Source organism: Bacillus sp. FSL K6-2861 (genome assembly GCF_038630725.1).
Taxonomy (GTDB): Bacteria; Bacillota; Bacilli; order Bacillales; family Bacillaceae; genus Bacillus; species Bacillus velezensis.
In genome coordinates, this window is sequence record NZ_CP152037.1 from 4,060,341 (window position 1) to 4,175,683 (window position 115,343).

General features: G+C 45.3%; 114 protein-coding genes, 4 tRNA genes, 1 pseudogene and 1 riboswitch (2 of these 120 cut by a window edge). Of the genes and pseudogenes, 31 read left to right on the forward strand and 88 right to left on the reverse strand.

What is annotated here, in order from left to right; translation table 11 throughout:
* The 3 genes from iolC to iolA form a co-directional block, all read right to left on the reverse strand.
* Nucleotides 1–878: the 5' portion of a 5-dehydro-2-deoxygluconokinase gene (iolC, locus tag NYE62_RS20145; RefSeq protein WP_033574309.1), read on the reverse strand. Its footprint begins 115 nt before the window's first position; the window shows 878 of its 993 coding nt (coding positions 1–878); the start codon lies at nucleotides 876–878; its stop codon lies off the left edge, out of view.
* Nucleotides 879–901: 23 nt separating this feature from the next.
* Entirely contained in the window at nucleotides 902–1,717 is an 816-nt protein-coding gene (iolB, locus tag NYE62_RS20150; RefSeq protein ID WP_033574308.1) for a 5-deoxy-glucuronate isomerase, read from the reverse strand.
* 73 nt (nucleotides 1,718–1,790) lie between these two features.
* Nucleotides 1,791–3,254 (reverse strand): methylmalonate-semialdehyde dehydrogenase, encoded by a 1,464-nt coding sequence (gene iolA, locus NYE62_RS20155; RefSeq protein WP_032869303.1) that lies wholly within the window; start codon nucleotides 3,252–3,254, stop codon nucleotides 1,791–1,793.
* Nucleotides 3,255–3,698: 444 nt separating this feature from the next.
* Between iolA and NYE62_RS20160 the strand changes: the two genes are divergently transcribed.
* The 3 genes from NYE62_RS20160 to NYE62_RS20170 all read left to right on the forward strand — a co-directional run bounded on the left by NYE62_RS20160 (nucleotide 3,699) and on the right by NYE62_RS20170 (nucleotide 6,971).
* Nucleotides 3,699–4,454 carry a DeoR/GlpR family DNA-binding transcription regulator gene (locus NYE62_RS20160; protein WP_007614879.1) on the forward strand — a complete coding sequence of 252 codons (756 nt, stop codon included), beginning with the start codon at nucleotides 3,699–3,701 and terminating at the stop codon, nucleotides 4,452–4,454.
* Between the two features lie 77 nt (nucleotides 4,455–4,531).
* Nucleotides 4,532–5,464, forward strand: coding sequence for an aldo/keto reductase (locus NYE62_RS20165; protein WP_342497154.1), 933 nt, complete (start codon nucleotides 4,532–4,534; stop codon nucleotides 5,462–5,464).
* A 118-nt stretch (nucleotides 5,465–5,582) separates the two neighbouring features.
* Nucleotides 5,583–6,971: a sugar porter family MFS transporter gene (locus tag NYE62_RS20170; RefSeq protein WP_007407844.1), complete on the forward strand. Its 1,389-nt coding sequence runs from the start codon at nucleotides 5,583–5,585 to the stop codon at nucleotides 6,969–6,971.
* 42 nt (nucleotides 6,972–7,013) lie between these two features.
* On the opposite strand, the gene htpG is transcribed toward NYE62_RS20170, so the two are convergent.
* Nucleotides 7,014–8,894, reverse strand: a complete 1,881-nt coding sequence (gene htpG, locus NYE62_RS20175; protein ID WP_335389812.1) for a molecular chaperone HtpG — start codon at nucleotides 8,892–8,894, stop codon at nucleotides 7,014–7,016.
* Nucleotides 8,895–9,065: 171 nt separating this feature from the next.
* Complete coding sequence (locus tag NYE62_RS20180) at nucleotides 9,066–9,314, reverse strand: hypothetical protein (protein ID WP_007614882.1); 249 nt, start codon at nucleotides 9,312–9,314, stop codon at nucleotides 9,066–9,068.
* Between the two features lie 128 nt (nucleotides 9,315–9,442).
* Between NYE62_RS20180 and NYE62_RS20185 the strand changes: the two genes are divergently transcribed.
* Nucleotides 9,443–10,264, forward strand: coding sequence for an SDR family oxidoreductase (locus NYE62_RS20185; RefSeq protein ID WP_047936332.1), 822 nt, complete (start codon nucleotides 9,443–9,445; stop codon nucleotides 10,262–10,264).
* A gap of 56 nt (nucleotides 10,265–10,320) precedes the next feature.
* Here the strand turns inward: NYE62_RS20185 and NYE62_RS20190 are convergent, their stop codons facing one another.
* The 4 genes from NYE62_RS20190 to NYE62_RS20205 all read right to left on the reverse strand — a co-directional run bounded on the left by NYE62_RS20190 (nucleotide 10,321) and on the right by NYE62_RS20205 (nucleotide 14,626).
* A complete protein-coding gene (locus tag NYE62_RS20190) occupies nucleotides 10,321–10,920 on the reverse strand; it encodes a response regulator transcription factor (protein ID WP_158185968.1) in 600 nt (199 codons plus the stop codon).
* Nucleotides 10,917–12,053, reverse strand: a complete 1,137-nt coding sequence (locus tag NYE62_RS20195) for a sensor histidine kinase (RefSeq protein WP_158185969.1) — start codon at nucleotides 12,051–12,053, stop codon at nucleotides 10,917–10,919. The genes NYE62_RS20190 and NYE62_RS20195 overlap by 4 nt, the downstream gene beginning before the upstream one ends.
* Before the next feature lie 118 nt (nucleotides 12,054–12,171).
* Complete coding sequence (locus NYE62_RS20200; protein WP_077392054.1) at nucleotides 12,172–13,221, reverse strand: fatty acid desaturase; 1,050 nt, start codon at nucleotides 13,219–13,221, stop codon at nucleotides 12,172–12,174.
* 247 nt (nucleotides 13,222–13,468) lie between these two features.
* On the reverse strand, nucleotides 13,469–14,626 hold the full coding sequence (locus tag NYE62_RS20205) for a TetR family transcriptional regulator (protein WP_342497155.1): 1,158 nt from the start codon (nucleotides 14,624–14,626) through the stop codon (nucleotides 13,469–13,471).
* Nucleotides 14,627–14,767: 141 nt separating this feature from the next.
* On the opposite strand from NYE62_RS20205, the gene NYE62_RS20210 reads away from it, so the two are divergent.
* Nucleotides 14,768–16,105 (forward strand): aldehyde dehydrogenase family protein, encoded by a 1,338-nt coding sequence (locus NYE62_RS20210; RefSeq protein WP_253620478.1) that lies wholly within the window; start codon nucleotides 14,768–14,770, stop codon nucleotides 16,103–16,105.
* A gap of 35 nt (nucleotides 16,106–16,140) precedes the next feature.
* Here the strand turns inward: NYE62_RS20210 and NYE62_RS20215 are convergent, their stop codons facing one another.
* Both NYE62_RS20215 and NYE62_RS20220 read right to left on the reverse strand, forming a co-directional pair.
* Nucleotides 16,141–17,364, reverse strand: a complete 1,224-nt coding sequence (locus NYE62_RS20215; protein ID WP_227051225.1) for a PQQ-binding-like beta-propeller repeat protein — start codon at nucleotides 17,362–17,364, stop codon at nucleotides 16,141–16,143.
* 130 nt (nucleotides 17,365–17,494) lie between these two features.
* Nucleotides 17,495–17,914, reverse strand: coding sequence for a DUF5391 family protein (locus NYE62_RS20220; protein ID WP_017418531.1), 420 nt, complete (start codon nucleotides 17,912–17,914; stop codon nucleotides 17,495–17,497).
* Nucleotides 17,915–18,056: 142 nt separating this feature from the next.
* Here NYE62_RS20220 and NYE62_RS20225 point away from each other — a divergent pair, with 142 nt between their 5' ends.
* The 3 genes from NYE62_RS20225 to NYE62_RS20235 all read left to right on the forward strand — a co-directional run bounded on the left by NYE62_RS20225 (nucleotide 18,057) and on the right by NYE62_RS20235 (nucleotide 20,138).
* On the forward strand, nucleotides 18,057–18,368 hold the full coding sequence (locus tag NYE62_RS20225; RefSeq protein WP_014471266.1) for a helix-turn-helix transcriptional regulator: 312 nt from the start codon (nucleotides 18,057–18,059) through the stop codon (nucleotides 18,366–18,368).
* A gap of 78 nt (nucleotides 18,369–18,446) precedes the next feature.
* Nucleotides 18,447–19,613, forward strand: a complete 1,167-nt coding sequence (locus tag NYE62_RS20230) for an MFS transporter (RefSeq protein ID WP_335389803.1) — start codon at nucleotides 18,447–18,449, stop codon at nucleotides 19,611–19,613.
* Nucleotides 19,614–19,682: 69 nt separating this feature from the next.
* Nucleotides 19,683–20,138: an RDD family protein gene (locus NYE62_RS20235; protein ID WP_224462915.1), complete on the forward strand. Its 456-nt coding sequence runs from the start codon at nucleotides 19,683–19,685 to the stop codon at nucleotides 20,136–20,138.
* Between the two features lie 36 nt (nucleotides 20,139–20,174).
* On the opposite strand, the gene NYE62_RS20240 is transcribed toward NYE62_RS20235, so the two are convergent.
* The gene (locus NYE62_RS20240) at nucleotides 20,175–20,861 is read right to left on the reverse strand and encodes a VOC family protein (RefSeq protein ID WP_032868067.1); all 687 of its coding nucleotides are present in this window, start codon (nucleotides 20,859–20,861) and stop codon (nucleotides 20,175–20,177) included.
* Between the two features lie 298 nt (nucleotides 20,862–21,159).
* On the opposite strand from NYE62_RS20240, the gene ahpC reads away from it, so the two are divergent.
* Both ahpC and ahpF read left to right on the forward strand, forming a co-directional pair.
* A complete protein-coding gene (gene ahpC, locus NYE62_RS20245) occupies nucleotides 21,160–21,723 on the forward strand; it encodes an alkyl hydroperoxide reductase subunit C (RefSeq protein ID WP_004393188.1) in 564 nt (187 codons plus the stop codon).
* A gap of 13 nt (nucleotides 21,724–21,736) precedes the next feature.
* Complete coding sequence (gene ahpF, locus NYE62_RS20250; RefSeq protein WP_025650071.1) at nucleotides 21,737–23,266, forward strand: alkyl hydroperoxide reductase subunit F; 1,530 nt, start codon at nucleotides 21,737–21,739, stop codon at nucleotides 23,264–23,266.
* A gap of 44 nt (nucleotides 23,267–23,310) precedes the next feature.
* On the opposite strand, the gene NYE62_RS20255 is transcribed toward ahpF, so the two are convergent.
* Together NYE62_RS20255 and NYE62_RS20260 are read right to left on the reverse strand one after the other, a co-directional pair.
* Nucleotides 23,311–24,543: a Fic family protein gene (locus NYE62_RS20255; RefSeq protein ID WP_156240528.1), complete on the reverse strand. Its 1,233-nt coding sequence runs from the start codon at nucleotides 24,541–24,543 to the stop codon at nucleotides 23,311–23,313.
* 139 nt (nucleotides 24,544–24,682) lie between these two features.
* Nucleotides 24,683–26,029: an amino acid permease gene (locus NYE62_RS20260; RefSeq protein ID WP_007614904.1), complete on the reverse strand. Its 1,347-nt coding sequence runs from the start codon at nucleotides 26,027–26,029 to the stop codon at nucleotides 24,683–24,685.
* A 145-nt stretch (nucleotides 26,030–26,174) separates the two neighbouring features.
* Nucleotides 26,175–26,255, reverse strand: a riboswitch (glycine riboswitch).
* Between the two features lie 298 nt (nucleotides 26,256–26,553).
* Between NYE62_RS20260 and fbp the strand changes: the two genes are divergently transcribed.
* Nucleotides 26,554–28,479 carry a fructose-1,6-bisphosphatase gene (gene fbp / locus NYE62_RS20265; protein WP_014419314.1) on the forward strand — a complete coding sequence of 642 codons (1,926 nt, stop codon included), beginning with the start codon at nucleotides 26,554–26,556 and terminating at the stop codon, nucleotides 28,477–28,479.
* A gap of 39 nt (nucleotides 28,480–28,518) precedes the next feature.
* On the opposite strand, the gene NYE62_RS20270 is transcribed toward fbp, so the two are convergent.
* The 6 genes from NYE62_RS20270 to NYE62_RS20295 form a co-directional block, all read right to left on the reverse strand.
* A complete protein-coding gene (locus NYE62_RS20270; protein ID WP_015418586.1) occupies nucleotides 28,519–28,977 on the reverse strand; it encodes a (2Fe-2S)-binding protein in 459 nt (152 codons plus the stop codon).
* Nucleotides 28,970–29,812, reverse strand: a complete 843-nt coding sequence (locus tag NYE62_RS20275; protein ID WP_342497156.1) for an FAD binding domain-containing protein — start codon at nucleotides 29,810–29,812, stop codon at nucleotides 28,970–28,972. Before NYE62_RS20275 ends, NYE62_RS20270 begins: the two co-directional genes overlap by 8 nt.
* Nucleotides 29,799–32,129, reverse strand: a complete 2,331-nt coding sequence (locus NYE62_RS20280; RefSeq protein ID WP_342497157.1) for a xanthine dehydrogenase family protein molybdopterin-binding subunit — start codon at nucleotides 32,127–32,129, stop codon at nucleotides 29,799–29,801. The genes NYE62_RS20275 and NYE62_RS20280 overlap by 14 nt, the downstream gene beginning before the upstream one ends.
* Nucleotides 32,130–32,134: 5 nt before the next feature.
* Nucleotides 32,135–32,755: an NTP transferase domain-containing protein gene (locus NYE62_RS20285; RefSeq protein WP_342497158.1), complete on the reverse strand. Its 621-nt coding sequence runs from the start codon at nucleotides 32,753–32,755 to the stop codon at nucleotides 32,135–32,137.
* A complete protein-coding gene (locus NYE62_RS20290; protein WP_342497159.1) occupies nucleotides 32,752–33,768 on the reverse strand; it encodes an XdhC/CoxI family protein in 1,017 nt (338 codons plus the stop codon). The genes NYE62_RS20285 and NYE62_RS20290 overlap by 4 nt, the downstream gene beginning before the upstream one ends.
* 68 nt (nucleotides 33,769–33,836) lie before the next feature.
* Nucleotides 33,837–34,853 (reverse strand): FUSC family protein, encoded by a 1,017-nt coding sequence (locus tag NYE62_RS20295; protein WP_342497160.1) that lies wholly within the window; start codon nucleotides 34,851–34,853, stop codon nucleotides 33,837–33,839.
* A gap of 100 nt (nucleotides 34,854–34,953) precedes the next feature.
* On the opposite strand from NYE62_RS20295, the pseudogene NYE62_RS20300 reads away from it, so the two are divergent.
* Together NYE62_RS20300 and NYE62_RS20305 are read left to right on the forward strand one after the other, a co-directional pair.
* Nucleotides 34,954–35,117, forward strand: a pseudogene (locus NYE62_RS20300) (fructose-bisphosphatase class III); the annotation flags it as partial.
* 766 nt (nucleotides 35,118–35,883) lie between these two features.
* On the forward strand, nucleotides 35,884–37,662 hold the full coding sequence (locus tag NYE62_RS20305; RefSeq protein ID WP_064115212.1) for a hypothetical protein: 1,779 nt from the start codon (nucleotides 35,884–35,886) through the stop codon (nucleotides 37,660–37,662).
* Nucleotides 37,663–37,827: 165 nt separating this feature from the next.
* On the opposite strand, the gene rlmH is transcribed toward NYE62_RS20305, so the two are convergent.
* From rlmH to NYE62_RS20335, 6 genes are all read right to left on the reverse strand, one after another.
* Nucleotides 37,828–38,307 carry a 23S rRNA (pseudouridine(1915)-N(3))-methyltransferase RlmH gene (rlmH, locus tag NYE62_RS20310; protein WP_013354196.1) on the reverse strand — a complete coding sequence of 160 codons (480 nt, stop codon included), beginning with the start codon at nucleotides 38,305–38,307 and terminating at the stop codon, nucleotides 37,828–37,830.
* 80 nt (nucleotides 38,308–38,387) lie between these two features.
* Nucleotides 38,388–38,558 carry a CxxH/CxxC protein gene (locus NYE62_RS20315; protein ID WP_004393147.1) on the reverse strand — a complete coding sequence of 57 codons (171 nt, stop codon included), beginning with the start codon at nucleotides 38,556–38,558 and terminating at the stop codon, nucleotides 38,388–38,390.
* A 153-nt stretch (nucleotides 38,559–38,711) separates the two neighbouring features.
* The gene (locus tag NYE62_RS20320) at nucleotides 38,712–38,882 is read right to left on the reverse strand and encodes a hypothetical protein (RefSeq protein WP_007407875.1); all 171 of its coding nucleotides are present in this window, start codon (nucleotides 38,880–38,882) and stop codon (nucleotides 38,712–38,714) included.
* A 287-nt stretch (nucleotides 38,883–39,169) separates the two neighbouring features.
* The gene (locus tag NYE62_RS20325) at nucleotides 39,170–39,865 is read right to left on the reverse strand and encodes an ABC transporter substrate-binding protein (protein WP_342497161.1); all 696 of its coding nucleotides are present in this window, start codon (nucleotides 39,863–39,865) and stop codon (nucleotides 39,170–39,172) included.
* Between the two features lie 105 nt (nucleotides 39,866–39,970).
* Nucleotides 39,971–41,155, reverse strand: a complete 1,185-nt coding sequence (locus NYE62_RS20330; RefSeq protein ID WP_342497162.1) for a hypothetical protein — start codon at nucleotides 41,153–41,155, stop codon at nucleotides 39,971–39,973.
* Nucleotides 41,156–41,165: 10 nt separating this feature from the next.
* On the reverse strand, nucleotides 41,166–41,915 hold the full coding sequence (locus tag NYE62_RS20335) for a YiiX/YebB-like N1pC/P60 family cysteine hydrolase (protein WP_015418599.1): 750 nt from the start codon (nucleotides 41,913–41,915) through the stop codon (nucleotides 41,166–41,168).
* A gap of 182 nt (nucleotides 41,916–42,097) precedes the next feature.
* Here NYE62_RS20335 and NYE62_RS20340 point away from each other — a divergent pair, with 182 nt between their 5' ends.
* Nucleotides 42,098–43,078, forward strand: coding sequence for an aldo/keto reductase (locus NYE62_RS20340; RefSeq protein ID WP_326244016.1), 981 nt, complete (start codon nucleotides 42,098–42,100; stop codon nucleotides 43,076–43,078).
* A 30-nt stretch (nucleotides 43,079–43,108) separates the two neighbouring features.
* Here the strand turns inward: NYE62_RS20340 and NYE62_RS20345 are convergent, their stop codons facing one another.
* The 8 genes from NYE62_RS20345 to NYE62_RS20380 form a co-directional block, all read right to left on the reverse strand.
* Nucleotides 43,109–43,582 carry a GNAT family N-acetyltransferase gene (locus NYE62_RS20345; RefSeq protein WP_064108023.1) on the reverse strand — a complete coding sequence of 158 codons (474 nt, stop codon included), beginning with the start codon at nucleotides 43,580–43,582 and terminating at the stop codon, nucleotides 43,109–43,111.
* A 47-nt stretch (nucleotides 43,583–43,629) separates the two neighbouring features.
* Nucleotides 43,630–43,764 carry a hypothetical protein gene (locus tag NYE62_RS20350; RefSeq protein ID WP_007407881.1) on the reverse strand — a complete coding sequence of 45 codons (135 nt, stop codon included), beginning with the start codon at nucleotides 43,762–43,764 and terminating at the stop codon, nucleotides 43,630–43,632.
* Entirely contained in the window at nucleotides 43,751–44,866 is a 1,116-nt protein-coding gene (locus NYE62_RS20355) for an aspartate phosphatase (RefSeq protein WP_342497163.1), read from the reverse strand. The genes NYE62_RS20350 and NYE62_RS20355 overlap by 14 nt, the downstream gene beginning before the upstream one ends.
* 130 nt (nucleotides 44,867–44,996) lie before the next feature.
* On the reverse strand, nucleotides 44,997–45,887 hold the full coding sequence (gene rocF, locus NYE62_RS20360) for an arginase (RefSeq protein ID WP_007407883.1): 891 nt from the start codon (nucleotides 45,885–45,887) through the stop codon (nucleotides 44,997–44,999).
* Nucleotides 45,888–45,960: 73 nt separating this feature from the next.
* On the reverse strand, nucleotides 45,961–47,361 hold the full coding sequence (locus NYE62_RS20365; RefSeq protein ID WP_020958097.1) for an amino acid permease: 1,401 nt from the start codon (nucleotides 47,359–47,361) through the stop codon (nucleotides 45,961–45,963).
* Between the two features lie 223 nt (nucleotides 47,362–47,584).
* Nucleotides 47,585–48,790, reverse strand: a complete 1,206-nt coding sequence (locus NYE62_RS20370; RefSeq protein ID WP_025650081.1) for an ornithine--oxo-acid transaminase — start codon at nucleotides 48,788–48,790, stop codon at nucleotides 47,585–47,587.
* Nucleotides 48,791–49,019: 229 nt separating this feature from the next.
* On the reverse strand, nucleotides 49,020–49,655 hold the full coding sequence (locus NYE62_RS20375) for an SdpI family protein (protein ID WP_015418604.1): 636 nt from the start codon (nucleotides 49,653–49,655) through the stop codon (nucleotides 49,020–49,022).
* Nucleotides 49,652–49,939, reverse strand: coding sequence for an autorepressor SdpR family transcription factor (locus NYE62_RS20380; RefSeq protein ID WP_015240946.1), 288 nt, complete (start codon nucleotides 49,937–49,939; stop codon nucleotides 49,652–49,654). Before NYE62_RS20380 ends, NYE62_RS20375 begins: the two co-directional genes overlap by 4 nt.
* Nucleotides 49,940–50,143: 204 nt before the next feature.
* Between NYE62_RS20380 and NYE62_RS20385 the strand changes: the two genes are divergently transcribed.
* Nucleotides 50,144–51,529 (forward strand): sigma-54-dependent Fis family transcriptional regulator, encoded by a 1,386-nt coding sequence (locus NYE62_RS20385; RefSeq protein ID WP_342497487.1) that lies wholly within the window; start codon nucleotides 50,144–50,146, stop codon nucleotides 51,527–51,529.
* Nucleotides 51,530–51,570: 41 nt separating this feature from the next.
* Here NYE62_RS20385 and NYE62_RS20390 read toward each other — a convergent pair whose 3' ends face one another.
* The 20 genes from NYE62_RS20390 to dnaB form a co-directional block, all read right to left on the reverse strand.
* On the reverse strand, nucleotides 51,571–52,290 hold the full coding sequence (locus tag NYE62_RS20390; protein ID WP_007407887.1) for a cupin-like domain-containing protein: 720 nt from the start codon (nucleotides 52,288–52,290) through the stop codon (nucleotides 51,571–51,573).
* A gap of 13 nt (nucleotides 52,291–52,303) precedes the next feature.
* Complete coding sequence (locus tag NYE62_RS20395) at nucleotides 52,304–53,929, reverse strand: ATP-binding cassette domain-containing protein (RefSeq protein WP_020954386.1); 1,626 nt, start codon at nucleotides 53,927–53,929, stop codon at nucleotides 52,304–52,306.
* Nucleotides 53,930–53,956: 27 nt separating this feature from the next.
* Nucleotides 53,957–55,147: an MFS transporter gene (locus NYE62_RS20400; protein WP_014306161.1), complete on the reverse strand. Its 1,191-nt coding sequence runs from the start codon at nucleotides 55,145–55,147 to the stop codon at nucleotides 53,957–53,959.
* Between the two features lie 18 nt (nucleotides 55,148–55,165).
* Nucleotides 55,166–56,488, reverse strand: a complete 1,323-nt coding sequence (locus NYE62_RS20405; RefSeq protein WP_108725210.1) for an ABC transporter substrate-binding protein — start codon at nucleotides 56,486–56,488, stop codon at nucleotides 55,166–55,168.
* A complete protein-coding gene (locus tag NYE62_RS20410; RefSeq protein ID WP_342497164.1) occupies nucleotides 56,485–57,492 on the reverse strand; it encodes a ThiF family adenylyltransferase in 1,008 nt (335 codons plus the stop codon). The genes NYE62_RS20405 and NYE62_RS20410 overlap by 4 nt, the downstream gene beginning before the upstream one ends.
* Before the next feature lie 231 nt (nucleotides 57,493–57,723).
* Nucleotides 57,724–59,142 carry an ATP-binding protein gene (locus tag NYE62_RS20415; RefSeq protein WP_342497165.1) on the reverse strand — a complete coding sequence of 473 codons (1,419 nt, stop codon included), beginning with the start codon at nucleotides 59,140–59,142 and terminating at the stop codon, nucleotides 57,724–57,726.
* Complete coding sequence (locus NYE62_RS20420) at nucleotides 59,139–59,348, reverse strand: winged helix-turn-helix domain-containing protein (protein ID WP_342497166.1); 210 nt, start codon at nucleotides 59,346–59,348, stop codon at nucleotides 59,139–59,141. Before NYE62_RS20420 ends, NYE62_RS20415 begins: the two co-directional genes overlap by 4 nt.
* A 503-nt stretch (nucleotides 59,349–59,851) precedes the next feature.
* Nucleotides 59,852–61,048 carry a S1C family serine protease gene (locus tag NYE62_RS20425; protein ID WP_007614967.1) on the reverse strand — a complete coding sequence of 399 codons (1,197 nt, stop codon included), beginning with the start codon at nucleotides 61,046–61,048 and terminating at the stop codon, nucleotides 59,852–59,854.
* 86 nt (nucleotides 61,049–61,134) lie between these two features.
* Nucleotides 61,135–61,929 (reverse strand): MBL fold metallo-hydrolase, encoded by a 795-nt coding sequence (locus NYE62_RS20430; RefSeq protein WP_007407895.1) that lies wholly within the window; start codon nucleotides 61,927–61,929, stop codon nucleotides 61,135–61,137.
* Nucleotides 61,930–61,943: 14 nt separating this feature from the next.
* Nucleotides 61,944–62,783, reverse strand: coding sequence for a two-component system regulatory protein YycI (yycI, locus tag NYE62_RS20435; protein ID WP_080130850.1), 840 nt, complete (start codon nucleotides 62,781–62,783; stop codon nucleotides 61,944–61,946).
* Entirely contained in the window at nucleotides 62,770–64,128 is a 1,359-nt protein-coding gene (yycH, locus tag NYE62_RS20440; protein ID WP_342497167.1) for a two-component system activity regulator YycH, read from the reverse strand. Before yycH ends, yycI begins: the two co-directional genes overlap by 14 nt.
* The gene (gene walK / locus NYE62_RS20445; protein ID WP_004393106.1) at nucleotides 64,118–65,953 is read right to left on the reverse strand and encodes a cell wall metabolism sensor histidine kinase WalK; all 1,836 of its coding nucleotides are present in this window, start codon (nucleotides 65,951–65,953) and stop codon (nucleotides 64,118–64,120) included. The genes yycH and walK overlap by 11 nt, the downstream gene beginning before the upstream one ends.
* A 6-nt stretch (nucleotides 65,954–65,959) precedes the next feature.
* Nucleotides 65,960–66,667 (reverse strand): cell wall metabolism DNA-binding response regulator WalR, encoded by a 708-nt coding sequence (gene walR, locus NYE62_RS20450; protein WP_004393104.1) that lies wholly within the window; start codon nucleotides 66,665–66,667, stop codon nucleotides 65,960–65,962.
* A 337-nt stretch (nucleotides 66,668–67,004) separates the two neighbouring features.
* Nucleotides 67,005–67,077 (reverse strand) — tRNA-Phe (locus tag NYE62_RS20455).
* Nucleotides 67,078–67,113: 36 nt separating this feature from the next.
* Nucleotides 67,114–67,190, reverse strand: a tRNA-Asp gene (locus NYE62_RS20460).
* 84 nt (nucleotides 67,191–67,274) lie between these two features.
* Nucleotides 67,275–67,346: transfer RNA gene (locus NYE62_RS20465), tRNA-Glu, on the reverse strand.
* A gap of 8 nt (nucleotides 67,347–67,354) precedes the next feature.
* Nucleotides 67,355–67,430, reverse strand: a tRNA-Lys gene (locus NYE62_RS20470).
* A gap of 202 nt (nucleotides 67,431–67,632) precedes the next feature.
* A complete protein-coding gene (gene purA, locus NYE62_RS20475) occupies nucleotides 67,633–68,925 on the reverse strand; it encodes an adenylosuccinate synthase (protein ID WP_012118894.1) in 1,293 nt (430 codons plus the stop codon).
* A gap of 238 nt (nucleotides 68,926–69,163) precedes the next feature.
* Complete coding sequence (locus NYE62_RS20480) at nucleotides 69,164–69,577, reverse strand: VOC family protein (RefSeq protein WP_342497168.1); 414 nt, start codon at nucleotides 69,575–69,577, stop codon at nucleotides 69,164–69,166.
* A 117-nt stretch (nucleotides 69,578–69,694) separates the two neighbouring features.
* Nucleotides 69,695–71,059 carry a replicative DNA helicase gene (gene dnaB, locus NYE62_RS20485; protein WP_004393100.1) on the reverse strand — a complete coding sequence of 455 codons (1,365 nt, stop codon included), beginning with the start codon at nucleotides 71,057–71,059 and terminating at the stop codon, nucleotides 69,695–69,697.
* A gap of 170 nt (nucleotides 71,060–71,229) precedes the next feature.
* Here dnaB and NYE62_RS20490 point away from each other — a divergent pair, with 170 nt between their 5' ends.
* Nucleotides 71,230–71,427, forward strand: a complete 198-nt coding sequence (locus NYE62_RS20490) for a DUF2188 domain-containing protein (RefSeq protein WP_015418616.1) — start codon at nucleotides 71,230–71,232, stop codon at nucleotides 71,425–71,427.
* Between the two features lie 30 nt (nucleotides 71,428–71,457).
* Here the strand turns inward: NYE62_RS20490 and NYE62_RS20495 are convergent, their stop codons facing one another.
* The gene (locus NYE62_RS20495) at nucleotides 71,458–71,667 is read right to left on the reverse strand and encodes a hypothetical protein (RefSeq protein WP_015418617.1); all 210 of its coding nucleotides are present in this window, start codon (nucleotides 71,665–71,667) and stop codon (nucleotides 71,458–71,460) included.
* A 118-nt stretch (nucleotides 71,668–71,785) separates the two neighbouring features.
* Here NYE62_RS20495 and NYE62_RS20500 point away from each other — a divergent pair, with 118 nt between their 5' ends.
* A complete protein-coding gene (locus tag NYE62_RS20500; protein WP_253620464.1) occupies nucleotides 71,786–71,929 on the forward strand; it encodes a YycC family protein in 144 nt (47 codons plus the stop codon).
* Nucleotides 71,930–72,002: 73 nt separating this feature from the next.
* Complete coding sequence (locus NYE62_RS20505; RefSeq protein WP_032866862.1) at nucleotides 72,003–72,266, forward strand: hypothetical protein; 264 nt, start codon at nucleotides 72,003–72,005, stop codon at nucleotides 72,264–72,266.
* A 79-nt stretch (nucleotides 72,267–72,345) separates the two neighbouring features.
* Here NYE62_RS20505 and NYE62_RS20510 read toward each other — a convergent pair whose 3' ends face one another.
* The 10 genes from NYE62_RS20510 to NYE62_RS20555 form a co-directional block, all read right to left on the reverse strand.
* Entirely contained in the window at nucleotides 72,346–73,638 is a 1,293-nt protein-coding gene (locus NYE62_RS20510; RefSeq protein ID WP_342497169.1) for a glycosyltransferase family 4 protein, read from the reverse strand.
* A 22-nt stretch (nucleotides 73,639–73,660) separates the two neighbouring features.
* On the reverse strand, nucleotides 73,661–74,716 hold the full coding sequence (locus tag NYE62_RS20515) for a phosphotransferase (protein ID WP_007407905.1): 1,056 nt from the start codon (nucleotides 74,714–74,716) through the stop codon (nucleotides 73,661–73,663).
* The gene (locus tag NYE62_RS20520) at nucleotides 74,709–75,896 is read right to left on the reverse strand and encodes an ATP-grasp protein (RefSeq protein WP_015418621.1); all 1,188 of its coding nucleotides are present in this window, start codon (nucleotides 75,894–75,896) and stop codon (nucleotides 74,709–74,711) included. Before NYE62_RS20520 ends, NYE62_RS20515 begins: the two co-directional genes overlap by 8 nt.
* Nucleotides 75,886–77,220, reverse strand: a complete 1,335-nt coding sequence (locus NYE62_RS20525; protein ID WP_095352482.1) for a glycosyltransferase family 4 protein — start codon at nucleotides 77,218–77,220, stop codon at nucleotides 75,886–75,888. The genes NYE62_RS20520 and NYE62_RS20525 overlap by 11 nt, the downstream gene beginning before the upstream one ends.
* Nucleotides 77,217–77,873, reverse strand: coding sequence for a PIG-L deacetylase family protein (locus tag NYE62_RS20530; protein ID WP_032866867.1), 657 nt, complete (start codon nucleotides 77,871–77,873; stop codon nucleotides 77,217–77,219). Before NYE62_RS20530 ends, NYE62_RS20525 begins: the two co-directional genes overlap by 4 nt.
* Before the next feature lie 87 nt (nucleotides 77,874–77,960).
* Complete coding sequence (locus tag NYE62_RS20535; protein ID WP_079891422.1) at nucleotides 77,961–78,659, reverse strand: kinase; 699 nt, start codon at nucleotides 78,657–78,659, stop codon at nucleotides 77,961–77,963.
* Nucleotides 78,660–78,665: 6 nt separating this feature from the next.
* Complete coding sequence (rplI, locus tag NYE62_RS20540) at nucleotides 78,666–79,115, reverse strand: 50S ribosomal protein L9 (RefSeq protein ID WP_007407910.1); 450 nt, start codon at nucleotides 79,113–79,115, stop codon at nucleotides 78,666–78,668.
* On the reverse strand, nucleotides 79,112–81,091 hold the full coding sequence (locus tag NYE62_RS20545) for a DHH family phosphoesterase (RefSeq protein ID WP_007407911.1): 1,980 nt from the start codon (nucleotides 81,089–81,091) through the stop codon (nucleotides 79,112–79,114). Before NYE62_RS20545 ends, rplI begins: the two co-directional genes overlap by 4 nt.
* Nucleotides 81,092–81,121: 30 nt before the next feature.
* On the reverse strand, nucleotides 81,122–82,057 hold the full coding sequence (locus NYE62_RS20550) for a DUF2232 domain-containing protein (protein WP_007615002.1): 936 nt from the start codon (nucleotides 82,055–82,057) through the stop codon (nucleotides 81,122–81,124).
* Between the two features lie 243 nt (nucleotides 82,058–82,300).
* The gene (locus NYE62_RS20555; protein WP_004393059.1) at nucleotides 82,301–82,453 is read right to left on the reverse strand and encodes a hypothetical protein; all 153 of its coding nucleotides are present in this window, start codon (nucleotides 82,451–82,453) and stop codon (nucleotides 82,301–82,303) included.
* Between the two features lie 133 nt (nucleotides 82,454–82,586).
* Between NYE62_RS20555 and NYE62_RS20560 the strand changes: the two genes are divergently transcribed.
* Nucleotides 82,587–83,072, forward strand: a complete 486-nt coding sequence (locus NYE62_RS20560; RefSeq protein ID WP_007407913.1) for a spore coat protein — start codon at nucleotides 82,587–82,589, stop codon at nucleotides 83,070–83,072.
* Between the two features lie 36 nt (nucleotides 83,073–83,108).
* Here NYE62_RS20560 and NYE62_RS20565 read toward each other — a convergent pair whose 3' ends face one another.
* Nucleotides 83,109–83,480 (reverse strand): winged helix-turn-helix transcriptional regulator, encoded by a 372-nt coding sequence (locus tag NYE62_RS20565; protein WP_007615010.1) that lies wholly within the window; start codon nucleotides 83,478–83,480, stop codon nucleotides 83,109–83,111.
* Between the two features lie 206 nt (nucleotides 83,481–83,686).
* Here NYE62_RS20565 and NYE62_RS20570 point away from each other — a divergent pair, with 206 nt between their 5' ends.
* The 5 genes from NYE62_RS20570 (at nucleotide 83,687) to NYE62_RS20590 (ending at nucleotide 89,848) form a co-directional block, all read left to right on the forward strand.
* Nucleotides 83,687–84,616, forward strand: coding sequence for a manganese-dependent inorganic pyrophosphatase (locus tag NYE62_RS20570; protein ID WP_004393053.1), 930 nt, complete (start codon nucleotides 83,687–83,689; stop codon nucleotides 84,614–84,616).
* Nucleotides 84,617–84,801: 185 nt separating this feature from the next.
* Nucleotides 84,802–85,719: an EamA family transporter gene (locus tag NYE62_RS20575; RefSeq protein ID WP_282996349.1), complete on the forward strand. Its 918-nt coding sequence runs from the start codon at nucleotides 84,802–84,804 to the stop codon at nucleotides 85,717–85,719.
* Between the two features lie 347 nt (nucleotides 85,720–86,066).
* On the forward strand, nucleotides 86,067–87,488 hold the full coding sequence (locus NYE62_RS20580; RefSeq protein WP_015240964.1) for a glycoside hydrolase family 68 protein: 1,422 nt from the start codon (nucleotides 86,067–86,069) through the stop codon (nucleotides 87,486–87,488).
* A 61-nt stretch (nucleotides 87,489–87,549) separates the two neighbouring features.
* A complete protein-coding gene (locus NYE62_RS20585) occupies nucleotides 87,550–89,106 on the forward strand; it encodes a glycoside hydrolase family 32 protein (RefSeq protein WP_105322169.1) in 1,557 nt (518 codons plus the stop codon).
* Nucleotides 89,107–89,185: 79 nt separating this feature from the next.
* Nucleotides 89,186–89,848 (forward strand): GntR family transcriptional regulator, encoded by a 663-nt coding sequence (locus NYE62_RS20590; RefSeq protein ID WP_033574275.1) that lies wholly within the window; start codon nucleotides 89,186–89,188, stop codon nucleotides 89,846–89,848.
* A 77-nt stretch (nucleotides 89,849–89,925) separates the two neighbouring features.
* Here the strand turns inward: NYE62_RS20590 and NYE62_RS20595 are convergent, their stop codons facing one another.
* From NYE62_RS20595 to NYE62_RS20605, 3 genes are all read right to left on the reverse strand, one after another.
* On the reverse strand, nucleotides 89,926–90,435 hold the full coding sequence (locus NYE62_RS20595) for a DinB family protein (RefSeq protein WP_007409866.1): 510 nt from the start codon (nucleotides 90,433–90,435) through the stop codon (nucleotides 89,926–89,928).
* Between the two features lie 50 nt (nucleotides 90,436–90,485).
* Nucleotides 90,486–91,703, reverse strand: coding sequence for an MFS transporter (locus tag NYE62_RS20600; RefSeq protein WP_033574274.1), 1,218 nt, complete (start codon nucleotides 91,701–91,703; stop codon nucleotides 90,486–90,488).
* Nucleotides 91,704–91,867: 164 nt separating this feature from the next.
* Complete coding sequence (locus NYE62_RS20605) at nucleotides 91,868–92,740, reverse strand: LysR family transcriptional regulator (RefSeq protein ID WP_342497170.1); 873 nt, start codon at nucleotides 92,738–92,740, stop codon at nucleotides 91,868–91,870.
* 126 nt (nucleotides 92,741–92,866) lie between these two features.
* Here NYE62_RS20605 and NYE62_RS20610 point away from each other — a divergent pair, with 126 nt between their 5' ends.
* The gene (locus NYE62_RS20610) at nucleotides 92,867–93,445 is read left to right on the forward strand and encodes a LysE family transporter (protein ID WP_012118916.1); all 579 of its coding nucleotides are present in this window, start codon (nucleotides 92,867–92,869) and stop codon (nucleotides 93,443–93,445) included.
* A gap of 84 nt (nucleotides 93,446–93,529) precedes the next feature.
* Here the strand turns inward: NYE62_RS20610 and NYE62_RS20615 are convergent, their stop codons facing one another.
* The 5 genes from NYE62_RS20615 to NYE62_RS20635 form a co-directional block, all read right to left on the reverse strand.
* The gene (locus NYE62_RS20615; RefSeq protein ID WP_033574272.1) at nucleotides 93,530–93,898 is read right to left on the reverse strand and encodes a DUF1304 domain-containing protein; all 369 of its coding nucleotides are present in this window, start codon (nucleotides 93,896–93,898) and stop codon (nucleotides 93,530–93,532) included.
* A 30-nt stretch (nucleotides 93,899–93,928) separates the two neighbouring features.
* Entirely contained in the window at nucleotides 93,929–94,567 is a 639-nt protein-coding gene (locus NYE62_RS20620) for a nitroreductase family protein (RefSeq protein WP_004393039.1), read from the reverse strand.
* A gap of 13 nt (nucleotides 94,568–94,580) precedes the next feature.
* Nucleotides 94,581–95,042, reverse strand: a complete 462-nt coding sequence (locus tag NYE62_RS20625) for a MarR family transcriptional regulator (protein ID WP_172437936.1) — start codon at nucleotides 95,040–95,042, stop codon at nucleotides 94,581–94,583.
* Nucleotides 95,043–95,153: 111 nt separating this feature from the next.
* Nucleotides 95,154–96,032, reverse strand: coding sequence for a YitT family protein (locus tag NYE62_RS20630; protein ID WP_040238671.1), 879 nt, complete (start codon nucleotides 96,030–96,032; stop codon nucleotides 95,154–95,156).
* A gap of 183 nt (nucleotides 96,033–96,215) precedes the next feature.
* Nucleotides 96,216–96,668, reverse strand: coding sequence for a MarR family transcriptional regulator (locus NYE62_RS20635; protein ID WP_007409879.1), 453 nt, complete (start codon nucleotides 96,666–96,668; stop codon nucleotides 96,216–96,218).
* A gap of 119 nt (nucleotides 96,669–96,787) precedes the next feature.
* On the opposite strand from NYE62_RS20635, the gene NYE62_RS20640 reads away from it, so the two are divergent.
* Both NYE62_RS20640 and NYE62_RS20645 read left to right on the forward strand, forming a co-directional pair.
* Nucleotides 96,788–97,219 carry a GNAT family N-acetyltransferase gene (locus NYE62_RS20640; protein ID WP_342497171.1) on the forward strand — a complete coding sequence of 144 codons (432 nt, stop codon included), beginning with the start codon at nucleotides 96,788–96,790 and terminating at the stop codon, nucleotides 97,217–97,219.
* 351 nt (nucleotides 97,220–97,570) lie between these two features.
* On the forward strand, nucleotides 97,571–98,437 hold the full coding sequence (locus NYE62_RS20645; RefSeq protein ID WP_064115184.1) for a DUF1259 domain-containing protein: 867 nt from the start codon (nucleotides 97,571–97,573) through the stop codon (nucleotides 98,435–98,437).
* A gap of 210 nt (nucleotides 98,438–98,647) precedes the next feature.
* On the opposite strand, the gene NYE62_RS20650 is transcribed toward NYE62_RS20645, so the two are convergent.
* On the reverse strand, nucleotides 98,648–99,049 hold the full coding sequence (locus tag NYE62_RS20650) for a carboxymuconolactone decarboxylase family protein (protein ID WP_007409882.1): 402 nt from the start codon (nucleotides 99,047–99,049) through the stop codon (nucleotides 98,648–98,650).
* A gap of 104 nt (nucleotides 99,050–99,153) precedes the next feature.
* The gene (locus NYE62_RS20655) at nucleotides 99,154–100,062 is read right to left on the reverse strand and encodes a LysR family transcriptional regulator (protein ID WP_015418635.1); all 909 of its coding nucleotides are present in this window, start codon (nucleotides 100,060–100,062) and stop codon (nucleotides 99,154–99,156) included.
* Nucleotides 100,063–100,180: 118 nt separating this feature from the next.
* On the opposite strand from NYE62_RS20655, the gene NYE62_RS20660 reads away from it, so the two are divergent.
* Nucleotides 100,181–100,966 (forward strand): 3-hydroxybutyrate dehydrogenase, encoded by a 786-nt coding sequence (locus NYE62_RS20660; protein WP_144665036.1) that lies wholly within the window; start codon nucleotides 100,181–100,183, stop codon nucleotides 100,964–100,966.
* A gap of 286 nt (nucleotides 100,967–101,252) precedes the next feature.
* On the opposite strand, the gene NYE62_RS20665 is transcribed toward NYE62_RS20660, so the two are convergent.
* Nucleotides 101,253–102,701, reverse strand: coding sequence for a PLP-dependent aminotransferase family protein (locus NYE62_RS20665; protein WP_039253133.1), 1,449 nt, complete (start codon nucleotides 102,699–102,701; stop codon nucleotides 101,253–101,255).
* A 128-nt stretch (nucleotides 102,702–102,829) separates the two neighbouring features.
* Between NYE62_RS20665 and NYE62_RS20670 the strand changes: the two genes are divergently transcribed.
* Entirely contained in the window at nucleotides 102,830–103,741 is a 912-nt protein-coding gene (locus NYE62_RS20670; RefSeq protein ID WP_342497172.1) for an EamA family transporter, read from the forward strand.
* Between the two features lie 149 nt (nucleotides 103,742–103,890).
* Nucleotides 103,891–105,960 carry a thioredoxin domain-containing protein gene (locus NYE62_RS20675; RefSeq protein ID WP_342497173.1) on the forward strand — a complete coding sequence of 690 codons (2,070 nt, stop codon included), beginning with the start codon at nucleotides 103,891–103,893 and terminating at the stop codon, nucleotides 105,958–105,960.
* Here NYE62_RS20675 and NYE62_RS20680 read toward each other — a convergent pair.
* On the reverse strand, nucleotides 105,957–106,853 hold the full coding sequence (locus NYE62_RS20680; protein ID WP_342497174.1) for a lysostaphin resistance A-like protein: 897 nt from the start codon (nucleotides 106,851–106,853) through the stop codon (nucleotides 105,957–105,959). The genes NYE62_RS20675 and NYE62_RS20680 overlap by 4 nt on opposite strands.
* A 214-nt stretch (nucleotides 106,854–107,067) precedes the next feature.
* On the opposite strand from NYE62_RS20680, the gene NYE62_RS20685 reads away from it, so the two are divergent.
* The gene (locus NYE62_RS20685; protein ID WP_007615061.1) at nucleotides 107,068–108,399 is read left to right on the forward strand and encodes an MFS transporter; all 1,332 of its coding nucleotides are present in this window, start codon (nucleotides 107,068–107,070) and stop codon (nucleotides 108,397–108,399) included.
* 32 nt (nucleotides 108,400–108,431) lie between these two features.
* Here NYE62_RS20685 and NYE62_RS20690 read toward each other — a convergent pair whose 3' ends face one another.
* The 10 genes from NYE62_RS20690 to NYE62_RS20735 all read right to left on the reverse strand — a co-directional run.
* Nucleotides 108,432–108,812: a VOC family protein gene (locus NYE62_RS20690; RefSeq protein WP_039253120.1), complete on the reverse strand. Its 381-nt coding sequence runs from the start codon at nucleotides 108,810–108,812 to the stop codon at nucleotides 108,432–108,434.
* Nucleotides 108,813–108,868: 56 nt separating this feature from the next.
* On the reverse strand, nucleotides 108,869–109,807 hold the full coding sequence (locus NYE62_RS20695) for a LacI family DNA-binding transcriptional regulator (protein WP_012118935.1): 939 nt from the start codon (nucleotides 109,805–109,807) through the stop codon (nucleotides 108,869–108,871).
* Between the two features lie 62 nt (nucleotides 109,808–109,869).
* The gene (gene xth / locus NYE62_RS20700; RefSeq protein ID WP_039253116.1) at nucleotides 109,870–110,628 is read right to left on the reverse strand and encodes an exodeoxyribonuclease III; all 759 of its coding nucleotides are present in this window, start codon (nucleotides 110,626–110,628) and stop codon (nucleotides 109,870–109,872) included.
* On the reverse strand, nucleotides 110,625–111,182 hold the full coding sequence (locus NYE62_RS20705; RefSeq protein ID WP_342497175.1) for a methylated-DNA--[protein]-cysteine S-methyltransferase: 558 nt from the start codon (nucleotides 111,180–111,182) through the stop codon (nucleotides 110,625–110,627). The genes xth and NYE62_RS20705 overlap by 4 nt, the downstream gene beginning before the upstream one ends.
* Before the next feature lie 11 nt (nucleotides 111,183–111,193).
* Nucleotides 111,194–111,760 carry a bifunctional transcriptional activator/DNA repair enzyme AdaA gene (locus NYE62_RS20710; protein ID WP_342497176.1) on the reverse strand — a complete coding sequence of 189 codons (567 nt, stop codon included), beginning with the start codon at nucleotides 111,758–111,760 and terminating at the stop codon, nucleotides 111,194–111,196.
* Between the two features lie 192 nt (nucleotides 111,761–111,952).
* On the reverse strand, nucleotides 111,953–112,192 hold the full coding sequence (gene rpsR / locus NYE62_RS20715) for a 30S ribosomal protein S18 (RefSeq protein WP_004392983.1): 240 nt from the start codon (nucleotides 112,190–112,192) through the stop codon (nucleotides 111,953–111,955).
* A gap of 43 nt (nucleotides 112,193–112,235) precedes the next feature.
* Nucleotides 112,236–112,754 carry a single-stranded DNA-binding protein SsbA gene (gene ssbA, locus NYE62_RS20720; protein WP_004392979.1) on the reverse strand — a complete coding sequence of 173 codons (519 nt, stop codon included), beginning with the start codon at nucleotides 112,752–112,754 and terminating at the stop codon, nucleotides 112,236–112,238.
* Nucleotides 112,755–112,793: 39 nt separating this feature from the next.
* A complete protein-coding gene (gene rpsF / locus NYE62_RS20725) occupies nucleotides 112,794–113,081 on the reverse strand; it encodes a 30S ribosomal protein S6 (RefSeq protein ID WP_004392977.1) in 288 nt (95 codons plus the stop codon).
* 111 nt (nucleotides 113,082–113,192) lie between these two features.
* A complete protein-coding gene (gene ychF / locus NYE62_RS20730; RefSeq protein ID WP_004392975.1) occupies nucleotides 113,193–114,293 on the reverse strand; it encodes a redox-regulated ATPase YchF in 1,101 nt (366 codons plus the stop codon).
* A 126-nt stretch (nucleotides 114,294–114,419) separates the two neighbouring features.
* Nucleotides 114,420–115,343: the final stretch of a molybdopterin-dependent oxidoreductase gene (locus tag NYE62_RS20735; protein ID WP_039253106.1), read on the reverse strand. The gene runs 1,080 nt beyond the window's last position; the window shows 924 of its 2,004 coding nt (coding positions 1,081–2,004); its start codon lies beyond the right edge, outside the window — the gene reads right to left on this strand; it ends in the stop codon at nucleotides 114,420–114,422.

Consider the following 115,343-nt stretch of genomic DNA (forward strand, 5'->3'; position numbering starts at 1 on the left):
TATTTTAAAGCCGTTTCAATATCCCGGCCGCTGACAAGTCCGTAGATGAAGGCTGACGCATAGGAATCACCCGCTCCGAAGGTCTTCAGCACCTTTGTTTTATAGGCATGCGCCCGGAAAACTTCTCCCGATCTGCTGTATGCGTATGATCCGTCAACGCCGTGCTTAATGACGACAAGATCGGCGGAGTGCGCAAACAAATGGCGGACGGTTTCATCGTTATCTCCGCCGCTGCGGTTTTCCATTACGTCAAATTCGTCACGCGTACCGATGACGATATCGGATTGTTCCGCCACCAGCGTGTAGTACACGGCTGTTTCTTCTGCCGATTGCCATGTATACGGACGGTAGTCGAGCTCAAACACGACTTTTACGTCATGTTTTTTTGCGATATGCACCGCTTTTAAGACGGCTTCGCGCGACGGGCTTTTCGCAAGCGCCGTACCTGATACGAGCAGCATTTTCGCGTTTGCGATGTAGCCTTCACTGACTTCGGACGGCTCAAGATACAAATCCGCCACGTCATCCCGGTACATCAGAATGCTGCACTCTTCGGGACTGAGAATTTCCGTAAAAGCGAGCCCGGCTTTGCGCCCTTCTCTGTCAATGGTCATTTGTGACGTATCAACGCCCTTTTCCTGCATATAGGAAACGATGAATCTGCCGTGCTGATCGTCCGGGATTTTGCCGATAAAACCGGCTTTTAATCCGAGCTTGGCGCTGCCGATCGCAATATTTGCCGGGGAGCCGCCGACATATTTAGAAAACGTCATCGTTTCTTCCATCGGCCGGTTGTATTCCGCCGCGTTCAAATCAATACACGCGCGCCCGATCGCGACAATATCAAACTCTTTTTCTTCATTAAACGTATATTTCATCGTTATCTGCCACTCCTCACTTGTTAGCGTTCCAGGATCCATTCATGGGCCGGATCATTATGAAACTTCCATTTTCGTGTCGGTCCCGCCATTACATTCAGGTAGTAAGAGGTATACCCGTCCGGAACACCAACCGGGTGATAGCCCGCCGGCACGATGACAACGTTTTCATTTTCTGCGGTCATCGTCTCGTCAATCGAGCGGTCGTCCGTGTACACACGCTGGAAGACAAACCCCTGCGGCGGGTCCGTTTCATGGTAATAGGTTTCTTCTAAAAAGGATTCATCTGGCAGATTGTCTTGGTCATGTTTATGCGGCGGGTAGCTCGACCAGTTGCCGCTGTCCGTGTAAACTTCAACAACGAGAAGGCTGTTTGCCGATGGATCTGAATCGGGGAGAATATTATGAACGGTTCGTTTGTTTGCCAGCTTGCCGCGATGTTCCACACCGTTTTCTTCCGCTTTAATCAGCTTTGTCGGAAGCTGGTGTTCGGACGGAGAATAGCACAGCGCGACCCTCGCCCCGCTGACCGCTGTGATCTCAAAAGAGCGGTCATTGGACACATAAACGCTGTCCGTCGGTTTTCTTTCAAATACACTTTCACGGGTGCCGATGCTTTCAAATGTCTGATCATAATCAGTGACGGTGATTTTTCCCGTTACCGCAACGATGCAGCACTCCGTCTTTTTCAAATCCTCTGTATATGCGGAACCGGGAGTGAGGTCAACGACTTTAAATCCGACGTATTTGAGGTCTGAATTGGCTGAAGTGACGTCATGTATGATGTTCACGCCTTGAGAAATCTCATCGGCCTGCGGTTTGCGCAGCAAATGACTCATGTTTATTCCTCCTTAATGGATGGTAAAAGAAAACCCGGACGGAATCACAAAGCCGTCCGGGCCGGCTGTCAGATCAATTGAAGTCAGGAGACGGGTATCGTGCCGTCACGACTTTTTTACGTGTATAGAAGTCGACGCTGTCTTTTCCGTTTGCGTGCAATGTGCCGAAGAAAGAAGACTTCCAGCCAGAGAACGGGAAGAATGCCATCGGCGCCGGGACGCCAAGGTTGATGCCGAGCATTCCCGCGTCAATATTCTCACGGAAGTAGCGGATCGCGTTCGCATTTGAAGTGAACAGACACGCGCCGTTCGCAAATTCAGACTGGTTGGCGATGTCCACCGCTTCTTTTAAGTTTTTCACGCGGATGACCGACAGAACGGGCGCAAAGATTTCATCTTTCCAGATCGTCATATCCGTCGTCACGTTGTCAAAAATCGTCGGTCCGACGAAATAGCCGTCTTCCGTTGCGTTTTCACGCCCGTCACAAAGAAGTCTCGCTCCTTCTTCGATGCCTTTTTCAATATAGCTGTGCGTGCGTTTTTTGTTGTCCTCGCGGATGACCGGGCCTAAGAACACGCCGTCATCCAGTCCGTTTCCGATCTTGATGTCCGCTGCTTTTTCCTGTAATTTCGAAATAAACTCATCGGCGATTCCTTCTTCAACCGTCACAACCGCGCATGCCATGCAGCGCTCTCCTGCCGAACCGAATGCCGCGCCGATAATGTTTGCGACCGTATCTTCAAGGTGGGCGTCATTCAGCACGATCGTATGGTTTTTCGCGCCCGTTAACGCCTGCACGCGTTTCAAATGTTCGCTGCCTTTTTTGAAAACATACTCGCCGACAGGTTTTGAACCGACGAATGAGATGGCTTTAATATCCGGATGTTCAAGAACGCCGTTTACGACGTCATGCGCGCCGTGCACGACATTGAAGACGCCCTTCGGCAGACCGGCCTGTTCAAACAGCTCTGCCAGTTTTTCCGTTAACAGCGGCGTGCGCTCAGATGGCTTCAGAATGAACGTATTTCCTAACGAAATTGCCATCGGGAACATCCAGCACGGGACCATCATCGGGAAGTTGAACGGTGCGATACCGCCGACCACCCCGATCGGATAGCGGTAGTTCGCCGCCTCTACATCCGTCGCGATGGAGGCGAGTGAATCGCCCATCATGAGTGACGGCGCGCCCGCTGCGAATTCGACGTTTTCAATTCCGCGTCCCACTTCACCGAGTGCCTCCGTCGTGTTTTTACCGTTTTCCAAAGTAATCAGACGGGCAAGCTCTTCTTTGTTCTGCTGGAGAAGCTGCTGATAGTTAAATAGAATTCTCGCACGGCGCGGCACTGCCGTCTTTGACCATGTTTGAAACGCCTCTGACGCTGAGCGGACGGCGTATTCCACATCCTCCCGCGTAGAAATCGGAACCTGGCACATCACTTCTTTTGTAGCCGGATTGACAACGTCTTCATATTGATCTGTCTTACTTTCAACCCATTCACCATTGATGTAGTTTTTCAGTTTTCTGATCTCTGCCATTCTCATTGCCTCCTTAAATAGTAAACATCCTGTTCAGCTGGATAATAACGGATGAATATATTCATCTTTTACATATAAAAGACATGAATTAAACGCTTACAAATGCTAAAATGATGGTGACTCCCAATCTTTCCATGTAAAAGTTGGTCATGTGCCGGAAAAAGCAAACGGTTACATCTTTCACTTTTGATTTTACAGGTTATGTTTTGGTCATTTCTTGGTTACATTGTAAGCCCAACACATCTTCAAGTCAATCTAAAAAATCAAAATTTTTTCATTATTTTTATCATACTTTTTTTGATCGGGAAAACAGGAACTTGGAGAACCGTGTCGAATCGGAGGGGATGATCCCTCTTTTTTATCATTTGTTAAGTAACTATTGATTAACTTCTGGTGTTTATTATATATTTTAATTACTTTAAGAATTCTAGAAGGAGTTTTTTTATGAAACTGATGCGGATTCAGGAGATGGAAGAATACATTCTCAAACACGGAGCCACTTCGCTGGATGAGCTGTGCGAGGTATTCAATGTCTCTAAAAACACGGTCAGACGCGATATTAATAAGCTTGCGGAAAAAGGGGTTATCAAAAAGGTGTACGGCGGCGTGACGTCAGCCGAAAAATCTGTGCTCGTCCCTTTTGAAAACCGCACCATTCAACATCAGGATGAAAAAATCAAAATCGCCCGCTATGCGTCACGGTTTATCGAGGATCACGATCTTGTATTTATTGATTCCGGCACGACGACCAAATCGATGCTGGAGACGCTTGATCCCGATAAGAATGTGACGGTTTTGACGAACAGCCTTGATATTATTAACGCGGCTTCATCCATGAAAAATATCGACCTGATCATCATCGGCAATAACTACAAACGGAAGACAAGGTCGTTTGTCGGCATTGATGATCCGAGCACACTCAATAAATACAACATTAACAAGGCGTTCATGTCCGCTACCGGGACAACGATCACCCACGGCCTGACGAATTCCGACTTACTGGAATACGAGGTGAAAAAGAGAATTTCCGAAAAGGCGAACGAAGTGTATCTGCTCGCGGATCATTCCAAATTCGGCAAATCCACGCTTTTGACATACGCGCCTTTCGACCGGCTTCACAGCATTGTCACTTCTCAGCAGCTCGATGAGGAATATACGAAGTATTGCCAAGAGCATCAAATCGACATTCACTTGGCATAGCGTTATAGTTAATAGAGAACGCTGCCGTATTTTTCCGGCAGCCGCTATGATATCCAATTTTTTCAGGGGGCGAAAACATGAGCAAAGTAACAATCGGCAAAACTGACCTAAAGGTATTTCCGATCGGTTTGGGAACAAATGCGGTCGGCGGACACAATCTCTATCCGAATCTGAATGAAGAAACGGGAAAAGAATTGGTTCGGGAAGCGATTAAAAGCGGCGTTACCATGTTAGATACCGCCTATATTTACGGTGTGGGCCGTTCTGAAGAATTAATCGGCGAGGTGCTGAAAGAATGTAACCGCGAGGATGTCTTCATCGCCACAAAAGCCGCTCACAGAAAAGAAGGCGATGACTTTGTTTTCGACAATTCACCGGCCTTTTTGAAACAATCGGTCGAAGACAGCCTGAAACGCCTGCAGACTGATTACATCGATTTATTCTACATCCATTTCCCGGATGAGCACACGCCGAAGGACGAAGCCGTTCAAGCGTTGAATGAGCTGAAAAAAGAAGGAAAAATCCGTTCCATCGGCGTATCCAATTTCTCTTTGGAGCAGCTGAAAGAAGCCAATAAAGACGGCTTAGTCGATGTGATTCAAGGAGAATACAACCTGCTGAACCGTGAGGCGGAAAAGACTTTCTTCCCTTATACGACAGAACACGGCATCTCATTCATTCCGTACTTCCCGCTCGTATCCGGACTGCTGGCCGGCAAATACGACGAGAACACCACCTTCCCTGAAGGCGACCTGCGCAATGATCAGGCGCATTTCCAAAGGGAGCAGTTTAAAGAAAACATCAAAAAAGTCAACCAGCTCAAACCGATTGCCGAAAAGCACAATGCCGATACGGCGCATATCGTGCTTGCCTGGTACTTGGCGAGACCTGAAATCGATATCCTGATTCCGGGCGCCAAACGCGCGGATCAATTAAAAGACAACATGAAAGCAGCCTCCATTACGCTATCTGCTGAAGAAATCGCGTTTATCGACAAGCTGTTTTCCTAAGAAAAAAACACGCCTCTTAAAGGGGCGTGTTTTTTTATGTTTATATTTTTCTCTTCGGGGAATGAAATAGTTATCTAAATAAACTATTATGCGTTCCAAAAGATGAGGAGGATCATCTGTGAAGAAAAACACCAAAAAATACCTGATTTACTTTTTCGGAGCATTAGGCGGGCTGCTTTACGGCTATGACACCGGTGTGATTTCAGGGGCTTTGTTATTTATTAACAATGATATTCCTTTAAACACGCTGACCGAGGGATTGGTCGTAAGCATGCTGCTGCTCGGTGCAATTTTCGGGTCCGCCTTAAGCGGGACATGCTCTGACCGATGGGGCCGGAGAAAAGTGGTTTTCGTCCTTTCACTCATTTTTATTATCGGCGCGCTTGCCTGTGCGGCTTCGCAAACCGTCACTATGCTGATTATCTCCCGTGTCATACTCGGGTTAGCCGTCGGGGGCTCAACGGCGCTGGTTCCCGTTTATCTATCTGAGATGGCGCCGACGAAAATACGCGGAACGCTCGGCACATTGAATAACTTAATGATTGTAACCGGAATTTTACTCGCATATATCGTGAATTACATATTCACCCCGTTTGAAGCTTGGCGCTGGATGGTCGGTCTCGCCGCAGTACCGGCGGCGCTTTTATTAATCGGAATCGCGTTTATGCCGGAATCTCCGAGATGGCTCGTCAAACGCGGCCGTGAGCAGGAAGCCAGACAAGTCATGGAAATGACCCACGACAAAGAGGATATCGCCGTTGAATTAGCGGAAATGAAACAAGGTGAAGCTGAGAAAAAAGAATCTACGCTCGGCTTGCTGAAAGCCAAATGGATCCGTCCTATGCTGCTGATCGGGATCGGCCTTGCCATCTTCCAGCAGGCGGTCGGTATCAACACGGTGATTTACTATGCGCCGACCATCTTTACAAAGGCCGGACTCGGCACTTCGGCGTCCGTTCTCGGCACGATGGGCATCGGTGTCTTAAACGTCATCATGTGTATCACCGCCATGATCTTAATTGACCGGATCGGCCGGAAAAAACTGCTGATGTGGGGAAGCGTCGGCATTACCTTGAGCCTGGCGTCACTATCAGCCATTCTCCTTCTGGCCGGCCTGTCAGCTTCAACGGCATGGCTGACCGTGCTGTTTCTCGGCATCTATATCGTTTTCTACCAGGCGACATGGGGTCCCGTCGTATGGGTTCTGATGCCGGAGCTGTTCCCGTCAAACGCACGCGGTGCCGCAACCGGATTTACGACATTGATTCTGTCGGCAACCAACCTGATCGTTTCACTGGTATTCCCGCTTATGCTGAGTGCCATGGGCATCGGCTGGGTATTCGGAATATTCTCAGTCATTTGCCTCTCATCCTTCTTCTTCGCCGCTTACATCGTTCCTGAAACGAAGGGCAGAAGTTTAGAAGAAATCGAAACGCACTTGAAAAAACGGTTCTCCTTAAAGAAGCGCAGCAAACAAAATCAAATTCTTAAACAGCGCACACTGTAATAAAAAAAGGAATCGCCCCCGCTGGGCGATTCCTTTTTGGCGTCATACCATAACTTTGCAGATGTCATTCGTAAATTCGACCGGATCATGGATCGGCAGCCCTTCAATCAGAAGCGCCTGATTGTAGAGAAGATTTGTGTATAATGCAAGCTTTTCCCGATCTTGTCCGTGCGCGTTTTTTAGCGTCTCAAACACTTCGTGATTCGGGTTGATTTCCAGCACTTTTTCCGCTTTGACCTGCTGGCTGTCAGGCATAGCATTCAACACTTTTTCCATTTCGATCGTCACTTCGCCGTCTGTCGCAAAACAGACCGGATGAGATTTTAAACGTTTCGACGCTCTGACGTTCTTTACTTTATCCGCAAGAATCTCTTTCATGCTCTCGAACAGGTCTTTATATTCGTTTTCTTCGGCTTCAGTCTGCTTTTCATCCTCATCACTGTCGATGCCTAAGTCAGCGCTGGATACGGATTTGAACTCTTTTTCCTCATAGCTTGTCAGCATTTTGATCGCGAATTCATCAATATCTTCCGTGAAATATAAAATTTCGTAGCCTTTGTCCGCCACCATTTCAGTTTGCGGCAGCTTTTCAATCCGCTCATATGAATCGCCGGACGCGTAATAGATATATTTTTGATCCTCAGGCATTCTGGACACATATTCGTCCAGAGTGACGAGCTTTTTCTCCTTAGATGAATAGAAGAGAAGCAGATCTTTTAATACGTCTTTACTCGCGCCGAAATCATTATAGACGCCGAATTTCAGCTGTCTGCCGAAAGATTCATAGAAAGATTCGTATTTTTCCCTTTTGTTCTTCAGCAGGCTCTTCAGTTCGGCTTTGATTTTTTTATTGATGTTTTTCGCAATCAGCTTCAGCTGTCGGTCGTGCTGCAGCATCTCTCTGGAAATGTTCAGCGACAGATCCTCAGAATCCACCATGCCTTTTACAAAGCTGAAATGGTCCGGAAGCAGGTCGGCGCATTTGTTCATGATCAGCACGCCGTTGGAATACAGCTCCAATCCTTTTTCGAATTCCTTCGTATAATAGTCAAACGGCATGTTTTCCGGAATAAACAAAATCGAATTGTAGCGCACCGCTCCATCGACGCTGATATGCACATGGGTCAGCGGTTTATCAAAACCGTAATGCTTCTCGGCGTAAAAAGCCTCGTAATCCTCATCCGTCAGCTCGCTTTTGTTTTTTCTCCAGATCGGCACCATGCTGTTGACCGTCTGTTCTTCCTGAACTTCTTCAAATTCGTTCTCGCTGCCCTCTTTCGGCTTGTTGACCGTCTCTTCCATTTTGATCGGGTAGCGGATAAAATCAGAGTACTTTTTCACGATCGCTTTGATGCGGTAGTTTTCTAAAAACTCATCATAGCTTTCATCTTCCGTGTTTTCTTTTATTTGCAAAGTGATTTCCGTACCGACGGTTTCCTTGTCACACGGCGCGATCGTGTAGCCGGCAGCCCCTTCCGACTCCCATACATACGCCTCGTCACTGCCGAGCGCCTTACTTTTCACCGTGACTTTATCAGCCACCATAAATGCCGCATAAAACCCGACGCCGAACTGGCCGATAATGTCATGGCCGTCTTTCGAGTCATTTTCTTGCTTGAAAGCGAGTGAACCGCTTTTCGCAATTGTGCCGAGATGCTGTTCAAGCTCGTCTTTTGTCATCCCGATACCGGTGTCTGTGACGGTGAGCGTTCTCGCTTCTTTGTCCGCCGTCACTTTTATGTAGTAATTGTCTTGATCAAACGTTAATGAATCATCGGTTAACGCCTTGTAATAGATTTTGTCAATCGCATCGCTCGCGTTGGAAATTAACTCGCGGAGAAAAATTTCCTTCTGCGTGTAAATGGAGTTAATCATCATGTCCAGCAATCGCTTGGATTCTGCTTTAAACTTTTTTTTCCGCACTTCAGATCTCTCCTTTAATTATGCTTTGATGTTATGTAAAATCTTTTCAGCATCTATTTATCATATACAGTGACAATTGTCAACTAGGATTAGCAGATGCATATATTGTAAATTTAACATGTTAATGGATTCATTTCACCCATTTTATCAATAAAAAAGAGAGAATGTTGATCATCCTCTCCTCTCTGCTTCTTTCCGGCGGCCGAATTCCTTCTTCATCCATATGTATGACGGGTAGAAAAACAAACTAAATAAGATAAGAGATCCCAAGTTTCGCAAAGACTCATGAAGAACATTTCTTACAGTGAGAGGAAATATGATGTCCTGAAATAGAATAGAGATAACGGTGTAAATCACAAATCCCATAGGAACAATGGCATAACAATAAAACGCTATCTCCTTCTTATGCTGTATCTTCAAAATATGTAAACCTCCCAATGATGTATATACATAATATTAACATATTTAATAGGTATTTAGAAACAGACCTCCGTATGTTTATCCCCCTATTCAGCGGGAACAGATATAAAAAAAGGAGGAATCGCAATATGGGAAGATTAACAGACAAAACCGCAATCATCACAGGGGCCGCGACAGGCATCGGACAAGCGACGGCACGGGTTTTCGCCGATGAAGGCGCCCGCGTGATCTGCGGTGACATCAATGAAAGCGAACTGAATGAAACCGTCAGCGCCATCAGAAAAAACGGCGGAGAAGCAGAAGCCTTTCACCTTGATGTATCAGACGAAGAAAACGTAAAGTCTTTTGCGGACAGCATTCAGCGAAAGTACGGAACAATTGATATTCTGTTTAACAATGCCGGTGTTGACCAAGAGGGCGGAAAAGTCCATGAATACCCGGTCGACCTGTTTGACCGGATCATCGCCGTCGATCTGCGCGGCACATTTCTGTGCAGCAAATACCTGATTCCGCTCATGCTCGAAAAAGGAGGCTCCATCATCAACACCTCCTCCATGTCCGGCCGGGCCGCAGACCTTGACCGCTCCGGCTATAACGCCGCAAAAGGCGGAATCACGAACCTGACGAGAGCGATGGCCATTGATTACGCCAGAAGCGGAATCCGCGTCAATTCCTTATCGCCGGGGACGATTGAAACGCCGCTCATTGATAAATTGGCAGGCACGACAGAAGACGAAATGGGCGAAGCGTTCCGTGAAGCCAACAAATGGATCACGCCGCTCGGCCGGCTTGGAAAACCGGAAGAAATGGCAGCCGTCGCGCTCTTCCTCGCTTCAGACGACAGTTCTTACGTCACGGGAGAAGACATCACCGCAGACGGCGGCATCATGGCATACACTTGGCCGGGGAAAATGCTGATTGATAAGAAGTGGAAGGAAGAGACGGAGTGACGGTGAAAAAGAAACAAGCCAGTGCAAAAACACTGGCTGAACAAGCTGAGGGCGGGTTACTTAAACCAGCCCTTTTCTTTTGATCGGGTAATGGCTTCAATTCGATTTTTCACTTCTAATTTATCCAGGATCATCGAAACGTAATTGCGGACTGTGCCGCTTTTGATGCTGAGGGCGTTTGCGATTTCTTTTGTGTTTTTTCCGTCTGCGACAAGCTCGAGCACCTCTTTTTCCCGTTCGGTCAGCGGGTTTTCCTCACTATAGATGTCCTCCATTAATTCAGGTGCGTAGACGCGTCTTCCTTTCATGACGCTGCGGATGGCGCTGACGAGCTCATCGCTCGGGCTGTCCTTGAGCATGTACCCGCTGACGCCTGCTTTTAGCGCCCGCTGAAAATAGCCGGAGCGGGCAAAGGTCGTCAAAATGATGATCTTCACACCGCTGTCCTTGAGCTCTTCTGCCGCTTCAAGACCTGTTTTCCCGGGCATTTCGATATCCATCAGACAGATGTCGGGCGCATGTTTTACCACGAAATCGATGGCATCCTGGCCGCTTGTGCCTTTGCCGACAACCGTCATATCCTCTTCTAAATTCAACAGCGAACCGAGTGCGCCGAGCAGCATTTGCTGATCCTCGGCAATGAAGATGTTGATCATCTGCTACCATCCTTTTCTTTTGATTTTGAATCATTCGGGATTCTCATGGTCAGCTTTGTTCCGGCGGCTGTATCGATGGCTAAACTGCCGTTTGCGAATTCAAGACGTTCCCTCATTCCAAGCAGGCCGTGCCCCTTTGAAAAAAAGCGGTCTTCTTTGCATTGAAAGCTGCCGTCATCTTCCACCGTAATGACAACCTCTTTCCAAAGCTGCTGAATGGTGATGCGGCATACTTTGGCGCCGCTGTGTTTCACGACATTGGTGACGGCTTCTTTTATGCACATGCTGACGATGTTTTCGTTCAGCAGAGAGATATGTTTTGGCGCTTCTTTTTCTTCATACACAAATTCAATTCCTGCCGCTTCAAGAATTTGCCGAACATTGCCGAGCTCATCCTTCAATCGGATGCCTTTCATCGATGAGACGATTTGTCTGACCTCATTTAAGGAGGTGCGGGCCGTCTGCTGCACGCTTTTCAGCTCAGTGCGGGCCTGTTCAGGGTCCTTGTAAATCAGCTTTCGGGCAAGGTCGCTTTTCAGTCCGATTAAGGAGAGCTTTTGTCCAAGTGTATCGTGAAGGTCCCGGGCGATGCGCTGCCTTTCTTCCAGCTTCACAAGATCGGCGATTCGCTCATTTGCATATTCTAATTTCTCCTCAAGGCGCTCCCGTGCCTTTCTGCTTCGAATGCTGAGCGGGAGCAGGATGGCACTGATCAGTGTAATGACGATAAACGGAATTTGTGTCAAAAACCACTCTTTTTTCAGAACAAGGCTGAAGTTGACGGCAACCGCCGCACTGATGATATGAATGTAATATAAGATGTAAAAAGGAACTTTGTCTCGGATATGGCCGATGAAGTAGGCGATAAAAAAGGCGAAATAAATATAGCTGAACAGCATGACAGAGCCGGTCGAAATGCCGATCAGAAGAAGCGCCCATAAGTAAAGCGGCCAGCCTTTTGCAACAAATGCGAAGCGGTATGCGCCAAAGAAAACAAGTGTGAAAATGATGCCGGCCACGATGACAAAGGTAGAAGAGCTTTTAAAAATAAAATAAAAAGGCAAGATGAAAAAAATCATCCATATATAAGGAGAAATCCCATTCAGTTTTTGAAATTTAAAATACTTCTTCATCTTCGTTCCACCTTCTGCTGCTTGTGTCTACCATCACTTTATCAAAACACCGCCTTCATTGCATCCTCACGCATGAAGAGAAGGCTCTTTCTGATAAGAGAAAGAGCCGCGCGTCATATCAGGCATTTTTCTTTAAAGGTTCTTTCGGCACCGGATGGGGCGCCGGTTTTTTCCGAGCCTCCCGAAAGGTGACAAATTGCTTTTCGTCCTCATCCCACAGACGGAATTTCATGGATTCAAGACTTGTTTTAAGCGTAATGGTCGGTACGTTTTTTAAAGGCTCGTGCCCCTCATGAGCGGCTTCCAGCTTGTAGTTCGGCACTTTCGGGCTTAAGTGGTGGACATGATGGTAGCCGATATTGCCTGTCAGCCATTGCAAAAGCTTCGGAAGCTTGTAAAAGGAGCTTCCTTCTACCGCGGCCTGCACATAGTCCCAATGCTCATCGGCTTCAAAATAAGAATCCTCAAACGTGTGCTGAACATAAAAGAGCCAGACGCCGATTGACCCCGAAATAAGGAAAATCGGACCCTGAACAAGCAAAAAGTTTTCCCAGCCGAAAAGCAGGCACGTCGCAGCAGCCAATAAGACAATCGCCGCGTTCGTGAAATAGGTGTTCCAGCGCTCCTTGCGGCGGGCGCCTTTTACATTGAAACGGTTTTTAATCAGAAATACGTAAATCGGGCCGAGAATAAACATAATAAACGGATTGCGATAAAGTCTGTAGCGTACTTTTGTCCAGGCTGAGGCTTCGTTGTATTCCTTGACGGTCATCATCCAAATATCGCCGGTGCCCCGTTTATCTAAGTTGCTGCTCGTCGCATGATGGATGGAGTGGCTGCGTTGCCATTGAAGGAACGGAAACAGTGTCAGCACACCTGAAATAAACCCGAACAGCCGGTTCAGCTTCTTTTGTTTGAAAAAGGATTGATGGCAGCAGTCGTGGAAAATAATAAAGATTCTTGTCAAAAATCCCGCTGCTATAACAGTAAAGGCGAGGGTCAGAAGATAGGAGACATTGAGGCTGAAGTAAGCAAGAAACCAAAGGGCAAAAAACGGCACAAATGTGTTGAAAAGCTGATTGACACTATGCTTTGTATCGGCACCGGAAAATGCAGCAACCTGCTTTTTTAAAGATGCTTGTTTTTGAGTTGCGGCGTGATTGGTCATGAATGTCATATCCCCTTTTTTTTATTATGATTCCAAGTATACCGAGGCGCTCGCGGCGGTTGTAGTAGCAGCCATCATGCCCCGAATATGACATTTGTCATGTTTGGCGGCAGAATGCTGATCAGGCGTCATATGGAAGGTATCTTTTTTATAAGGGATAAAGCCGGACACTTCATATCGGCGCTTCTCAAAGAAAACAGCAAAAAAGAACCCGGCCTGTTTTCGGCTGAGTTCTTTTTCATCATCCTCACAGCAAAATCACCCGATACTTCTTTACATCCAAAAACTGCAGAAACTCCCGGGCCAACATGTCCGGCGCGTGGTCTTTTCCTTCATGAAGACGATATTGAATCAGACCGACGAGCATGGACGCGACATAATATGCATAGAGTTTTTTGCCCGCCTGAATGTGCAGGGGCTGATGAAGATAAAACGATTGCAGCGCTCTGAACATTTCCGGGATGACGTCAGGCACTCCCGAACCCTCTCTCAGAAAATGAACGAGCGGCAGGCCGTCCGACAGCGCCGAAAAGAGACCGACGAGCGCGGCTTCCGCTTCTTCCATGGAACAGTCGGCAGGCTCTCCTTTTACCGTCAATAATCCGATCAGATCCCGGCATGATTGATGGATGATCGTTTTCAGCAATGCTTCTTTGTTGGCGTAATGGTCATAAAAAGTGGCACGGCGGAGGTTGCTTTGACGGGCAATATCGGAAATCGTAATCGCCGCGTATTCTTTTTTTTCCGCCATTAAGCCGATCATGGCTTCTTGCAAGGCCTGCCTCGTCCTTGTCACCCGGCGGTCGGCGGGCTTTTTTTCTTCTTGTTCCGGCACCCGGCGGCCGAACAGCCAGTAAAACCGTTTTTGAGAAATCAAATCCCACACCTGCCCGCTGATCGCTTCCGGTGATGCCCCGGGCTCCTCATTCAGCCAGTACAACACAATGGCATACGTGTATAAAGCGCGGTAATGAATGTACATATCCTGTTCAGTCGGTGAGAAATCCGCATTGACCGGTGACAGCAGCACATCATGCCGGAACACATCTTTTAAAAAAGCATGAAAGTGAAAATACGGCATTTTATGACGGTCCATCATCGTTTGAAAAAACTCCCGATGCCGGTCAACAAAAGACAGGGTCGGATGCACTTTTTGCCATCCGCCATGTAAATGAAGCACATCTTTATTCTTCAGTGAATCATACAGCGCTTCGCTCAGCCCGTCTTTCATTTCTTCCTCTATATCCTCTAAAATCGCATATTTATCTTCGTAATAAAGGTACAGTGTCCCCCGGCTCACACGCGCCCGTTCGGCGATGTCCTTCATGGTCACACGGCGGATATCCCGCTCTCCAAGCATGGCCAAAAGCGCTTGTTTGATGTCAGTTGTCACAGAATCCGGCATAAGAGACACTCCTTTCATTAGACAGATCACCGCAATTTGTACGGTAACGTATAGATGTGTTTACGCTGTCTTTGCCGCAAAAACACACCACATTATAATAGGCCCTGAAGAAACAAAAAAGCAACCAGAGGAGGAAGACCGATGGATCAGCATATAAAAGCAGACATCAAACGCGTCTTTGAGCTTCAGAAAAAAAATCAAAAAACGCTGCGTGCTTCAACAGCCGGGCAGCGCAGAGAAAAGCTTCAGCGCTTTTTAGATGCCGTCACCGCACATGAAGAAGAAATCATCGAGGCGATCAGACGGGACGTCCGCAAGCCTTATCATGAGGTAAAAAGAGCGGAAACGCAGGGAACAATTAAGGCGATTAAAGATAATATGAACAATCTCGACACCTGGATGGCGCCGAAACGCGTCGGCTCATCCGTCAGTCCCGACGCTGACGGCGTATTAATGTACGAGCCAAAAGGCCTTACCTTAATTCTCGGCCCGTGGAATTATCCGTTTATGCTGACGATGGCTCCGCTTGCAGCTGCCATTGCGGCCGGCAACAGCGCGATTGTGAAGCTGTCCGATTTTACAATGGAGACGAGCCATATCGCCGCGACAGTTATTCGCGAGGCATTTCACGAAGAAGAAGTCGCCATTTTTGAAGGTGAGGTCGATGTCGCCACAGAACTGCTCGACCAGCCGTTTGACCACATTTTCTTCACCGGAAGCACGAATGTCGGTAAAATCGTCATGACGGCAGCAGCGAAGCACTTGTCGTCCGTCACGCTTGAGCTTGGCGGAAAAAGCCCGACGATCATCGACAGCGACTATGATTTGATGGACGCGGCGAAAAAAATCGCCGTCGGCAAATTTGTCAATGCGGGGCAAACATGTATCGCACCTGACTATCTCCTTATGAAGAAAGAAGTGCAGAGCACCTTTACAGATCTCCTGCAAACCATTGTCAATGCAGGTTTTATGGAGGATGATCATACGGTTGACCGCAACAAATTCACGCAGATTGTCAACGACCGCAACTTTAACCGTGTCAAAGCCCTGTATGATGACGCCATTGAAAAAGGGGCGAAAACGACGTTCGGCGGCGTATTCGATGCGCATGACCGCACGATTTCTCCGACCGTGCTGACAAACGTCACGCCTGATATGAAGATCATGCAGGAAGAAATCTTCGCACCGATTCTGCCGATTATGAATTACGAAGATATCAGTGAAGCCGTTGATTACATCACTGAACGGGACAAGCCGCTTGCCTTGTATGTATTCAGCCATAATCAGGAGCTGATCGATTATGTGCTGCAGCATACGACATCCGGCAATGCTTCTGTCAATGATGTCGTCGTTCATTTCACTGACGTCAACCTTCCGTTCGGCGGTGTCAATACGAGCGGGATCGGTTCATATCACGGTGTGTACGGCTTTAAAGAATTTTCTCATGAAAAAGGCGTATTTATTCAAGCCTCTAAATAAAAAAAGAATCCGCGCAGATGACGCGGATTCTTTTTTTATGATTTTTTTGCCCCGAATGCGAGCAGTTTCGTATAAGTGCCGACGTAAAGCGTGCCGTCTTCAGCCAGAACCGGGGAGGAAATGACATTGCTGTCTGTTTGATAGCGCCATTTTTCATTACCGTCAGCGTCAACCGCATAGACATTTTTATCGTCAGAACCGAAGTACACATTGCCGTCCGCATCAATCAGCGGCGCCGTTCTCACAGGCCCGTCCGTATAGAAAGACCAGTTCATATTGCCGGTTTTGCTGATGGAAAACAGCTCGCCGCTTCCGGAACCGATATACACATTGCCGTTATGGTCGATCGCTAATGAAGAGCTGGAGAAACCGTTTAACGGGAACGTCCACTTTACAGCACCCGTTGATGTATAGGCGTATAAGTTGCCGTCCTGGTTTCCGGCGTAAACGGTGCCGTCTCTATCAATAACCGGATAGCCTTTAAACCCGTTGGACGTCGTTTTTGACCATTTCACTTGGCCCGTTCCGGAATTGATCGCGTAAAAGATATTATTGTACGTTGCCGTATACAGAGTGCCGTTTGATGCTAACACGGGAGCGGAGCCGACCACGCCGTTTGTTTTAAACTTCCACTTTTGCGTCCATGTCGAAGGCGACGTCGGTTTAATCGCATAGATATAGTTATCCAGCGTCGACACATACAGCGTGCCGTCAGATCCGATAGCCGCATCGGAACTAGGCGCTCCGCTCAGCGGAACTGAAGTTAAAATGGTTCCGGTTTCTTTGTCGATGAAATACAGTTTTTTATCGTGAGATGGAAGATAAATGACACCGTTTGTTCCGAGCACCGGAGTCAGCGTATAGGTCGTCCCGAGGTTTTCCGTCACCCATTTCACAGTACCGTCCGGATGATACGCCGTCAGCTTCCCGTCTTTTGATTGAATAAATACGGTGCCGTCCCCGTCAACCGCGGCTCCCGCACCGTTTTGAGGATTGGCCGGAACATTCTTTTCCCATTTTAACGCGCCATCGGCAGTGCTTGTAAACCGGCTTTCTCTTGACCAGTTGAACATCGTCGGAGACATCGCCTGCGCGTCATACCGTCCCGCCAAGAAACCGGATGCCGCATGATTTTGTTTAAATACCGTTTCCGCAGCTTGAGCAGCCGCCGGATGCAGCCATTTTGCCCCCGGCAGATCAGAAACCGCTCCCACAGATAAAGCCGCAGCAACCGCAGCGCCGGCCGCCAATGTTTTCATTCGCAATGAAGCTGTCTTTTTTTTCAATGTCAGTTCCTCCCGTTTCTATTAAAAGCTGCTATATCACTTCGATCATACCATAATTAACCTATGAAATATTTGTATTTTCGGTAGATTTATAGAACAAATGTCACATAGCCTGCTGATGCTTCGGGGATGATCGAAACGCGGCAATATACCACACCACATTGACGATAAAAGCCGCGCCTGACCAAACGAAAAGGCCGTAATAAAGAGACAGCTCCTGCCCTAAGGAAATTGCGGTCAATAACGTCACCAACAAGACAGCCGCGCAAATGATAAGCCCGATTCCGCAAAAAACGGCCATGATGATTTTCATGACACGAATACCGAGAATATACATAATGAGCGGAACCGCATATATAACAAGGATCTGGCCGACGGCGGCCCACATGCCCGCGGAATTAAAACGATTTGCGTTCGGCCCCGTTTCTGCAAGCGGAGAAAGCGAGACGAGGACCGGCAATAAACAAAACAGCAGAGCGGAAAGCAAGGTCACCGCAACCGTACCTTTTTTCTTTTGATTCATGTGAATATCCTCCTGACAATAACCCGGCTTTTTTACCGGTAATCTGATAATATGTTATATTTTAGCACGATATTTAGTTATTTTGAGAATGTTTTGTTAAAAACGAATTTACAAATCCAGAAAAATAGATATAATAAACGTTATGGAACCGATATTGATTCATAAAGCGTTATCTAACAAAACACGAAGTGATATTATGACGTGGCTTAAACACCCGGAGGACCATTTTGATGAAAAACCTTACCTTGAGCAGGGACTCAGTTTCCGCACCGGAATTTGCGTCGGTGATATTCAGGCAAAGTCGGGGCTTGCGCAGTCCGTCATCTCCAGCTACCTGCTGACCATGCAAAAAGCCGGCCTGCTGGAATCCGAACGAATCGGAAAGTGGACCTATTACAGAAGGAATGAAAAACAAATTAAAGCCTTTGCTGACTATGTTCAGCACCAGCTATAACCATGAAAGGAGGGCTTTTTTTGTTCTAACATATCTATTTTTCTGTATATGTAGTTATAAAAGGAGGCATACATAACAATGAAAAAAAGCAGCTCCATCTTCATTCTGTTTTTGGCATTAGGGGTTTTCGGAATTATCACGACCGAAATGGGCATTATCGGCGTTCTTCCGCAAGTGGCGGACAGATTTCATATTTCTGCTTCAAAAGCGGGGTGGCTTGTCAGTATTTTCGCGTTCATCGTCGCTGTGTCGGGACCGTTTTTGACCTTGCTTGCTTCAGGCATAAACCGGAAAGTCATTCTGCTTTTGGCGGTGCTGATGTTCGCCGTTTCAAATGCGGTCTACGCGTATACGGCGCATTTCAGTGTCATGCTGGTGTTTCGGATCATTCCGGCTTTATGCCACCCGGTGTTCTTTTCTGTAGGGCTTGCGGCCGCGGCCCGGCTTGTCCCCGCCGGCCAATCCGGAAAAGCCGTAACGAAAGTCTTTTCAGGCATCACCGCCGGCTTTGCGTTCGGCGTGCCTTTCACGTCTTATCTGGCGGAGCGTCTCTCCCTTGAAGCCGCCTTCTTATTCGGCGCTATCATCAGTCTCATCGCATTCACGGGCATTCTTCTCTTTTTGCCATCCATGCCGGTCACAGAAAAAATGTCTTTCAGAAGTCAGCTCGGCATCCTTCGCAAACCGGCTTTGTGGCTCAATATCGCTGCCGTCACCTGTCTCTTTGCGGCCATGTTTTCTGTCTACAGTTATTTTGCGGAGTATCTCGGACGGGTGTCCCATATGAACGGCACATGGGTCAGCTTCATGCTGATGAGCTTCGGAGTGATTATGATAGCCGGGAATTTCGTCTTCGGCGCTTTGTTATATAAAAATATGAAAAAGACCGTCATTCTGTTTCCGCTTCTTTATACAGCCGCCTACTTGCTCATATACGGGTTTGGAACGTCTTTCGCGCCGATGGCCGTCCTCGTCTTCGTATGGGGCGCCGTTCATTCCGGCGGTCTCATTGTCAGCCAGACATGGCTTACTGCGGAAGCAAAGGAGGCGCCCGAATTCGGCAACAGCCTGTTTGTCTCTTTTTCCAACCTCGGCATCACCATCGGAACGGCGGCGGGCGGCTGGTTTATTTCACATTTGGGAATCCATCAGCTGATGTGGTGCGGCATCATGTTTGCCCTTCTGGCTTTCGGGCTGATCATGGGACGCTTGGCATGGGGAAAGAGGCTGCTCGCAAAAGCTTAAGCTCCGTTGCAAAATCCGGAATGATTACGTATAATATTCCAGATTAAAGCAAGGGAGAGAAAAAGATACATGGAAAGACCGGCAGGATTTTGGATTCGGTTTCTGGCTTACGTCATTGATCAAATCATCATAGGAATTCCGATTTTTATCATTCAATTTATGGTCTCTTTTTTATTTGCGGCAGGCGTTGCGGCGGCTGACCCCTTCATGACCGAAAATCAGTTTAACATCTCTTTTCTGGTGTTCGGCGTCATCCCGATTCTTGCGAGCTCTTTTGTGATCAGTATCTTATATTTCAGCCTGCTCACGGCCTCAAAGATGCAGGGGACACTGGGAAAAGCATTGCTCGGCCTTAAGGTCGTCAATGAGGATGGCGGACGGATATCCATCGGCCAGGCCTTCGGACGCGCTTTCGCATATGTCATATCTAAGCTCATTCTTTATATCGGATTCATCATGGGCGCCTTCGGAGAGAAAAAAACGCTGCACGACATCATGTGCAGCACCCGTGTTGTCTATAAATAATGGCCTCAAGTCCGGGCCTTTTGAGCCCGGGCTTTTTTATGACGGCTGTGCCCGCCTGATGTCAATGCCGCCCTTTCCGTCAGCCTCAATGCGGATCGTCCCGTTCACAATGACAGACAGCGGATGGAACTCCGCATGCTGATCAGAAAAAATCCAGCGGCGGCCGCTCGGCCCTAAAAGCAAAAACGCCCCATCATTGTAATCACCCATAAAATGAAACCCGTTTTCCCTAAGAGGCGCATGCTTTCTCACCGGAATGCCGAAACGCTGCAGCTCCCTCCCGGTTGATACGACTTCGGCAGCCGTCAGGTTCACCTCGCCGATATTCAGAACGGACTCAATCGAAAAATGTTCCGCGCTTGGCGGCGATGTTTCTCTCGCGATGAATTCCGCCAGATTGTTGGACGGATCTTTGAAATAAAAGGAACGCGCCTGAATATGAGAGAAATACACCTCATCCTCCCCATCTTCCGTTTGAAAAACGACTTTATCCTTCATCCACGCCTTCGCCTCATCAAAACGATTATTTGGAATGTTAAACGCGAAATGATACGTCGGATGAGAGTGAGAATCTGCGCGCCTGAATTCCAACTCACTTTCTCCCGCCTTGATGGTAAACGAATCACCGGACTCATCAATTAAAGGAAAACCTAACACCCGTTCATAGAAATGTTTCGTCTCCTCCAACGCACAACTGTACAAAGTAATGTTATTTATTTGCATGATCATACCCCCTTTGGTTTATACTGCCATATAGAAGGGTTGATTCCTACTGTTTCGATTCACCAATTGAGAATCCCCCTTTCGCCCGGCGTTAAACATGACAAACAGCGCCAAACCGCTTATACCAGGCGTTTTTAAACATCTAAAGCAAAAAAAGCAGAAAATAATACCCCATATAGCTTGACAAAAAATAAATGTTATTTAATAATCTATATATAATTAGAATTATTATTGAAAGATAAAGTGAATGCTTTGTCTTTTTAATATATTTCAAATCACATTTCAGGAGGAAGATATTATGTCTTTAATCGGAAAAGAAGTACTGCCATTCGAAGCAAAAGCTTTCAAAAACGGTGAATTCATCGATGTAACAAACGAAGATTTGAAAGGTCAATGGAGCGTTTTCTGCTTCTATCCAGCGGATTTCTCTTTCGTTTGCCCGACTGAACTTGAAGATCTTCAAGGACAATACGCTGCACTGAAAGAATTAGGTGTTGAAGTATACTCTGTTTCTACAGATACTCACTTCGTACACAAAGGCTGGCATGACAGCTCTGAAAAAATCGGCAAAATCACTTACGCAATGATCGGTGACCCATCTCAAACGATCTCCCGCAACTTCGACGTTCTTGACGAAGAAACTGGTCTTGCTGACCGCGGAACATTCATCATCGATCCTGATGGCGTTATCCAAACAGTTGAAATCAATGCAGGCGGTATCGGCCGTGACGCAAGCAACCTTGTAAACAAAGTAAAAGCAGCTCAATACGTTCGTCAAAACCCAGGTGAAGTCTGCCCGGCTAAATGGGAAGAAGGCGGCGAAACACTTACACCTAGCCTTGATTTGGTAGGTAAAATCTAAGGAGTGCATTCCATTGGTACTTGATGCAAATATCAAAGCACAATTAAATCAATACATGCAGCTAATTGAGAACGACATTGTTCTCAAAGTAAGCGCCGGTGACGATGACACTTCTAAGGACATGCTGGCTCTCGTTAATGAGCTGGCTTCCATGTCATCTAAAATTTCAGTTGAAAAAACTGAATTAAACAGAACACCGAGCTTCAGCGTTAATCGTACCGGAGAAGACACAGGCGTTACATTCGCCGGTGTTCCTCTCGGCCACGAATTTACATCATTAGTGCTGGCATTGCTTCAAGTCAGCGGCAGAGCGCCTAAGGCTGATCAAAAGGTCATTGACCAGATTAAGAACATCAGCGGAGAATACCGCTTCGAGTCTTATATCAGCCTGACGTGCCACAACTGCCCTGATGTCGTCCAAGCATTAAACATGATGAGCGTGCTCAACCCGAATATCACTCATACAATGATTGACGGCGCGGCATTCAAAGAAGAAGTGGAAAGCAAAAACATCATGGCTGTTCCGACTGTATTCTTAAACGGTGAATCTTTCGGAAGCGGCCGTATGACCATCGAAGAGATTCTCGCAAAAATGGGCAGCGGCGCAGATGCGTCTGAGTTTGCCGACAAAGAGCCGTTTGACGTTCTTGTTGTCGGCGGCGGACCTGCCGGCGCAAGCGCGGCGATCTACACGGCTCGTAAAGGCATCCGCACCGGTGTCGTCGCTGAACGCTTCGGCGGCCAGGTACTCGACACCATGAGCATCGAAAACTTCATCAGCGTCAAAGCGACTGAAGGACCGAAGCTCGCTGCAAGCCTTGAAGAGCACGTGAAAGATTATGATATTGACGTCATGAACCTTCAGCGCGCGAAACGCCTTGAGAAAAAAGACCTCTTCGAACTTGAACTCGAAAACGGCGCTGTACTGAAAAGTAAAACAGTGATCCTTTCAACAGGTGCCCGCTGGCGCAATGTCAACGTACCTGGTGAGCAAGAGTTCAAAAACAAAGGTGTTGCATACTGCCCGCACTGTGACGGACCATTGTTTGAAGGCAAAGACGTAGCCGTTATCGGCGGCGGAAACTCCGGAATCGAAGCGGCGATTGACCTTGCAGGTATCGTCAATCACGTGACTGTGCTGGAATTCGCGCCTGAACTGAAAGCAGACGAAGTCCTGCAAAAACGTCTTTACAGCCTGCCAAACGTCACTGTGCACAAAAATGCACAAACGAAAGAAATCACAGGCGACCAAAACGTAAACGGCATTACGTTCGTTGACCGTGAAACAGGCGAAGAAAAACACGTTGAACTCCAAGGTGTATTCGTCCAAATCGGCCTCGTGCCTAATACAGAATGGTTAGACGAAACGGTCGAACGCAACCGCATCGGCGAAATCATCGTCGATAAGAGCGGCGCGACAAGCGTTCCCGGCCTATTTGCCGCAGGGGACTGCACAGACGGCCCGTACAACCAAATCATTATCTCCATGGGATCAGGTGCAACTGCCGCTTTAGGCGCATTTGATTATTTGATCCGGAATTAATGTGAAAGCCGCCATATGAATGGCGGCTTTTTTAAATATACTAATTAAGAAGGCAGTATTTCCTCTAAACAATCCTCGCTGATTTTATAAGATTTTGGCCTTCTGCTTACCAGCTCAACAAATCCTTGCTGTTCTAAATAATCCATTACTCTGTTAATTTTATGTCTCGATTTATTTGAGAGCTCCATTAAATCTTGCACCGACAGCGTAACCTGATCATTTACAAATACATTAATCGTGATAATGATATTAAAAATATCACGTTCATCTTTATAATCAGCCCATTGATCGCTATCAATATAGTTCCTAATTCGTTTCAGTTTCATTAAATTAAATTCAAGATCCTCAATAATTCCTTTTTGTCCTGACAGAAGCAATTCCAGCATATCCATTAAATAAAAAGTCAGCTCTCCCCGGTTTAAAGGTGCGGGAATTTCCTCTAATGCCTTATAATACTTATCTTTGTTCTTATTAACTGCGTAAGAAAAAGTGATGGCTGAATATTTTTCTAAGTATCGGGACAAATAACTCCCAACGATAAGGCGTCCTGTTCTTCCATTGCCGTCATAAAAAGGATGAATGTATTCATAGTAGTAATGAGCTGTCATGTAACGATACAGCTGGGGATGTGTTTCATCATGAAGATAAGCAATTAAAGCCTCAAGCGCTTCTGTTATCTTTTGTTCAGAATTAACGCCGATATGGGTGGTCATGTTCCCATCGTTCACTTCAACATAGCCTTTTCTGAATAGCTCACCATCCGGCGCATCTTCTGTTCCGATTTCATCTGCGACCAGCTCGTCATATAATTCCCTAAAGTCATGAATGCTTGTAAACGACGGAATTCGGTCTATAAATTGATATGTTTTCATCAATCCGACAAACCGCTTATGTGAGGGCTCGGATTGTTCTAACGCTTTAAGAGCCTCTTTCAATTCTTTTTTTGTACTGCGGATTCCTTCAATTTCATTATTACTCTGTGCTTCATTAATAATTAATTTATCAAAATAAGGTTTGACGGCAAATTCAGGGAGCTGACTGATAAGGGATGAAATTTTGGAACTGTTTAACAACACTTCATTATTCAGCTTCATGAGTTTATGTGTATTCACATAAAATAGCTCAAATGAATCGTCCGTGGGTCGGCCTTTTCGGAACCCCCGTATGTTTAATGATGTTGAATAACTGCCATAGCTGCTTGTTCTCTTTTTAAATTCTTTCTCATATGAATCAGCATCCGTTTTATAAAAAAGCTTAGATAACTTCTCATACTTCATATTATCACCTCGCTTAATTTAAAATTATACACTTTTTTGAATTATACAATCATTATAGCCTGATTCCTAACAAATATTCTCGCTTTCCAATCAAAACAAAAAACGGCATACTGCATGGCAGTACACCGTCTGAAGCAATTCAATCTGTCTTTCTCCCTCTCGCCCGATAGATAAGAAATAATCCAATAAACCACAGCGGCGTCAGCAGCAAAGCCGGGCGCGTTGCATCCGCAAACAGCATAATCACCAGAATGACGGCAAACAGCGCCAGCACGGCGTAATTGATAAACGGCGCAAACGGCGCCTTGAAAGACGAGCTTGCATGTAAGTCCGGACGGGTTTTCCTGTATCTGATATGACAGACCAGAATCACGCCCCACACCCAAATGAAACAAATCGCGCTGATGGTGGTCACGATGCCAAAAGCCGCTTCCGGTATCAATTTGCTTAAAAGAGCGCCAGCTGACAGCACAATAACCGATATCCATAATGCGCGGCTCGGCACATGATTTTTATTCAGCTTCGCAAAACTTGCAGGCGCTTGTTTCGTTTTGCTTAAGTTATACAAAATCCGGCTTGTTGAAAACATCCCGCTGTTACAAGCAGAAGCGGCAGACGTTAATACGACAAAATTAATGATTCCCGCGGCTAACGGGATGCCGACCAGGCTGAAGGTCTTTACAAAAGGACTTTCCGCCGCATTCAGCTGCATCCACGGATTAATACATAAAAGAATGAGCAATGCCCCGACGTAGAAAAATAAAATCCGCAATGGAATTTTATTGATAGCGGACGGAATATTTTTTTTCGGATTTGACGTTTCCGCCGCCGACACACCCACTAATTCCACACCGACATAGGCGAAGATCACCATCTGGAACGAAAGCAAAAAGCCTGAAAATCCGTTCGGAAACAAGCCGCCGTGCTCCCACAGATTCGCCGCTGAAACCGTTCCGGTATGCGTTTTGAACCCAATCACCAGCAGAACGACACCGATGACAATTAACGCGAGAATCGTGACTACCTTAATTAAGGCGAACCAAAACTCCAATTCTCCAAAAATCTTAACCGTTAACAGATTAAGCCCTAATAAAATGAGCAAACAGATAAGTGCCGGAATCCACTGCGGAATATCAAACCAATATTTCACATACACACCGACGGCGATCACATCCGCCATAGCCGTCATAATCCAGCAAAACCAGTAGGTCCAGCCGGTGACAAACGCTGCACGCGGCCCTAAATACGCCTCGGCAATATCCGTTAATGATTGGTAGCCCGCTTTAGATAACAGCAGTTCTCCCAGCGCCCGCATGACGAAAAAAAGCGCAATACCTACAATAAAATACGCAAAGATGATAGAAGGACCCGCCAGCTGAATCGCCTTACCGGACCCTAAAAACAATCCGGTGCCGATCGTGCCGCCAATGGCGATCAGCTGCACGTGCCGATTCGATAAGTCCCTCTTTAGCTCTCGCTGCTCCACATCTGACTCCTCCTTACCTCTCTAGTGAACGACGAGCAAAAAAAGCCAATAAAAAAAGAGATTGGATGCCCTCCAATCTCATGGTCATAAGAATATCAAATTATATCTGCGCCGCTGACAATCAACAGCATGACAAATACATATTCGGTACTCTTCTGTCCTTTTGCCTGAGATTGTGAACCCTTCGGCGCCGCGGAAAACCCGCGGTCTCTCCAGAAGCCGCTCCTGCTGTAGTTCGACCCACAGCAATCATAGCCTGCTACGTATTGAGTTTCTAATAGAAATACCTATCAGCTAACTTTTTATTTTAATGGAAGTTGAATGCATTGTCAATAGAGGGATGAGCTGCACGGCGTTATCCCGGTCCAATTTTTGATGCCTGAAGCGCGTATTTTCCGTTTTCATTGTCTCAAAAAGGCGTTATGCGGTACTATCATATAAGGTCTAATGAAATAAACATTATGTCATACTTTAAATTCACCTTACCATACAATTGCTCGTAAATAAAAAGGGGATGGACGAGATTGGAAACGAAATATTTAGATCTGCTCGCACAAAAATACGATTGTGAAGAAAAAGTGGTCACGGAAATCATTAATCTGAAAGCGATACTGAACCTGCCGAAAGGAACCGAGCATTTCGTCAGTGATCTGCACGGGGAGTATCAGGCATTCCAGCACGTGCTGCGGAACGGTTCAGGAAGGGTAAAAGAGAAGATTCGCGATATTTTCAGCGGCGTCATTTACGATAGAGAAATTGATGAACTGGCGGCTTTGGTCTATTATCCGGAAGACAAACTGAAGCTGATCAAACATGACTTTGATACGAAGGAAGCATTAAACGAGTGGTATAAAGAAACGATTCACCGGATGATTAAGCTCGTTTCTTATTGTTCTTCCAAGTACACCCGCTCCAAATTGCGCAAAGCACTGCCCGCCCAATTTGCTTATATTTCTGAAGAGCTGCTGTACAAAACAGAACAAGCCGCCAACAAAGAACAATACTACTCCGAAATCATAGAACAGATCATTGCGCTCGGCCAGGCCGATAAGCTGATCACCGGCCTTGCCTACAGCACGCAGCGATTGGTGGTCGACCATCTGCATGTTGTCGGCGATATTTATGACCGCGGACCGCAGCCGGATAAGATCATGGAAGAACTGATCAACTATCATTCAGTGGATATTCAATGGGGGAATCATGATGTTCTCTGGATAGGCGCTTATTCCGGCTCAAAAGTATGCCTGGCAAACATTATCCGCATCTGTGCCCGCTATGACAATCTGGATATTATTGAAGACGTTTACGGCATCAATTTGAGACCGCTATTGAACCTTGCCGAAAAATATTACGATGATAACCCGTCTTTCCGCCCGAAAGCGGACGAAAACAGACCGGAAGATGAGATTAAACAAATCACAAAAATTCATCAGGCGATCGCGATGATCCAATTCAAGCTTGAGAGCCCGATTATAAAGAGACGGCCGAACTTTAATATGGAGGAACGGCTGTTACTGGAAAAGATCGATTATGACCGCAATGAAATCACGCTGAACGGAAAAACATATCAACTGGAAAACACCTGCTTTGCGACGGTGAATCCTAAACAGCCTGATGAGCTGTTAGAAGAAGAAGCAGAAGTCATGGACAAGCTGCTGTTCTCTGTTCAGAACTCCGAAAAGCTGGGCCGCCATATGAATTTTATGATGAAAAAAGGCAGCCTTTATTTAAAATATAACGGCAACCTGCTGATTCACGGCTGTATTCCCGTCGATGAAAACGGCAGCATGGAAACGATGATGATAGAGGATAAAGCTTATGCGGGCCGTGAGCTGCTCGATGTATTTGAACGGTTCTTACGTGAAGCGTTTGCCCATCCGGAAGAAACCGATGATCTGGCGACAGATATGACTTGGTACTTATGGACAGGCGAATACTCTTCCCTCTTCGGAAAACGCGCCATGACAACCTTTGAGCGATACTTCATTAAAGAGAAGGAAACGCATAAAGAAAAGAAAAACCCGTATTACTATTTGCGCGAAGACGAAGCAGCCTGCCGAAACATCCTGAAGGAATTCGGCCTCAACCCGGATCACGGCCATATCATCAACGGCCATACACCGGTAAAAGAAATCGAAGGCGAAGATCCGATCAAGGCAAACGGAAAAATGATCGTCATCGACGGCGGCTTCTCCAAAGCCTACCAATCCACAACAGGCATCGCCGGCTACACGCTCTTATACAACTCCTACGGCATGCAGCTCGTCGCCCATAAACACTTTAACTCCAAGGCCGAAGTGCTGAGCACCGGAACCGACGTCTTAACAGTGAAACGATTAGTCGACAAAGAGCTGGAGCGGAAGAAAGTGAAAGAAACAAACGTCGGTGAAGAACTGATGAAAGAAGTGGCGATTTTGGAGAAGCTGCGGGAGTATCGGTATATGAAGTGAAGAATATGGAGTTCAGGGATGATTCTCTGGGCTCTTTTTTTACGGTTTCCCTGTATGTAAAACGGATTTAACCGCTTCTTCAATCTCCCTATAACCCGTACATCTGCAAATATTGGACTCCAGCCAATTTTTTATCGTGTCATCACTTGCATTCGGCTCAGTATTCACTAAAGCATGACAATTCATGAGAAAACCCGGTGTGCAATAACCGCATTGAAACGCGAATTTTTCAATAAAAGCCTTTTGAATCGGCGTATTGATCAGTCCTTCAATTGTCGTAATGTCCTTTCCTTCCCCTTCTGCCGCAAGCATTAAGCAAGATTTCATCGGCACCCCGTCCGTTAATACCGTACAGGCGCCGCAATCCCCATTTAAGCAGCCCGGTTTTGCACCAGTTAATCCGAGACGAAGACGAAGAGCAAATAACAAAGTATCAGCCGGCCTGACCGTAATCTGTCTTTCCTCGCCATTTACTTTCAACGTAATAGGATCAGACATTTGGACCTCCTTCTAATTCCCGTAGGGCATCTAAAATTGTATTTTGCAAGACAAACATTCGGTATTCACTTGAGCCTTCTGCGTCATCAAGAACGGGTTTGGGTACATACTGTAAAGACCTGCTTACTCTTTCTTCTGCTGATCGGCTTTTATCGTTAAGCACAGCCTCCATTTCAGCAGAACGAAACGGAAATGGACATACGCCGCTGAAGGCCATTCTGATCTCATCATCTTTTTTCAGCGCACAGACCGTCACCAATGGATACCCGACATTCCACTGCTGTCTTCTTTTGATACTGACAAATGGCAGGTCAACGTACGCTCGATCGACAACGGCATGAAATAAAAAATCACCTTTTTGCAACTGTATTTCCTTGTTAAATACTTTATTTATGGGACGGTAATGAATCCCCGCTCTCCCTGCAATCCCTATCAAACTATCGGAAATTAACAACGGCAGCACGGCCTCACGGTAATAGATGCCCCCGCAAATGTTTCCGCCCAGGCTGATCTTATTTCGAGTCGTCCGATCGGCTATTTCACTGACTGTTTTACTTAATAGCGGAAATGGATTTTCTTCCTCCAGTTTCGTTAATGACACGCCCGCTCCGATCACCAGATCATTTTCATAAAAGCGGATGGTTTGAAATTCCGGAAGCGCGTTCATATCTATCACCGCATCCGTATAGATGATATTCAGCCTTCCTAACGTGATAATTTCCGTGCCGCCGGAATAATACATTGGTGTTTTCTTTTCGGCCGCAAGCAAGTGAAATAGATTGATTGTTTCTTGAATGGTCTTCGGTTTAAAATAGTCGAAATCAAACGGTATCATCTTTCCACCCCTCTTGCGTCCTCCATAATCGTTCGGGAATGAGAGGAAGTTGATTCAATTGGACACCTAAAGCGGCGGAAAGGCAATTTCCCAATGCTGCCGGCATCCCCAACAGTCCGTGTTCCCCGCCGCCGCGCGCTCCATAAGGGGCAATCACATGCGGGGTTTCAACAAATTCAATGATATATTCAGGCTGCTCTCCATAGTGAAGGGGGCGGTATGTTCTAAGCTGAGGATTTAATACTCTGCCATATGAATCAAATACAAAGGTTTCTCTTCCTCCAAATGCGATTCCCATACTCATCCCCCCCATTACTTGACCCCTAGCAGCTTTTTCATTCAGTACAGTTCCTATATCCACAACAGAATAGGCTTTTGTAATTCGGTACGTATAATCCCGTTTATCCAACTCAACTTCAATTCCCTGAGCACCTACAGCCCACTCGGGTCCCGGCTTTCCTCTTCCCGTTTCCCGGTCTAAATTCGTCATCCGGGTTAATGTGTAATTGCCGCTCGCAATGATTTGGCCGCCAATGGTATTTCCATGCGGAAACGTATATCCGTAAGCAATGTCTTTTATTTCAACATGTACAGAAGGATGATCTATAAAATAAACCTTTCCGTCGGCCACTTCCAATTCCTCGACAGGAACCCGCAACACACATGATGCCACGTCTTTCAGCTTTCGAATGGCTTCCTCCGCCGCATTCAGTACGGCTCTTCCGGCCATTAACGTCCCTCTGCTCCCCACGGTTTTCCAATGCTCGGGTGTTGTTTGTGTATCTATAAGCATTTTTACGTGAATTTTGCTTATATCCATTTTCATTCGTTCCGCTAAGATTTGGGCTAGCACTGTTTTTGTCCCTGTTCCAATTTCCACTACCCCTGACATCAAATTAATGCTTCCATCGGGATTAAAGGTTAGAATCACCCCGGATGTTGCATTTGTATCAAATGTTGAGGTTTTCCAAATGCAGCTGATTCCCTTCGCCCGTATCTTCCGGCCGTCGATTTCAATTCGCTGTCCCTCGGACCAATTCATTAATTCCTTCAATCTCTCAATGCATTTCGGCACATTTCCGACCGTGCTTGAATTGAGAAGAACTTGAGTCGGTGTGGTGTCACCGGGGCGAATGGCATTTTTATAGCGGAGTTCTAACGGGTCCATGTTCAGCTTTTCCGCCAATACATCCATCGTCCGCTCAAAGGCAAATAACACTTCAGCATGGCTGTAGCCCCTGAATGCACTTGGATATGGATGATTCGTATACATACAATATGAATCACACCGTATATGATCGATAGCGTACGGACCCGTACAATCAACCACCGCAGCCCGGCTGATGTCCACTCCTTTATCAGAATACGCTCCGCCATCAAATAAAAGCTGAATATCCGCCGCCTTTAAGATTCCATCCTTTGCAGCCCCTAATTTGACAATGGCATCCAACCCGATATGAACGGGAGATGTGATCAGATCCTCTTCTCTCGTATTAAACAATTTGACGGGCCGGCCTCCGACTGCTTTTGATGCCAAATAGGCAATCACCTCTAACTGAACGGCTGCTTTTCCCCCGTACGCTCCTCCTACTAAAGGCGTTTTGACGATCACCTTTCCGGGTTCGATTCCAAAATACCACTGCATTAATTTTTTCATGGCAAAAGGAGCTTGAGAGGATGTGGTAATGATAATCTCCTCATTCGCCCGAATTTCAACAATCGAGCATCTTGTTTCCATCGCAGCGTGATCAGAAGGGTTAAAGGAAATCTGGAATTCTGCTGTCACATCACTTTCCCTAAACCCGTCTTCAATATTTCCTTTTCTAACCTTATCCACGTTTGCGATATTTGTCTTCGGAACCGGGAATACACCTTTTGTCTTCTCATAGCGGTCCGCATTTTCATGGACGAGCGGCGCATCCTTTTGAAAGGCCTCACGGGGGGAATTGACGACGGGAAGAGGTTTATAGGATACTTTGATGGCATCCGCTGCCTTTTTAGCTGTAATCGGATTTTCCGCTACAACAACAGCAACCGGCTCACCATGGTATCTGACCCTTTTATAAGCAATCGGCGACCTGTCTTTAATTTCTTCACCTGCAAGCGGAAAAGGTTCATCACCCAATATCGCTCTCACGCCGGGAATCTTCCAAGCCTCTGAAAAGTCCATAGACACAATATCGGCATGAGCATATGGACTGACCAGCATTTTTGCGTGTAATGTGCCTGTTTCTTGAAAATCATCCGTATATTTCGCTTTACCCGTCACTTTTTCAAGGGCCTCTTTTCGAATGACACTCTTCCCGATATACTCCAACTCATTCACTCCCCGAATTTATTCAGCAGCAGCGTATAATCTTCAACTGTATCGACGTCATAAAAAAGCAAAGGGTCTTGAAAGCTGATCATTTTTCCCATATTGATCATACTTTCACGGATGACATGCCGGGCGCCCTGATCTCCCTTTAACTGAAGCAATACCGGAAAACATTGATTTGAGAATAAAATGGGGGGCATAGGAAGATGTTGATTTTCAGCGGAGATAAATGAATAACAGGGCTCCTTTTGATAGGAATCAATTAACGTATTGATGATATCTGCGGTGACAAACGGCTGATCTGCAAGGAGAATGATAACGGCGTCAGCCTCGTACTCTGCCGCTTTTTTCACACCGCATTGTATAGAATGGCCTTGGCCTTTACCCGCTTGCTCACATTCTGCCTGGCTCCACTTGCTTGATATGGGGTCTAAAAAGAAAAAATCCGAAAGCCAATGCAGTGGATCTCCCTTTCCCGTAATAACGAAAATATGATCTAATTCAGATAACAAGGCATTTTTAAGAGCTATACTTCCAAGGGAAACTCCATTGAGAACTAAACTTCGCTTATCCGTCCCCATGCGTCTGCTTGTACCGGCTGCCAGGTAAATGGCTGCTGTTTTCATAAGAGAGACCTTTGCTTTCGCATTTCTTTAATCATCTCGCCGACAATGCTTACAGCAATCTCCTGAGGGCCCTGTGCTCCGATGGAAAGCCCAATAGGGGAATGAATATCCTCGGGAATCTCAGCTCCGCCTAATAGCCGCTCGGTGCGCCTTCTGGGGCCTAATACACCTTTATAAAACACATTCTCGTTTTTTAATGTATGTAAAATGATCTGATCTTTTTGAAAGCTGTGCGTCATAATGACAACAAAATCCCTTTTTGTCATGCTCAGACCTTCCATGACTTCTTCCGGTGCTCCTGTAATCAAATGGCCGGCTTCAGGAAAATGGCCGTGATGACATAAAGCGGGACGCCAGTCAATCACCGTCACATGAAAGCCAGTGCCAGCTGCCAAAGAAACTAACGGCTTCGCATCTTCCCCTGCTCCGAATACATATAAACAAGGTTTTGGCACCATCTGATGGATAAAAAATAAATCAGAGGTATGTTCATCCCTCTTGATTCCCTTTTCCGTCTGTCTCAGTTTTTGAATACGGCCTTGTTCCATAACATCCCCGGTTCCAAACACTTCGCCATCTTCCACTATGTACAGCTCTTCCTTCGGCTCTAACGTTTCCGTGAATCGTTTCATTCGGGTCACAGACTTTTTTTCATCTAAGCATGCCTTGACTGTCATCAGATTTCGTTCCAATTCCCCTTTTACAGGCTCAAGTAAAACCGTCAAAACACCATTACAGCCAATGCCCTGTCCCCAGGATAAATCGTCTTCCGAGCTCATATCAAAGCGGACAATCAACGGCTCTCCTGCAGCCCAGACCTGTTCTGACCGTTCAACGAGATCTTCTTCCAGACAACCGGCGGATAACATTCCGACTCTTGTTTTATCCCCTAAAATCAGCATCGAAGCCCCTTCTTTCTTATAAGCGGACCCCTCTGTTTTAATAATGGTAGCCAGTACCTTAGCTTTTTTAGAAGTGGCGATGACATCCAAAATCCGGTGTATATCATCCATTTCATGTCCCCCGTTTTACCTGATCATATCTGCATCTGTAAATCCATATTCTTTTTTTCCAGAAAACATTACAAACGCTTCAGCAATTTTTTCGTTTCTAAAAAAAAAGAGTCTTTATAGACCTTATGACCGGGCGGCGGGTGCGACAGCATGTCGGAGCGGAGAGATTCCAATAACATGTCCTGTTCCTTCTGTTTCCAATTGTCTGTTTCACCCTGCTGTATTCCTATAAAACCCGCAAAGTATTCACTTAACACTTGTAAATCATTCCCCAGCTCCCTTTTGTCACTTGAAGATAAAGCTCCTTCTTTTTCCCAATCTTTTAACGTTTTCACTATATTTGACAGATACTCAAATCCGGCGTTCAACTTTTGCATCTCTATTTGATAGCTTGAAATGATGATTTTATGTTTTTTTCTGACGGGGTTGAATTTTAAGCTGTCAGAGGCTGTTTGCAGCATCTCTTTTGCCGTATGCAGCTCCTGCAGAAGATGGTTCATTCTATACGCCATGAGGTTTCCTTTTCCTTGTCCCCACTCTGATTGCACCCATTTGGAAAGGTCTGAAAGTGTGCCGGAAAGCTGACGAGCCAATGTTTGAAAAGAGTCCGCTGCCTTTTTTGTGTAGTCCGGCGGAAAAAGGAACATGTGAACCAGAATGGCGATAATGACGCCGATCACCGTATCGATGATTCGGTCGAATGCATAATCTTTAGCGTTTCGTTCAAACGTAAAGACCAACAAAATGGTGAGCGCTACCTGATGTAGAACCGTTACATCTATTCGTAACCACTTCGCAATGTAAGTACCGCCTAATAGGAACAGCCCCAGCATCCAGCCATTCATTGGCAAGTGACTGACAAGATAGGACGTTAGCATGATCCCAATCGCAGTTCCCGCAATACGATGAAAAGAAAAGCGAATCGACTGATCTATCGTTGGCTGCAAACATAAAATAACAGAAAGAGGCGCTAAATAGGGATGATCAGAACCCGCTAATTTTGCCGCTTCCCACGAAACAGCAGATGCAATCGCCATCTTCCAAACCAAAGATGTTTTGTTTTGAATTTTTTCACTTTTCATCATACGCCCCCTCCTTTCAGAAACCTTTTCCACTAGGTTTCCGTGACGGAAAGGGATTTATACTGACAACGGAAAAATGATTGTCATGGTCAGCGGCGGCTTCTCCAAGGCCAAAGTGTTAAGCACCGGAATTGATGTATTAACAGTGAAACGGTTAGTCGACAAAGAGCTGAAACGGAAGATAGTAAAAGAAACGAATGTCGGTGCAGAATTGCATAGGAAGTGGCTATTCGGGAGAGATTGCGGGAGGATCGTTATATGCAGTGAGGTAAATATGGGGTTCAGGAATTGTGCATTTTCTCAGGCTTTTTTTACAGTTTTTCAGTATACGCAAGTAATACTAGTGCATATAAGAAGACGCTATTATGCACGAACGCAAACTTCAAATAGAAATATCCGAGTATAATTAGGATCTGGTGCAAACAATGCGTTTTGAATGGCAGAGCACATTTTATTTAACTCAATTTCTCTTAATAGATAATGATAATTCAATAAATATCAAATAATAGTGTTTTATCTCTAGTGATAAATTTCGATTAACTAAGCAAAAGGAGTTCAAGAGTAGCTAATAAAGGAAAGTCACCTTTACATCTACAGAATTTGACTTTTTAAATTTTTGAATTATTTATTTTCAAGCTATGTAGTGAAACGGGATAAAGCTAGGTCTAAACTACAAAAGAGATTTATAGCTCAAAAAGATTGGTTGAGGAGTGTTAATACTTCAAGTATATATGTAACATTGATTATAAAACACAATCTAAATATAGCATTTGCAAGTATAGTTAATAACTAGCGATATAATGCTCCAACTTAAATTAGATAACATAAATAAACTTAAAAACCTTTTTATTTTATGAGAAACTCGACACCCTACTATAGATAATTGTTTTCATCAACACTCAATAACTATGTGGTTATTTGTGATACGGGAAACCGTGATGTACTGGTATCGGATTTGAGAACTACTTTTATTCTTTAAAATATATACTTCGCGAATAATATACCTTATAATGTAAACTAAGGAGATGAAGACATGGCCCAGTTAGCGGATTTTATTAATGACTCGACATTTATATCATCAATCAAAACTGCTTTCACTAACCTAAAAGATGATATTAATTTTGAGGATCATAATAGTAAAAAAATAATATCAGATTTACAAGATCTACATGTAGACAATAATCAATTCTTGAATACCTTAATAGAGAAATCGAAAAATTCCAGTGGTATTATTAATGGAGAAAGAGGCACGGGTAAGACTCACCTTTTATTATTATCCAATGACAAACTAAATAGTAGTATAAACAATCATAAAACTCTATCGATATATATAAATCTTAAAAATATTTCTTTTCCTCAGAGTGTTAATTCAGAAATTTTCAATCGTATTTTTAGTATTCACTTATATGAACAAATACAATTTCAGATAATCCGTTTACTAAAAAATTTAGAAGCCGATAATTTATTTGAAACTTTAAAGCTGCTCTTTAATAAAGATGAACGTGAAACTATTAAATCTTTTACAGAAGCTTTGACTATGTTAATTAATTTTAAAAATATTAGTCGGCTTGGTAACGTAAAAGTTTCTGAAGTAAGTACCGGTAGTTTAACACTTGAAAGTTTTCAAAAAGAAATTGATGAAATTTGTTGTAAAGTTAATGCTGGTATTACAGAAAAAAGTTTTTCTTTATCGAGTGAGCTAATGAATAAACAAATAGAAGAGTCCTCTGAAAAATTACTGAAGAATAATGACTACTTATCTTACTTAAATCTACATAGTGTAAAAGAAAATTTAGTTGCACTAGTAAACAAATTATCTTTAAATTCAATAGTCTTTTATATAGATGAGTGGGAAAAAATATACAAAAATGACAATATCCAAGAATATACAGCCGACTTTATAGATAAAATAAATGGCTCTCCTATCTATTTTTGGATTGCATTTGTACCGGGCAGAGGAAATTTACATCAACTTGTTCAAGGAGCTGACCTACAACATCCATTAAATTTGGATACATCTTTAATATATGAAGACTCTAATCATGAAAGAAGTAGATGTATCAATTATTTTAAAGAACTAGTAAATAAGCGTTTACATAAATATTTAGATTCCTACCAAGTTGATTACGGTACTTTATTTCGCAGCGAAGAGATTTTTAGAGAGTTGGTTATTGCTTCCATGGGTAATAGTAGAGACTTTGGATTGATGCTTAGCGAGTGTATTGACCAGTACCTAGCATACCGAACAGATGCCTTAACCCCTGGAAGACCTTTTCAATATATAAGTAAAGACATGATTGACTCTGCAATAAGGTCTCATGGTCAAACTAAACGGCGTAATATTATGTCTACAAACAATGAAAATATTATCTTAAAAGACATTGAGGACTTCTGTAGACAAAAAAAATCTAGTCATTTTGCAATAGAGATTACCAAGGAGAATATCGAACTCTTAAATAAACCTCAGTTTTCTGAACTCTTTTATCAAAGATTAATTCATTTGAGAAAAAGAGACGTTTCTAAAAAAGTAGGAGACGATGAAATACGCCTAGATATTTTTGCAATAGATTACTCTAGCACTTATTCCCTCCATAATAATGAAAAGCAATTTAATTTTTGGCTTGAATATTCACCAATCCATGATAAAGTTCGCCGTTATATATATTCTCCCAAAAAAATTTATGAACAGATCAGCATTTCCGAGGGTGAAAGTATGAATTGTAAAAATTGTAGACGAGTTGTTAATATTAATACTTACCAAAAACTTTGGGAAAAAAATATATGTCCTCATTGCGCTGAAAATCTTTACTGATCTTAGATGTTTAACTGAAAAAATAAGGAGTAGTTTCACTCTTTAAAGATAATGTCCTATTCACAATGCATAGGGCATTTTTCATTTTCCTTATAACAAAGAAAATATAAAAATAATGAAAATCTAAAGCATAACAGCATCCCACTTCGAGATGCTGTGAACCACTCACTTATGATAAGGCTCCCCACGATTAATCCGAAAAGCCCGGTAAATCTGCTCCACTAAAATCAGACGCATGAGCTGATGAGGAAATGTCATTTTTGAGAATGACAGTTTGTCGTCTGCGCGCTTCATGACGGCGTCGCTTAGGCCGAGTGAGCCGCCGATGACGAAGGTGATTTTGCTTTTTCCATAAGTCGCCAGCTTATCTATTGTATCGGCCAGTTCTTCGGATGTTTTCATTTTTCCTTCGATGGCGAGGGCGATGACGTGGGTGTCCGGGCTGATTTTGGCCAGGATGCGTTCGCCTTCTTTGTCTTTGACGATTTTCATGTCTTGGTCGCTCAGGTTTTCCGGAGCTTTTTCGTCCGGGAGTTCGATGATGTCGATTTTTGCGTAGGCTGAGAGTCGTTTTTTGTATTCTTCAATGCCTTGCTTGAGGTATTTTTCTTTTAGTTTTCCGATGGTCACAATATTGATATTCACAGGTCATCCCCACTTTAGAAACAAGTTATTCATATATATTGTCCACAATTGTGGATATCTTTTCTGTATTTTGTGTAGGATCATTCGTTCCCTACTAGATATGTTGCAGTGTCCCCACATAATTCACAGGCTGTGGATAAACTGTTAGTATGTTCGATTTTTCTGATTTCGGGCGGAAGCTCATGATCATCTATGTACATGTCCAGCACGGTTTCGATATGTTCTTCACAAGAATAATAAGCGGTTTTCATCGTTACGTCCTCCGGTTTTCTTTTGCACGCGGCAATTGTTCTCTTTTCAATATAACCTATTTATACACATGTTAGTAGTGCTTCGGGCTGAGTTTTATCCACAATTCGGCAAATCACGCGCAAAAAGAGCCGGTGTTTCCAGCATCCGGCTCTTTACGTGTTTTCTCTTTTTTCTAAGCGAAGGACGAACAGAATTCCTAATAGACACGCCAGCAGTGTAGAGCAAACATCAATCCAGTCCGGCTTTCCGCCGTTTAAAAAAGAGTTGGTTATTACGGAAACCAGGAGAATGGTTACGGTCACCGCGGCAAGCTTTTTCTTCATCGGCTCCCTCCTAAATTCCTCTATCTCTATGTTCGGTCGGCTTTTCTCTTGTTATATAGCCTTATCATAAGGGTCACAACGATATATACAATCATAATCAATGCCCCGTTGCTCATATCAGGGTATCCAATCAACATATTCATTATGACAAAAACAATGGTTATACAAATGACGGACAACAATAAGAAGATACTGAATGATTTCAAATGAACACCTTCTTTCTTGCAGTAACATTTCATTATAAAAAGCTTACCAAAAGCGGCAAGCTCTTTTCAAATCTGCATATTTCAACCAAAGAATTGTTCACAAATTTCTTTAGCACCTGCTTCGCCAACTCCATTTTCAATTGCTAAACATAAAGGCGAGCACACTACTGCGCCGACAGCACCTCCGACAGCCATACAAGCACCTGCGCAAGCAATACTGGATCCCAGCCCCAGCATTTTTGTGACTAAATCGTTACAGGACTCCAATTTTGATTTTGCCGGAGATGCTTTTTTGACAGAGTTCAATAAAGCATTATTCCCCTTGCCTTTTAATCCATCTTGATTAAAATCTTCATTAATAATTTCTTTATCGCCAACTCTTAATTTGAAGTTTCCTTCTTTTTTTTCTTTGTCCCATTTTCCTATACCCTCTACGGATAAAACGATTTGCTCAGTGTTTAAATTAATATACCTCTGCGCAAATGAATGATTTTGCTGATCTTCATAATGAACCAATGCAATCTTATGATCTTTATTATTTAAAACAGTCACAAAGACTTCTGTTTTATCTATATCCAAATCATCTCTGTCTTTGACGATATTCAAAGCTTTTTGTCTGTCTTTTTTACTTCCTTCAGACTTAATCGTTTTATCACAGACAGGGCATGTGATTTCATCTTTTATTGTCTTTGTACTAATAGCTTCTGTCACACCTGAAAAACTGAACATGAAAACAAAAATAACTACTCCCACTAACCATTTGAAACGTTTTTTCACTATATATCCTCCTTTTATTCAGTCTACTACTCTATATCCTGAAACGAGTACAAGTAAACCAATAAAAGGTTTTTTTGTTTATATAATCCAAAGTTTGTGTTTTCATTATGATGACTGCTTTTCCTTCTCAAACCCATCCATCACCTGCACATCATACAGCTTGAGATGGCTTTTCGGCGTCACGATATCTTTCAGACCCGGGATGGTCAGGCCGTTCAGTTTTTTGCCCGTTTTCAGGTCGAAGGATTCGATTTTGGCGGGCTTTTTGTAGCTGTACGTAAACAGATACAGCTTTCCGTTTTGATGGGTCAGCTCCTTGAAGTCGGCTTTCATTCGTGATGCGGGGAGCTTGAAGGCTTTTTTGCTTTTTCCGGTCTCAGAGTTGATACGGTACACGTTTCCGAAGCCGTCAACGAAATAGAAGCTGCGCCGCTCCATGAAAAAGCTTTTTTTGAAGCTGAACGGCATGGAGTCATAGATCGTCTGTTCGTCATTATTATAAGCGGCGATGTCATACGTTTTGATGGCGCCGCTGTTTTTCATGACTTTCACCATTTGATAGATGTGATCTGCTTTTTCCCCTCTGGTGACAAAGCAGACGGCGCTGTCGTCCGCGGCGAGCTGGGATTCGACAGACGTGCCTTCTTTATACGTCCACGTCGCGATTGATGTTGTATGGAGCTTTTCTTTATCAGCCTGAATGTCTTGGATGTGATAGCCTTTTTCGTCATCTGTCGGCGTGAGTGCGAAAAGATGATCTTTAAAAAAGCCTGAAGCGCGGATATAGTGCGGGATGACGTCTTGCTTCCACTTGCCGTCAATCTGGCGGTACAGCTCTGAGCGATAGCTGCCGCCGCTCTTGTCGTAGCCCGAATTATACAGCGTGTAAAAGCCTTTCGCCCGTTCGATATATCCCGCGCTGTCTCCCGTATGCTGGTACGCTCTTTTATATGTGTGAAGGCCGTCCTGAACGGTATAGATTCCTTTTTTGTCCTCCAGCAGCACGCTGCCGTCATGCACTTTGGCCGATCCGAGCTCAAGCCCCTTCATGTGATAAGAAGAGAGCCGTCCTTTGTCATCGGCGAAGAGGGCGTAGCTTTTTCCGCCGCCGAACGTGTCTTGGTCAGCCGCCGTGGAGAAATACAGCAGCGCCTCTTTATCTTTCAGAAAATCAGGGTCATTTAATGTGTCTCTCGCAACCTCCGCAGGATCTTCCGTGCGGAAATAGAAGAAGCATAAGACCGCTGCGGCGGCGATGATCACTAAGGGTATCCAAATGATTTTTTTCACGTTGTTCTCCTTAGTGAATGGTCAGAATCGTGGTTGTGTAGGACGAGCTTGTGATGTCGCGCGGGTATACGCCTAAGCCGCCATTAGAGTCGATATCAATCCCGGCTTTTAAGAGGAATGCCGACCACAGCAGTTTTGAGCAGTTTTTGGCGCCTTCATGGCCCGTATTTCTGTTATTGACGAAGTTGAAGGAGTACTCATCACCGACTCTTGATACAGCCCAGTCAGCGGCGGCTTGTTTTTGGGCATCGGTAACTTTCACGGTCTGAACGATTGAATTGTCTTCGACTTCTCTGCCGTTATAAGCAATCTGGCGGACGCCGTCTCCCGGCACGGATTCAACAATTTTATCAGCGGATGAATACATGCCGACATGCCCGTGGTTGTAATAAGCCGTGTATGAGTTCGTGTAATAAATATTGCCTTTTGTGCTTTTCGGAAGTTTTTTGGTTCCTGACGATCCGCCCATCGCAGAGAGCCCTTCTTTGGAAGCGGTTACATTTCCCTGCACCTTGTCTGCCGTGATTTCTTGATGAAACTGCTTGAGAATTGCTTCTGTTGAAACGTGCTTCTGTTTGGCAAGCTCTTTGGCGGATTGGAGAACGTCTTGAGGAGTCGTGCCCTGCTGAAGGTCTGCGATTTCTTTTGCGTAGCGGGCTGCTTCTGTTTCTTTCGCTTTTACATTCAAACCGGAGAACGACAGAACCATGGTGAATGACAGGGCAAACGGGAGGATGGCTTTGAACAGCTTTTTACACATATTACTTCGCCTCTTTTCTTTGAGTATAATTTTTCCACATTTGTATTATATGACGGAATTGCGATAAAAAAATAGATAATTTACAGATTTTTAAAAATTTTATAACAATATGTAAATCATATGCATAAAACATTTTCAAATATCAGGAAATCCGGTTATCATACAAGAAAGGGGGAGGACATATGAAGGACAGAACGATCGGTTCGATGCGGGTTTCCGCAATGGGGTTAGGGTGCATGGGCATGTCGGAATACTACGGCAGCCAGAGTGAGGAAGAGTCGATTTCCACACTGCATCATGCCGTTCATCTCGGCGTGAATTTGTTTGATACGGCTGATCAATATGGATTGGGTGCAAATGAAGAGCTTGTCGGCAGAGCACTCGCCCCATTCAGAAAGGAGCTTTACCTCGCGACGAAATTCGGTTATGTCCGAAGCGAAAAGGGTGAGTTTATCGAAATTAACGGACGGCCCGATTATGTGAAAAAAGCGTGTGATGCCAGTCTGAAACGTCTCGGGACGGATTATATCGACCTTTACTATCTGCACCGGGTTGATCCGCGGGTGCCGATTGAAGAAACTGTCGGCGCCATGAAGGAGCTGATAGACGAAGGAAAGGTGAGGTATATCGGATTGTCAGAGGCTTCCGCAGAAACGATCAGGCGCGCCGTCCGCATTCACCCGATTGCCGCGCTTCAATCGGAATATTCTTTATGGAGCAGGGAAGCAGAGGAGCATGTGCTGCCCGCCTGCCGTGAGCTCGGCATTTCATTTGTGCCTTACAGTCCGCTCGGCAGAGGTTTTCTTTCCGGAAAGATGACGTCGACCGAGCAGCTGGATGCCGATGATTACAGAAGAAGAACGCCGAGATTCCAGGGAGACAATTTGGCGGTGAATATAGGGCTCGTCCAAAAACTTAACGCCATTGCCCGGGAAATGAATATCACTGCGCCTCAGCTTGCGCTCGCATGGGTTCTTGCAAACGGCGATGACCTTATTCCGATTCCGGGTACAAAAAAGAAACACTACTTGGAAGAGAACCTCGCCGCTCTCGACATTGTGCTTCCCGAGGATGTGAAGGCGCGGTTGGATGAGATGTTTCCGATCGGCACGGCGGCCGGCGAGCGTTATCCGGAACACATGATGACATTGTTAGATGAATAACAAAAGAGGCCCCATCGTGCGGGCCTCTTTTCATGACAGCTTTTTGCTCATGATGACATCCGTCTCCAGAAATCCGGTCTTCTCATACAGCTTCCGCGCCGTTTCGTTATGAGCGAACACATGGAGAGAAATCTTGCGGACACCCAGGTCTTTGGCTTTGTCCTCCAGCCTTGCGAGCGCCTCTTTCGCATAGCCTTTGCCGCGGAAAGGCGGATGAAGGCCGAAATCATAAATAAATGCGTCCTGCTGCGGGTGGTCCGGATCGGCGTGCAGCCACAGCCAGCCGGCATTTTCCTTTCCGTCCAATGTCAGCGTCCATAAATAGTGATCGGCCGTCTCCAAGCCGTCAGGAAGCAGGTCTTCAAACGCCAGCTCCGCTAATTCCGGCGCTTCGTCAGGCAGCCACGTTCCCGCTTTTACCTTTTCTTCAGCGTAATGCTTGGTTGAATGAGCGAGATAGGACTGAAATTCTTGTCCTGTCATCGGCCGCAGCGTGATAGCCATTGAATCACTCCTTACAAAACACGGACTGAAAGCGGGATCATGCAGTATTATCCGAAGGCTCCGTTTTCCGCCGGTTTTATGATTTGTTCGGCTTGTGCCGTTGAACCAGTTTGCGCAAATAATCCAATCGAAATGAGACTTGCCAAGGCTGCTGAGAGTACAATGAATTTACATGTTTTCATTACGAATCCCCTCCGTTAATCTCAAAATTTGGTCATTGGCATCAATTGATTCTTGAAAATACTTCGCCGCCAGTTTGTAATTCTCCTGTTTTTTAAAATGCGCAGCGGCCTGATACGACAAGTCGGAAACGTCACTCCACAGCTCTTTCCTTCTTAACTCGGCGAAAGCTGATTCAAGCGCTTCTTCATTGCGGTCAATAAAGACATGCTGTAAGATGCGCAGCTTTTGGGTGTATACGGGCTCGTTTTTTTCTTCAGCGGCATTCAGCGCTTTATGCAGCCAAAACCGGCCCTCATCCGCCTGTTCCTGTTTCAATAACACTCTGGCCAGCATGTACAGACTCCGCACCGAATACGCTGATTGCAAATGCTCCTTTTGATCGAGAGCCGTTTCAAACTCGATCCGCGCCTCCTCAAGCTTTTCCTGTCTTTCATAGCAAATGCCTGCGTTAAAGTGGGCGAGCGCCTTAATATGCGGATCACCCGCTTTGGCGGCTTGATGAACCGCCGTCTGCAGGAGCTCTTCGGCTTTCTGATAGTGAAACAAGTCCATTCTGTTACAGCCGATCACCATTAAACACTGTGCTTCTCTGACCGCGTACATTTCATTGGCTTTGTAGATCTCCAACGCTTTTTCCGCGTGGTTCATCGCAAAGTAGTTTTGGCGGATTTCATAGTAGGCAATCGCCACTTGATAATTAAACTCGGCTCTTTCAATCTCATTCGGTATGTGCCGGAGCCTGCTTTCAGCAATCCGGTAAAAATTAATGGCATTCATAAACCGTTTACGGTAAAACTCATGCATTCCGGAAAAGAAATAATAATAGTATTGAATCATCTGGTCTGTTTTTTCTTTATCGGCGTTCAGCTGGATCGTTTTTAAAATGCCGTCTGTTTTCTCATACTCTTCCATTAAAAGCTTATAGCGGGAATCAATTAAATTAAAATAAAGGAGCACCGTTTGATTTTGTGTCATATTTTGCAGATCCGTAAGCAGTTGTTCTCTTAACTCCTCAGCCGATTCGGTGTTGTGCTTTTTGATTTCCTCATACCAGTCACTGATTTTTTTCGCAACTGTTTCGTGGGCCATCACCTCAGCCATCTGTCAGGACACCTCCATTTCCCATTTTGTGTAATAAATATATCATATTTACAGGTTCAAAAAGAGGGTGGCAGCCCGCTAGTTTCCTCGTGGCAACAAAAAAACCTCCGCAGGTGCGGAGGCGCATATTTTATAATAGTTTTTTTCCTAACAAAGATTCCACCAGCTCGACCGCTGTTTTGCCGGTTTTGTTTTTGTGATCGAGGATCGGGTTGACTTCGACAAATTCAGCTGAAGTGATGATGTCGGCATCATACAGCATCTCCATTGCCAAATGGCTTTCACGGTAGCTGATGCCGCCGACAACAGGTGTGCCTACGCCGGGTGCGTCGCTCGGATCAAGGCCGTCGAGGTCAAGGCTGAGGTGAACGCCGTCACAGTCTGACAAGTAGTCAATGGTTTCTTCAATGACCTTTGTCATGCCGAGGCGGTCAATCTCATGCATCGTATAGACCTTCATGCCTGTTTCCTTAATGTATTCACGCTCGCCTTCATCAAGCGATCTCGCGCCGATGATGACGACGTTCTCCGGCTTGATTTTCGGGGCATACCCGCCCAGGTTCACCAGCGTGTCGTGCCCGACTCCGAGGCTGACGGCCAGCGGCATTCCGTGAATATTGCCTGACGGCGATGTTTCCAGCGTGTTTAAGTCGCCGTGCGCGTCGTACCAGATGACGCCGAGCTGTTTATAGTGCTTTGCCGTTCCTGTCAGCGTTCCGATCGCGATGCTGTGATCGCCGCCCAAGACGAGAGGGAACCGCTCATTCTCAATGACGCTGTCCACCTTTTGGGCAAGCTGCTCGTTCCCCGAAAGCACGGAGTTCAGATTTTTCAGCTCTTCATCATTTTTGAGTTTTTCACGATTGACGGGGATGTCGCCTAAGTCTTCCACCGCATACCCCATGTCAGATAACCGTTCAATGAGATGCGCGTAGCGGATGGCGCTCGGGCCCATGTCCACTCCGCGTCGTGCTTGTCCTAAATCCATCGGCATTCCAATAACTGAGATATTCTTGTTCATCCGTTTTTCCACCTCAACATGTTGTATGTTGTCCTGTGCGGGTTTCTCAAAGATGACTTGGACACGAAAAGATTTAAAGCTCTATCTGTTTTTCTGACTGCTTATGCTTTTTTACATACAGATGATAGACGATAACGCACACCGCCATGAACGGGATGCCGCAATAAAGGGCGAGCCGCTGTTCTGAATCAAATGCGAGGCTGATCAGAACAACCGTGTTTAACGTCAGCCCGATAATAGGCAGCACCGGGTACAGCGGTGTTTTAAACTTCAGGTCTTCCACTTTGCCGCCTTCGCGGATGTATTTCCGTCTGAACATCAGCTGTGACAGGGAAATCGTAATCCAGCCGACCTGCGCGCTTAGTCCGGCTAATGATAAGAGAAACATATAAACGGTTTCCGGCGCTGCCACTTTAGACAGCAGTGACAGGCAGGCGACGGCCAGCGTCACGATCAGAGCGTTCATCGGCACGCCGCGTTTATTTATTTTGCCGAGCGATTTAAAGGCTTGTCCTTCGTTCGCCATAGCATATAAGATACGCGTCGATGCAAACAGGCCTGAGTTGGCCACTGAGAGCAGCGCAATTAAGATAACAAAGTTCATAATATCGGCGGCATATGGAATACCGATTTGTTCAAACACCACGACAAACGGGCTTTCGACCACTCCTGCCTGCCTCCACGGAATCATCCCGGCAATGACGATGATGGAGAGAACGAAAAAGACAAGCGTTCTCCATACCGTCTGCCGGATAGAGCGCGGAATCGTTTTCTCGGGATTTTCACTTTCTCCCGCGGCAACCCCGATCAGCTCCGTTCCCTGGAACGCGAAGTTTACGGTAATCATCGTAATAAGCATAGCCTTAATGCCGTTCGGAAACAATCCATCCTCATAAAAATGAGAGAAGAAAGGAGCCTGCTCGCCGTGTTTCATGTCAATCAGGCCGAACATGGCGGCGCCGCCCAAAATAATAAACAGCAGAATGACTAAAATTTTAATACCGGAAAACCAAAATTCCGACTCAGCGAACGCTTTTGTGGTAATAGCGTTCAAAAGAAACATCAGTCCGACAAACACGAGGCACCACACCCATACGGGAACATGCGGAAACCAGCGGAGCATCAATTGTCCCGCAGATAAAAACTCAATGGCGCATGTCACCGCCCAGCCGAGCCAGTACAGCCAGCCGAATGCGAAACCGAAAGCGGGGCTGATGAATTTGGTTGCGTACGTCTGAAACGACCCTGATACGGGAAGGGCAACCGCAAGCTCGCCTAAGCAGAGCATTGTCAAAAACATTATAAAACCGCCGACCAGATAAGACAGAACCGCGCCCAGCGGTCCCGCCTGGTTAATTGTAAATCCGGTACTCAGGAAAAACCCGGTGCCGATCACTCCGCCCAAAGAAATCATAAACAAATGGCGTGATTTCATTGTGCGCTGAAGCTGATTCTCTTTTTGATTTGTATTCACTATTCTGCACCCCTTCAGCAACTTGTATTGGAACCAAGCCGGTGCTTTGAAACCGATTTGCTGTCCAAAGAGCCTCTATTTGTATATGAATGTTATATGAAATTCATTTTCGTACATAAAGATACATTATACTAAAATACTGTCGCCGCGCAAATAGAGTGTGCTGAATTTTTTATTTGTAAATTCCATACAAGCCGAGGGAAAGCATTGCCGCATCAAGGTTTTACGCGTTTTGAAGCACGTTTGTGATCTTTTGGACCGCCCAGTCCAAGTCTTCCTTGGAAATCATTAACGGCGGTGCAAAACGGATCACAGTATCATGTGTTTCTTTGCATAAAAGCCCTTCGCCTTTCAGCTTTTCACAGTACGGGCGGGCCGCTTCTGTCAGTTCAACGCCGATAAACAGGCCGCGTCCGCGCACGTCTTTTATGATCGGGTTATCGATTTTCTCAAGCTCTTCTTTAAAATAACGGCCAAGCTGAAGGGAACGCTCTGCCAGCCCTTCTTCCTCAAGGACTTCAAGAGATGCGAGCGATACCGCGCAAGCGAGCGGGTTTCCGCCGAATGTCGAGCCGTGGGAACCCGGGTTAAACACGCCGAGAATGTCACGGTTCGCCGCGATGCACGAAATCGGGAAGACGCCCCCGCCGAGCGCTTTGCCTAAGATGAACATATCCGGTACGATATTTTCCCAGTCAACCGCGAATGTTTTCCCTGTGCGGCCGAGTCCCGTCTGAATTTCATCAGCGATCAGAAGCACATTTTCTTCCTTACAAATGGCGGCCGCTTCTTGTAAAAATCCTTCCGGCGGGATGACGATGCCCGCTTCTCCCTGAATCGGTTCGAATAAGAAAGCGGCTGTGTTCGGCGTAATCGCCCGGCGCAGCGCTTCTGCGTCTCCGTATGGAATTAATTTTATACCCGGAAGCATAGGTCCGAAACCGCGTTTATACTCATCTTCTGAAGAAAGGGATACCGCAAGCATCGTTCTGCCGTGGAAGTTGCCGATACACGCAATGATTTCCGCCTGATTATCCGCTACCCCTTTGACCTCATATGCCCAGCGTCTCGCCGCTTTGACAGCGGATTCAACGGCTTCCGCCCCCGTATTCATCGGCAGAATCATATCTTTTCCGGTCAGCTTGGCTGTTTTCTCATAAAACGGACCGAGCTGATCATTGTGGAACGCGCGTGACGTCAGAGTGATTTTATCCGCCTGATCCTTCAGCGCCTGAATGATCTTCGGATGTCTGTGCCCCTGGTTCACCGCAGAATAAGCACTCAGCATATCCATATATTGATTACCTTCAGGGTCTTTTACCCAAACACCCTGCGCTTCGGAAATAACAATCGGCAGAGGATGATAGTTGTTCGCGCCGTAATGTGAAGTTTGGCTGATAATTTCTTGAGATTTTGTGAAAGCTGACATAATCTGATTCCCCCTTGTTTTGTAATCATTCAACATTAGATCTTGCTTTCCCTTTTTATAAAGCAAGTTCCGTGCCAATCCGAAAAAACGGGATGTTTCGCCAGCATTCTTTCTTTTCCCGCAAAATTTTCCGGCAGTTTGCGTGCAATCTTCAGCCAAGCGCAAAATTTTTTTGCGTTTCCCGCTGACAAAATAGGAGCAATCCAATTAGATTGCTCCTACTCAACAGTTATTTATTCAATTGTCTCTGATATACAATGTAAGAATATAGTAAAGATAATATGATACAGCCGATTGCAGCCATGAAAATGACTGACACTCTATACACCGGCGGCAAAAAAGCTGCAAGCATCATGAGCATGCCCGCTAAGACAAAAAGTTTCGAACTAACCCTGTGTGTATCCTTCCAAACTCTTTCACTGCTCAGCGTCCAAGGTGTTCTTATCCCTAAAAAGAAATTAGGCTTAACGATCTGAATGAAGTTTCCAAACACCATGAAAATGACTCCCACTATAAAGTTTCCTAAATAAGATATAGGGAGATCATATCCCAGGCCGGTCAAGATGGTAATCAGATTAATGACAAACAGAACCGCAAACATTGTATTAAAGATAGCCATATATGGCCGGATAAACGTTTTGTAGTTATTTTTAGGATCAATCTTAGGGATGATAACCATTAAAATATATAGAATAATCATGATGCCAATAAGCATCATCATCGCATTAGCTTTCGTTTGGTAATCATTTGCACTTCCGTTTAATCCCCAGTGTGTCGCCAAATTGTCCGGTAAAGATGAATATGTGCAAACCCATGTGAAAACAGTTAAAACTATGATTCCTGCCGAAAAGAGATATTTTTTCATGATTCCCCGCCTTTCTTATTATCATGTTCTGAATCAGTCAGAGAAAAGAACCAGCCTATAAGATCCTGTAATACAGTGGTATTTAATGAATACATAATAAATTGGCCTTTCCTCTCATCGTGAACCAAATCAGTATTTTTCAATATGGTAAGGTGATGAGAAATACTGGGTTTTGACATGTCGAAGTGTTCCGCAATTTCTCCAGCCGTCATGTCTTGTTTCTTTAATAAATCCAAAATTCGTCTCCTTGTAGGATCGGCCAGTGCTTTAAAAGCTTTATTCAAAAACTTTCCCCCTCTCATACATACATGATTTAGATATTTAAGTATATATCTAAATATCGACCATTTCCTTAAAAAAGTCAATGGTTTTATTACCTCAATTTCCATTTACTTTTAAACATCGTCCAAGCGCAAAATTTTTTTGCGTTTCCCGTTCGATTTATTTTAAAATAATGAATGTTAAGACGATTGAGAGGGGGAATTGACCTGCACACACCCAGCGAATTTTACACACTCGTGTTACAAAGCATTCTGGAAGAGATTGATGTCGGGCTGCATGTGGTCGACGAAAAAGGCAGCACCGTCATTTACAATAAGAAAATGATGCAGATTGAAGATATGGATGAACGGGACGTCCTGCATAAAAACCTGACTGATGTATTTATGTTTTCCAATCAGCAGGACAGCACGCTCGTTCAGGCCCTTCAAGAAGGCAAAACGATTAAAAACGTGAAGCAAAGCTATTTCAATAACAAAGGCCAGGAAATCACGACGATCAACCACACCTTCCCGATTGTGCAAAACGGCGAGATCAAGGGAGCCGTGGAAATCGCCAAGGACGTCACCAAGCTCGAACGGCTGATCAGGGAGAACATGCACAGGAAAGAACAGAACAGCTACACGTTTGACAGTATTCTCGGCAACAGCCCGGTCATTCGGGAAGTCATCGAAAACGCGAAACGGGCAACCCGCACATCATCATCGGTGCTTTTGGCCGGCGAGACGGGAACGGGCAAGGAACTGTTCGCCCAAAGCATTCACAACGGCAGCCAGCGCTCAGGCGCCCCGTTCATCTCGCAAAACTGCGCCGCCCTGCCGGATAGCCTGGTCGAAAGTATTTTATTCGGCACGAAAAAAGGCGCCTTTACCGGAGCCATCGACCAGCCCGGCTTATTTGAGCAGGCGCAGGGAGGCACCCTGCTCCTTGATGAGATCAACTCGCTCAATCTCAGCCTGCAGGCAAAACTGCTCCGCGCCCTTCAGGAAAAGAAAATCAGGCGCATCGGATCAGCGCAGGACAAACCGATTGACGTCCGCATCATCGCCACGATGAATGAAGACCCGATCACCGCCATTTCGGAAGAGCGGCTGCGCAAAGATTTATACTACCGCTTAAGCGTTGTCACACTGATCATTCCCCCGCTCCGGGAGCGCAAGGAGGACATTCTGCCACTGGCCGAAGTCTTTATCCAGAAAAACAATCACCTGTTCCAAATGCATGTCGATTCGATCAGTGACGATGTGCAGCGATTCTTCTTGGAATATGACTGGCCGGGCAACATTCGCGAGCTTGAACATATGATTGAAGGCGCCATGAACTTTATGACGGATGAAACGACGATTACGGCGGCCCACCTGCCTTATCAATACCGCATGAAAATCAAACCGGCTGACACGGAAAGCAAAGCCGCCGCAAGCACCCAGCCCGGCACCGATTTAAAAGACAAAATGGAAAACTTCGAAAAATACATGATCGAAAAGATCCTGAGAAAACACGGCAATAACATATCCAAAACGGCAAACGAGCTCGGAATCAGCAGACAGAGCCTGCAATACCGCCTGAAAAAATTCGGTCTGGACCGGATGAAATGAATCCATACAAAAAAAGGCTGAGTTGCTCCTCAGCCTTTCGTTTATATCTGATTGGCAAGCCGCTCTCCGGTAAACCAAAAGTTCTCACTCACTGCCAATGTATGTTCCGTATTCTCGACTTGATGCCACCAATGGCGCGGCGCGTAAATGATTTCTCCCGCCTTTTGTCTGAAGCGGATCGGAGACGCCTTTTGCACCAGCGGTTTTTGCTCAATGTCTTTTTCATCAAAGACATTGATATTTCCTTCGTACAAATACGGAGAGTCGTCCGGATGATAGAAGATCCATTCCTTCTCCCCGAAAATGACGCCGTTCCACGCGTGCGTGTTGTTAAAATCCTGATGCAGCGGTGTGCCTGTCTGCTTAGAACCGAGAAAGAACCATTTCCAGTCCCGTCCCGTTTCTTCATCCGCTCTCAATGTGTCTTTTGTAAAATACTCGGGTGCGGAATAGACAAGGTCTAAGTCATTTTGGTTCAGCTGCGTAAAATTCCAGTCACAGTACCATTTGTCATCATTCTGATCAATGTACTCGATATAGTTGGAAAGCTTTACTTGTTTAAAGGTTTTGACCCCTTCGATATCTGATTTCCGGATGGTGACCATTCTGTCCCCATAGTGTTCATCAATGTATTCAAGCGTCCACGGCCTGCATTCCCAGTGATCCATTGCCCCCGTCAAAATAAAAGGTTTCTTATCAGCATACTCGCTTACAAAAAGATCGTACGATAACTCATTGATTGTCAGTCTGTCAATGGTCATATCCATTCCCCTTTTATTCGGCAATCTGCCGTTTTTTTTGTTTGGCGTAACTGTATGGACCTGAAAAGATGGTGACGTTTTGATTCTCAAGCCAGAAAATCTTGTTGAACTTCTCCAGCAGGTTTCTGTCGTGAGAAACGCAGATGATGGTGCCTTGAAACTGCATCAGGCTGTTTTCGAGAATTTCCTGAGATTCAATATCCAAGTGGTTGGTCGGCTCATCCAGGATCAGGACATTCAGCTTTTTTTCCATTAAGATGGACAGCTTCAGCCTGATTCTCTCACCGCCCGACAGGACGGAAAGTTTTTTAAAGACCGACGACCCGTAAAATCCGTACTTGGCCAGCATATTCCGGGCCATGCCCTCTTCAGTCAGCAGATTTTCTTTAAAAAATTGCAGAATCGTCTGACTCGAATCTCCTACATGGCTCTTTTGATCAATGTAGCCTATCTTAAGATTTTCTCCCACTTTAATGGTGCCGTCCGACAGTTCTCTTTCCCCGATGATGCAGCGGATCAGCGTTGTTTTGCCGACGCCGTTTCTGCCGACGATGCCGATTCTGTCTTTATGCTTTATTCGCAGATTCACATTTTGATATAAAAGGGAAGATCCGTTGGTCACCTTTCCGTTTTCAATGAACACAATATCTTTTGAACCGGCGCCCGCTTCCTGAAATGCGTTTTTTAATTTTTGCTCCGTCCGGACCGGCTTATTGATCAGCTCGATCCTTTTCAGCGCCTTTTCCATATTATTCGCGCGTCTGTGCAGGCCGACAGACGGCGGATTTGAGCGATTGGCCCAATCTCTCAGCTGGGCGATGGATTCCTTCATCTTCTGTATTTTTCTCTGCTGTTCTTCATATTTCTCAAACTGGGCGATGATGAATTCTTCCCGCTTTTTCAAGTATTCGCTGAATCCGTAAGGCCAAATCTTCACCTCGGTATCGTCAATCTCAAGCACCTTCATCGCCGTTTGGTCGGCAAACGTTTTATCGTGGGTCGTAAACAGAATGGTTTTGTTCGATTTTTTAATAAACCCTTCAAGCCACTCAATCGCATGGACATCCAAATGGTTGGTCGGCTCGTCCAGCAGTATAACGTCGTCGTTGCGGATTAAAATTTCGGCAAGGCCGGCTTTTGTTTTTTCGCCGCCGCTCAGCTTTGAAAACGGCTGATCCTTTAATTCGCTGAGGCTGAGCCCGTTGCATACCTCGTCAATCATCGCATGCATCTGGTAGCCGTTGTTCCGCTCAAATGTTTCCGTGTATTGACTGTATTTTTCCAATAAAGCAGTCAGCTCGTCATCACTCATCGGTTCCGAAAGCTTCAGCTCAATGGCCTTCATTTCATTCTGGATCGCCGCGAGAGCTTCAAACGATTTTTCCAGATATTGATACAACGTCAGATCCTCATTGGGATCAGCGATCTGCTTCAGCAAACCGACCTTCGCCCCTTTGTTGATCGCAATCGTTCCTTCATCTGCCTCAAGCTCTCCGGAAAGCACCCTGAACAGCGTGCTTTTGCCGGAACCGTTCGGCCCGGCCACAAGCACTTTTTCGCCTTCATTGATGAAAAAAGAAACTTGTTTGAAAATGGTATCTCCCGCTAAATTTACCGTAAGATTATGAATATTCAGCAACTCACATCATCCCTTTGTCATTCTGGTTCAAAGCTCGACTTTATTCTGGATGGCGACGCTCGCTTTCAGTTTGTAAAAGCTGAGCATCATAAACAGCGACAATAAGATGGATAATACCCCGATTGCGGTCAGCAGCAAAGCTGAATCAAAATAGTCCGTTAAGAATCCGATAAACGGAAAGGCAATGAACATGAAGAGCGAGGTCATCAAACTGATAATGGACAGCAGCGTGGCTCTCGTTCTGGACGGAATCTCATTATTCACCACCTGACTGGATACGGGTTCTATCACATCATAGAGCGCGTTAATGACGACAAAAGCTGCAATCGTCACGTACAGACTGCCCGAAGGTATAAACAGGTAGGCCGCCCCGATGATGCAGAATGTCAGCAGAAGCACGCGCCTCGGCGTGAATTTTTCCGCCGGCTTGGAAGAAAAGATGGAGCACAGCGCCTGCAAGATGGACAGTCCCGCAAAAATAATGGATATATTGCGCACGGACAGCCCTTCCTGACTTAACAGATCTTGTCCGTACATATAAAAAACCGAGGTAATCGCAAAGAAAACGGAGAGTGACAGCACCAGATATTTAAAGGCTTTGTTCAGCCTGAAGAAATCTTTGACTTCTTTTAAGATGTCACCGACCGTCTGCGTTTCGTGTTCACTGTTTTCAAATTTAATTTCCGTCAGCTGTGTAATGACCGCCATTGCAATCAGCTGAGTGACAATCCCGGCGATAAACACATACGACCATGATATTTCCTGCAAGTAGCCGCCGATGCCCATGGCGATCGCAAGACCGAGTATGACAAGTCCGTTATAGTTTCCGATGGATTTGCCGTACCATTTTTCTTTCCCTTGTTCTTTCAGTGAATCAAACAAAAAGGCGTGATCCGTTCCTGATATAAACGTCAGCCCGATACCGTATATAATATGGGCGATGAAGAGGGCGATGAAGTTATGAAAGCTCAGGAACATCACCAAATAGACAATGACCATAAAATGGCCGAGCAAGAGCGATTTTTTTCTCCCGATTCTGTCCGAGATGACGCCGCTCGGCACTTCCGCCAGAAACATCGCCAAATTCAGGACCGATTGCAGGATGCCCACTAGAAACAATGAATAATTCATGCTTGTTAAATATAAAATCCAAATTCCCCGTTCGAAAAAGAAGTTTCCGAAAAAACCGGAGAAGTAAAGCAAATTTCGATTCCGCAAATGAATACCCCTTTCCAGCTATCTGCATTTAACATCATGAACAGAAAGGAGCCCGTCAGTCTTTACACTAAAACCCTCTATACATGGATCTTGCAGATACAGACTTTTCCCAAAACAAATTGGGCAATAATGAGTTGTATTCTCGAATAACCCAAAAAGTTCCTTCTTTTTTTCAGATCCTACGGCATCAATGATCGTTTTTTTCTTCCCTGGATCGCTGATGTCGCGGATGAAATATTTGATATAGCTCAGCTCATGCATGTAAGCCGGCAGGAACAAATGGAGCTCAATATCAAACCGGCTTTTATCCATATGGTAATAATCATTGAAATGACTGACGCGGGAGACGGACACGTCCGCTCCGGCCCGTCGAAACAAATCAGCCAGCCTTTCAATGATCTCTCCGTTGGGATAATAATCGGCATAAACGATTCGGATCGGTTCTTCTCTTGTCAAAAGGGGCGGATCTTTCTGCGGTGTCCTCCCGCTTTCCCATATACCGATCAGTGAATCAGTCGGTGTGATGATATGCCCCAAATCCCCGGCCAGCTTTTGTTTATCAAAATAATGCTGAATGAAAGTTCTCAGCATGTCGTCCTTTACCTTGAAGGTAAATAACATCGGCAAATGATTTTCTTTAAAATCAGCATACTGCCGATACCTCATGTTTGAATGATGAAACTGGGTGTGGCAGGTCACGTCCGTTTGATTCGCTTCGTACAGCCCGATGCTCTTTTCCAGATCATCATTCAAAATAAATTGGATGGTCTGAACCGTGCGGTGATCCGCGGGCGTCATTTTATATTGCGGATTCCGCTCAAATTCCAGCCCCTTCTCAAACGTGCGCTTGAATCGGTACGGGCCGTTTTCCGGCACATCGCCCCCGGCGGTCCCAGGAATCAGAAAGCTGCTCTGCAAAACGGCTTCTATTTCATCAGACGGCTCGTCCAAGGTGACTTCAAAGCGTTTTTCGCCCGTTACGTTCACCCCGAGCTGATCGGAAGAGACGAGGCCTTTTACATACGGAACGGCCTGTTTTATGTTCAGGAAACTGCCGAGATGGGGGCTTTGATTTTCTTTCGTCAGATGATAGATGATCGTTTGAATCACACCCTCGGCGTCACCTAAATAGTCCGGGTGAATGTCCACCTGACAGGTGCGGGGATCTTTGCGGATGATCCGGCAGTTATAGCCGTCCTGCAGGCTTTCATACATAATGCTGCAAATCATCTTGCTTGTGTAATCCTGCGTATCTAATGGGTTCAAGCGTATCGGGCTTGTGTCGATTTCTATTTTCAGAGGGTCGCCCGGTTTTCTCGCCGTACGATGCATCGTCTTCATAAAGCGCTTTCCTTTTGAGAAAGCTTCGTTTCTGTAATATGAAGGCCGTCAAAGTCCAGGCCGATGCGGGTATTCAGGGATTTCGGGCTTCCGCCTGCAAGGTATGTGATAATGTCATGAGACATAAACGAGGATATAATACCGTTTGTCGCTCCTAAGGAACCTTTGATCGGTTCATCGGGGTAACAGTTCAGAAGTCCGGCCGGCATGTTTTTTTCATAGGGGACGCCGGATTGATAGGATTCAGGCGTGAGCAGAGGCCCCCATTGGCCGCTGAAGCTGCCGACACCCCCGGTCATAAATGCAATATTCCGCTCCTTACAATACCGGTAAACCCATTCAGAAATGTTATGGGGTTTGTCAGCGGCATTTATGACGATATCAATTTCGTACGGATCTAACACACGCAGGTCCTGCGGCTGTGTAATTTCCTTATGGTAAAGTGCTGCGTCCGCATGGGGATTGATACCCGCAATATAATCTCTGCATTCTGAGATCTTTAATTTGCCTACAGAAGATTTATTATAGACGAATTGTCTGTTCAGGTTATGTACTGATACGGCATCGAAATCAATGAGAATAAAATGCTGCATGCCCGCCGCCAAAAGGTTTTGAAGAATGATCGTTCCGACGCCCCCCAGACCCACGATCGCTGCCCTGCTGCCGTCTAATCTCTTTTGGATCAGATTGGGGTTTTGGTTGTATTTCTCAAAATGGTACAGCTGCTTTTCAGTGATGCGGCCTTCACGGCCGTTTTGCCATGGCTCTATTAAAGCATCCAATTTCATTAAAGCATCGAAAAACTGGTTTCCCGCTTCCTCTCCCAGAAGATCAGATAGCTCTTGTTTTTCACAGCCGATGATCAGCCGTTCAACCGCCTCTTTGATCTCACTCGTATGCGCAAGCTTAATCGCCTTTCGATATTGAATGATAATATGCGCCGTGTAGGTCAGCACCTGCACGCTGTCTTTAAACTTCCAGCGCTTACAGTCCGTTGACATCATGACATACCCCCTGAAAGATAATAACTCCCCAATGAGGGGAGTCACGGCTTTACTAGCAGCGATGCACCAAGCTTGCTGTTTCTGTATCAAGATCAAGTTCTTCAATCTTCATCAGTACACACCCCCTTTACCAATAACTAGATATTATCACCAATATTGGAAAAGGACAAGTTATTTTTTGAAAATTTAGAATTTACATATAAATTGTGATATTTCTTCCTGCTTCCCGGTTTATCCCGGCAGCCGGATGATGAACACGGAGCCTTTTCCCTGCTCACTTTTCACTTCAATTGTTCCGTTGTGACTGTCGATAATGGTTTTTGTAATGGCAAGACCCAGCCCCGCGCCGCCGGATTGACGGGATCGGGAGGTTTCCGCCCTGTAAAACCGGTCAAACAAATGAGGCACATGCTCCGGAGCGATTCCCGTTCCGTTATCCGCAATCATAAGCATGATTCCTCCGTCTTTCTGCAGGGAGACGGTGATGACACCCGTGTCTTCATCCGTATGCTGCACCGCATTGTAAAAGAGGTTGAGAATGGCCTGCTTCATTTTGTCTTTGTCAAAAACGGCTTCTATCTTTTGATCGACAAAGAACTCGAGCTTCCGGTTTCTCGCGAGCAGCTTCAGCTGAGCCTCCATTTCCAAAATGACGTCTCCCAATGCGCCTTTTTTCATTTCAAAGCTCGGCACCCGGTCAATCTGCGCGAGAAACAGAAGATCCTCTATCAGCTTATTCGCCCTGGCGGATTCCGCGTACATGCTTTGAAGCGCTTTTTCTTTCTGCTCCGGCTTCTCCGCCGCTCCGCACATTAAAATTTCGATACAGCCGTGAATGGAGGTAAGCGGCGTTCTCAGCTCATGTGATGCGTCTGATACAAACTGCCGGATTCGTTCCTTCTCTTCTTTTTCCGCCTGAAAAGAGGTTTCAATCCGTTCCAGCATCTGATTGATGGAGATACCCAATGACTCAATTTCGGCCTGCTTCCTATCGATCGGCAGCCGTTTATCGAGACTGCCGGCATGAATGTCACCCATCATACGCACAATGCGGGACAGCGGCTTAAGTGTGAGCCGGATCACCGGCAAAAAAACAAACAGGCCGATGACCAAAGCCGCAAAGGAAAGCACCGCGAAAATGCTGATCTGGCGGAAAAGCGAATCATTCAGAGGCTGGGTCAGCGTGCTCATCTGCACAACTCCCGCCTGCCTTCCGTCAACGGAAATCGCCTGAAACACGACGATGATTTCCTCACCCGCCTTATTGTGAGCCACCTGATAGTGAAGCGCCATGGTGTCTGTCAGCGCATCCCGGTACACTTTTTTCGGGAAAGAAGGAGCGGCCCCCGCGTGCGGGTCTTCTGATAAAACAGACATCTTGTATGATTGATTGATAAAAGCAACCGTCACACCGGGGTAAATCAAATTCGGATGAGCCGGTGTTTCGGAACGGGCAAGGGTTTTGATTGACCTCCAAACGCTTTGATCCATTGAATTGATATCACTCTGAATGCTGATCGCCTGATTTTCATACATCGTCCGTGTCATACACATGTACTGAGTGCCGCCGATGAAACATAACAGCAAAGCCAAAATCGCCAGTGACCTGAACAGGAGCTGGAACCGCAGGGTTCTGTACAGCCGTTTCATGCAAAATCCACCCTGTACTCGGCGCCCCGAACCGTGCGAATCACCTTGTGTTCTTTATCCTTCAGCTTTTCGCGCAAAGAACGGATGTACACCTCGACGATATTGTCTTCCCCGAGGACCGTTCCGTAATAAAGCCCCATCGTTAAAGAATCAATGAGTGCAGACTCGCCGTCTGCACTCAGCTTGATGCCTTTCAACTTTTCCATGATGCAGTCTCTCCTTAGATGTATCAGCCTGTGTTTATTTTTTTCGCTTCCCCTTCTATTATTCGCTTTTATCTGAAACAAAACGGAATCTAGCTGAATTGGTGAAAGTAAACGCTGAAAACGGAGCAATCTGCAAACAACAAATAAGCTGCCGGCAGTTTCATCTGTTGCTTCAACTCAGCAGCACCAGTTCTAGGTTCACGTCTCCTTTTTCTACATATACCCATTTTTAACTGAACGTGTTGTGACCCGCGTTCAGTTCTTTTTTATGTTTTCTGAAAAAAGGCATAAAAAAAGCGCCCTGAAAAAGGACGTTTAATATAACATGTTTCATGTTCTTAAATTCTGCATTCTAAAATAATTCTTCCTTCACATTCACCTTCAATTTCATTCAATACGATGATCACATCAGCCGTTTTCATGTGTTTCACCTCCCGTTTTCATAATAGTATAATATTAACAAATAAATCAATAAAAAACAGCCCGGATGTCCGGGCTGTTTTTTATTTCTGTAATCGATCCGCTTCTGTCAGTTTGACTTCCGCTGTTTTTTTCTTTCCCGAACGGTAGAACGTGATGTTCACACGGTCGCCGATCTTTTTGCGATACAGGCGCTCACGGAGATCAACAACGTCATTGACCTTATGTCCGTCGAACCCGGTAATCACGTCGAGCTTTTTCAAACCCGCTTTTCCGGCCGGTGAAAACGCGTCGACACCCATAATGACCGCCCCGGTTTTAACGCCTTTCGGAAGTTTCAGCGTCTGGCTCCAATGGTAGCTCGCAATATCCGTTAAGGATTTCATCTCAATACCGAGGAAAGGCCGTCTGACTTCTCCGTATTTTTCTAAATCCTGAATAACGGGAATGACAAGCTTTGACGGGATGGACAGGCCGATGCCTTCAACGGCGGATTCAGCGATCTTCATTGAGTTGATGCCGACCACCTTGCCCGATATATCCATCAAAGCGCCGCCGCTGTTGCCGGGGTTAATCGCGGCATCGGTCTGCAGCACTTCCGCATTCCAATCCGGCTGTCCGTCGCCGTTTGAGTCAACGGGCACCGCCCTTTCCGTGCCTGAAATGATCCCCTGTGTCACTGATCCCGCAAATTCAAGCCCGAGCGGATTTCCGATCGCAATGACCGGTTCTCCGACTTTGACCTGATCAGAATTGCCGAACTGGGCGGCCGATTTGATTTTATCAGACTTCACCTTCAGTACGGCGAGATCCATCAAACGGTCGCTCCCGATTAGTTCAGCAGGCACGCGTGAGCCATCCTTCAGGCTGATCTCAATCTCAGTCGCACCTTCAATGACATGGTGATTGGTTACGATATAAGAAGTGTTTCCGTTCTTTTTGTAAATGACGCCCGACCCGCTTCCCGCTTCGCCGCCCTCTCCCCAAATATCGGTCTTTTGGATATTGAGAACGCCGACTACCGAATCTGATACACGGCTGACCATATTCGTGACAGCGTCATTGACATTTACGTTGACTGTTTTCACCTGTTCGCTGCCGAGACGCTGGCTGGTGCTTTTGCTGCTTTCTCCATGGTCTCCGCCTGTCCAGTACGGCAGCAGGAAAGCCATGAGCGCGGCCCCGACGATGACGCCGATCAGACTTGATAGAAAGTACCCTCTCTTGCTGCGGCGGGGCTGTTCGGAGGCGTACTGTTCATCATCGCGATTATAATCCACCCTATCTCAAATCCTTTCAAGAGTACTCGATTTGCTTATAGTGTGGGTCAGATCGCGGATTAATAATCATGATTCATTTGGAAAAATTACACGGCGCACAGCGGCGTCGGGATTTTCGGATCGGTATCAAATAACTGAAACGTTTCCCCGGCGACAAATCCTTTCGCAGCCAATGTCTGCTGCACGGACATTCTCGCCAGTTCCTTCATATTGTTGTCTTGGCTCAGATGCGCCAAATAGATGCGCGATGTGCCGTCGCCGATGACATCAGTCATGGCGAGCGCCGCGTCTTCATTGGAGACGTGGCCGACATCGCTTAAAATCCGCCGCTTAATGCTCCATGGGTATCTGCCCATTTGCAGCATGCCGACATCATGGTTGCTTTCAAACACAAACACATTGGCCGAACGGATAATGCCTTTCATTCTGTCGCTCACATACCCGGTGTCCGTCATCAGCGCGAGCTTTCTGCCTTGGTAGTGGAAAACATAAAACATCGGCTCGGCCGCGTCATGGGAGACGCCGAATGACTCAACATCAAGCCCGCCGAAGGATTTTACGCTTTCCATCGGGAACAAAAACTTTTGTCCGGTATCCAGCTTGCCGATCTGATTCTCCATCGCTTTCCACGTCTTTTCATTGGCGTAGACGGGAAGTCCGTACTTTCTCGCAATGACGCCGAGCCCTTTAATATGGTCGCTGTGCTCGTGAGTGACAAAGATGCCGTCGACGTCGTCTATCTTGCGGCCGATTTTCTCCATCAGCCCGTCCATCGCTTTACCGCTCAGGCCGGCATCCACCAGAAAAGAGTGCTCCTCTGTCTCCAGATAAAACGCGTTTCCGGTACTCCCGCTCGCAAGCACGCTAAATTGCAAGCCCATTGTGTCTCACTCCATTATTTATTTTGATTGTTATCAATGACTGTGCTTTCCAATGCATTCACAGTGTACGTTTGCTGTGTCTTTTTCTTCGTCCCTTTTGACTTATCTTCAATTGTAATTCTCCATACCGGCGCCAGCACCTGCGTACTTGTCAGCGGATATTGGGCAATATAGCCGAACTTAACGCTTTTAACGGCGCAATTCGCTTTTAAGTAATTTTGAGAATACAATAATTCGACCGCATCAAGCTCAGGAATCAGGCTCTCCGTCTGGATTCGCTTGAATGACTCCAGCATGGTCTGCTCGTAAGATACGACCTCGTTTTTATCGTTCAGATGCAGAATCACCTGTCCGATCGCATCCGTGGACGAGTCAAAATCCTGATAAATAAACTGGCCGTCATACATCTGGTAAAAAATGATCTGTTTTTTATCCTTGTCGACTTTCCACAGTTTATATTTTTCACCGCCGGTTATTTTAGAGCTGACGAGCGATTCCGCATCCTCCTGCGGTTTTTGCTTCGATAAACCGACCGGATCGGTAAATTTCATTTTCAGTGTGGTAACCTTGTGATCATCCTCCGGCATCTCCATTAAAGGCTTTTGATCTTTCAAAGCATCAATATCTTCAGCGGTAAATACCTTTTGGCCCGCCGTCAGCCGGTAGCCCGTCGCGGAATCAGAAGACAGGTTGCCGAAAGTGATATGATCCATCTCCATGTCTTTTTCCACATTTGAATTTTTAATCACTTCGTATTCACTGCTCGAGCGTTTTTCAAAAAACTGATAGCCGAGAAAAATATCGAGGATGAGGAAGGCAATGATGAAGATCGTTTTTGTCTTATTCCACTCCATTATCGTCCTCCTCCTTCCCCAGCAGATCTTTCGTAATCGGGACGATCTTCCCGTTGATTTTCATACTCCAGAGGGGTTCCAGTTCAACGAGATCATTCGTTGATGAAGAGACCATTTGATAGGACAGGAAGATCTGGTCGATTTTATTCACGTCGTATTTATCCTGCTGCTCCAGCAGAGACACAACCTCATTGCCGTTCATCATTTTTACGTCTTTTGTTTTAATCGGATTCGGTCCGAGAACATAGTTCGGCCGCTTGTAGCTGAGAACCTCGTCATTGGCCCATTGCAGGGTCAAAACAGGTCCGGATCCGAAAGGCTTAGACGTGCTGTTGATCACAGGCATTTGGTCTTTAAACATGTAGAAACTCAGCTGCTGGTTATCACTCACATTGAAAAATTGATAATGATCCGTCCAGCTTCCCGTATCCTCTAAATATTTATAGCTTTTCTTAATCAGCTCCCCTGTTTGATAAGAAGCGCTTTGTGCCAGGTTCCGATGCTGGAATTGAATCTGCCGCTGTGTCGAATTGATTTCCAGACGGCTGATTCCGTCAGTCAGCACATTCCGATTGTAATTCGGGTCTTCTCTGACCGTGCTCGGATCATTAAAAAGCGTCTGCTTAAACAGGTTCGTCTTAATGGTTTCAGTGATAAATTCTTTTTCCTTCATATTAAACCGCGCATTCGGCATGAGAAATTCTTTGCTTTTTCCGACCGAATAGAGGTGGTATAACGGCATACTCGACTTTTTGCTGTACAGCTCATTCATCAGATTGCGGTAATTCGCCGATTCCACAGTCACTTCCAAAATCAGCTGCTTGCTGTATGAGACCATGTAAATCTTCTTATTTGTCTTATTCTCATTAAACGGAATGACAATATGGTCAAATGAGCTGTATTCCATTGATGGATTCGACCATTTAAACATCGTTTGGAAAAAATCAATCGGAATGGTGTCATTGAATTGCAGATCGAGCTTTGCCGAATTGCCGTTTCTGCCGTAAAGCCAATTTTTAAAACCGAGCTTGTCGTATTGATCGGAAATATCCTTCATCCCTTTTACTTCCCATTGCGGCAAATCCGCCCACAGGTCATTAAAGAGCGTCTCATCATCCACTTTATAATGAGAGCCGTTTGTATGAATAAACATATCCCGGGGTTTTACCGTTTGCGACACTTTTTGGCTCGTTTTATCAATTTTATGCTTTTCCCGGACAGTCGATTTGGTTGAGGCCGTGCCTTCTGAAAAATTGGGCTGGAATGTCCAAATTCCCCATGTTAAAACAAGACTAATGACGACCAGCACTGACAGTATGACTGTTTTTATATTTTCACGCCTCATCCCAATCATCCTCTTGCTCTTCTTTATATGGAAGAGTAAATGTAATCTTCGTTCCTTTGCCTTCTACACTGTCGGCCCAAATGTCTCCGCCGTGCGCCTGAACCATCTCTTTTGCAATCGCAAGGCCGAGTCCGGTGCCGCCGAGTTTTCTCGTGCGCGCTTTATCCACTCTGTAGAAACGGTCAAAAACTTTTTCCACATCTTTTTTCGGAATGCCGATACCTTCATCTTTTACGCTGATATAAAGCAGCTCTTCTTTCTCATTCACATCGACTGAGAAAGTGACATGTCCGCCTTCCGGTGAGTATTTCAGTGCGTTAGAAATGATATTATCGAGAACCTGCGTCACTTTATCCTGATCAATCTCCACGTACAGATTTCTGTCCGGCAGCTCGCGGATAAATTCGACATGCTGTTCTTTTGTCATTTCAAAACGATCGATAATCAGTGACATAAAGCGGATCATATGAATCCACTCTCGATTAAACTGATAATCTTTGCTGTCGAATTTAGAAAGCTGAAGCAGGTCGTTCACCAATCTGATCATGCGCTCAGTCTCATTTTGGGTCACCATTAGGAAACGCGGAGCGATATCTTTGTTTTCCCACGCGCCTTCCGCAAGCGCCTCTAAATAGCTTCGCATGGTCGTCAGCGGTGTCCTCAGCTCATGAGACACGTTGGCAACGAACTCTCTGCGTTCCCGATCGAGTTTTTCCTGTTCGGTGACATCATAAAGAACCGCGATTAAACCGTCGATTTTTCCGTGCTCTCTCTGAATAACGGAAAAATTCACCCGCAGTACAGTCGTTTCATCGTCACGTTCGATCTCCAGCAGCATTGAATCCTGCTGTTCTACTAAATCCTCAAATGTAAAGTTCTCTTTTATGCCTAATAAAGACGTAATCGGCATCTCTAAAGCCGTTTCACGTGAAACATTCAGCAGCTCAAGCGCAGGGCTGTTTAAAAGAATAATAGCTCCATTGCGATTCGTTGCGATGACGCCGTCCGTCATATACGCGATAACGGAAGAAAGCTTTCTTCTCTCCCCTTCCGTCATGGCTTGGGCATCTTCAAGCTCTCTCGTCAGATGGTTGAACGTCGTTGCGAGCTGACCGATTTCATCATGCCCGTATTTCCGCACCTTTCTGGAGAAATTCCCTTTTGCCAGTTCCATCGCCTGCTTACGCATATCTGACAGCGGATGGGTAATGGTGCGGGCGAGAAATATACCGAGAAGAGCCGTCAGAACAAGGGCTAAGCCTGTTCCTGAAGCAAGAATCGAGTTGACGGTTTTCATCTGGTTAAAGGTATCTTCCATACTGGCCACGACATAAATCGCGCCGACAACTTCCTGATTCTCTGTGACGACAGGTTTTGCTGAAATCAGCACTCTGTTTTTACTTTTAGGATCATAATATTTTTTTGAATAGGCCTGTTTTGTTGAGAAAATCCGTTTAAAAATCGGGTCAGTCGTCTGTTTCCCCGCTATTTCCTCGCCATAAGGCCTCGAAGAACCGACGACCTCATAGCTTTTATCAACAAATGTAATTTCCCGTATTTCATTATTCTTCGTAAAATCATTCAAAATCCGTTTGACGTCATCTTTAATGACGGTGCTGTCATTATCTCCTTTATATTCCTGCTCAATATAATAGGATAGATTGTCAATCCGCTGATTTAACGATAATTCATAGGATTTGAGAAGAGAATTCTCCACCTGTTTCACAAAGTACACACCGATAATCTGCATGGCGATGATAATGAGAAGCACATAGATCAGCGTGATCTTAAACTGAATCGACCGAAAAAAACCAACCTTATTCATCGCCGGTTAGTCCTGTTCAGGGTTTCTCAAGTAATAACCGACACCCCGTCTTGTGACGATCCAGTTCGGATGGCTCGGATTATCCTCGATTTTCTCACGGAGACGGCGCACTGTTACATCCACCGTTCTCACATCACCGAAATAGTCATAGCCCCACACAGTCTGCAGCAGATGCTCACGCGTCATAACCTGTCCGATATGTTTGGCTAAGTAATGAAGCAATTCAAACTCACGATGAGTCAGCTCGATCGTTTCTTCTCTTTTTGATACGACATAAGCGTCAGGGAAGATGACGAGAGAACCGATATGAATGTCATTAGAAGCTGATTCTTCCTCAGCCGGCGCAACCGTAAGCTGGCGGCGCAGGTTCGCTTTGACGCGGGCCAGAAGCTCACGCGTGCTGAAAGGCTTCGTGACATAGTCATCCGCTCCGATTTCAAGCCCGATGACCTTGTCAATCTCCGAGTCTTTTGCCGTCAGCATAATAATCGGCATATCATATTTTTTCCGGACTTCCCGGCACACTTCAACTCCGTCTTTATTCGGAAGCATAATATCTAAAAGAATTAAATCAGGCTGAAGCTCCTCCACCATTTCCACGGCTTCGTTTCCGTCGTACGCACAATGCACGTCATAGCCTTCTTTTCTTAAATTAAACTCTAATATATCTGCAATCGGTTTTTCATCATCGACTACAAGGATTTTCTTATCCATCATCTTGATTTTCCTCCTGCCAGAATGACTTCATTTCATCTATTGATGTTTCATGATGATCACAATTCGGATCGTGAAAAACGTTCCCCGTCTATTATAACGGTTTCAGGTCAAAAGATAAAAAAATTAAAGAGAACAGCGCAAAAACGTATTGAACTGCCATCCTTTTGTCATGTTTTTTATTTTCTTTTAAAAAATAATATTTTTTTGAAACCTCACGAAAAAAAACGCCGTCTAGTGTTTGACGTCTTCTTCTGGGCCGGCTGAAAAGCCGGCTCTCCCTTTTTTTATAACAAAAGAAAAAACGCACCTACTATTGCAGATGCGTTTGGGTAAGTGGCTCGAGACGGAATCGAACCGCCGACACACGGATTTTCAGTCCGTTGCTCTACCAACTGAGCTACCGAGCCAGATGTTTCTTTTCTATACTATAAAGTAAAGTAAAATGGCGGTCCGGACGGGACTCGAACCCGCGACCTCCTGCGTGACAGGCAGGCATTCTAACCAACTGAACTACCGGACCTTACAGTAATTTGTCCGGAGAGCCGTATCGTGGCGGCCCTCCGAGGACAAATAAGGAGTTAGCAATAACGCTAAAGTAAATCAATGACCCGTACGGGATTCGAACCCGTGTTACCGCCGTGAAAGGGCGGTGTCTTAACCGCTTGACCAACGGGCCATAAAAAGTGGTGAGCCATGAAGGACTCGAACCTTCGACCCTCTGATTAAAAGTCAGATGCTCTACCAACTGAGCTAATGGCTCCTGATGTGTCGGATTATGTATCATAGAGCATTCAGACAAAAGCTTTCTTGCAGTACTCTATTGAAGCTGTTCCGTAACAACGAGATTTATAATATCATAGAACATTCGAAAGTGGCAACTACTTTTTTGAAAAAAATCTATTATTTTTTTCCTGCATAAAAAAACAAGCCTCCGTGACCGGAGGCTTGTTTGCTGCAAATTCTTAGTTAGCGCGGTATACACTGCGGATGACGTTCGTTTGTGAACGGTCGGGACCGACAGAGAAAATAGAAAGCGGAATACCTGTCAGCTGAGATACGCGTTCCAGATAATGGCGCGCATTTTCAGGAAGATCGCTTAATGTTTTTGCGCCTGTGATATCTTCCGTCCAGCCAGGCATTTCTTCATATACCGGTTCACACTCTGCGAGAGCTTTCAGACTTGCCGGGAATTCTTCAATCACTTCACCTTTGTAGCGGTAAGCGACACAGATTTTCAATGTTTCAATGCCAGTCAGCACATCGATTGAGTTCAGAGAAAGATCTGTGATTCCGCTGACGCGGCGGGCATGGCGGACAACAACGCTGTCAAACCAGCCGACACGGCGCGGACGGCCTGTCGTTGTGCCGTATTCGCGTCCGACTTCACGGATTTGATCCCCGATTTCATCTTTCAGCTCAGTCGGGAAAGGACCGTCACCGACACGGGTTGTGTACGCTTTAGATACACCGACGACGTGCTGGATTTTTGTCGGGCCTACGCCTGAACCGATCGTCACCCCTCCGGCGACCGGGTTGGATGAAGTGACAAACGGGTATGTCCCTTGGTCGATATCAAGCATAACCCCTTGAGCGCCTTCAAATAAAACGCGGCGGCCTTCATCCAGCGCGTCATTTAATACGACGGATGTATCGCATACATACTTTTTAATCTGCTGGCCGTATTCATAATACTCATCCAGAATATCTTCAATTTTGAAGCCTTCCGTTTCATACATTTTTTCAAGCAGACGGTTTTTCTCTTCAAGGTTCCGTTCAAGCTTTTCTGCAAACACGTCACGATCTAGCAGGTCTGCGATCCGGATGCCGATCCGCGCCGCTTTGTCCATATAAGCAGGTCCGATGCCTTTTTTCGTTGTGCCGATCTTATTGGCCCCTTTGCGTTCTTCCTCTACTTCATCCAGTTTCAGATGGTATGGAAGAATGACGTGGGCTCTGTTGCTGATTCTCAAGTTATCCGTGCTCACATTGCGTTCATGAAGATACGCAAGCTCCGTTATGAGCGCTTTCGGATCAACAACCATTCCGTTCCCGATGACACACGCTTTTTCTTTATAAAAAATTCCTGATGGGATTAAATGAAGCTTGTACGTGACGCCATCAAACTTGATGGTATGTCCTGCATTGTTTCCGCCTTGATAACGTGCGATCACTTCTGCATTTTCTGATAGGAAATCTGTAATTTTACCTTTTCCTTCATCGCCCCACTGCGTACCTACTACGACTACTGAAGACATATATCCGTGCACCTCCGTTAACCTTTCAAAACGATATCTCATTCAAACAAATTAAGTGTATCAGTGCCGAAACAGAAAGTCAATCGTAAATCCGAACATTTAAATCTTATCAATCTATATTTGTTCGCCTTAAACATGATTAAAAGCGTTTTCTCTTTCTTTTGCTATCTATTACTCCCGAAACTTTCATGCTTTAACAAGAAAAAGAGCCCGTAATCAGGGTTCTTCAGACAGTCACTTATATGCCGCTTGTATTCATCAGGACAACCCGCCAGCCGTCAGGATCTTCGATGGTCACGCCTTTTTCTTCCCAGTACGGGTTTTCGGGTGCTTTCTCCTCATATCCCATCTGCTTTAATTTCGTGCTGATGCGGATGACCTCCTGCTGATCCTGGATGTAAAAGACAAGCAGGCTGTCGCCGTGCGGAACGGGCGCCGGCTGAGACGCGCCGGTTTCTTCGGTGAATTCTAAGTGATATTGCGTATGGGACAGGCCGAACATGACGCCGCTGTAGCCCTCATGTCCGGAAAAACTGCCGACCCTCTTCAGCCCGAGTCCCTCTTCATAAAACCTGATGATTTCTTTGAGCTGTCCGGTCGGCCGGGCAATCCGGATTTGCGCCGCTTGAAATTGCGGAAATTCAATTGCCATCATCATCCCTCCCTTAATGCCATTATATAAAAGCGCTTTCCTTTTTTCGTCTGCCGAACGGACGGCATTCTTTCATTCTTTCGGTTGAAAAAAAGCCTCAAGACATTGCTTGAGGCTTTACGCACCTGCCGGAACACCGCCGTCATCAAAGCGCCTTTCCAGGTTTACGAACTTATTGTATTCTTTCACAAAAGCCAGTGAGACGGTGCCCACCGGGCCGTTACGCTGTTTGGCAATAATGATTTCGATGATGTTTTTGTTTTCGGATTCTTTATCATAGTAATCATCACGATACAGGAAGGCGACGATGTCGGCATCCTGCTCAATACTTCCCGACTCACGGATATCTGACATCATCGGACGTTTATCCTGCCGCTGCTCAACACCCCGGGAGAGCTGAGACAGGGCGATGACCGGGACTTCAAGCTCCCGCGCCAGCGCTTTTAGCGCCCGTGAAATTTCCGATACCTCTTGCTGGCGGTTGTCGCTTGAACGGCCGCTTCCCTGAATGAGCTGCAAGTAGTCAATTAAAATCATGCCCAATCCGTTCTCCTGCTTCAGTCTGCGGCATTTTGAACGGATTTCGCTGACGCGGATGCCGGGGGTGTCATCTATAAAGATACCGCTGTTTGACAGGCTTCCCATCGCCATCGTCAGCTTGCCCCAATCTTCTTCCGTCAGATTTCCCGTTCTGAGATTTTGGGCATTAATATTCCCTTCAGCGCAGAGCATACGCATGACAAGCTGCTCGGCACCCATCTCAAGACTGAATATCGCGACGCTCTCATCCGTTTTGGTGGCCACGTTTTGCGCAATATTTAAGGCGAATGCCGTTTTCCCCACAGACGGACGGGCCGCGACAATGATCAAATCATTCCGCTGAAACCCCGCCGTCATCCGGTCAAGCTCAATAAAACCAGTCGGAATCCCGGTAATATCGCCTTTCCGGTTGTGAAGCTGCTCAATGTTGTCGTATGTTTGCACAAGCACGTCTTTGATATTTTGGAAGGCGCCCGAATTTTTTCGCTGCGCGACCTCCATAATCGTTTTTTCCGCATCGCTTAATAAATCTTCAACTTCATCCTCGCGCGTATACCCGTCTTGAGCGATTGAGGTCGCCGTTCTGATTAAACGGCGGAGAATGGATTTTTCCTCAACGATTTTCGCGTAATATTCTATATTAGCCGCTGTCGGAACCGAATTCGCGATGTCCGTCAGGTAAGAGACGCCTCCCACCTCTTCTAACAAATCGGTATTCGCAAGCTCTGACGTTACCGTGACCAAATCAACCGGTTCACCGCGGTCTCCGAGCACGAGCATGGCATTGTAAATTTTTTGGTGTGACATTCTGTAGAAATCATCCGGAATCAACACTTCAGAAGCCAGTGTTAACGCAGACGGCTGTAAAAAAACAGCACCTAACACGGCCTGCTCAGCTTCTATGTTTTGCGGCGGCAGCCGATCATTCAGAAGGTCTGTCATGCTAAGCACCGTCCTCTCCTTAAAAAATATCCAAACTCCATTTTACCATTTCTCAAGAAAAAGAATAGAAAAACATCACTTTCCCTGTATTTGTCAGACAGCGGCTGCGTGTTTCACCATTCCGAATGCTGGGAAACAAATAAATAAATCGAAACCAGGAGGTAAGAAGGATGAAAACATATGCAGTAACACCCAATGTTGATGCGGACGGATGGTTTGTGAAGGTTGAAAATGTGGCGCCGACGGCTCTTTATACATCAAAGGACGCGGCGATCGAGAAAGCGGAGCAGACGGCTAAAGAGAACAGCCCGTCTAAGCTTGTCATTTATGATCAGCATAAAAACATTGAAGAAGAACGGTCCTTTTAAGAAAAGCCTTCGCCCGAGCGAGGGCTTTTCTTATTCGATGAAACGGATGTGCAGCACCGTCTGCGCCATGAGATCGGCCGTTTTTTGATACAGCTCCCATTCTTCACAGGCGGCGAATACTTTCATCATGTCCTGCAATGTCTGTTTCAGTATAATAAATTCGTCAATTGTCCGCAGTTCTGCGGCTTTTTTCTGATAATCAGCCAGCTTCAGCTGTAATAACATCAATGGCGATTGCATAAAAAACCTCCCCCATTCTGTTATAAAGCCCCGCTTTTCAAACCTCCATTCCTTTGTCATATCCTCTTACGATAGATTTCTGATTTTAGTACAATAAAGAAACGGAAGGAGTGATCACATGAATCCGCTGCAAATTTCCGCCGAAACGGCGCAAAAGCTCGCAGAATCACTGAATATGCCGCTTGAGAGAATCATGCACATGCCTCAGCACATTCTGCTTGCCAAATTAGCTGAAGTCCAAAAAGAGAACGATCACAAATAAAGGCTGCTCTCTCATATATATGTGCGGGAGGCGGAAGCGATGGCTTTCCGCCTCTTTTTTTGTGAAGAAAATTTTGGCAAAACATTCTTTGAACGGAACCGATCCGATTTTAACCGTCTCACAGCTGAAAAAACTTGTTGACGAAGGAAAAGTGAAATATTTCTTATTATCCGGAAACAATTCAGGCAACACAAAGCTTGTCTCATGGATGAAAAAGAACGGCACAAAAATCTCAGCTGACCAATACAGCACCGGAAAAACAAGCTCAGCCCGGCAAGGAATGACAGGCGGCCCGGGCGGACAAAGTCAGCAGACTCTGTATGAGATGAAAAAATAGTTCGGAAAGAGGCTGGATAGTTAAACGCCGGCCTCTTTATTTTGCTCTTGAAGCACCTGCCATGCGGCGCCGGTATCATTCAGAAAAATGATTGATAAATACTTTCTATTTTTGAAACCATCAGTTCCTGACGCAGATGCCGGCCGGCATAGGAGCGCGCTTCTTTTCCAAGCCGTTCCCTGAGAGACTGATCCGTAATCAGCATTACGAGAGCATCAGCAAGTTCGCGGCTGTTGCCGGGCTGACAAATAAGCCCTGTGGCCTCATGCCGGATCATCTCAGGGATTCCTCCGCAGTCAGTTGCGACAATGGCTTGACCTGAGAACATCGCTTCGATGATCGCTATAGGGAAATTATCATTCAATGTCGGCAGGACAAATATAGATGATTCAGCCAAAAGCGCCGGCACATCACGTCGTTTTCCGAGGAAAAACACATTTGAGAGGCCCAGTTTCCGTCTCTTCTCTTCCAGAAACCCTCTCATGTTTCCGTCTCCGATGATCCATATATCAACTCCGGATAAATGGTGCCGGATGCGGGCGAGAGCGTCCAGCAGCACATCATGTCCTTTTCGCTCGGTCAGACGGGAAACGCACGCGATCACGAGCTTTTCAGCACGTTTTGACTCAGGGGCACCCTGAATGTGAATACCGGTATGAACAGTCTTCAGCTGGGCCTCCTTCGCTCCGTACTCCAGCAAGGGCTCGTGAAAGGAGTCGCTGATTGTAATGATTTTATCCGAAGCCCGAATACCCTGCCTTTCTATTTCACTGAAATATGCCTCTTCTATTGAACCCTTTTGGATTTTATGAAACTTCATCCGGCTTTTCGTAAAATGTCCGTGCGGCGTGAAAAAAAGAGGACGCTGGTACGTTTGATTAAGGTATCCCAGCAAAAATACCGCAAATAAATCCTGCGCGTGAAACAGGTCATATTGTTCTAAGTCTTTCTCCTTCAAAAATCTTTGAAAGACATGTAAATAGCTGAGATTCTTCACAAACTTTTCGTTTACGGCGCCGTATCTGCCAACAAGAAACGCTCTGATCTCGTCAGCGGCCCGCGGGATATCTTCCTGAAAAAAAATTGGCGGCATTTGGAGCGGCGAGATGACATCCGCCTGATGACCGATGCGCTCAAAACCCGTCTTAATTGATGTGATATAACTCGCCAACCCTCCGACATTCGGGTAACGGAGAAAGGTTGCGTACAGAATACGCAATGGCTTTTTTCGTTTGGGGGAGCTTTTTCCTTCCGCACAGAACGAATACAGCATCTCTGGCTCACCTTGATATTCGATCCCGTAAAATTGATCCATGACGCGCAATAAGGCTAGAGGCACCAGACCGTTCGGCTTGCCGATCTCTTCTTTCACATCCGCTCCCCCTCTCTCAAACTTATAATCCTAATTCCCGTCCCCATTTTGACACTTTGTCAACATGATACGGCAGCAGTTCCCCTCCCCGATTGTCGAAGATTCTCCGCAATTGGGTATGAAGCCCTTTCTCAAGTGTTCTCTGCAAATAAGCCATTTTATAAAGCGTCATAGGAGGGGTCTGAAAATGAATGCCCCGCTTTTTCATTTCTTTCGTATACACTTTTACGCAATACGTCCGAATATCTTCTGCGTGCCGGCTCCAATCTTTTCTGAAGCCAAGCAGAATTTCAACCAGCACCGTCATATCAAACCAAACCGGCGCGTATTTTGCGGATTCCCAATCGATGAATTGAATATCCCACGGTTCATGTCCGGACGCATCGTGGGTGCAGATATTCTGCATATGAAGATCACCGTGTGTGATGGCTGAGCCGTTTTGTATCAATTCAGGGAAAAAATCCGGCTCCTCCTGCTCCAGCAAGTTCGTGATTTGCCGATAATGAGGCTTCACGATATCTTTTGTGCGCTCATCTTTAAGAGCCCTATCCAATAATTCCGCTGTCTTTTTGATCTGCTTTTTACGCCCTTTTCTCATGGTTTCCGATTCATATACCGGCAGCCACGACCGCCATTTACCGTCAGAAATATTCTTGTTTTCAAAGGTGCGGCTGTGCAATTCTGCGACAGACGGAATAATATACTTGAAATGCTTCGGGTGAAATGTAAGCTGTCCCCTGATCTGGCTGACAAACTCCATAAATATCCACGTTTCATGGTCACTTTCTTCTATAAGATAGATGTCCGGCAGCAAATCCCCTAAAACGGAACGGGCTTTCCCGTATATATTAATCTCGACCTTATTTTTTTCACGGGAAGATTTATATACCTTCAATATCAGCGGAACAGTTCCGGATTTTTTCTTTACAAACAGTTTATAAATGGCGCTTCTGTCCGTCGATTTCAGGCATGTGATGTCATCCGGATTCACCGCAGCCCTTTCACCGAACGAATACGACAGTTTTTCGTCAATTCTCAGTTTTTGAAATGCGCCATACAAAAGATCCTTTTCATACATGCCGATCTTCCTTCCGCTTCCGTTTCCAGCTGTTTTTGAGATGAGACCAAGTGTTTCTGATAAATGGCATCGGGTCATTCCAAGCAAAAAGAGCGTACTCTTTTTTTCCTTTACACCCTTTCCAAAAATCCCGGAACGTCATTTCTCCTCTTTTTCGTTTCTTCAAAAACGTTAAGAAATAACGCACCTCATAAATCCAGTTGATTCCGTCTTTTTGTTCGAGCTGGGGCTTCACATGTTGTCCGGTCAAATACAGATAGTACATGTAAACGAAATGAACGCCTGCCGGTTCTGTCAGGCTATGGCTGAGCCAAAAGCGCGGATTAATTTCGATAAACTTGTAAACATTGTCCCGGGGATCCTTTTTAAATTCCGCCATGCCTACTCCCTTCAGCTGAATCGCTTCAAAAAACGGCAGGGTCTTCTCGATTAAATCAGGAAGCCGTTTGCTGACGACGTGGGCCCCCGCGCCAAAATCTGCAGGGAATTGATGGTTCTTTTGCAGAGAGAATAGGCCCATTAATTTCATTTGGTCATCATAAAAAGTGGCGACTTTATAAAAACACTGGTTGTCTCCGGGGATGATCTCCTGCACGAGCAGTTCTCCATTTTCTCTGTAGGAGCTGAACTCCTTGCGCAATTGTGCGGCATCCTTCATTACAATTGCTTTTTTGTTTACTTTTTTTCTGTATTCATGGCCGGCCACCGGTTTTAAAATACACGGGAAGTCAATATTGGCGATGGCCTCTTCCAGCTCATCCCGGTTGTTCGGAAAAAAGGTTTTCGGGCAGGGGATGTGATGCTTGACCGCTAATTCATATGCTTTGCTTTTATCTAAGACCGTTTCTAACAGAGAGCGGCTCGGGAGCAAAAACAAAAAAAAGCCGGCTAATGTCTCGCGGAATTTAGATATAAATCCCGCATAATCATCAGATCCTGCGTACAGAACCGGCTTTGCTTGGAATCGCTTCCCGAAATCAGTCAGAAATGTCAGCAGTTCTTCCTCTTGTGTTAAAGGGCTGGGACATATCCCGCAATCTGCCAACCTTGATTTTCCGATACGATAAGGTCCCTCCGTGTCAAACGCGTAAACATCGATTCCTCTTCGGGCCAGGCTGCGAATGATCCCAATCCCGTTTGCACTGAAATCAAGTACAACGGCTGCATGTTCATGTTTCATGATCTCCCTCCGAGCTGTTGGTATTTTGATAAATCGATTCGATATTTTTTATCATCGTCTCACTGCTTAAATATTTCTCTGCGTAGGCCTTTGCGTTTGAAGCAGCTATCTTCCGCGCAGATTTGTTAGTGATAAAAAACGCTAAAGCCCGGGCAAGAACCTTTGCATTTCCCGGCTCGACAATAAGCCCCGTTTTGTTATGGCGGATCAGATCCGGAATACCCCCGCAATCGGTCGCGATGATAGCCGAGCCGCTGAACATCGCTTCAATAATCGAAATAGGCAGACTATCATTAATGGTCGGCAGTACGAATATGTCCGTCACATTCAAAATAGCGGGAACATCATCTCTTTTTCCTAAAAAGGAAACCATAGATAGATTCAGTTTTCGAGCCTGTTCCTCTAAGGCGCTCCTCATCTCTCCGTCGCCCGCGATCAGCACTTCAACATGCTCAAGTACATCAGATGGAATTCTCGAAAGTGCGTCCAGTAAATATTTGTGACCTTTTCTCGGGCCTAATCTTGCAATACACGAGATGATGATCTTATTTTTCGGTACCGGGGTTTTTCTTTTCCCGCCTGTTTTTGCATCGTAATCGATTCCTGTGATCACCGTTGTCATGTCTTTCTGTTCGGCTCCGAGCTTCATGAGCGGGCTGCGGAACGTATCGCTGATAATAATCAGGCGATCTGCGTATTCAATGGCTTTCATCTCTAGTTTTTTATAATAAAACTCTTCTACCGATCCTTTTTTAAAGATGTGAAATTTAAGTCTGTTGAAAGTAAACATGCCATGCGGTGTAAAAAATAAAGGTTTCTTATAGATTTGATTGAATCTGCCTAATATATTGGCTGTAAATAAATCTTGTGCATGAAACACATCATATTTTTCCAGATGAATCTTTTGAAGCATTTGCTCGTATATAAACATCAGCCGATTATTCTTCAAAATATGATCACTGTAATCCCCATATCTGTCACTAAAGAAATCTTTTAATTTCGGAACAACATCCGCCCGCAGTTCTTTTACCTGTGCGGACGGAAACAGATTAGGGGATATGACATCCACCTTATGACCTCTCTTTTTCAGGCCTTCACTAAGCGTTTTAATATAGTTTGATAAACCGCCCGTGTGCGGGTAGTCCCAAAACGTGGCAATCAAAATGGATAACTTCTGTTTTTTTCCGTATAATCGCGGAATATGATGTGCATTTTTCATCTGAGTCTTTACCGCCGTCTTTTTTCGCGGGCGCGTTTTGACCCCGTAGTAGCGGTCAAGCGTCTGGACCATATACGGATAGGGGACGGAAAATGTCTTGATCATTTCCAGATCCTCCGCACGACTTCAAAAGCTTCAGCGTATTCCACACCCGCCGTCATCCCTCTGACTTTTCCTAAATGTTTTACGCCTTCATATGAACGGGGATGAGGGTAATCCCTCATTTCTACGTCATAGTGGTGAAGCGCCGCGAGTTTGGCATCCATTGTGTCTGTGATGTTAACGAAGTAATTAGGCTTGAAGAGTTTATCAGCCGTATTCCTCTCCCACTCGCTTGAAGATAGCGTTTCAAACGTAAGCAGTTCGATAGGCTTTTGATTCGGAAGCGGTCTGGCGGCTGTTAAAACTGCTTGGAATGTTCTCTGGTGGTCCATATTGATATCGCCGTAATGATGTGTAAAGATTTTATCAGGCTGATAGACGCGAATGAGCTGCTCTAATTCTTTGACAAGCTTATGAAGAGGGATACATTCCAGCTCTAAATTCGTATGCTCCAAAAAGATGACTTTCTCAATTCCAAGCTCTTGATTCGCGCGTTCGCCTAATTGTTTAATATGATGAGCTTCTTCTTTTCTTCCTAATGCCGTAATAATGGAAATTACTTTATATCCTTCATTGATCAGCCGTTTTATGGTGCCCGCTGATCCCAATAGTTCATCATCGGGATGAGCGCCGATAACCATAATGTATTCTGCCATTTTTTCCACACTCCACCAAACAAATGTTACAAATATCATATGACGACCCTACAAAAAGGAAACTTACATGTGCGGATTTTCAGAAACTTACATGTGCGGCTGCCATTCCAGGTAACGTGACGGATTTAATTTTTTTATAGTGTTCAAAAACTCATCCGCCAAGCCGTATTTGTCCAGTCCTTTTAATAGTTTTACGGGAAACCGGGTAATGGCGGAAAAAGCTCTTTTATGGTCGATGACCTTAAGATTTCCGTGTTCGTTGATCAGAATGTGCCTGATTTCGGCATCCCATCTGGTAAAACCGATTCTTTTTAATTCATCCAGCATATTTAAAATATCAGCAGTCAGTTTGACGGACAGGGATTTTTCTTGTTTGATATGGCGGGCAAGAGAGGTGCCTTGGACATATTCCATCACAATATAACGATCTCCGTATTCATACAGTCTTGGAATCACCGGGGAACCTTGTCCGGTCTTTAAAGCTGCCAATTCCTTTTTGCATGTCCCTTTTTCAAAGAAGTATTTTACGCATTTGTTGTGTGTTAAGCGATAGACTTCCCCGTCTTTTCCATCACCGATCAGCGGATAGTGCTCCAGCGCCTTTTTATTCTCCGGATTATTAAAATATGTTTCAGAAAAAAATCGTTTCATACCGACACATCCTTCGTTATGATGTAATATAATATGCAATCTGGTGATGATCGGAAATGAAACAATCTCATCATTTTCTTGCGCTGCGCCGTCTGCTGACATGAAAAAAACCCGCCGGATCGGCGGGTTTTTCATTGTGTATTACGCTTCTTCTTTTACGTGAACCTTCAGCACAGCCTGAACTTCAGGGTGCAGCTTTACAGGAACGTTTGTATATCCCAGTGTGCGGATACCGTCTTGGAGCTCCAATTTCCGTTTATCCACTTTAATCTTATGCGTTTTTTGCAGCGCTTCTGCAATCTGTTTGCTTGTGACAGATCCGAATAGACGGCCGCCTTCACCGGATTTGGCACTCAGCTCAACAGTCAGCTGTTCAAGCGTTTCTTTCAAATCTTTGGCTCTTTCAAGCTCGGCAATCGCTTCTTTTTTCTCTTTTTCTTTCTGTCCTTTCAATGCGCTGATGTTTGTCGCATTTGCTTCGACAGCGAGGCCTTTTTTAATGAGAAAGTTATGTGCATAACCGTCTGCTACGTTTTTCACTTCGCCTTTTTTTCCTTTACCTTTTACATCTTGTAAGAAAATAACCTTCATCTCTGAACGCCTCCCTCAAAATATTCATCAATGGCTTCCTTCAGCCGGACGAGCGCTTCTGAGACAGAAATGCCCGATAACTGGGTTGCCGCATTGGTTAAATGCCCTCCGCCATCCAGCGCCTCCATAATAATCTGCACATTGACCTCGCCCAGCGATCTCGCACTGATGCACACCGTATGCTCATCCCGTCTGGCTACCGCAAATGAAGCTTCCACTTCACTCATCGATAAGAGGGAATCAGCCGCCTGCGCAATCAGCACCTGGTCAAAGTACTCCTCTTCGTTCTCAGGAAGAGAAGCAATCGCGATATGTTCTTTATAAAGAGACGTATGCTGGATCAGCTTCGCCCGCTTGATATAAGAACCGACCGATTCTTTGAGAACTTTCTGCACCAGAACCGTATCTGCGCCTTTCGCTCTCAAATAAGAAGCGGCGTCGAACGTCCGCGAGCCCGTGCGAAGGGAAAAGCTCTTCGTATCCACTATTATACCAGCTAACAGGGCCGTCGCTTCAATCATATTGATTTTGAGCCGCTTCGGCTGGTATTCAAGCAGCTCCGTCACGAGTTCTGCGGTGGATGAAGCATATGGCTCCATATAAACGAGCAGCGGGTCTTTAATAAATTCCTCGCCTCTGCGGTGGTGGTCAATCACAACGATGTGCTCGATTTTGTTCACGAGACGCTCTTCCATCACAAGGGATGGTTTATGTGTATCAACGACGACAAGCAACGTGTCGTCATTTGAAATTTCCATCGCCTCTTCCGGCGTGATGAACCGCGACCACAGCTCTTCATATTTTTTAATTTCTTCAATCAGACGCTGAACACTTGATCCGATCTGGTTCGGATCAATGACGATGTAGCCTTCTTTGCCGTTGGCCTGCGCCACCTTCAATATTCCGATTGCGGCTCCGACTGCGTCCATATCAGGAAATTTGTGCCCCATGATAATGACATTGCTGCTTTCTGAGACAATTTCCTTGAGCGCGTGAGAAATCACCCGGGCGCGCACCCTTGTGCGCTTCTCCATCGGATTCGTTTTGCCGCCGTAAAATTTCACCTTGCCGTTCGGCATTTTGATCGCCACTTGGTCGCCTCCGCGGCCGAGAGCCAAATCGAGGCTGGACTGCGCCAGATCTCCAAGCTCCTTCAAGGAAGAAACCGATGCGCCGATCCCGATGCTGAGGGTCAAAGATACAGTGTGAACGGATGTTTTTTCTCGGATTTCATCCAAAATCGAAAATTTCGCGTTTTCAAGCTCCGTTAAAATGTGTTCATTTAACACCGCGATAAACCGCTCCGAGGACGTCCGTTTCAGGAAAATGCCGTACTCCTGCGCCCACGCATTTAATAATGAGGTGACCTGGCTGTTCATCGTGCTTCTCGTTTGGTCGTCCAGCCCCTGTGTGACGTCATCATAGTTATCTAAGAAGATATATGCCAGCACGGTTCTCTCATTTTCGTACTGCTTTTCAATCTGAATCTGTTCTGTCACATCAAAGAAATAAAGCAGGCGCTCATCTCTTTTAATCACTACTTTAAACTTCCGCTCATTCAAGGTGATCGTTTCCGAATCGACCTCCTGCTTGATCAGCGGCACGACGGCCTCGCATGTGTCATACAGCGAGCGTCCGACGAGCGTGCTTTCATTAAAACAGGAAGACAAAAACGGATTCGCCCACTCAATGTAATATTGATCATTAAACAGCATAATCCCGATAGGCATTTCCATTAATGCCTCTTCGCCTACTTTTTTCAATCTATACGATAACGTGGAGATATAATCGTCAATTTCTTTTCTGATCAGAGAATCCGCACGCTTAATGAAAAACAAGATCACGGCGAGCAGCACAACGCCGATGGCTCCTATCAGCCAGTTAAAGTAAATGCTGATGAGAATTATGATGATTGACAATGCAATCAATGCATAGATGGGATACCGAAACAACGGTTTTTCATAAAAACTAGGCATTTCTATCAACTCCCCACCTGTAAGTCACACTCAATTTCGCGTCACCTTATTTCTTATGTTAAAGCCTATGTCAATGATGCCTAAGAGGAGATACACGGACAAGATGAGCGGAAAAAGCACCCCCAGCACAATTGCTAATACAGGAACGGCTTTCGGCATCTCCATTTCGCGGCAATAGAAAAAAATAAACGCTAATCCTTGAATACAAATCAGCAAGCTGAGAATAAATCCCCCATTCAATGAAACCGAATACAGCATATGCCCTTTTTCTAAAGGCAGAAACCCTAATATCGTCACAATAAAATACAGAATGACAACGCTTTGCGGGAGTTTGAGCTCTCTAAAAGGCTTCATCTTCGGAAGATCAGGGGAAAATCGCCGTAAAAGCGGCCTTGCCATAGCATAACTGAGGAAAGAAAAAACGATGCCGGTCAATACGAGCACTGTCGGAAAAAGATATTGAACCGTGCTCAGCTGACTTTCCATCAGCTTGATCTGCTTCCCGAACTGGTCTCCGTAACCGAGCTGTTTTGACATGGTATCAGCCACAGACAGCGACTCCCGAAGCTGGGACATGGTGGTATCAACCACATTCATATTAAGAAACACGATGCTGACCACAAAAAAAACGACGCCGCACAGCACATACGCCATAGCGCCGGCAGCAACCGCATAGCCGGGCTGTTTCTTTTTAAAATAATATCCCATGGCGATTCCCGTACAGGCCGCCGTAAAAGCGCCTGTAAGCCCGGTAAACGAACTTACAATAAAGCTGACAGGAAGGCTGGCAAGCCCCATCCATACCCCGGGCTTCAGACCGTGCCGAATGGTGTAAAGAATGATCGGCAGCGGCAAAGCAAAGAGAAGAATTGCCCCCAGTAAAGGGAGGTACACGACCAAAAGGGAAATGATTGCAAAAATACTGATCAAAATGGCGCCTTCTATTAGAGCCCTTGTATTTTTCACTTACTCACCTCAAACCTTGTATCATTCGAACATACGAATAGAAAAGAGCAGCTTAGACGACTGCTCTTTTGACGCCGCAATGTCTCTTTCAAGACCTGAATTTTCCATAAACTCTCCAAAATACACGTATATATTTTAACATAAGTCGAAATCGCAAGTAAAATGAGCGCGGACAGCCGCAATGTTCCATGTGAAACATGAAAACAGACAAACGGACATCCTAGTGAAAGAATGCCCGTTGTATCAGTGATCCTGATCATCCATGAAACCAGAAGTATCTCTGTTTTTCTTTTTGGTTTTTCGTACATATAACAAGACGATAACGATAAGTAAGAGAGTGGTCGCCTGCAAAACCCCGCTGCTGAAAAGGAAGAAGTTCTTTATCATGTCCCACATATAGTTTCACCTCTATTTCGTATTTCCTTTACATTGAGTTTCCCTTTCTGGAAACTTCAAAACATGAGGAACAACATCGGGACCGGGGCATATGCTGAAAGTGAAAATGAAGGATAAAGGAGATTCTTACACCATGACTGAGCGGAGAACATTAGCATGGCATGAAACGTTAGAACTGCATGAGTTAGTAGCTTTCCAGGCAAACGGACTTGTGAAATTAAAAAGAACAGAGCGGGACGTAAGCGATGCCAGATTAAAACAGCTTTACAGATTTTCCATCCATTCGCTGGAACAAAATCTGCGTGAACTGCTTCCTTTCTTCCCTGAAGCTCCCGCTTTTCGTGAGGATGAAACAGAAGAGCGCGCTGATTCCTCCTTTTACAGCGGCGGCCTGCTCATTCTGGCCAAAACATCTGTCCGCAATTATGCCGGAGCCATTACAGAGACGGCCACACCTCAATTAAGACACGTCTTCGTCAAGCACTTAAACGCGGCCATCAAGTGGCACCAAATGGTCTTTGAGTATATGGAAGAACGGGGTCAATATCCGGCTTACAACCTGAGCGAATTGCTGAAAAATGATGTACGCAATGCCAGAAAAGCCATCGCGATGAAATAAAAAAAAGCAGCAAGGAATTTAATCCTTTGCTGCTTCTTATTTTTGAGCGGACTGATCTTGAGGAGACGTTTTTTCCCGGTATGCCTCGAGAAACTCCCGGTTGGCATCTCCCCATTTCTTCATTTGCAAAACGATCGGTTCCAGCGACCTGCCGAATTCGGTAAGAGAATACTCCACCTTTGGAGGCACCTGCTGATATACCTCCCGATGCACGATGCCGTCCGCCTCAAGCTCGCGAAGCTGAAGCGTCAGCATACGTTGCGTAATGCTGGGGCAAATGCGCCGAAACTCATTAAACCGCTTTTTTCCGCCGATCATATGATAAAACAAAATACCCTTCCACTTTCCGCCGATAACGGAAAGCGTCAGTTCAACCGGACAACCTTCTTTATTCGGATATATGTTCATTTTTCATCCTCCATAGTACCTTTTTTGATACTATATGCTGATTAGCATCTGACTTACCCAGTATTTTACTCGCAACCCTCCCCACCTCTCAACAAAAATGCTTCTTTTTCACATCAATTTTTAAGGTTTTGAAGATTACACCCTCCTCAAGACGTGTTAAACTATAAAAAGATTGTTTACACTACAAAAAAGGACAAGGAGTTATTATGGAAAAAATTCTTATTTTCGGACATCAAAACCCAGACACAGATACCATTTGCTCTGCCATTGCCTACGCTGATCTAAAAAATAAACTCGGCTTCAATGCTGAGCCCGTCCGCCTCGGACAAGTCAACGGCGAAACACAATACGCGCTTGATTATTTCAAGCAGGAAAGCCCGCGTTTGGTGGAAACAGCCGCAAACGAAGTAAACGGCGTCATCCTTGTTGACCACAATGAACGCCAGCAAAGCATCAAGGATATCGAAGACGTTCAGGTTCTTGAAGTTATCGACCACCACCGTATCGCCAACTTCGAAACAGCGGAACCTCTTTACTACCGTGCTGAGCCGGTCGGCTGTACGGCTACGATCTTAAACAAAATGTACAAAGAAAATAACGTGAAAATCGAGAAAGAAATTGCGGGCCTCATGCTGTCAGCAATCATTTCCGACTCTCTGTTATTTAAATCTCCGACTTGCACGGAGCAAGATATCGCAGCGGCAAAAGAGCTTGCTGAAATTGCCGGCGTAGATGCGGAAGAGTACGGCTTAAACATGCTGAAAGCGGGCGCCGACTTAAGCAAAAAAACTGTGGAAGAACTGATTTCTCTTGATGCGAAAGAGTTCACGCTCGGCAGCAAAAAAGTCGAAATCGCCCAAGTCAACACAGTTGATATTGAAGATGTTAAAAAGCGTCAGCCGGAATTAGAAGCGGCTCTTTCAAAAGTAATTGCTGAGAAGAACCTTGACCTGTTCCTTCTCGTGATTACGGATATTCTGGAAAACGATTCCCTTGCGCTTGCCATCGGTGATCAAGCGTCAAAAGTGGAAAAAGCATTCAACGTGACTTTAGAAAACAACACGGCTCTTTTAAAAGGCGTCGTATCCAGAAAGAAACAAGTCGTTCCTGTTTTAACAGACGCGATTGCAGAATAACCAAAACACCCCGGAAACCCGCCGGGGTGTTTTTTTTTACAGCTCATTCCTCAGACGGCCGTTTTGTAAGAGCTTTCTCCGAAAATCTTTTTGACGGAATTTAATATACAATATATAATATATCACATGTAAGGAGTTCGTTTTCCTAATTATTGTAAGTTAATATCAGAACATCAGAATCGGGGGTGTCTATCCTGGAAAAACACGCTGCTCTTTCTTATTCACGAACAACAGGCATTTGGCTTGTGCTGACAGGAGCTATCTTATGGGGGGTCTCGGGAACGGTTGCCCAGTATCTGTTCCAGCACCGCCATTTTAATACAGAATGGCTGACTTCGGTGCGCCTTCTGGTGTCAGGGGCGCTTCTGCTCGGCATCGCGTACCGCAAAGAAAAAGGACGGATATGGGCTGTCTGGAAAGACAGACGGGACAGAATTCCCCTTCTTTTATTCGGGATTTTCGGAATGTTAGGCGTTCAATACACCTACTTCGCGGCAATTGAGTACGGCAACGCAGCAACTGCTACCGTTCTTCAGTATTTAGGGCCAGCGATCATTACATGCTTTTTAGCGATTCGCGCAAAGAGAATTCCTTCAGCAAAAGAGCTCCTCGCCGTCTTATTGGCGGTTGCCGGCACATTCATTTTGGTCACGCACGGGAATGTCGGAAGCCTGTCCATATCCGGTCTGGCCGTCTTTTGGGGCATCAGTTCGGCGTTTGCACTGGCGTTTTACACCCTTCAGCCGCATCGTCTGCTGAAGAAATGGGGATCTGCCATTATTGTCGGATGGGGCATGCTGATCGGCGGAGCCGCCCTCAGCTTGATCCGCCCGCCCTGGAAATTTGAAGGCGAGTGGTCCTTTCCTGCATATGCCGCGATCGTGTTTATCATCATTTTCGGAACGCTCATCGCTTTTTATTGCTACTTGGAAAGCCTGAAATATCTGAGTGCCTCTGAAACCAGCCTGCTCGCTTGTGCAGAGCCGCTGTCGGCAGCTTTTTTAGCTGTGATCTGGCTGCATGTTCCCTTCGGAATATCAGAATGGCTGGGTACTTTGCTGATTTTAGCTACCATCGCTTTATTATCTATCAAGAAAAAATAACCTCTCTTTTTTAGAGAGGTTTTTTCCTAGGCCCAGAGCACCCCTTAGTCTCAATTACCCATATATTAAAAGGCCTTTTTTCATTTTACTATCATCCAAAAGAGGAAAATAGACCAGTTGTCAATAGAATCAGAGTCTAATAGAATGATGTCGACAAGTAAATCATGCAGGATTGTTACTGATAAAGCAGGCAAGACCTAAAATGTGTTAAGGGCAAAGTGTATTCTTTGGCGTCACCCCATACATATTTTAGGTCTTTTTTTCTGTAACAAACCTGCCATCCATGAATGCAGGAGGATCGAATCGGCAGATCGCAAAAAAAGGTACATACAAAAGGAGACATGAACATGAACATCAAAAAATTTGCAAAACGAGCCACAGTTCTAACTTTTACGACTGCACTTCTGGCAGGGGGAGCGACTCAAGCCTTCGCGAAAGAAAATACCCAAAAACCTTACAAAGAAACGTACGGCGTCTCTCACATCACACGCCATGATATGCTGCAGATCCCTAAACAGCAGCAAAGTGAAAAATACCAAGTGCCTCAATTCGACCAATCAACAATTAAAAATATCGAGTCCGCAAAAGGACTGGATGTGTGGGACAGCTGGCCGCTCCAAAACGCTGACGGAACAGTAGCTGAATACAACGGCTATCACGTCGTGTTTGCTCTTGCCGGAAGCCCGAAAGACGCTGATGACACATCCATCTACATGTTTTATCAAAAAGTCGGCGACAACTCGATCGACAGCTGGAAAAACGCGGGCCGTGTCTTTAAAGACAGCGATAAGTTCGACGCCAATGATGAAATCCTGAAAGAACAGACACAAGAATGGTCCGGTTCTGCAACCTTTACATCTGACGGAAAAATCCGTTTATTCTACACTGACTTTTCCGGTAAACATTACGGCAAACAAAGCCTGACAACGGCGCAGGTAAATGTGTCAAAATCTGATGACACGCTCAAGATCAACGGAGTGGAAGATCATAAAACGATTTTTGACGGTGACGGAAAAACATATCAAAACGTTCAGCAGTTTATCGATGAAGGGAACTATACATCCGGCGACAACCATACGCTGAGAGACCCTCACTACGTTGAAGACAAAGGCCATAAATACCTTGTATTCGAAGCCAACACGGGAACAGATAACGGATACCAAGGCGAAGAATCTTTATTTAACAAAGCGTACTACGGCGGCAGCACAAACTTCTTCCGTAAAGAAAGTCAGAAGCTTCAGCAAAGTGCTAAAAAACGCGATGCTGAATTAGCGAACGGCGCCCTCGGCATCGTAGAATTAAACAATGACTACACATTGAAAAAAGTCATGAAGCCGTTGATCACTTCAAACACGGTAACTGATGAAATCGAGCGCGCGAATGTTTTCAAAATGAACGGCAAATGGTACCTGTTCACTGATTCACGCGGTTCAAAAATGACGATCGACGGTATTAACTCCAACGATATCTACATGCTTGGTTATGTATCAAACTCTTTAACAGGTCCTTACAAGCCGCTGAACAAAACTGGTCTTGTACTGCAAATGGGTCTTGATCCTAACGATGTAACGTTCACTTACTCTCACTTCGCAGTGCCGCAAGCCAAAGGCAACAATGTCGTGATCACAAGCTACATGACAAACAGAGGCTTCTTTGAGGATAAAAAGGCAACATTTGCGCCAAGCTTCTTAATGAACATCAAAGGCAAGAAAACATCCGTTGTTAAAAACAGCATCCTTGAACAAGGACAGCTTACGGTTAACAACTAATAACAACAAAAAGAAAATGCCGATACTTCATTGGCATTTTCTTTTATTTCTCAACAAGATGGTGAATTCAATCATGGCACGAAAATGGCCCGTTGTAATATTGATCTTTTTGGGTGCGTTCCTGTTTGTCGGCTTACTGCCGAACAAAAACCACAATTCCTCTGACACAAACACGGAGCATAAGAAAGATTACCGGGCGGCGTATCATTTTACGACCCCGGACAAATGGAAAAACGACCCTCAAAAGCCCATTTTTTTCGAGGGGAAATATCATTACTACTATCTTTATAATCGGGATTACCCGAACGGCAACGGCACAGAATGGCGGCACGCCGTATCAGAGGACTTGGTGCACTGGACGGACGAAGGCACGGCTATTCCGAAATACACCAACGAAAACGGCGATATATGGTCCGGTTCTGTCGTCATTGATAAACACAACACCGCGGGCTTCGGCAAAAACGCGCTGGTCGCCGTCACAACGCAGCCGACAGCCAAAACAAAAGCCCAGGAACAATATTTATGGTACAGCACGGACAAAGGAAAAACGTTTACTTCCTATAGTGATCAGCCCGTGATGAAAAATCCGGGAACTAAGGATTTCCGGGACCCGAAAGTGATCTGGGATGAACAGGATGACAAATGGGTGATGGCCATGGCCGAAGGCGAAAAAATCGGTTTTTATGAATCACTCGATTTAAAAAATTGGACATACACGGGCGGTTTTATCACTCAGCAGATCGGCCTCATCGAATGCCCCGACCTTTATATGATGCGTGCAGATGACGGAACACCCAAGTGGGTTCTGGGCGCAAGCGCAAACGGCAAACCCGCAGGCAAACCGAATACGTACGCGTATTGGACCGGAAACTTTGACGGGAAGGAATTTTCCGCCGATCAAGAAGAACCGCAATGGCTCGATTACGGCTTTGACTGGTACGGCGGCGTCACATTTGAGGACGGTAATAGCGAAGATCCGCTGACAAAACGCTATGCGCTGGCATGGATGAACAATTGGGATTATCCGAATGAAACACCGACACTAAAAAACGGCTTTAACGGCACGGATTCTATCGTCCGTGAAATCCGCCTTCAGCAGCAGGACGGCGGCACATACAGCCTTGTGTCAGAGCCGGTTGAAGCATTGAACCAATTAACCTCTTCAACTGACAGCATAGAACACAAACAGGTGAACGGTTCAGAGACACTGCCGATCAAAGGTGATACATATCAGCTTGATATGGATATCGCTTGGTCAGATATCAAAAATGCAGGCGTCAGACTCAGAGAATCAGCAGACCAAAGTCGGCATATTGATGTCGGTATTTCGGCAGAAGACGGCTATGCCTATGTGAACAGATCGTTTACAGACCAGCCTGATAAAACCGGTGCATACGCCGAAAGCAAAGCCCCATTTGACGGAAACAAAGGGCGCGTCCATCTGAAAATTCTCGTGGATAAAACAAGTATTGAAGTATTTGCAGACGACGGAAAAACCGTTTTGACAAATGAAGTGTTCCCAAAACACGAAGATCAGGGAATCACGCTCTTTTCTGAAGGCGGCTCCGCTGACTTTCAGCATATTGAGATGAAGCATCTCGGTTCGATTCATTCTTAGACGTCCCTCTTCATTTCTAACCAGCGCCCGGACTGTGGTAAAATGCAAATATGTATACTACGATTCATGAGGTGTTCCATTGGATAATCAAAACAAAGAACCTGTGCTGAAAAGAACCATCATGCGGGACGAAGTGTATCGCACACTCAGAAACTGGATCATAACGGGCAAGCTCAAACCGGAAACAAAGTTAAAGGACAAGGATTTGTCGGAAACATTGGGAATCAGCCGCACCCCGATACGGGAAGCCTTATTGCGGCTGGAAGATGCCGGCTTGGTGATAACAAAAGCGAACAGATGGACGCTTGTCGCTCCGATTGAGTTAAAAGAAGCGGAAAACTTGTATTCCATCGTCTGGACGCTTGAAAAACTCGCATTGCAGCAAGCTCTCCCGCATGTGGACGATGCCGTGATTCAGGAATTGAAACAGCTGAATGAAAATCTTCTTCAAACAATGAAAGACGGCGATAAACTGGCTATCCTGGAAGCGGACAATGCATTTCACCATCGCATCATTCTGCTTGCGGACAATGCCGAACTTCACAAATTGCTTGTAAGCCTGAAAGTCAAAATTCAGAGAATGGAAATCCGCTATTTCAGTGAAAACGGCGCTTTAAACAGATCATATAATGAGCACTCTGATATCATTCACGCATTAGAACAGCAAGATACCGCCGCTGCTTTTACAGCGCTTGAAGCGAATTGGAAAAACAGTTTAGAACGGTTGCAGAACATGGCATAGCAAACGAAAAAGCCAAATCACTCATATGATTTGGCTTTTTTACGGATATCACAAGACAGCCGCGTTGGCTGTCTTGTTTACTTTTTGTTTATATATAAATACATACCGTAATCCGTCGGCACAGAAGCATACCCCATCTGTCTGAGCATGGCTGTTATATTCCCGCGATGATACGTTCCGTGGTTCACAACATGGAGGATCATATCGGCCGCTGCGGTTTTCATGATGTCACCTGACGGATGCTCTATTTCAAGGGGGAGACTGATATTTTCTTCCTTTTGCAAAAATAATTGATATCGGTCTGATAATTCCGAGAACATATCTTCCAGCTCTTCTATCTCTTTAGACAAGATGTCCTCTTTTTGCTGTTCAGCTGATTTCAGCGTATCCTCCAGACGCTCTCCGGAGAACACATCAAACCACCCCTTATCCGACAGATACACATGAGTCAATACACCGGCTATCGACGGAAAGACACTTTGAATCTCCTTACGGTACACATCCTCCGGAAGCTCTTTAAGCCGGGTGAATATTTGCTGATTTGCCCAAAGATGATAATCATACAATTGCAGTGCCAGATGTCCCACATTACCCTCTCCTCTCTCGATATAGAACGTACGTTCCTAATTATACTACACTACATGCGGCTTTGTACCATCTTCTTCATTCGCAGCTGAGAAAATCCGATAAAAGCCGAAATTAATAAGAGGAGGCCTGCGCCAATATAAATAAACCGCACGCCGAATACATCCGAGATAACCCCCGTTCCGATAATGGAAAACATAAAAATGAACTGAACTAAAGCTGATCTCGCCGCTAATATATTGACCCGTGTCTTTTCGGTCGTGATGTTTTGAAGGAATGTTTCCTGCGTGAGATCTCGTAATACACAAGCCGGCCCCATGCACAGCACCAGAAAAAGGGCGGTAACGGCGCTTGTGATCAGCCCGTAAATAAACGTGAACATTCCATATGCCAAGGCTCCCGTCAGCATAAGCGGAATGAGATGATGCTGAAACTTGCCGGATAACTTATAGATGATCAGTCCGCCGATCATCGTCCCTGCATAATAGACTCCGTTGACATACCCCCACCAAGCCTCTCCTTTATGAAGGACGTCATGCACATAAGTCAAGGACACAGAACCGATCCATATCATGCCTGCCCACGATTCGATCACATCCATCACAATGAGAACCCTGAGCTGTTTTTGCTGAAATAAATACACCCAGCCGCTTGCCGCATCTGCAAAAAGGGAACGTTCCCTGACTGCTGCCGGCGCACACATGCGTACTTGAAGAAACAGAATGATGCCCAACACCGAAGAAACCAATAACATGACAGTGACGATCATTGTATCGCTCTCTCCCAGGAACGCTATGATGACGCCGCCCAGAGACCACCCCGCAAACTGAACGGTCTGATCCGCCGCCGATAATAAACCGTTCGCTTTCGCCCTTCGATCAGGAGGAATGATTTCCCCAATCAGCGCGCTTTTTATCGGAGCAAACCATCCGTTGCAAAAAGAAATGCCTCCGATCAGACAAAACAGCAGAAAAAAGAATGCGGATGAACCGGTTTGGATGACAAAAAACAAACAGACTAACAGTGTGATCTGTATCAATTGAGAACTGATTAACAAAGAACGAAGCGTGAACCGGCCGGTGACCAGCGGCAAAACGGCGCTGCCCAATACGCGACATACAATGCTGACGAACGTCATAAGAGAGGCCATCGCCGTCGAACCGGTTTTTGTAAACAAAAACAAGATGACAGCCATCGTATAAAGTGAGAACCCCAAGTTGATAGCGGTCTGGCTGTATAAAATAGCGTAATACGCTCTCTTCATATTCATCTTCTCACTCCCTGATTATGTAAATCATACCATATTTGCTGATCAGCTCTCTTTTTTTTAAAAAAGGTAGGTATGGAGTCAAAAAACAGCTGGCTGACATCGAAAATGTCATTAAGATTCCGGACAAAAACAAAAGCCGATGCGCGCAGGCATCGGCTTTCAAATTAACCTATCATCTTAAGAACAAGCGAAACAAAAGCTTCAGCGGCCGGAAGCTGCCATTTTTTCTTTTTGACCAGCATATGAGAATAAAGCCGCTCGAACGGCTCAGACTGCTGAAGAATTTTCAGCTTCCCCGCTTTTACCTCTTCTTTTACCGTAATATAAGGTAAAACGGAGAAACCGAGTCCGCTCATCACCGTCTGCTTAATGGCCTCTATGCTCCACAGTTCCATTGTTTGTAAATGACTGATATCATGCTTGACGAGAAATCGTTCAAACATAGTCCGATAGCTGCATCCTTCTTCATTTGTAATAAAAAAGTGCTTGCCGCTTTGTTGATAGTCGTCAAAATGTTCCGGTGCGTCACTGCCCGCCACGAGGACGATGCGTTCCTCCAATAAAGAATGATGTATGCATTTTTCCATTTGTATCTCCGGATACACCATAAATGCGATATCCACGCGGCCGCTTACTAATTCCACCTGATTCTGCCCGCATGTTCCGTTGCTCAATATGATATTGACGTTCGGATACTTCATTGAATATTCTCTGATAATCGGCCCCAGTCTGGAAATGGTCAAAGACTCCGGCGCCGCAATTTTTAAAACGCCCTTCACCTCGTGAATGCTTTGCATATTTTTGATCTTGTCATGGGCGGAAAGTAAATCCTCGGCCAACGGTATCAGCTCTCTCCCTAAAGGCGTCAGTTTCAGACGCCTTTTTTCGTACGTAAATAATGCGCCGCCGATCTCCTGTTCAAGCGCCTGAATATGAGTCGTAATCGTCGACTGCGTGTATCCCAGCTTCGCCGCGGCCCCTGTATAGCTTCCCTTATCTACAATGGCCTGAAATGTAATAAGATGTCTGATCTCCATATGAATTCACCTCTAAGATGCATCGAAAAAATCAATAATGCGATTTTATTTTTCAATTTTATTTATACCTATTCTTATCATACAATAAAAAACGGCTCCATCACATTAGCAAATGAAGGTGATTTAATGAGTATCATAGCTTTTCTTTCTTATGTCCTGATGACATCTATTACGCCCGGGCCGAGCAATATTTTAATGATGAATGAAGCGCGCAGAGCCGGCTTTATCGGTTCATGGCGTTTTAACGGCGGAATCCTGACGGGATTTGCAGTGCTCGGCATTCTCAGCGGTCTGTTTACCATGAGTGTCTATCATTGGATTCCCGTCGTGGAACCTTACTTTAAAATTGCCGGAGCCGTCTATTTGCTCTATTTGGCTTGGCAGATCTCGCTGCCCAAAACATCAAAAGGCGATTCTGAAAAAACCCGATCGTCTTTTCTATCGGGATTTCTGTTTCAAATGATCAATATAAAGAGTATTTTATTCTTTTTAACCTTAATGAGCGCTTTTATATTGCCATTTCAGCACACGTATCCATTGATTGCGTTCTGGCTCGCGTCGGCTATTCTCCTGGGCTGGGCGGCTTTACTGCTGTGGTCGGCGTTCGGCTCTGTTTTTAAACATCTCTTTGAGAAACACGATAAAGCGTTTCGCATCGTGATGTGTCTGCTGCTCATCTATTCTGCGGTAAGCATTTATCTGTAATTCAAAAAAGATCCGCCTAAAGAATGATTTTCAAAACAGAATAAAAAAAGAGGGCTCCCATTCCGGAAGCCCTCACTCCGTCTGCTACGCCGCTAAAAGAAAAATAAGCGCTAAAACAGCCGGAAGTCCTTGTTTTACGATAATTGATTTGTTTGAAGTAAAGCCTCCGAAAATTGCCGCGATGACCACACAGATGACGAAAAACATTTGAATCATATGGCCAATCGGATCAGCTCCGAGGATCAGCCCCCAAATGAGGCCGGCAGCCAGAAATCCATTATACAGACCCTGATTTGCAAACATGACCGCTACATTCCGATCACCTTCTAAATGCTTCGGCAATTTGAAGGACCGCTTAGCTGCCTTCGAATTGATAAAAAACATTTCAAGTATCATGATAAATACATGTTCTAAAGCTACAATTCCGACGAAAACAGCTGCAATCATGTCCACTGTCCCTCTCCCCTCAGCTTCACTTCAACCTTATTTCCATTGTGCGATTGTTTCGATAGGAAGACGGTAGGAAGCATATCCTTCGTCTGCCGCTTTTCCGATTGATAGCAGCATGACCGGTACATAACGCTCTTTATCCATTCCGAAAACCTCGGCAATCTTTTCTTTATCGTAGCCGCCGATCGGGTTTGTGTCATAGCCGTGCGCGCGTGCCGTAAGCATCAGCTGCATGGAAACGAGTCCTCCGTCAATCAGAATCGTTTCACGGTTCACTTGCTCCGGCAGTTTTTCAAAATGCGCCGTCAACGCAGCGATTTGTCTGTCTTTTACTTCCTGCGGCATGTAGCCCAGTTCGACCGCTTTTGAATAAATTTCTTCTAAATAGTCATCACTGTTCATATCTGCGAAAACCGCGATCACCGCAGATGATGTGCTGACTTGTGTTTGGTTAAAGCTGGCAAGCGGCGCGAGTTTTTCTTTTCCTTCAGGGCTGTCAATGACGAGAAAACGCCACGGCTGCGCGTTGACTGAAGACGGTGCTGTCGTTGCTTCTTCCAGGATTTGAGTCATTTCTTCTTTGCTGATTTTCACAGCCGGATCGTAATTCCGAATGGAACGGCGGCCTTTCATAATGTCCATAAAGTCGTTTGTTTTCAGTTCTGTTTTCATGTGTAAAACACTCCTATGCTTTCATATTTTCTATATTATTCTGCATCTGTGACAATACGTTTTTTAACATACTGCGTTCTTCCGCGCTGACACCGGCAAGCATTTCCTTTATGAAACGCTCCTTCTCCTTTTTGGAAGCCTCAATTCTCTCCCGCCCCTGTTCAGTAAGCCGGACAAGTATAATTCGGTTGTCCTCGGGCTTCCGCCTTCTCGTAACCATTTCTTTGGCTTCAAGCTGTTTCAAGTGTCGCGTAACAGCTGCACCATCAATATTCACCTTTTTCTGAAGATCGCTTTGGCTGATCTCGTCGACGTAAAAAAGCACGGCGAGAAGCTCAAGGCGGGATTGGCTGATTCCGGTGCACGCTTCAAACTTCGTGCCGATCACTTTATGCAGTGATTGGAGCTGATATAAAATCTCGCCTTCCTCTGAACAACATGCTGTCAAAACCCATCCCCACTTTCTTTTGCGCAACTAATTGACTAGTCAATGTTTGATATATCAATAATATACAGCCGTCATTCTATTTTTGCAAGTTTTTTCTCCTTTTTAAAAAAAAGCTGCCGATTAACGGCAGCTCGCTTCTTAATGATTATGGACTTTTCTGAAATTACTGCCTTTTACTTCTGCGACATCATATACCGTCACAAAGGCTTGTTTATCAATGTCATTAATAATTTCTTTCAGTTTGGTTTCTTCTAAACGGTTGATGACACATGTGATTTCTTTGAATTTTTCATGGGAAAAACCGCCGTATGCTTCTTTATAAGTGGCACTCCGGCCTAATTCCTCACGAATGGTCTCTACCATTAATGCAGGCTCATTGGTGATAATCTGAAATGTTTTAGAACCGCTTAAACCTTCCTCAACCACATGAATGACCTTAGACGCAATGTAGTAAGCAATGACGGAAAGCAATGCGCCTTGCAGCCCGAATACAAAAGAAACAAAAATAAACACAAACATGTTTAAAAATAAAATGAGGTCGCTCGTGCCAAACGGCAATTTCCGTGACAGAAGCACAGCCAGCATATCAATTCCGTCTAATGCGCCGCCGTTGCGCAATGCCAATCCCATTCCAAAGCCGATAATAATCCCGCCGACAACGGTGATTAACAGGGTGTCTCCCTCGATGATAGCAGGAGTGTGATGGAAAAAACTCGTGCCTGCGGCAAGTGAGATAATGCCGATAATGGATAGAAACGCAAAACCTTTCCCGATTTGCTTATATCCCAACCAGACAAACGGTATATTGATCACCGCAATTAAGATCCCAAGAGGCAAATGAAACAGCTGTGAACAGACAATGCTGAGTCCGGTTACACCGCCGTCAGATACACTATTCGGAATCAATACGGTTTCCAGTCCATACGCGGCAATAATTCCGCCGATGATGACCATGATGGCCCGTACGATTGATTTCGCTCTGATTTTCTTACGTCTTTGTTTTTCGATTGTACTCATATCATTCCCCGCTTCAATTATTTTTTCTTATTTAAATATACCATAATTGATACTTTTCGTTAAAAATAAGCCTATCGGCTATGTTGAAGCAGGAACCGAGGAAGGAGATGTCACAGATAACGTATCCATTTATGACTTTAATCATTCACAACGCAATCATTCACCAAAAGGAATTAATGACCATTAATAATCTCTTTTATTCCCCTTCTTCACAAATTCCCAATCATGTTCTATATTTTTTCTCACCCGCTGAAGAAGGCTGAAAATGGTTTCTTTTTCCTCAGATGTAAAGCCGGACAGGGCTACCTCCGCAGAATGCTCTCCTTCTCTTTGCAATAACGGATAAACCTTTCTCCCTTTTTCAGTCGGAAACAGTTTTTTTATTTTTTTATTTTGATCATCAGGACGCTTTTCAATAAACCCTTGTATTTCCAATTTTTTGATTGCTCTCGCCGCTGTTGTTCGGTCAACTTTAATCATTTCCGCCACTTTTTCCTGTATCACTCCCGGGTTTTCACATATCCGCACAAGATAGAGATACTGCCCTTTTGTTAAGTCTAATTCCTTAAATTCAATATTGCTGATGGAATCCAGTGCCCGTGCGATCATGCCGATTTCCCGCAAAATATCAGTCATATCTTTTCAAACCCTTCATTTTTTGTTGCATTTGCAATATAATTATTTTATCGTTACTTCTATAAGACCACAAGCAAGCCGTGCAGTCCAGACTAACATGTGAAAAGGATTGGTTGATTATGATGATAAAAAGAATAACAACGGAAATTGATTTGCAAGCAGCGTTTGAGATTAGAAAAGCAGTATTCATTGAGGAACAGCAAGTACCTGAATCCGATGAATTTGATCAGTTCGATACGCTTGAGGATCAGTGCGGGCATGTCTTGGTTTATCATGAAAATCAGCCTGCCGGCACAGGACGCGTCCGCATTGTAAACCATACAGGCAAGCTCGAACGAATCTGCATCCTGAAGCCTTACCGTAAATACGGGTTGGGCAAAGTAATCATAAGCGAATTAGAAAACATGGTAAAAGAAAAAGGCATCACCCAATGTAAACTGCATGGACAAACACATGCGGAAGGCTTTTATCACAAACTGGGCTATCAGACAGATTCACCGGAATTTATGGAAGACGGCATCCCGCATGTCTTGATGACAAAAGAGCTGTGAGCTGTCACTGAATGAGCAGCCAAACGGCTGTATGAATTATTTACCGAAAGCCTTGTATAAAGGCTTTTTTTCATATTCTGAAACTCACAACTCAAAGGTATGTGTGCTCAGCCGGTGCTTGCACAAATGACCGCCACAAAAAAATCAAAGCTGGAATAAAATTACTAATTTAAGCTTTTAATCTATTAAAAATTAACAGTTAAAGAGATTATAAAAAGGGAAGAAAATCTCAAATTATACATAAAAGGCTGATTCTCTCTAATGTGGACTGCTGACGCGTTACATTTTTTCTATCTTCACATATCTTTAATACTACGTACGTTATAAATAGATTCCAGGAGGAGATATGAAGTGGAAGAAACGAGTATGGAGCCATCACGGCTCTGCAAAGAATTTGCTAGAATTCTCAATTCAACGCCCAGTGTCGTAAATGGCGTATGTACGGCGACAAGATTTCGAAGCAACATTCATCCGGTGGTACTCGGAAGAAGAGCCGAGGCATTTCCTTTTATTCCTCAGGCCTTTTCATTTGAAAGCATGGATCGGGAAGGCAGAGCTTTATGTTTAGGTGAGACTGTTTTACTGCAAGAAGAAGTGAACCCGTTAATGAGTGAGCTGCGCAAATTCGGTATCATCGTAACTGCCGTTCATAACCATTGGCTGTTTGATAAACCGCGTCTGATGTTTATGCATTTTGAATCAATTGATAAACCCCTCAATTTTGCAAGAAAAGTGAGAGAGGCCCTGAGAGTTCTAACTACTAAAACTGTGCGTGCGGTACCAAAAACTGACGGGGAGCTGATTGAACGGCATGGTCTTTGTGACGAGTTCAACGATATTCTAGGCGGAACCATGCATACGTTTGAAAATGGAATTTGTACAGTAATGAGATCACGAACGAATATAAAACCAGTAGTACTGGGACGGCCCGGAAGATCATTCTTGCTCATTCCGCAAATGTTTTCATTTGAATCAATGACAAAAGACGGCCGTGCTCTCTGCAGCGGAGAAACTGTCATTCTGCAAAAAGAAATCAATCCATTTATCAGCGTTCTTCGGAAACATGATCTGATTGTAACGTCACTTCACAATCACTGGCTGTTTGATAAACCGAGACTGATGTATATTCATTTCGAAGCGATTGATAAACCTGTCAACTTCGCCTTAAAAGTGAGAGATGCTTTAAAAGTGCTTACTCATAAAGAGGTCAAAGCTTAGCATGTTTTGAAGAATCAAAAAGCGATTAAAATAATCGCTTTTACATATGATCAACCGAAAACAAAAAAGAGACCATATATAGGCCTGGCACGACATTTTTTATGATAAGCGAGACTATTAAAAAACAGCCTTATAGGCTGTCGTTTTGTGTATATTCTATTGATGAGTTTATACTAATTCATCCCGCATTCCATACAAGCTCTTTATTTCTCAATGGTTTTCTACATGTCGTTGTGCAAACACCTTCTTAGCCACTGAAAGAGCATTAAGTACACGCGGGAATCCTGTATAAGGAACCAATTGGGTGATACTCTCTACAATCTCAGTCGGTGTTAATCCGGATGTAAGCCCTGTATTGATATGAAGTTCAAGCTGCGGCTCGGTTCCTTGCGTTACAAGGGATGAAATGGTAACAAGCGCACGTTGTTGATTGGTTAATCCCGGTCGTGAATATATATCTCCATAAGCAAATTCTATCATGTACTTACTTACATCTGGGGCGATATCTTTCAAGTCTTCAGAAATCTTTAAATGCGTAGAGATTTTATCATCGCTTGTTAAAGTGTACTCCATTAATTTGTCTAAACCTTGTTGGTAACGGCTTTGATCCATTTGAATTTCCTCCTGAAAGGTACTTATTTTCTGACATAAGATAATATATCGCAGCCCTCTCTAACCGTAAAATACATAAAAACTATAAAAACCATTCATTTTTTTCATGAGTTATCTTGATCTGCGTAATTACTCTTACAAAAAAATGAAATATACCGGATAAATTCGCGTACTGCGTGTGAAACATATTTACCTTTTTTTAAAATAATCGCCACTTTCCAAGGAATTGATGGATTGACAATGGAAATTGCCTTAACTAAACTTTGATCAGTCTTTTTCACTATAGACTGAGGGAAAATGGAAATACCTAGTTCTTCTCCAATCATTTCGCTGATAAAATCCCATTGAGAACTTTCATAAACGATATTTGGACGAAAACCGGCTCTAATACACTCTTGAATAATCCGATCGTGAAGAGAGAAGTCTTCACTAAACAGGATGAAAGGTTCATTTTTCAAGTCTTGCATTTCCACAATCTCTTTATGAACAAGCGGGTGAGCGGAATGAACGAAGAGCATCAGTTCTTCATTAAGCAATGGAATGATATCAAACTGCTCTTCGTCCACTGGTTCAATAACCACGCCAAGATCCAGTACCCCATCTTCAACCTCCTGTTTCACCTTGTTTCCCCCATGTTCTATCAGCTTGATGTTCACATCAGGATACAATTGTTTAAATCCTTTAATGATTTTAGGAAAAAACAAGACACCGATAAGCGGCGGTATTCCAATTTTCACTTTTCCTTTTTTTAAATGTAAAAGATCGTATAAGTTCGTCGACAAGTCATCTATTGACTTCATAATCATTTGGCCTTGCTCAAATACAATTTCGCCTGCATCTGTCAAAGCGATTTGTCTAGCTGAACGATCAATGAGCTCAACCTTTAATTCCTCTTCCAAACTTTTCACCATCTTACTTAAGGCAGGCTGTGACAAATGCAAATTTTCTGATGCCTTAGTAAAACTGTTGGATTTAGCAACTTCAAGAAAGTAAGTGATTTGGCGTATATCCATCGTATGATCTCCATTCCATAAGTTTAACGAATACATTATATTACTTTTATTCATTTTACTTATACAACTGCTGGGTGTAAACTTTTAGGAGACCAAAATGAATCCTGGAGGGGTTACTATGAGTAAATTATTGGAAAGTAAAGTTGCTCTTGTTACAGGCGCGGCGAGTGGAATTGGTTTAGAAATTGCACGTGAATTCGCTAAAGAAGGCGCAAAAGTTGTGATTTCCGATTTGAACGAAAAAGCCGTGCAACATGCAGCTGAGGAACTTACGGAACAAGGATACGAAGTCCTCTCTGCGGTTTGTGATGTAACAAACGAAGAACAAGTAGAAAAAAGTGTCTCTAAGACACTTGAAACCTTTGGACGATTGGATATTCTGGTAAACAATGCGGGGATTCAGCATGTGTCGGATATAGAAAACTTCCCGACTGATAAGTTTGAATTTATGCTGAAATTAATGCTTACTGCTCCTTTTAGTGCGACAAAAAGAGTATTCCCTTTGATGAAAAAACAAAAATTTGGCCGCATCATCAATATGGCCTCCATAAATGGTTTAATTGGTTTTGCAGGGAAAGCGGCTTATTGCAGCGCTAAACACGGTTTGATCGGTTTAACTAAAGTATCAGCATTGGAAGGAGCGGAATACGGAATTACCGTCAACGCCATGTGCCCGGGATATATCGACACTCCATTGGTGCAAAACCAGTTAAACGATATTGCAGAGACTAGAGGCATTTCTAAAGAAAAGGTGTTTGAAGAAGTCATTTACCCCTTGGTTCCTCAAAAACGTTTGTTAGCCGTGCAAGAAATCGCTGATTACGCAGTATTCCTCGCCAGTGACAAAGCGAAAGGCGTTACAGGGCAGGCAGTCGTAATGGATGGCGGTTATACGGCCCAATGATCTGAATTTCATCTGCAGGAGTCATAGCGCTTTGGATTAAATGATTTACTCTTCAAGAACCAAGCCGCTGTTCTTCTAGGAGAGACATAGCCATACAGATTGAAGTTTGAATAAAAACAAGGAGAGCAGTAATTAACATTTTTTGACATTCGGCATCTTAACTTAAGAAAAGCCGCTTTGTTGGCGGCTTTTTTACTGGTTTTCATGAGGGGGGAAAGAAGCATTTGAAAAAGCGAAACGCGAAAACAAGCCGATTCTTGTCATTGATAGCATGTCTTTTATATATTTATCTGCTTGCCAATTCCTTAATCATCAAACCCAATTCATAAATTCCCTTTTGAAGGTCTTCAAGAGATGCATAAGCATATGATAAGCGAATATAATTCCCTTTTTCTTGAGCATAGATACTGCCGAGATTGAGAAGTATCCCTTTTGTCAAAGCTTTTGTATAAAGTAATTTCATAGATAGTGAAGGCAATATTTTTACCCAGACAAAGAATCCTCCCTTCGGCATATTCCATGCAGCGACATTCTTCAAATTGGTTTCTAAGAGACTCATGACCAATTGCCTTCTCACCTTTAATTGACTTCTCACCTGTTCTAGATGCTGCTGGTATTCACCGGATGTAAACCACTCTGCCGCTACTCTCTGAGATAACGAACTGGAGCCGTAATCTGTTTGCATTTTTATGTCGGATAAACGTTCAATCACTGGTTCCGGACCGACGATCCATCCAATTCTCAAACCCGGACTTAACGTTTTCGATAAACTGCCTATGTAAAGCACATGCCCATTTTTATCTATTGTTTTAATAGGATCTGGAGGAATCTCATCTATCCATAACTCCCGATAAATGTCATCTTCAATAATGGGAAGCTGTGCATTCTCACTTGCCGCAAGGATTTCTTCCCGTCTCTTTTTTGACATTAAAATACCTGTCGGATTATGAAAACAAGGATTTGTATATAAGATAGCCCTCCCCCGTTCCCCCCTTGCCATGTGGATGTGTTCCGGCAAAAGCCCATCGTTATCCATAGGAACTCCAGTCAGCTTCATACCGGCTGATTGAAATACGTGTAATGAATAAAGATAGGACGGCTGGTCAAGATAAACGGTCGATCCCCTTTGCAAAAGCCCCATTGATATCAGCTGCAAGGCTTGCAGTGCGCCCGAAACAATAAGAATGGAAGAAGGAGAAGCTTGAATCCCGATTGTTCTTAAATAGCCGCTTAATGCCTCTCTCAAAGGCAAATAGCCTTTTGGTTCCTCATACCCGAATGCCTCTATGTTTTGAGATACCTTTCCCATGATCTCTTTCATAACAGCTAAAGGAAAAATCTCATGTGAAAGTTCTCCTTTACTGAGCTGTATAAGATCAGAATTCGATTCTGATTTATTGATCTCTTGAACGATTTTTTGGCTTGGCTGCTGGATTCCGGAGGTTACATACTGATCCCAATCGGGGGCGGAATTCTTAGCCAAAAGTGTCCATGTATTGTTCGTAACAACTGTCCCTTTGCCCATTCTGCCTTCGATTAATCCATCCGCCGTCAATTCCTCTAAAGCTGTAATGACTGTGCTCCTGTTCACCTCAAATTGTTTAGCAAGCGTGCGCTGGCTTGGAATCTTACTTCCAATCGGCCATTCTCCATTTCCTATTTTCTCTTTTATAAATTGAATGATTTGTATGTACTTAGGAAGCTTTTTCATCTTTTTTTCTTCTGGAGCGCTCATAAAAAGGATCCTCCTTAAAGTGGTTGGGTCAAAATCTATTTAACTGGTTGAAGTCATATCATCAAATCTTTATTAATATAGAAACACATTAAATAACTGGTTGGTTTTTGTAAAGAGGAGTGAGAAAGATGAGAAAGAAAACAGTTCGAATCGGCATAGCTTACATTCTGATGATTGGGTTGTGGGCATCAGCTTTCCCGGGAATTCGCGCGGGTTTGGAGAGTTACACGCCGGAACACCTCGCTTTGTTTCGCTTGTTGATTGGGTCAATGGCATTGTTGGTTTTTGCTGTTTTGACTCATATGCGTTTACCTGACATGAAGGATATCCCTGCTATTTTATCGTTAGGATTTTTAGGTTTTGCACTATATCACATTTTGCTGAATATCGGAGAAAAAACAGTCAGCGCAGGGACAGCAAGCTTACTCGTGACCATGACACCTATTTTTTCTGCCATGTTATCTCGTCTGTTTTTTGGTGAACATTTTGGGCTTTATAAATGGATTGGCTCTATCATAAGTTTATTGGGTGTGTCGATCATTTCATTTGGGGCAGGAAACTATACAAATTCAGTGAACGGCATTTTGTTAATCCTGCTGGCAGCTTTTTCGGAGAGTATTTATTTCGTTTTTCAAGCTCGCTATATAAAAAAATATGGATTTATTCCATTCGTTACATTCACTATTTGGGGCGGGACAATACCTATGCTTGTATTTCTGCCTGGCTTAGGGGAAGAGTTTTTGAACGCTTCAATGAACTCAACATTGTCTATCGTTTACTTAGGTTTATTACCAACGGTTGTGCCTTACTTTGCACTTGCATATGTAACTTCACTCGTCGGTGCTTCAGAAGCAGCCATTTCACTTTATTTAACACCCGCCGTAGCCCTGGCCATTTCTTGGGTGTGGTTAGGTGAAGTACCCGCGTTTATTGCACTGACAGGCGGGATGGTTACAGTCGCCGGGGTGTGTTTTACCTATCTAACAGTAAATAAAATGATAAAGATTTTAAATCCTTATTTCTTATCTAAAAAGCAATAAGGTGGATGAAGTTTAACCCTGAAAATAGAGTCATAAGCAGTTCTCCTTTTTAATGACTTGGGTTTGGTTCACAAAGTTGAGTGTATGAATTTTTTTAGAGGATTGTGGTATGTTAAACGTACAAATATTAATAGAAAGCAGGTGATCCCATGCCAAACAATAGCAAACCCAACAGTTTAATCACGGAGAAGTCCCCCTATCTGCTCCAACACGCCCACAACCCCGTAAACTGGCATCCTTGGGGAAAAGAAGCCTTCGAAAAAGCAAAACGCGAAAACAAGCCGGTTCTTGTCAGCATCGGCTATTCGACGTGTCACTGGTGCCATGTAATGGCTCACGAATCCTTTGAGGACGAAGAGATCGCCGGTATGTTAAACGATAAATTCATAGCCATCAAGGTTGATCGTGAAGAGCGGCCTGATGTGGATTCCGTGTATATGAGAATCTGCCAGCTGATGACGGGGCAGGGCGGGTGGCCGCTGAACGTGTTCGTCACACCAGATCAGAAGCCGTTTTATGCGGGGACGTATTTTCCGAAGACGAGCAAATTTAACCGCCCGGGCTTTATCGATGTGCTTGAACATCTGTCCGAAACGTTTGCGAATGACCGGCAGCATGTCCAGGATATTGCTGAAAACGCCGCCGCTCATCTTGAAGTCAAGGTTCACCCGGCCGAGGGCATGCTTGGCGAACAGGCTGTTCATGACACGTATCGCCAGCTGGCCGGCGGGTTTGATACAGTGTACGGCGGATTCGGCCAGGCTCCAAAATTTCCGATGCCGCATATGCTCATGTTTCTGCTTCGCTACTACAGCTATACGGGCAAGGAACAGGCTTTGGCCGGCGTAACCAAGACACTCGACGGCATGGCGAACGGCGGAATTTTTGACCACATCGGGTTCGGCTTTGCCCGCTACTCGACTGATAATGAATGGCTCGTGCCGCATTTTGAGAAAATGCTGTATGACAACGCCCTTCTCCTGACCGCATATACAGAAGCCTGCCAAGTCACAGGTAATGAGCGCTACAAACAGATTGCGATGCAGATCGTAACGTTTATTCAGCGGGAAATGATGCATGAAGACGGCAGCTTTTTCTCAGCTTTAGACGCTGATACCGAAGGCCGTGAGGGGAAATATTACATATGGTCCAAAAAAGAAATCATGAACCTTCTCGGTGATGAACTCGGCCCGCTTTACTGCAAGATGTATAACATCACAGATCAAGGCAATTTTGAAGGCGAAAACATCCCGCACCTCATTTTCACGCGGCGTGAGGCCATCCTCGAAGAGACCGGCCTCACAGGACATGAGCTGGCCGAACGCCTTGAAGAGGCAAGAACAAAATTGCTGGAGGCCCGTGAAAACAGAAGCTATCCGCATACAGATGACAAAGTGCTGACCTCATGGAACGCGCTCATGATTGCCGGGCTGGCAAAAGCCGCAAAGGTATTTCACGAGCCTGACTTGCTCAGCATGGCGGAAACAGCGATCCGCTTTCTCGAACGGCACCTCATGCCGGACGGGCGCGTCATGGTCCGCTATCGCGAGGCCGAAGTGAAAAACAAAGGGTTTATCGATGATTATGCTTTTCTCATCTGGGCTTATCTTGAACTGTATGAAGCGGGTTTTAATCCGTCTTATCTGCAGAAAGCGAAAACGTTATGTACAAGCATGCTGGAGCTGTTCTGGGATGAACGGCACGGAGGTTTCTTCTTTACGGGGAATGATGCCGAGACCCTTCTTGTCAGGGAAAAAGAGGTTTATGACGGGGCCGTGCCTTCCGGAAACAGCGCGGCTGCCGTACAGCTGCTTCGTCTCGGCCGCCTGACGGGTGATATATCACTGATTGAAAAAGCCGAAGCGATGTTTTCCGTGTTCAAACGGGAAATAGAGGCCTATCCGAGCAGCAACGCTTTCTTCATGCAAAGCGTACTGGCACATACAATGCCCCAAAAGGAAATCGTTGTTTTCGGAAGGAAAGATGACCCGGACAGAAAACGTTTCATTGAGGCGCTTCAGGAGCATTTCACTCCCGCCTATACGATTCTCGCCGCAGAACATCCGGAAGAGCTTGCCGGCATTTCTGACTTTGCCGCGGGTTATCAAATGATCGACGGGAAGACAACGGTCTACATTTGCGAGAATTTCGCCTGCCGGAGGCCGACGACGGATATTGATGAAGCGATGAACACCTTACAAATCAGCAGCAGAGCCTAGGCGGCCTGCTGCTTTTCTTTTTTCACAAAACGGAATGCGAGCCATGCGAAGATGATATTGATCACCAGAGTCGATATGCAATCATATATTTCATAACCGCCGGCTGCTGTTGTAAATATCGACGGAATGCCGCCGTACACCGAATGATCCTCTGTGAGAAAGATAAATAAAAACATATTATTGGCAGCGTGACCGCCAAGAGACATCTCCAGACTGCCCGTTTTAATCGTGATAAAGGTCCAGATCATGCCAATGGTGACATATCCGATTCCCGCCCAGAGAGCTCCATTTTCCATCTCCGGATTCCAGAAATGAAGTGCGCCGAATAATCCGCCGATAATGACTGTCAGAACCACCGCGTTTGCCGTCAATTTTCCGGCGAACTGAAGCAGAAAACCGCGAAAGAGAAATTCCTCCGCAGAGGTTTGAATCGGCACCAACAAGACGGCCGCCGCTAACAGCAGCAGAAAACGTGAAGCATGGAATTCCTGAAGCATGAAACGATCCGGATGAATTGTAAAATCAATCAGCCCCGCGACAAACATCAGCACAACATATGTGCCGAATCCAAAGAAAATCCTCTTCCAGTTCAGCGACTGATTCGGTGTGATGATGGATAAAAACCGCCGTTTCATAATGAAACGAACCGCTATCCAAATGCCCGGAATCGCTATGAAATAGACGATATGCTGTAAATAAATATCCGCCAGCGGGTCACTTAATGCCCCCTCATCCCAATTTATCGTCAGTGAAGGATTGAAAGCGGACGTGAGAAACATATAAAACACGGTCAGTATGCTTCCGAAAAAGAACAAACCCACAATGACCAACAGAGAAAGAAGATATCTCGATACACTATTTCTTCCCTCTGCTGGGCGTACAAACGTATTCATATTTATGCATCAACTTCCTTTCCTTCAACATTTTACAATATAAACAGAAACAGATATAGGAAATGTTATATATTTTAAGAAGAAAGCGCTATGCCGTTTCCTTTGGCTCTGGTTATTTACACTCTGTTTTTGCCAAAAAAAGACCTTTATAATGTATTCGTCAGATAAATTTACAGTATTTTCTGATTACAATTGCTAAGTCAGGGGGTTTTTTATGAAACATCAGACATTCTCAAATGTAGCGAATCGATTAGACCGTCTCCCCATTTCGCGTGTGCATTATCAAGTATTAACCGCTCTCGGAATCATCTATTTTTTTGATCTCGCTGATCTGTTTACACTCAGCAACGTGGCTCCGGCGCTGATTGAGCATTGGGGCGTGAAGCTGTCCACCATTGCCGACATCACGGCCGCATCCTTCCTGGGCATGTTTTTAGGCGCGTCCATCGGCGGAAGGCTGTCCGATCGGATCGGCAGGAAAAAAGCGCTGAATTGTTTTGTCCTTGTCTTTTCGATCTCATCTTTTCTGAATGCGCTGGCATGGGACATTCCGTCCTTAATGATTTTCCGCTTCTTGACCGGGCTCGGCGTCGCGGCCGCCATGATTGTGACGAACAGCTATTTGGCGGAATTTTTTCCATCCTCCGTACGAGGAAAATACATCTCCCTTTGCGCCATGATCGGACTGATCGGCGTTCCCGTCACAAACGTTGTTTCCGCTTTTGTCATTCCTTTAGGCTCATGGGGGTGGCGGCTCGTATTCGTATGGGGGGCGGCCGGTCTCATTTATTTCTTTTTTATCCGCCGGCTTGAGGAATCGCCGCGCTGGCACGAAAATCGGGGCGCATATGATCAGGCAAACGCCATTATGAACCGTCTTGAAGCACGTGCAGAGAAAGAAAAAGGCCCGCTTCCCGCGCCAAAAGAGGCGGCAGAAGTACATACAGTGAAGCACGCAGGCTACTTAGGGCTGTTTCAGGGCAGGAATTTAAAGATCACCATCATCCTGTCAGCGGTATGGATTCTTGAAACCTTTGGCTTTTACGGCTTTGCTTCATGGGTGCCCAGCCTGCTGAAAAGCAACGGCATCACCATGGAAAAAACGCTGTGGTACAATGTGCTTCACTCTGTCGGCGCACCGCTTGGCGCATTGCTCGGTTCCATGATATCCGAGACGTTCCAAAGGAAATGGATTCTGGCCGCAAGCGCTTTTCTGACCGCCATTGCCGGACTGTTATATGGCATGACGTTTATTCCCGTCATGATTATTGTGTTTGGGTTTGTCGTCAACGTCACGGAACGGATCTTCACCTCAAACTTATACGCCTACACATCGGAGCCGTATCCTACGGAATATCGCTCGGCCGGGAGCGGGCTGGCGTACGGGCTCGGCCGTTTTTCCAATATATTCGGCTCCCTGCTCGTCGGATTTATTGCCGTTAAGCTCGGCTACATCAGCGTCTTTTTGTTCATCGGCGGCTGCTGGCTTCTATGTTCCGTTTTGTTAATCCTCTTCGGTCCGAAAACAAATGCACAGCAAATTTAATCAATAAAACAGTGCGGAACCACTCCGCACTGTTACACTGTGATTTCTATCAAATTGCCTTCCCCATCCTCTATCACGCTCTCATAATATCCGTCACCCGTCACGCGCGGGCCGCTTACAACCTGAAATCCATCATTTTTAAACGTCTCCGTCAATTCATTCACCCGCTCCTTGCTGCCTGTAGAAAATGCGAGATGCGCCCATCCGGTCATATTCTGTGCCGGAGCTTCATCAATGCCGCCTTTTTTCATAAGTTCCAGCCTGCATCCGGAGTCAAATGTCAGAAAATACGATTTGAAATCTTTTTTCTCATTATGATAAAGGTCATTGGCCTTGGCGCCGAAGTATGTCTCATAAAACTCTTTCATCCGTTCTAAATCTTTCACCCATATCGCTGCATGTTCAATTCGCATATGTCCGCCTCCCTTTTTTTCTCAATCTATTTATAAAGCATGAAACCCATTTCAGCTCAAGACTTTTTCCGCTGAAATTGATGCATAATTTGTTTTTTAGCCGTTTCTTCGTGAAAAAACAATAAAAATGCTTCCTTTCCGACCCGTTCCAAATGAAGTTCCAGGGATGGAATATTCAATGCCCGGCTGACGCTCAGATTTCCCTCGCCGATGATCTCCGCGTCCCATTTCTGTTCTTTCGCAAACTGGTACAAGCCGGCAGCCACGTCATCACTGTGCGCATAGATGGCCGTCGGCGCCTTGTCGAAACCCCAGAAGTGCTCACCCGCACGCTTTCCATCGTCCATATCATGGCATCCGACCAGAATGCGGGTTTCATCAAGAGAGCCGAAAACCGCCTTATATGCGGTTACCTTGTCGGCCGTACTCGGGCTTTTTTCCGCTTCCCGCACACATGTAAAAGCAACGTCTTGATGCCCGCGGTTTTTCAAATACAAAAAGCTTTCTCTGTATGCTGCCTGCCTGTCATTATAAGCGCAGGGAATCTCTTGATGCTGTGTATATTCACAAGCGACAATGGGACCGTATTCCAGGTAAGGCACGGCGGTCTCCCATTCATTCGCGCGGGACGTGACAATCAGTCCGTCAATCTTTTTCATTTTCAGCAGTTCGAAATATGTCATCTCTATAGCGGGGTCATAGTTGGTGGGGAGAAGGGTTGTCACGTAATCATGGGCAAACGCTTCCTTCGTGATACCGTTTACAATTTTGTCAAAGCAGGGATGGTCGCTGTACGGCAAAATCACACCGATTGTATTGGTCTTTCCGCGAATCAGATCAATGGCGGTTCGATTAGGGGTATAATCCAGCTCCTTCATCACTTGATTCACAAGACGCCTTTTCTCCTCAGATACATACGGATGTCGGTTTAATACGCGTGATACGGTGGCCACCGACACATTCGCCAGTTTCGCAATCTCTTTTATATTTGCCATGTGCTCCTCCATTTTCGGTGATAAAAAAGCAGCAAGAGTGGATTTCTCTTACTGCTATCTCATCATAAATCCACTGTCATTTCAACAGGACAATGGTCAGAACCCATGATATCGGCACAAATGGCCGCTTGGCTGATCCGCTGCTTCAGTCTGTCTGAAACAATGACGTAATCAAGCCGCCAGCCGATGTTTTTCTCACGTGCGTTCGTCCTGTAAGACCACCAGGAATAGGCGCCTTCCCGATCAGGATATAAATAGCGGAATGAGTCGGTAAATCCGGCGCTCAGCAGGGCGCTGAACGCTTCCCGCTCCTGCTCCGAGAAACCGGCGTTCTTCCGGTTGGCTTTCGGATTTTTTAAGTCTATCTCCCTGTGTGCGACATTCAGATCGCCGCATAAGATCACAGGCTTCTTCCGGTCAAGCTTCTGCAGATAATCCTTAAAATCGGCTTCCCATTGAAGACGGTAATCAATTCGCTCTAATCCGCGTTTGGCATTCGGCGTATAACAGTTGACGACAAACACATGCTCAAATTTAAGCGTGATCACCCGTCCTTCTTGATCATGTTCGTCAATCCCCAGTCCATAGAACACGTGCAGCGGCTTTTCTTTCGAAAAAACAGCCGTGCCTGAGTAGCCTTTTTTCACCGCATAGTTCCAATAGGCGTGATATCCTTCAGGTTGTAATGATACTTGTCCGTCCTGTACTTTTGTTTCTTGCAGACATAGAATATCGGCTTCCGTTTCTTGAACGTAAGTATTGATATCTATCTTTTTCATCACGGCACGCAAGCCGTTTACATTCCAAGACATCAGTTTCATGTGATCCCTCCTGTCCGGCTCAGCCGGTATTCCAGTGTTTCAATGTTTCCGCCCTCTAATGCCAGCAGCTGCTTTTTCATTTCTAAACCGCCTCTGAATCCGGTCAGTTTCCCGTTTTTTCCGATGACGCGATGGCACGGAACCGTAATCAGTACCGGATTTTTTCCAATCGCGGCGCCCACGGCTCTTACGGCTGCCGGTTTCTGAATCATTTTTGCTATATCCGAATAGGAGTATATCTCGCCGTACGGTATGTCCATAAGCACTTTCCATACAGCAAGCTGAAATTCTGTCCCGTAAAGATCCACCGACACTGAAAAAGCTGATCTGCCATTTTCAATGTACTCGGACAGCTCTGCCGTGTAAGGCGCCAGCTTTTCATCATCACGTGCCAATCGGTATTGCGGTATTGCTTTTTTTGCCCACTGCTCAAGCTCTTCAAAGCTTCCATAATTTGAACCTATAAAGCAAAGCCCCTTAGATGTGGCGGCTGTATACAGGCTCCAATCATTCCGTGTGAAAAGTGTCCAATAGACCATAGGCTCTTTACTCATATTGAACCTCCCTATCCCATTTTGGCGGTTTTTCTGTATTCTGTGGGCGAACTCCCGGTTCCCTTTTTAAAAAGGGTCGCGAAATGCGCTGTGTTTGGAATTCCGACAGTCAGAGCGATCTCCATGACTGTCATATCAGTATGCTTTAAAAGGTGTTCCGCCTTCGACAATCTTATTTTCTGTATATACGCAATCGGGGATATTCCCCTGATTTTTTTAAATGTCCGCTGTAAATGATAGGGGCTGCCGTGACACATTTCGGCCAGTACACTCAGAGTCAGGGATTCGTGATAATGGCGTTCAATGTATTCAATGATTTGAGCAATCCATTCTTCATCAGGAAGACGAAGACCGTTCGGCCGGCACCTTTTACAGGGACGAAATTGTTTCTCGAGCGCTGCATCAGCCGTATCAAACACCAGCACGTTTTCTTTATTCGGAACTCTCGATTTACAAGAAGGCCGGCAGAAAATCCCTGTCGTTTTTACTGCATAATAAAATGCCCCGTCATAAGAAGCATCATTGTGTATGATTGCGCTCCACTTTTCATCAGTCAGGATATTTCTGTCTGTCTCCATCTCAGCCACCCCCTGTTTTTCAGTATAAACAAATTCATTGGATAAGTACGCGTTTTTGAATAGAGGAGCAAGATAACAAAGATAGGTGTCAGGAGCACTTCCATGTTTCATGTGAAACATTTCGGCAAGATGGAGAGGGACTGATATAAAAAAAGAGCAGGAGCCCGCAGGCTCTTGCTCTTTTCTTTCGGCTTACTCGCCAGTTACGTATGGAAGTAAAGCCATTTGACGTGCGCGTTTGATCGCGATAGTCAATTTACGTTGGTATTTCGCGTTTGTTCCAGTTACACGGCGAGGTAAGATTTTACCACGCTCAGAAACAAACTTTCTAAGAAGATCTACATCTTTGTAATCGATGTGCGTAATGCCGTTAGAAGTGAAGTAACAAACCTTACGGCGTTTCGCACGACCGCCTCTGCGTCCTCCTGCCATTGTCATTTCCCACCTTTCTCGTTATGAATATAGCGATAATCTATTAGAACGGAAGATCATCATCCGAGATGTCAATCGGCTTGCCGTCGTTGGCAAATGGATCATCATTAAAGCTGTTCCCTTGATTTCGTCTCTGGTTGTTCTGATTTCCGCCGAACGGATTATCATTTTGGCCTCCGCCAAAGTATTGGCCTCCGCCGCTGTTTCCTTCGTTGTATCCGCCTGATCCAGAACCGCCGCTGTTTTTAGGCTCAAGAAATTGAACACTTTCAGCTTGGACTTCTGTCACGAAGACACGCTGTCCCTGCTGGTTTTCATAATTTCTTGTCTGGAGTCGGCCGTCTACGCCGGCAAGGCTTCCTTTTTTAAGAAAGTTTGCAACGTTTTCGGCTTGTCTTCTCCAAGTGACACAATTAATGAAATCGGCTTCACGTTCTCCGGACTGGTTCGTGAATGTACGATTCACAGCAAGAGTGAACGTGGCGACAGCCGCACCGCTTGGCGTATAACGAAGCTCTGGGTCTTTTGTCAGTCTTCCGACTAATACAACTCGGTTAAGCATATGAAAGACCACCTTTTAACATTATATATTTCAAATTGCTTATTCTTCTTCTTTAACAACGATGTGGCGAATGATATCGTCACTGATCTTAGCTAAACGGTCGAATTCAGCAACCGCTGCAGCTTCAGACTGAACGTTTAAGATTTGGTAGAAACCGTCACGGAAATCGTTGATTTCGTAAGCAAGACGACGTTTACCCCAATCTTTTGTTCCAGTGATCTCCGCTCCGTTAGAAGTCAATACGTTGTTGAAACGCTCGATAACTGCCTTCTTTGACTCTTCGTCAATGTTCGGACGGATAATGTACATAACTTCGTACTTTTTCATCTGTTTGCACCTCCTTTTGGTCTAAGCGGCCCTATAATGGGCAAGGAGCAATAATTCTATTACTCACAAGTTTATATTATACCAAAGCTCTTGTCCCTTTACAACTGTGTCCTATACATTAAATCGGAAATGAATGACATCTCCGTCTTGGACTACATATTCTTTACCTTCCAGACGCACTTTTCCGGCTTCTTTCGCTCCGGACATTCCGCCGCCTGCCAAAAGGTCTTCATAAGCAACCGTTTCAGCGCGGATAAAGCCGCGTTCAAAGTCAGTGTGGATGATACCCGCACACTCAGGAGCTTTCATGCCTTTTCTGAATGTCCATGCGCGCACTTCCTGTTCGCCCGCCGTAAAGTATGTCGCAAGGCCGAGAAGAGAGTATGACGCTTTAATCAGCTGATCAAGACCTGATTCTTCGATGCCGAGCTCCTCAAGGAACATTTGCTTTTCTTCGCCTTCCAATTCAGCAATTTCAGACTCAATTTTCGCACAGACGACGATAACTTCGGCGTTTTCACCCGCAGCGTACTCCCGGATTTTCGCAACATATTCATTATCTGAAGGATCAGCCACTTCATCCTCGCTTACATTTGCTACATAAAGCACGGGTTTTGACGTAAGCAAATGAAGCTGCTTCACAAGCTTTTGCTGTTCTTCCGTAAATTCAACGGAACGGGCAGGCTTTTCTTGTTCGAAAGCTTCTTTTAATTTAGACAGAATGTCAAATTCAAAAACCGCTTCTTTGTCTTTTTGCTTCGCAAGCTTGCTTACACGCGTGATGCGTTTTTCGACTGTCTCCATGTCGGCAAGAATCAATTCAAGATTGATCGTTTCAATATCGTCAATCGGATCGACTTTCCCTGACACGTGCGTAATATTGTCATCAGCGAATGCGCGTACAACGTGGCAGATCGCATCAACCTGACGGATATGAGAAAGAAACTTATTACCGAGTCCTTCACCTTTTGATGCGCCTTTTACGATCCCCGCGATATCAGTGAATTCAAACGCAGTCGGCACCGTTTTTTTCGGGTTCACCAATTCAGTCAGCTTTTGCAGACGTTCATCCGGCACTTCCACGATTCCCACGTTCGGATCAATTGTACAGAACGGGTAGTTGGCTGATTCGGCACCAGCCTGGGTAATTGCATTAAATAACGTCGATTTTCCGACATTCGGCAAACCGACAATTCCAGCAGTTAAAGCCATTCTTTCATCTCCTCTATATCAAACCATCATCGTATAAACGTATTGTAAACCTAGAGCAATTATAAGGAGGTTCATAGGAAAAGACAAGCTGAGAAAAAAGCATTTCCCGCCCTCTCTCTCCTTAGATTATCCTTTTTTAACCGCTACCAGACAGTCAAAAAGCGTACTTCCCATTCCATTATCGGAATTTGAATCCTTTGTGAGCATATTGACGGAGCCTCCGAATGCCGCCCACATGCCTTCATCTATATTCACCGTCTTCGGGTGAGCCTGCTTCATGATTTTCACCCTGCCGCGCAGACTGCCGCGGTCATTGTACACCTCTGCCGTATCTCCGTCTTGAAGTGAAAGCTCCTCGGCGATATCCGGCGACAGGTCCACTTGAATCTGCTGAAGCTTTTCAATAAACGGCACGTGCTGTGAATGATTGGAGCGCTGCGGGTGAATGGACAGCAGCGTATACGGATATTTCCCGGCCAGTCCGGCGTCATGATAAACAGACTCCTCCGGCACTTCCAATTGAGGGAGGCCGCTGTATCCTTTCTCTTCTGCCAGTGACGAGACGAATTCAAATTTTCCGCTCGGGGTTAAAAATTGAAAATCACTCCACGGAACCTGTTTGACCGGAAGCGGCATATGTCCTTTTTCCTTTAATTGCTCAAGGGTGATTCCTTCTTTCTCCAAAGAAGAGAGCCCCATTTTTAAGAAATCTTCCGTACTGTAATCAAACAGCTCCCCGAATCCGAGACGCTTTGCGAGCTCCGTCCAGATCCAGCGGTCTGATTTTGCCTCTCCCTGCGGTTCCGCAAGCTTCTTGCCATATTGAACATAGTGATGATACATGCTGGAATAATAAATATCTTCCTCTTCGAAAACAACGGCTGTCGGCAGCACATAGTCACAGAGCTTCGCCGTATCGGTCATGACCGAATCAATGGCCACTGTGACCGGTGTTTTTTCAAATGCTTCCTTCACTTTTTTTGTATTCGGCACCTGTGTCAGCGGATTGCCGCACGTCACGATGATCATCTCAATCGGCGGATCGGCTGC

What these genes read in the sequence shown, in the direction of transcription:
- walR (WP_004393104.1), bottom strand. Translation starts at nt 66,667, where the DNA reads ATGGATAAGAAAATCCTTGTAGTCGATGATGAAAAACCGATTGCAGAT.
- rocF (WP_007407883.1), bottom strand. Translation starts at nt 45,887, where the DNA reads ATGAACAAGAATATCTCAGTTATTGGAATGCCGATGGATTTAGGACAA.
- NYE62_RS20560 (WP_007407913.1), top strand. Translation starts at nt 82,587, where the DNA reads ATGACTGAGCGGAGAACATTAGCATGGCATGAAACGTTAGAACTGCAT.
- NYE62_RS20690 (WP_039253120.1), bottom strand. Translation starts at nt 108,812, where the DNA reads ATGCGAATTGAACATGCAGCGATATGGGTGAAAGATTTAGAACGGATG.
- NYE62_RS20275 (WP_342497156.1), bottom strand. Translation starts at nt 29,812, where the DNA reads ATGATACCGTTTGATTTCGACTATTTTAAACCGAAGACCATTCAAGAA.
- NYE62_RS20605 (WP_342497170.1), bottom strand. Translation starts at nt 92,740, where the DNA reads ATGGAGATCAGACATCTTATTACATTTCAGGCCATTGTAGATAAGGGA.
- NYE62_RS20670 (WP_342497172.1), top strand. Translation starts at nt 102,830, where the DNA reads ATGAGAAAGAAAACAGTTCGAATCGGCATAGCTTACATTCTGATGATT.
- NYE62_RS20655 (WP_015418635.1), bottom strand. Translation starts at nt 100,062, where the DNA reads ATGGATATACGCCAAATCACTTACTTTCTTGAAGTTGCTAAATCCAAC.
- NYE62_RS20375 (WP_015418604.1), bottom strand. Translation starts at nt 49,655, where the DNA reads ATGAAAAAATATCTCTTTTCGGCAGGAATCATAGTTTTAACTGTTTTC.
- NYE62_RS20225 (WP_014471266.1), top strand. Translation starts at nt 18,057, where the DNA reads ATGGAACCGATATTGATTCATAAAGCGTTATCTAACAAAACACGAAGT.
- NYE62_RS20295 (WP_342497160.1), bottom strand. Translation starts at nt 34,853, where the DNA reads ATGATGAAAAGTGAAAAAATTCAAAACAAAACATCTTTGGTTTGGAAG.
- xth (WP_039253116.1), bottom strand. Translation starts at nt 110,628, where the DNA reads ATGAAACTGATGTCTTGGAATGTAAACGGCTTGCGTGCCGTGATGAAA.
- NYE62_RS20235 (WP_224462915.1), top strand. Translation starts at nt 19,683, where the DNA reads ATGGAAAGACCGGCAGGATTTTGGATTCGGTTTCTGGCTTACGTCATT.
- NYE62_RS20665 (WP_039253133.1), bottom strand. Translation starts at nt 102,701, where the DNA reads ATGAGCGCTCCAGAAGAAAAAAAGATGAAAAAGCTTCCTAAGTACATA.
- NYE62_RS20535 (WP_079891422.1), bottom strand. Translation starts at nt 78,659, where the DNA reads ATGAAAAACCCGCCGATCCGGCGGGTTTTTTTCATGTCAGCAGACGGC.
- NYE62_RS20285 (WP_342497158.1), bottom strand. Translation starts at nt 32,755, where the DNA reads ATGAAAACAGCAGCCATTTACCTGGCAGCCGGTACAAGCAGACGCATG.
- NYE62_RS20345 (WP_064108023.1), bottom strand. Translation starts at nt 43,582, where the DNA reads ATGGCTATCACGCTGCGGCCGATGACAGGACAAGAATTTCAGTCCTAT.
- NYE62_RS20215 (WP_227051225.1), bottom strand. Translation starts at nt 17,364, where the DNA reads ATGAAAACATTGGCGGCCGGCGCTGCGGTTGCTGCGGCTTTATCTGTG.
- NYE62_RS20205 (WP_342497155.1), bottom strand. Translation starts at nt 14,626, where the DNA reads ATGCCGGATTCTGTGACAACTGACATCAAACAAGCGCTTTTGGCCATG.
- NYE62_RS20525 (WP_095352482.1), bottom strand. Translation starts at nt 77,220, where the DNA reads ATGATCAAGACATTTTCCGTCCCCTATCCGTATATGGTCCAGACGCTT.
- NYE62_RS20660 (WP_144665036.1), top strand. Translation starts at nt 100,181, where the DNA reads ATGAGTAAATTATTGGAAAGTAAAGTTGCTCTTGTTACAGGCGCGGCG.
- NYE62_RS20190 (WP_158185968.1), bottom strand. Translation starts at nt 10,920, where the DNA reads ATGATCAACATCTTCATTGCCGAGGATCAGCAAATGCTGCTCGGCGCA.
- NYE62_RS20335 (WP_015418599.1), bottom strand. Translation starts at nt 41,915, where the DNA reads ATGTGTAAAAAGCTGTTCAAAGCCATCCTCCCGTTTGCCCTGTCATTC.
- NYE62_RS20685 (WP_007615061.1), top strand. Translation starts at nt 107,068, where the DNA reads ATGAAACATCAGACATTCTCAAATGTAGCGAATCGATTAGACCGTCTC.
- NYE62_RS20185 (WP_047936332.1), top strand. Translation starts at nt 9,443, where the DNA reads ATGGGAAGATTAACAGACAAAACCGCAATCATCACAGGGGCCGCGACA.
- rpsR (WP_004392983.1), bottom strand. Translation starts at nt 112,192, where the DNA reads ATGGCAGGAGGACGCAGAGGCGGTCGTGCGAAACGCCGTAAGGTTTGT.
- NYE62_RS20710 (WP_342497176.1), bottom strand. Translation starts at nt 111,760, where the DNA reads ATGGAGACAGACAGAAATATCCTGACTGATGAAAAGTGGAGCGCAATC.
- NYE62_RS20270 (WP_015418586.1), bottom strand. Translation starts at nt 28,977, where the DNA reads ATGTCTGATCCTATTACGTTGAAAGTAAATGGCGAGGAAAGACAGATT.
- NYE62_RS20290 (WP_342497159.1), bottom strand. Translation starts at nt 33,768, where the DNA reads ATGGATGATATACACCGGATTTTGGATGTCATCGCCACTTCTAAAAAA.
- NYE62_RS20165 (WP_342497154.1), top strand. Translation starts at nt 4,532, where the DNA reads ATGAGCAAAGTAACAATCGGCAAAACTGACCTAAAGGTATTTCCGATC.
- NYE62_RS20305 (WP_064115212.1), top strand. Translation starts at nt 35,884, where the DNA reads ATGGCCCAGTTAGCGGATTTTATTAATGACTCGACATTTATATCATCA.
- NYE62_RS20705 (WP_342497175.1), bottom strand. Translation starts at nt 111,182, where the DNA reads ATGAGTAAAGAGCCTATGGTCTATTGGACACTTTTCACACGGAATGAT.
- NYE62_RS20355 (WP_342497163.1), bottom strand. Translation starts at nt 44,866, where the DNA reads ATGGCTGAGGTGATGGCCCACGAAACAGTTGCGAAAAAAATCAGTGAC.
- NYE62_RS20635 (WP_007409879.1), bottom strand. Translation starts at nt 96,668, where the DNA reads ATGACTGATATTTTGCGGGAAATCGGCATGATCGCACGGGCACTGGAT.
- NYE62_RS20680 (WP_342497174.1), bottom strand. Translation starts at nt 106,853, where the DNA reads ATGAATACGTTTGTACGCCCAGCAGAGGGAAGAAATAGTGTATCGAGA.
- NYE62_RS20195 (WP_158185969.1), bottom strand. Translation starts at nt 12,053, where the DNA reads ATGAAGAAGTATTTTAAATTTCAAAAACTGAATGGGATTTCTCCTTAT.
- NYE62_RS20370 (WP_025650081.1), bottom strand. Translation starts at nt 48,790, where the DNA reads ATGTCAGCTTTCACAAAATCTCAAGAAATTATCAGCCAAACTTCACAT.
- NYE62_RS20415 (WP_342497165.1), bottom strand. Translation starts at nt 59,142, where the DNA reads ATGAAACGGCTGTACAGAACCCTGCGGTTCCAGCTCCTGTTCAGGTCA.
- yycH (WP_342497167.1), bottom strand. Translation starts at nt 64,128, where the DNA reads ATGAGGCGTGAAAATATAAAAACAGTCATACTGTCAGTGCTGGTCGTC.
- walK (WP_004393106.1), bottom strand. Translation starts at nt 65,953, where the DNA reads ATGAATAAGGTTGGTTTTTTTCGGTCGATTCAGTTTAAGATCACGCTG.
- NYE62_RS20675 (WP_342497173.1), top strand. Translation starts at nt 103,891, where the DNA reads ATGCCAAACAATAGCAAACCCAACAGTTTAATCACGGAGAAGTCCCCC.
- NYE62_RS20420 (WP_342497166.1), bottom strand. Translation starts at nt 59,348, where the DNA reads ATGGAAAAGTTGAAAGGCATCAAGCTGAGTGCAGACGGCGAGTCTGCA.
- ahpC (WP_004393188.1), top strand. Translation starts at nt 21,160, where the DNA reads ATGTCTTTAATCGGAAAAGAAGTACTGCCATTCGAAGCAAAAGCTTTC.
- NYE62_RS20240 (WP_032868067.1), bottom strand. Translation starts at nt 20,861, where the DNA reads ATGCAAATAAATAACATTACTTTGTACAGTTGTGCGTTGGAGGAGACG.
- NYE62_RS20405 (WP_108725210.1), bottom strand. Translation starts at nt 56,488, where the DNA reads ATGAAGACGATGCATCGTACGGCGAGAAAACCGGGCGACCCTCTGAAA.
- NYE62_RS20340 (WP_326244016.1), top strand. Translation starts at nt 42,098, where the DNA reads ATGAAGGACAGAACGATCGGTTCGATGCGGGTTTCCGCAATGGGGTTA.
- NYE62_RS20610 (WP_012118916.1), top strand. Translation starts at nt 92,867, where the DNA reads ATGAGTATCATAGCTTTTCTTTCTTATGTCCTGATGACATCTATTACG.
- NYE62_RS20220 (WP_017418531.1), bottom strand. Translation starts at nt 17,914, where the DNA reads ATGAATCAAAAGAAAAAAGGTACGGTTGCGGTGACCTTGCTTTCCGCT.
- NYE62_RS20350 (WP_007407881.1), bottom strand. Translation starts at nt 43,764, where the DNA reads ATGAAAACATGTAAATTCATTGTACTCTCAGCAGCCTTGGCAAGTCTC.
- NYE62_RS20565 (WP_007615010.1), bottom strand. Translation starts at nt 83,480, where the DNA reads ATGAACATATATCCGAATAAAGAAGGTTGTCCGGTTGAACTGACGCTT.
- NYE62_RS20480 (WP_342497168.1), bottom strand. Translation starts at nt 69,577, where the DNA reads ATGGCAATTGAATTTCCGCAATTTCAAGCGGCGCAAATCCGGATTGCC.
- NYE62_RS20580 (WP_015240964.1), top strand. Translation starts at nt 86,067, where the DNA reads ATGAACATCAAAAAATTTGCAAAACGAGCCACAGTTCTAACTTTTACG.
- rplI (WP_007407910.1), bottom strand. Translation starts at nt 79,115, where the DNA reads ATGAAGGTTATTTTCTTACAAGATGTAAAAGGTAAAGGAAAAAAAGGC.
- dnaB (WP_004393100.1), bottom strand. Translation starts at nt 71,059, where the DNA reads ATGACAGACCTTCTGAATGATCGGCTGCCGCCGCAAAACATAGAAGCT.
- NYE62_RS20410 (WP_342497164.1), bottom strand. Translation starts at nt 57,492, where the DNA reads ATGATGTCAACGGACTGTAAGCGCTGGAAGTTTAAAGACAGCGTGCAG.
- NYE62_RS20555 (WP_004393059.1), bottom strand. Translation starts at nt 82,453, where the DNA reads ATGTGGGACATGATAAAGAACTTCTTCCTTTTCAGCAGCGGGGTTTTG.
- ssbA (WP_004392979.1), bottom strand. Translation starts at nt 112,754, where the DNA reads ATGCTTAACCGAGTTGTATTAGTCGGAAGACTGACAAAAGACCCAGAG.
- NYE62_RS20545 (WP_007407911.1), bottom strand. Translation starts at nt 81,091, where the DNA reads ATGCCTAGTTTTTATGAAAAACCGTTGTTTCGGTATCCCATCTATGCA.
- NYE62_RS20650 (WP_007409882.1), bottom strand. Translation starts at nt 99,049, where the DNA reads ATGGATCAAAGCCGTTACCAACAAGGTTTAGACAAATTAATGGAGTAC.
- NYE62_RS20200 (WP_077392054.1), bottom strand. Translation starts at nt 13,221, where the DNA reads ATGACCAATCACGCCGCAACTCAAAAACAAGCATCTTTAAAAAAGCAG.
- NYE62_RS20520 (WP_015418621.1), bottom strand. Translation starts at nt 75,896, where the DNA reads ATGAAACATGAACATGCAGCCGTTGTACTTGATTTCAGTGCAAACGGG.
- yycI (WP_080130850.1), bottom strand. Translation starts at nt 62,783, where the DNA reads ATGGAGTGGAATAAGACAAAAACGATCTTCATCATTGCCTTCCTCATC.
- NYE62_RS20600 (WP_033574274.1), bottom strand. Translation starts at nt 91,703, where the DNA reads ATGAATATGAAGAGAGCGTATTACGCTATTTTATACAGCCAGACCGCT.
- iolA (WP_032869303.1), bottom strand. Translation starts at nt 3,254, where the DNA reads ATGGCAGAGATCAGAAAACTGAAAAACTACATCAATGGTGAATGGGTT.
- NYE62_RS20315 (WP_004393147.1), bottom strand. Translation starts at nt 38,558, where the DNA reads ATGAAAACCGCTTATTATTCTTGTGAAGAACATATCGAAACCGTGCTG.
- NYE62_RS20530 (WP_032866867.1), bottom strand. Translation starts at nt 77,873, where the DNA reads ATGGCAGAATACATTATGGTTATCGGCGCTCATCCCGATGATGAACTA.
- NYE62_RS20320 (WP_007407875.1), bottom strand. Translation starts at nt 38,882, where the DNA reads ATGAAGAAAAAGCTTGCCGCGGTGACCGTAACCATTCTCCTGGTTTCC.
- NYE62_RS20620 (WP_004393039.1), bottom strand. Translation starts at nt 94,567, where the DNA reads ATGAAAACAGAACTGAAAACAAACGACTTTATGGACATTATGAAAGGC.
- NYE62_RS20630 (WP_040238671.1), bottom strand. Translation starts at nt 96,032, where the DNA reads ATGAGTACAATCGAAAAACAAAGACGTAAGAAAATCAGAGCGAAATCA.
- NYE62_RS20515 (WP_007407905.1), bottom strand. Translation starts at nt 74,716, where the DNA reads ATGTATGAAAAGGATCTTTTGTATGGCGCATTTCAAAAACTGAGAATT.
- NYE62_RS20430 (WP_007407895.1), bottom strand. Translation starts at nt 61,929, where the DNA reads ATGGGCTTGCAATTTAGCGTGCTTGCGAGCGGGAGTACCGGAAACGCG.
- rpsF (WP_004392977.1), bottom strand. Translation starts at nt 113,081, where the DNA reads ATGAAAAAGTACGAAGTTATGTACATTATCCGTCCGAACATTGACGAA.
- NYE62_RS20570 (WP_004393053.1), top strand. Translation starts at nt 83,687, where the DNA reads ATGGAAAAAATTCTTATTTTCGGACATCAAAACCCAGACACAGATACC.
- NYE62_RS20255 (WP_156240528.1), bottom strand. Translation starts at nt 24,543, where the DNA reads ATGAAGTATGAGAAGTTATCTAAGCTTTTTTATAAAACGGATGCTGAT.
- NYE62_RS20695 (WP_012118935.1), bottom strand. Translation starts at nt 109,807, where the DNA reads ATGGCAAATATAAAAGAGATTGCGAAACTGGCGAATGTGTCGGTGGCC.
- NYE62_RS20495 (WP_015418617.1), bottom strand. Translation starts at nt 71,667, where the DNA reads ATGCAATCGCCATTGATGTTATTACAGCTGAAGCTGGCTGATTATCAG.
- iolB (WP_033574308.1), bottom strand. Translation starts at nt 1,717, where the DNA reads ATGAGTCATTTGCTGCGCAAACCGCAGGCCGATGAGATTTCTCAAGGC.
- NYE62_RS20490 (WP_015418616.1), top strand. Translation starts at nt 71,230, where the DNA reads ATGAAAACATATGCAGTAACACCCAATGTTGATGCGGACGGATGGTTT.
- NYE62_RS20160 (WP_007614879.1), top strand. Translation starts at nt 3,699, where the DNA reads ATGAAACTGATGCGGATTCAGGAGATGGAAGAATACATTCTCAAACAC.
- NYE62_RS20230 (WP_335389803.1), top strand. Translation starts at nt 18,447, where the DNA reads ATGAAAAAAAGCAGCTCCATCTTCATTCTGTTTTTGGCATTAGGGGTT.
- NYE62_RS20390 (WP_007407887.1), bottom strand. Translation starts at nt 52,290, where the DNA reads ATGACCATTGACAGACTGACAATCAATGAGTTATCGTACGATCTTTTT.
- NYE62_RS20640 (WP_342497171.1), top strand. Translation starts at nt 96,788, where the DNA reads ATGATGATAAAAAGAATAACAACGGAAATTGATTTGCAAGCAGCGTTT.
- NYE62_RS20210 (WP_253620478.1), top strand. Translation starts at nt 14,768, where the DNA reads ATGGATCAGCATATAAAAGCAGACATCAAACGCGTCTTTGAGCTTCAG.
- NYE62_RS20500 (WP_253620464.1), top strand. Translation starts at nt 71,786, where the DNA reads ATGAATCCGCTGCAAATTTCCGCCGAAACGGCGCAAAAGCTCGCAGAA.
- purA (WP_012118894.1), bottom strand. Translation starts at nt 68,925, where the DNA reads ATGTCTTCAGTAGTCGTAGTAGGTACGCAGTGGGGCGATGAAGGAAAA.
- ychF (WP_004392975.1), bottom strand. Translation starts at nt 114,293, where the DNA reads ATGGCTTTAACTGCTGGAATTGTCGGTTTGCCGAATGTCGGAAAATCG.